Here is a 111,613-nt window from a genome sequence, read left to right as displayed (position 1 = left end):
CCGGCTCCAGCAAGAAGGTCGGACCATTTGCTGTGCCGAAAGCCATGTCTTCGACCGCATCGGCAACACTCGCCACATGGTTCAAGATCAAAGGCGTCAATTATTCCATCTCTTCGGCCTGCGCCACTTCCAATCATTGCGTCGGCAATGCCTATGAGATGATCCAGTACGGCAAACAGGACATGATGTTTGCCGGGGGCTGCGAGGATCTCGACTGGACGCTCTCCGTGCTGTTTGACGGCATGGGCGCAATGTCCTCAAAGTTCAACGACCGGCCTTCCGTGGCCTCCCGTGCTTACGACAAGAATCGTGATGGTTTCGTTATCTCCGGGGGAGCCGGTGTTCTCGTACTTGAAGAGCTGGAACATGCCAAAGCTCGCGGTGCCAAGATTTACGGCGAACTGGTGGGCTATGGCGTGACATCAGACGGTGCCGATATGGTTGCACCAAGTGGTGAAGGTGCGGCCCGCTGTATGCGCATGGCCATTGCCAACGTCAAAGGCAAGGTCGACTACATCAATCCGCATGCGACTTCCACGCCTGTTGGCGATCTGAAAGAAATCGAGGCCATTCGCGAAGTTTTCGGCTCCGGCAATGAGTGCCCGCCAATTTCCGCCACCAAGTCACTCACCGGCCACTCGCAGGGTGCGACGGGTGTGCATGAGTCGATCTATTCACTGCTGATGCTTAACAATGATTTCATTGCCGAAAGCGCCAATATCGAAGAACTGGACCCGGCATTCGAAGATATGCCAATCGTCCGCAGGCGGATCGACAATGTGAAACTAAACACCGTCCTGACCAATTCCTTCGGATTTGGCGGAACGAATGCGTCGCTGGTATTCCAGCGCTACGAGGGATAAAAATGGGTGATCTGATGAAGGGCAAGCGCGGTCTCATCATGGGAGTCGCGAACAGCCATTCCATTGCCTGGGGCATTGCCAAGGAGCTTTCCGACAATGGTGCCGAGCTTGCCTTCACCTATCAGGGGGATGCTTTTGGCAAGCGCGTTGCGCCTTTGGCTGAACAGCTGGGTTCCAAGCTTCTGCTCCCGTGCGATGTCGAAGATATCGCTACGGTCGATGCGGTTTTCGAAACTCTTGAAAAGGAATGGGGCACGATCGATTTTATCGTTCATGCCATCGGCTTTTCCGACAAGTCGCAGTTAAAGGGCCGCTATGCGGACGTGACGACCCGGGATAATTTCTCGCGAACCATGGTCATCTCCGCCTACTCTTTCACAGAGGTCGCGCAGCGCGCTTCAAAACTGATGAAGGAAGGCGGCTCTATCCTCACGCTCACCTATGGCGGCTCAACGCGCGTCATGCCCAACTACAATGTCATGGGTGTTGCCAAGGCGGCGCTTGAAGCCATGGTACGTTATCTGGCTGCCGATTACGGTCCGGAAGGTATTCGCGTCAATGCGATCTCCGCGGGTCCTGTGCGGACTTTGGCGGGTGCCGGCATCGGCGATGCTCGTGCCATGTTCTCGTATCAGCAGCGTAATGCACCTTTGCGCCGCACTGTCGATATTGGAGATGTCGGCCGGTCGGCGCTCTATCTCCTGTCTGATCTTTCAAGCGGCGTTACCGGCGAAATCCACTATGTGGATTCCGGCTACAACATCGTCTCGATGCCGACATTGGAAGAGCTGAAAAAATCGGACGACGGTAAAGAATAGTCACTCCTGCCAGAGCTGACAGCAATCATGCTAAACGTGGCTTGTCTCCGCGTGGTTTTTGCTGCGGATGGATATTCCTTTTCGTGAAAGTATCGGGATATCTCATGCGCCTCGTCGAAACTCTTATTTACAGGTTGAAACCTGGTACAGGCGCGGAATTTCATCGCCTTGTGCAGGAGCAAAGCTTGCCCCTGCATGAATCTTTCAGGATGGACATAGTTGATCACGGACAGTCCGAACATCATCCCGATGCCTATTTTCTCATTCGCGCCTATGACAATCTTGAACATCTGGATGCCTCGCAAGATGCACTCTATACGAGTGATGAGTGGCGTAAGGGACTTCGTTCCGCCATCATTGAACTGATTGCCGAAAACTTGAAATCAACTACATGGTTAAGTGAGGCGGCTATCGAGGAAACCCGACTGGCGGGTATGAGACGACGCTCAATAGGCGGCTAATTTTCGCTTGATATTTTATTCTTAGACGTCGTCTCATGTCGACATTTGGAAGAAATGAACAAGTCTGACGACGGCAAAGAATAATCTCCCGCATTTTTGGAGCCTTAGACACGTTTTCACTCGATATGAATTCACATTGCAGAGAAACGAGACATTTTCAGAGAAAATCTGGCCAAATTTCCAGCAAATTCGCTATCCCAGGCTGTAAAATGGTTGTGCGTGGTAGAATTTACTTCTTCGCCTCAATAACTTTGTAGCCGGCGTTGTCTTCAATCGGCGTGACCTGCTTGAACAGTGATTTCAATCCTGCCTCATAGGGCATTTGCCGATTGGCAACGAGCAAAAGCCTGCCGCCGGGCTTCATCCGCTTTGCAGCCGCAGCAATGAAACCCTGCCCCATTGTCGGGTCGGCGCTGCGTCCTGCATGGAACGGCGGGTTCATAACGATTGTATCGTAAATCTCTGTAATTGCTTCGCTATTTACATCATGCCAATGGAATTTGACGGGCGTTTGACCGCCATCAATATTGGTTTTTGCAGCTTCCAGCGCTTCGAAATCGGCCTCATAAAGATCAAGCGACTTCAGCTTTTCCGGATGCTTCAATACTTCGCTGGCGAGATAACCCCACCCCGCTCCGAAGTCTGCGACATGGCCGCTGATACGTCCTGCGAAATGCTTGATCAGCATCGCAGAGCCATTGTCGATTGCCGCATGAGAGAACATGCCCGGCGCAGTGTTGAAGCGGCTTTCAACCCGCGTGTCCTTGGGCGTAAGCCTTTGAATATCCTCTTTATTTATTTCGTTTGAGCGAATAAACCAGAATGCCACTGCATGATTTTTTGACAGCCTGTCTTCTATGCTCGTGAGGTTCGAAACAGTTTTACGAAAGCTATCCACACCCAGTTTCTTATTGCCGCAAACGACTATTCTACCGCCAGCCTTTACCTGGTTAAGCGCCTGCGCCAGCCAGCCTTCATTGCGGCCACGATGTTTGCCAAGCAAGATCAGTGCACCGTCAAACTCGGCATTTTCCTGTAACCTTGGGACCGCAGTAAAACCTGCCTTCTGCAAAGCCAGATAATCCGGCTTGAATGGCTGCAGGCAAGTCAGGATAGACTTCCACTCATCTCCAATAGCACGATCCGTTTCAGCGCCGAGAAACAACCACGCCGCGCCTTTATTGGGCACGGGCAGTATCTCATCTTCAAAAGGCAGAAACAGTGTTTGGAGAGCGCCGTTGGCCATTACAAAGTCCGTCTATAGATGGTTATATCAAGAAAAAAGCGCGCCACAGGGACGCGCTTTTATTATTGCATGGTCAGAAGATTACTCAGCGTCTTCCTGAGCCTTCTTTTCCTGAACGATTTCTTTGCCGGTTTCCTGATCGACAACCTTCATCGACAGGCGAACCTTGCCACGCTCATCAAAGCCCATGAGCTTGACCCAGACCTTCTGGCCTTCCTTGACTACATCCGAAGTCTTGGCGACACGATCCGAAGCAAGCTGCGAGATGTGAACCAGACCGTCGCGTGGACCAAAGAAGTTTACGAACGCGCCGAAGTCAGCAGTCTTTACAACTGTGCCTTCATAGATTTCGCCTACTTCAGGTTCCGCAACAATCGAGTGGATCCACTTGCGGGCAGCTTCGATTTCCTTGGCAGAGGACGATGCAATCTTGACTGTACCATCGTCTTCAATGTTGATCTTCGCACCTGTCTTTTCGACGATCTCGCGAATGACCTTGCCGCCTGAACCGATAACGTCACGGATTTTGTCGGTCGGAATGCTCATGACTTCGATGCGTGGTGCAAATTCGCCAAGTTCCGAACGGCCTTCGGTAATGGCTTTCGCCATTTCCCCGAGGATGTGCAGGCGGCCGTCTTTGGCCTGAGCCAAAGCAACCTTCATGATCTCTTCAGTGATGCCGTCGATCTTGATATCCATCTGCAGGGCAGTGATACCATTCTCGGAACCGGCTACCTTGAAGTCCATGTCGCCGAGGTGATCTTCGTCGCCGAGGATATCGGAAAGAACAGCGAACTTTTCGCCTTCGAGGATCAGGCCCATCGCAATACCCGCAACCGGGCGAAGCAGCGGAACACCAGCATCCATAAGGGCTAGAGACGTGCCGCAGACTGTTGCCATTGACGACGAACCGTTGGATTCCGTGATTTCGGAAACCGTGCGGAGCGTGTAAGGGAACTGTTCCTTGGCAGGCAGAACCGGGTGGATAGCGCGCCATGCAAGCTTGCCGTGACCGATTTCACGACGGCCGGGCGAACCCATGCGACCTGTTTCACCGACCGAATAGGGCGGGAAATTGTAGTGAAGCATGAAGGTTTCTTTGTACATGCCGGTCAGCGAGTCGACATATTGCTCGTCTTCGCCTGTACCAAGCGTAGCAACAACGATAGCCTGTGTTTCACCGCGGGTGAACAGAGCCGAACCGTGCGTACGTGGCAGAAGGCCAACTTCCGAAACGATGGGGCGAACCGTCGAAAGGTCACGGCCATCGATACGGCTGCCTGTATCGAGAATGTTCCAGCGAACGATTTTCGCCTGAACGGACTTGAATACAGTTGCGATTTCTTCTGCCGAGAACTCTGGTTCTTCAACGCCTTCCGGGAAGAAATGCGCCTTGACCTTAGCCTTGGCAGCATCAATCGCAATATAGCGTTGTGCTTTGTCAGTGATCTTGTAAGCATCGCGGAGATCAGTTTCGGCAACCTTGAGAACAGCTGCTTCAGCAGCCGAAACATCGTCTGCCTGGAAATCGCGTGGCTCTTTTGCAGCAACTTCAGCAAGCTTGATCATCGCCTCGATTACCGGCTGGAAGCTGCGATGACCGAACATGACAGCGCCGAGCATAACGTCCTCAGCCAATTCCTTGGCTTCCGATTCAACCATCAGAACAGCGTCGCCAGTACCGGCAACAACCAGATCGAGGCTCGATTCAGGCATTTCATCGACAGTCGGGTTCAAACGGTATTCGCCGTTGATGTAACCAACGCGAGCGCCGCCAATCGGGCCCATAAACGGAACGCCGGAAAGCGTCAGAGCGGCGGAAGCGCCGATGAGCGAAATGATGTCCGGGTTGTTTTCGAGATCGTGCTGGATAACAGTCAGAACAACCTGTGTGTCGTTCTTATAGCCATCGGCAAATAATGGGCGGATCGGGCGGTCGATCAGGCGCGAAACCAGCGTTTCGTTCTCGCTCGGCCGGCCTTCGCGCTTGAAGTAACCACCGGGGATCTTGCCGGCTGCATAGGTTTTTTCCTGATAGTTTACAGTCAGAGGGAAAAAATCCTGACCTGGCTTTGGTGACTTTGCGGAAACAACTGTGGCTAGAACTACCGTCTCACCGTAAGTGGCCAGAACTGCGCCATCTGCCTGACGGGCAATCTTGCCGGTTTCCAGAATGAGCGGACGGCCGCCCCATTCGATTTCAACTTTGTGTTGATTAAACATATCTTGTCCTTGAGTGGAGAAAAACGCGCTTCCCTTTGGATAGCAGCATCTTTCTTCCGTTTCGTTTCGACCAATCACGGGCAAGACAATTTGCAACTCGCATTCCGAGTTGCCAGCAATCCTGCCCCATGACCTGTCACATGGGTATTCTTCATCCCTTTAGAGGATGAGCAGAAACCGGCGGGACATTAACGCCGCCGCCGGTTTCAATCCGTTATTAGCGGCGCAGGCCGAGCTTTTCGATCAGCGTCTGGTAGCGGCTCTGATCAATCTTCTTGAGATAATCAAGAAGGCTGCGGCGCGTCGAGACGAGCTTGAGAAGACCACGACGGGAATGGTTATCCTTCTTGTGGTCCTTGAAATGTTCGGTCAAATTGACAATGCGCTCTGTCAGAACGGCAACCTGGACTTCCGGAGAACCGGTATCGCCTGGCTTCGTTGCATATTCAGTGATCACTGCCTGCTTGCGTTCAGCGGTTATCGACATCGTATATCCTTTCTTTTGAAGAGGAAAACAGGATGCCCACGGCCGGGATGTCGTCCAGCGGGGGCCAGTTAAAGCGACAGGCAAAGCCTGAAGCTTGGGGCCGTATAGTCGAAATCGTGACGAATTACCAGCCGCAAATGATTCTTAGCCGCGAAGGCCCATTTTCTCAGTTGCCAATTTGGGACCAATGCTAGAAAAACTTTAAATACCTTCGTCTTACCTAAAGAACCCTCATTATGAACGATAACGCGACAATCAATCTGTTCTCTTACGGGACTCTCCAACTGGAGAGCGTTCAACTATCATCCTTCGGTAGATTGCTTATTGGTGCCAAGGATACCATTCCCGGTTTCAGTCGCTCTATGGTCGAAATCACCGACCCTGATGTAATCAAGGCGAGCGGTAGCAATTTTCATCCCATCGTTGGGCCAAGCAGCAACCCCGCTGATGAGGTGGAAGGAACGGTGTTCCAGATTACCGAACGTGAACTCGCAGCGGCAGACGCATACGAAGTTTCTGATTACAAGCGAATAGAGGTCCGCCTGAAATCAGGCGTCAATGCTTGGGTTTATGTGAAAGCCTAGTTGGTAAACACGCGTTTCGGATTGAATTGGCCGTTCTCGATGAACCCGATGGCAAGGACTTTACCTTTGGCGGTTACACAAGCTTCGGCGGCCTCAACCGGCGCATCACGCCCCCTTAGGACAATCGGGTTACCCATACGAATCCGGTGCGCCTGATCGTCAGATATCGCAACCTGTGGCAAGCTTTCCAACGCAGCACCGGTATCGATAAGGAAAGCGTCCATAACTGAGAAACGCTCGGAAAGACGTTCATAAGAACCTTCATCGCTGGTTTCTTCCGTCGGCACCGGCGGATGAGCTGCCTCCAACTCCTCCAGCGTGACAAAATCAGTTTCATCGAACGGAGCAACTTCAATGCGACGAAGATCCGCTATGTGACCGTAACAACCCAAATCACGCCCCATGTCTCGCGCTAACGAGCGAACATAAGTACCCTTGCCGCACTCAACCTCAAAAATAGCTGTTGAGGCATCCGGGCGTTCAATAAGTTCAAGGCGATCAATCTCGACTTCGCGTGAAGGTATTTCGACCTCTTCACCGCCGCGAGCAAGATCGTACGCGCGCTCACCCGCAATCTTGATGGCGGAGAATTTTGGCGGGGTTTGCTGAATGACGCCAGTATATTTAGACAACAAGCCTTTGATGGCCGCTTCATCCGGACGATTGTCTGAGGTCGCGCTCACTTCGCCTTCCAGATCATCGGTTGTGCGCTCCGCACCCCAAGTCACAGTAAAGCGATAGATCTTTGTGCCGTCCATCACATAGGGAACTGTTTTTGTTGCTTCGCCCAAGGCGATTGGCAACATGCCCGAGGCCAAAGGATCAAGCGTGCCGGCGTGACCGGCTTTCTCGGCCTTGAACAGCCATTTGATCTTCGAGACTGCCTCCGTTGACCCCATGCCTTTAGGCTTGTCGAAGATCAGCCAGCCGGAAACCGGACGGCCCTTTTTCTTGCGCTGCCTTGCCATTTAATTATCGCCATGTCCTGGCACATCGCCCGGATTTGGATCGCCGCCATCATCATCGTCGTTGTCATCGTCGGTGAGGTCGCGAGCAACTTCCGGCTTGCGTAACAAAGCATCAATTTTCGCATAATTATCGAAGCTTGCATCAATACGAAATCGAAATTCCGGCATATGTTTCATAGACTTAAGATGGACACCAGCACGGCCCCGAATAAATCTGGCATGTTTGTTCAGTGCGCTGACAACTGCCTCGCTATCTGTGGCGCCAACAGGCGAAACGAAACAGGTGGCGATCTTAAAGTCAGGAGACATACGCACTTCGGAGATCGCAATAACAGCATTCTCAAGTTGATCATCGCGTATGTCCCCACGCTGCAAAACTTGCGACACCGCATGACGCACCTGTTCGCTGACGCGCAATTGGCGTTGGTTTGGACCTGATTTGGTAGCAGAACGTGCCATTATTACCTATCCAGATATGCAAGAGATCGCCGGATATCAGTCCGGCGATCCTGCTATCATTAATCGAGACGCTTGGGTTTAGAGCGTGCGGGTTACGTGTTCGACGCGGAAAGCTTCGATTGTATCGCCTGCGCGAATATCCTCGTAGTTTTCGAACGCCATACCGCACTCCTGACCCATCGGCACTTCGGCGACTTCATCCTTGAAGCGCTTGAGCGTCTTGAGCTTGCCTTCGTGGATGACAACGTTGTCGCGGATAAGGCGTACCCCTGCCCCACGCTCGACCTTGCCTTCCGTGACACGGCAACCGGCAACCTTGCCAACTTTCGTGATGTTGAAGACTTCCAGAATTTCCGCATTGCCGATGAAGGTTTCGCGGCGTTCCGGCGACAGAAGACCCGACATCGCTGCTTTCACATCGTCTACGAGATCGTAAATGATGTTGTAGTAGCGAATTTCGATGCCTTCGCGTTCGGCCAAATCACGAGCCTGCTTGTTGGCACGAACGTTGAATCCGATGATTGCAGCGTTCGATGCTTCGGCAAGAGCAATATCGCTTTCAGTGATACCGCCAGCACCCGAATGGATGATGCGCGCCCGCACTTCTTCGGTACCGAGCTTGTCCAGCGCACCGGCAATGGCTTCAATCGAGCCCTGTACGTCGCCCTTGATGAGCAGCGGGAACTCTTTCAAACCGGTTACCTGCAGCTGGCTCATCATCTGTTCGAGCGAACCACGGGAACCAGCCTGCTTTGCCACAGCCTTTTCACGGGCCAGACGCGTGCGATATTCAGAAATCTCGCGTGCCTTGGCTTCATTTTCTACGACTGCAAAGCGATCACCAGCCTGTGGCGGGCCACCGAGACCGAGGACCTCAACCGGCATTGCCGGTCCGGCGTCCTTCATGTTTTCACCGCGATCATTGACAAGTGCACGGACACGGCCCCATTCGCTACCTGCAACGATGATATCGCCCGGATGCAAAGTACCCTTCTGAACCAGAACTGTCGCTACCGAACCGCGGCCACGGTCAAGTTTGGCTTCAATGACCACACCTTCCGCAGTACGTGTCGGATCAGCCTTGAGATCCAGAACTTCAGCCTGAAGCAGGATTGTTTCAAGGAGTTTGTCGAGGCCAACACCAGTCTTGGCGGAGACCTCCACGTCGAGCGTTTCACCGCCCATCGATTCCACGAAAACTTCATGCTGAAGCAGTCCGTTACGCACCTTCTGCGGATCAGCAGAAGGCTTGTCGATCTTGTTGATCGCAACGATGATCGGAACGCCTGCCGCCTTGGCATGATTGATCGATTCAATCGTCTGCGGCATGACGCTATCGTCAGCAGCAACCACCAGAATGGCGATATCTGTAGCCTGTGCACCACGTGCACGCATTGCAGTAAACGCAGCGTGGCCAGGCGTATCGATAAAGGTGATCTTCTGGCCGTTCTGCTCAACCTGATAAGCACCGATATGCTGGGTGATGCCACCAGCTTCGCCAGACACAACATTAGCCTTGCGGATAGCATCAAGCAGCGAGGTCTTGCCGTGATCGACGTGACCCATGATGGTAACAACCGGAGGACGCGATACGAATGCACCCTGATCATCCTGAACGTTGAAAATGCCTTCTTCAACGTCGGATTCAGCAACCCGGCGAACCGTATGACCGAACTCTTCGGCGATCAGCTGAGCCATATCCGCATCGATCAGATCGCCCGGCTTCATCATCTGGCCTTCCTTCATCAAATACTTGATGACGTCGACCGAACGCTCAGCCATACGCTGGGCAAGTTCCTGAATGGTGATGGTTTCCGGCAACACGACTTCACGCGCGATTTTCTCGCGTGTTTCCTGCTGCATGCCGCGCTTGAATTTCTCCTGACGACGACGCATGGCTGAAAGCGAGCGGCTGCGACCTTCGTCATTGAGCGCAGAGCCCAATGTCAACTTGCCACGACGGCGCTCATCTTCGCCCTTGACGACCTTCGGAGTGCGAACTTCAGGCTTTGCCGGGGCAGCACTGCTGCCACGGCGGGCACCGGCCGGACTACCGCGGCGCGTCTCTTCCTCTTCCGCAACGTTTGTCTTGCGTACAGGAGCTTTCGATCCGGTGTCTTCGGCGGCTGGTGTCTCTGGCTGACGCTTGCGCGATTCTTCTTCGGCGCGCTGCTTGGCCTGAGCCTCTTTGCGAAGACGCTCTTCTTCCTCTGCCTGGCGACGTGCTGATTCTTCGCGTTCCTTGGCGCGCAAAGCATCCTCTTCTGCACGGCGTGCTGCCTCAACGGCTGCCTTGGCACGGTCTTCAATATCCCGCGCCTTGGAACCCTCGAGGGCCTTGCGGCGCGCTTCGAGTTCTGCTGCCGAAAGCGTATTCAGCACCATGCCGGAGCGGTCGTTTGGCCGCTGTCCTGCCGGGCGATAGGGCTGTTGGCCCGGACGCTGAGGCGAAGATGTCTGGGCCGGACGATTAGCCGGGCGCGCAGGTGTTGCCGAAGCCGATGTGCTGGCTGGTGCAGCAGCCGGTGCGGCCGGACGAGGCGCTGGAGCGGCTGCCACTGGCTGTGGTGCCACAGCAGCAGGCTGCGGTGCAACCGGCGCAGGCGCGGCTGTCACAGGTGCAGCCGGCTTTGGCGCAGCAGTTGTCTGAGCAGGCGCTGGCGTTGGCGCAGCAACAGGAGCAACCTCCGGCTTTTGGTCCGGCAGGCTGAACTTGCGCTTTTTCGTTTCAACGACAACAGACTTCGTCCGCCCGTGGCTGAAATTCTGGCGCACCGTGCTTTGTTCGATACCGGGCCGCTTCAGGGTCAGGGTTTTCTTGTTGACGCCAAGCGTCTTGTCGTCTGTCGATTTTGTATCGCTCATTCCGTTTCCGTTTCCTTCGCAGCGGTTGCCGCTTTAGCGCTGGTCTGCTCGTCCAGACCTTCGCGAAAATGCTGTAGCACCCAGACTCGCTTCATAAGCCCGGCAGCTGCCCTCCCTTTGAGTACGGCAGCATGTATCACATTAACCCCACCCAATGCCAAATCCATTTCATCGCTACTGAACAATGAAAGGGCGGGTATATCAGGTCCGTCGGCATAAACTACCGAACGACGGGCCTGGTCAAGTTTTCGGACGCCGTCTTCCGCTGCTTCAAAAGCATGCAGCACGAGCCCTGCCGTGCCGTTGCGGATGGCGATATCCACTTTTGCGGCCCCTGTTATCACAACACCGGCCTTTCGCGCCAACCCAAAACTTCCCAAAGCTGATTTTGCCAGCATCTGGTCAACGATCTGCCCGAAATCATCCGGAACTGTCACCGCTGTTTTCAGTCCGCGCGGGAAAAGCTTCCGCTTCACCGCTTCATCAATGTAACGTCGCTGGGCCTTCACCCAGCATCCCCGACCGGGAAGATTGTGCTTCAAATCAGCAACAACCGATCCATCCGGGGCAGCTACGAACCGGATCATGTCATCGACAGAACCTGCTTCACGCGTGACGATGCACGTTCTGTCGTTCATTTCCGCTTCCATATTCGGATCGTCTGGGATTAGCCAGCGACCTCTTCGTCAGCTTCTTCGTTAGTCTCGGTTGCAACAAGATCATCTTCCGTGATCCAGCCAGCCTTCAAACGAGCAGCAAGCACCATCTGTTCCGCATCAGCACGGCTAACTTCGAACGCTGAGAGGATTCCCGGGAAATTGACTGTCTCCCCGTCCTTGCGTTCGCGCCATCCGGTCAACTCATCAACAGCATATCCCGCAAAGTCTTCAACGGTTTTCACACCATCTTCGCCGACTGCAACCAGAATCGCATTGGTCATTCCAGGCAGGTCACGAAGCTCGTCAGAAACACCCAGTTCCTTGCGGCGGGCATCACGTTCTTCTTCGATCCGTCCGAGATATTCCTGAGCACGCTGCTGGATTTCTGTCGCCGTATCCTCATCGAAACCATCGATGGAGGAAATATCATCGCTATCAACATAAGCGATTTCTTCCACGCTGGCAAAACCTTCGGACGCAAGAACCTGACCGACCATCTCGTCAACGTCGAGTGCTTCCATGAACAGGTTGGAGCGTTCGACGAATTCCTTCTGGCGGCGTTCGGATTCTTCCTGCTCTGTGAGGATATCGATATCCCAACCCGTGAGCTGCGACGCCAGGCGCACGTTCTGACCGCGACGACCAATCGCTAGTGATAGTTGGTCATCCGGAACCACAACTTCAATACGTTCAGCATCTTCGTCAAGAACAACCTTGGAAACTTCTGCAGGCTGTAATGCATTCACGATGAAAGATGCCGGCTCTGGCGACCAAGGAATAATATCGATCTTTTCACCCTGAAGCTCACCAACAACCGCTTGAACGCGTGAACCACGCATACCAACGCAAGCGCCCACTGGATCGATAGACGAATCACGCGAAATGACAGCGATCTTGGCGCGGGAGCCCGGATCACGAGCTACCGACTTGATTTCGATGATGCCATCATAAATTTCCGGCACTTCCATGGTGAAGAGCTTGGCCATGAATTGCGGATGTGTGCGGCTCAGGAAAATCTGTGGTCCGCGCTGCTCGCGGCGAACGTCGTAGACATAAGCGCGGACACGATCACCGTAGCGGAATGTCTCGCGGGGGATCAGCTCGTCACGACGGACAATTGCTTCACCGCGACCGAGATCAACGATCACATTGCCATATTCAACGCGCTTGACGCTGCCGTTGATGATCTCACCAACACGATCCTTGTATTCGTCATATTGACGATCACGTTCGGCTTCGCGCACTTTCTGCACAATAACCTGCTTGGCCGACTGGGCGGCGATGCGGCCGAAATCCATTGGAGGGAGCTGGTCGGCAAGGAAATCGCCCGGCTGCGCATCAGGATTACGGTCGCGGGCGGCATCCATGCCGATCTGCGTAACCGGATCTTCAACATTGTCGACAACTTCAAGCAGGCGTTGCAGCTTGATTTCGCCAGTCTTGGCGTTGATATCGGCGCGAATATTCGTTTCCTGGCCATAACGCGAGCGCGCGGCTTTCTGAATGGCATCGGCCATCGCCGCAATAACGATCTCGCGGTCAATCGACTTCTCGCGAGCAACCGCATCGGCGATCTGCAGAAGTTCTAGCCTGTTTGCACTGACTGCCATTTTCTTCTCCTTGGGTTCACCACCACGCTTCCTCTGCGGGCGTATGAAATTCAATCCGGTTGTTAGCTCTGCGCCTCGTCCGAAGCATCTGCTTCGTCAGGAGCATCGTTATTTTCTTCAGGTATACGGCCTTCGCGAAGATCCTTGTCGCGGCGCAAAGCATCGCGAATAAGATCATCCGTCAAAATGAGACGGGCATCGGCAATCATTTCGAATGGGACTTCGACATCTGGCTTGTCGCCATACGTTGCCTGATCGCTTTCGATTGTTATTGAATCATCAGTGACATTGGCGATCCGCCCGCGGAATTTCTTCCGCCCTTCCAGAACTGCTGACGTATCAACCTTTACGATATGACCGCTCCAAACAGTAAAATCTGATTTCCGAACGAGCGGACGGTCGATCCCCGGCGACGAAACTTCCAGATGATAGTTCCTATCGATAGGATCTTCCACGTCGAGCACGGGAGACAAAGTCCGGCTTACCAGTTCGCAATCTTCAACGGTCATTGTACCGTCGTTCCGCTCGGTCATGATCTGCAGTGTCAAGCCGTTGAGGCCTGAAAGACGCGCGCGGACGAGCCTGAAACCAATCGATTGGAGAACCGGCTCGATAATCGAAGCAACACGGGCGTCGATGCCGGTTTCAGTAATAATACGCTCTTCCAAGCCTGCTGCCGGAACAGTTTGATGCTCTGTATTGGTGCCGTCTGTCACACAAATTTTCCCTGTTTTGGCCCCAAGAAACAAAAAAGAGCGGGACCTGTGTGGACCCACCCCTGTTCTATCGACCAAGAATATGCGTTCTATATACCGAAATGGACTGAGACTTTCAAGCTCCGTAGCAAATTTCTGCGATCCTGCTTTGCATTAGCCGGTATATCTCAATTTCGCATAGCTGCCCTGCATAACTGGCTCTTACCAAAACCACGCCTCATCCCTATCTTTGCTGCATCGCAATATAAACGCGAAAGGATGAGAAAATGCATAAGACATCAACAACTTCCAGGATCGGCCGCATGCTGAACGTATTCGGCAGCGCTGTGGCAGTAGCATCAGCAACACGCACTGGCCACCAGCCAATTGCGTCTGATCTGCGCGCCCTTGGTATTGCCCCTGTTCAGTTCAGCTCCATCCACCGGAACTAATTGATCCGGTGGACGGTGAATGAAGCACTTAGTCTTCATTCGCAGCAAGCGAGGCCAGAACTTTACCTTGGCCTCGGGCACGCATGATGAGCGGCACAACAACCGCACAGACAGCGAGAACCAGCAAGGTTACCGCTATTGGTGATCCCACCAATACAGAAAAGTCGCCCTGACTAATCTGTATGGCGCGACGCAATTGCGTTTCAGCCATAGGCCCAAGAATCAGGCCCACCACCACAGGCGCAATCGGATAACCGAATTGCCGCATGAAGTAGCCAAACAATCCAAACAGAATCAGCATCGCCAACTCAAATGAGAAAGCGATCCACCCCAATTGGAAAATTGCGGAGTTGGCACCTATCGTACCCAATGTTGCGAACACCAGAATTCCCGCATAAAGCCAAGGCTTGGGAATTGAGAGCAAACGGACCCAGACGCCGATCAATGGCAAGTTCAGAATCAGCAACATAAGATTGGCAACGAGCAGGCTGGCAATCAGGCCCCATACGAGTTGCGGGCTTGTAGCAAACAGCAATGGTCCCGGCTGAAGTCCAAACTGCTGGAAACCCGCCAGCATGATTGCCGCTGTCGCTGTTGTCGGCAAACCCAACGTCAGCAGCGGTACAAGCGTGCCCGCAGCAGAGGCATTATTGGCTGCTTCCGGCCCTGCCACACCTTCAATTGCACCGTGGCCAAATTCTTCCGGCTTTTTTGCCAGTTGTCTTTCTACTGAATAGGAGAGAAACGTCCCGATCTCAGCACCGCCAGCTGGCATTGCACCGATTGGGAAGCCAATCGCCGTTCCACGCAGCCAAGGCTTCCATGAACGGGACCAGTCTTCCTTTGTCATCCAGACCGAGCCTTTGACCGCTTCGATCTTCTCATCCATCGTCGATCGCGACGCCGCAACGGAAAGTGTTTCGCCAATCGCAAACAGAGCAACAGCCAATGTCGTGACTTCGATGCCATCGAGCAAATCTGGAATACCAAAAGCAAGCCGTGCCTGCCCCGTCAATTGATCCTGCCCAACCAAACCAAGCGCCAATCCGATGAACAGGGCCGTCAAGCCTCGAAGCGTCGAATCACCAAAGGCCGCAGAAACCGTCATGAACGCCAGGACCATCAGCGCAAAATATTCCGCAGGCCCGAATGACAGGGCGAACTTCACAATCCACGGGGCAATGAACGCAAGCCCAATTGTTGCGATCAAGCCGGCGACAAATGAACCAATTGCTGCTGTTGCCAGCGCAGGCCCGCCCCGCCCCGCCCGGGCCATCTTGTTACCTTCAAGTGCGGTGACGATTGAGGCGCTTTCACCCGGCGTGTTCAGCAGGATGGATGTCGTCGATCCGCCATACATGCCGCCGTAATAGATACCGGCGAACATGATAAGCGAGCCCGCCGGGTCCAATTTGTATGTCACCGGCAGCAATAGAGCGACCGTCAGGGCCGGACCAATGCCTGGCAACACACCTACAGCAGTGCCAAGCGTAACGCCGATCAGTGCGTAGAGAAGGTTCATCGGCTCCATCGCCACGGCGAAGCCTTGGAACAGCAATCCAAATGTGTCCATTGACCTTAACCCCCGAAAAAGAAGCGTTCTGGCGGTCCTGCCGGAAGAGACAGCTGAAGTCCCTTGGCAAAAAGTATCCAGACGACAAAGGAAAGTACGATCCCAACCGGTATCGTCATCCATAATTTAGTCTTGCCGAAGGCTCTGGCTGTTGCAGCGAAAAGTAAGCCGGTCGCAATCGAGAAGCCAAGGACGTTGAGAAGGAGCATCTGAACTGCGAGTCCACCCACAATCCAGAGGACAGGGCCCGGTGCCTGCGATTCACGTTCCGGGAATTCTCCACGGAATGCCTCGAACACCGTCCAGATAGCCAGAATAAACAGAACTATGCTGATGGCATATGGAAAAGCAGCCGGACCAATGCGTGTGGCGCTACCGCCATGCGTCGTGGCGGTGCTGTATCCGATTATGATAGCCAGAATGGCCAAGAAGGCCGCAATGGCCAGCGCCGCCCGATCAGGGCGACGCGTTTTGAAGTTTGGTGACTGTTGTGTCATTTTACCAAGCCGATGTCTTTCAGGATAGCGGCAGTTGATTCCGTATCCTTGGCCAGTTGAGCCTTGAATTCATCGCCAGCCAGATAAGTGTCCGCCCAACCCTTGGCCTTCAACTGTTCCTGCCAGCCTTTGGATTGAACCAACTTTTCGACATCTGCACCAATGGCAGCTTCCTGTTCCTTAGTGATCCCAGGTGCTGCTGCAATCATGCGCCAGTTCTGGATAGAGACGTCTACGCCGCCTTCCTTGAAGGTTGGCGCATCAATGCCTTCCACTTTGGTATCGCTGGAAATGCCGATGATCCGCAGAGCGCCCGATTTGATCTGTGATTCAAATTCGCCGTAGCCGGAAATACCAACCGTCACCTGACCACCAAGAATAGCTGCCAGCGCTTCGCCGCCGCCGGAGAAAGCGATATAGTTCACTTTGGTCGGGTCGACACCTGCGGCTTTGGCCAGTAGACCTGCAGTAATATGGTCCGTACCACCGGCGGAACCGCCGCCCCATGATACTGCGCCCGGATCAGCCTTCAACTTTTCAACAAGATCGGCCATTGACTTGATAGGCGATGCCGCAGGCACAACCAGAGCTTCGAATTCGCCTGTCAGACGAGCAATCGGCGTGACCTGCTCCAGTGTTACCGGCGAGGCATTTGTAAGGATAGCGCCGACCATGACATAGCCGCCAACGATGAGCTGCGAAGGATCACCCTTTGCCGAATTGGCAAACTGGGCAAGGCCAATTGTACCGCCAGCGCCCGTAACGTTGACAACCTGCACATTGCCCGAAATTTTTTCTTCCTGAAGTACTGTCTGAAGAGTACGGGCTGTTTGATCCCAACCACCACCGGGTGCTGCTGGTGCCATGATCTTATAATCAGCGGCAAAGGCATTTCCCGATATAGCCATTGCTCCGACAGCTACAAAAGCAAGCAACATCTTACGCATTGTGTGAAGTCCTCCCATAACGGCCCTCGGCCATCGATTTTTTCAGTTTTCGAAGATCTGGAAGTCATATTTAACGCGAACCGGAGGCATTGCTGCCACGATTTAGCGCACAAGAATATGGACAGCCTCCCAGCGGTCTCCTCACCTTTAGAATGATACTAGAAAACTGTCAGGAAGCTGTCACGCAAAATAGCTGGCCAGGGGCTCAGCGGCGCAAGAACATCAGATAAGCCCCGACCCTGCCCTCGCGATGCGCTTTCTGTTCATAGCGCGTGCCGGGCCAAGCCTCATAGGGGGTATGCCAGTCCCCAGCGGTGTGAGCCTGCCAATCGAACTCATCATGTTCGTGACAATGCTGCAGCGTCCAATTCACATAGGTATCGATATCGGAGGCAAAACGGAAACGGGCACCGGATTTTAACACGCGGGCAAAACGGTCAAGATTCTTCTGGCTGACGAACCTGCGCTTCCAGTGCTTCTTCTTTGGCCAAGGGTCCGGATAGAACAGATCAATGCCATCGAGCGATGCATCAGGCAGCCAGTCCAACACCTGCGTCGCATCATCATCGTAAAGCCGGATATTATTCAGAGGGTTTTCATGGAGATCGACAATCAACTTTGCCATGCTGTTGACGAAGGGCTCAATACCAATAAAGCCCGACTTCGGATGGCGCGCCGCCTCGTGCAAGAGATGTTCGCCACCACCAAAGCCAATTTCCATACGCACAAGATCGACCTCAGCAGCAAAGAGGCTGCGGAGGTCATCGGGTGCTGGAGCGGTAAGATCGAGTTTCAGTTGTGGAAGAAGTTCATCCCGGATGGAACGTTGCAAAGGACGTAATGTCTTACCATTCCGTCTGCCGAAAAATGCTTCCGTTGAACGCTCGCGTCTGGGCTCGGTCATACCAATATCCACATTGGCCGCTTAAGCGGCCAATGCTGTCTTCAACTGCTTGGCCAAATCGGTCTTCTCCCAAGAGAACGAACCGTCACGGCCGGGTTTGCGTCCAAAATGACCATAGGCGGAGGTCTTGGCGTAGATCGGTTTGTTGAGGTCCAGATGCTTGCGGATGCCGGAAGGCGACAGGTCCATAACCTTGCGCAATGCCTCCTCTACGGCATCTTCCCTGACCTTGCCGGTGCCATGCAGATCGACATAAACCGAAAGTGGCTGTGCAACGCCGATTGCATAGGAAAGCTGGATCGTGCAGCGATCAGCAAAGCCTGCGGCTACTACGTTCTTTGCAAGATAACGTGCAGCATAGGCTGCAGAACGGTCGACCTTGGTTGTATCCTTACCGGAAAAAGCACCACCGCCATGCGGTGCAGCGCCGCCGTAAGTATCAACAATGATCTTGCGACCGGTCAGACCTGCATCACCATCCGGACCGCCAATGACAAACTTGCCGGTAGGATTGATGTACCAGACGCAATCGTCGGCGATCTTGAGGTCACCCATCGCTTCGCGGATATAGGGCTCGACAACACTACGGACCTTCTTGGAGTCCCAGCTCGCATCAAGATGCTGCGTCGACAGAACTATCTGAGTGGCCTCTGCTGCCACGCCGTCAACATAGCGAACTGTTACCTGGCTCTTGGCATCCGGACCGAGCTTGCCGGCCTCACCTTCACCCTTGTGACGGGCCGCTGCCAGCAACTCCAAGATCTTGTGTGAGTAGTAAATGGGGGCTGGCATCAGATCGGGTGTTTCCCGGCAAGCATAGCCGAACATGATACCCTGATCGCCGGCACCTTCTTCGCCTTGACGGTCAGCGGCATTATCAACGCCCTGAGCAATGTCCGCAGATTGCGGATGCAGCAGGACGTCAATTTTTGCTGTCTTCCAATTGAAACCTTCCTGCTCATAGCCAATATCGCGAATGGCGCGACGTGCAGCGGCGCGGAACCTTGAAGGATTGATAACCGGATGCCCCTTGGCGTCTTTAACGACGGCGCCGCTTTTATCTTTCTTGAGTAATGTATCCGGAACCCGGACCTCACCGGCTATGACAACACGGTTCGTAGTCGCCAGAGTTTCGCATGCGATGCGAACAGTCCACGGATCAACTCCCGTTTTCTTCGCCTCTTTATAGATCATGTCAACGATTTCATCGGAAATACGGTCACAGACTTTGTCCGGGTGACCTTCCGAAACGGACTCACTGGTAAAAAGATAAGAACTGCGCGTCACGGGGAACCCCTCTTGAAAGCAAACGAATGCCAGCAAGCATATGCTGACTGGCGCATAGTGTTTGCCAAGCTACAGCGGTTCCGTCAATTGCTTTAACTTTCAAAAGGAACGCTTCAAGAGGATTTTTTTCCCGTTTTGCGCATAATGATATGAGCAGTCACGATTTAGACTGCATCATCCTCTTGCCCAAGTGTACGAACGAGATCGAGCACTTTACGTCTGATTTTTGCATCACCGATTTTTGCAAAAGCACGGGCCAACTGAATCCCCTCCGAGCTATTGAGGAAGCCAACGACATAAGTCGTCTCACTTTCTTCATCGAACCCACGGGGCTTGTCGACCTGACCGGGCATATCATCGAAAAAGAATGTGACCGGCACGTTGAGGATATTGGCTATCGCCTGAAGGCGGCTGGCGCCTACGCGATTCATGCCCTTTTCATATTTTTGAATTTGCTGGAACGTTATCCCAAGGCTCTCGCCAAGCTTTTCTTGACTCAAGCCTATCATGTTGCGCCGCAATCTAATTCTTGCGCCAACATGGATATCCACGGGGTTTGGACTCTTTTTATTATCGGACATGAAAATCTCATTCGTATGAAATGGAATTGAAAATGAATTTTACCATCAATGTATCAACGTACCAAATATCACTTTATTCGACAGGGCAGTACTAGAAATGTCAACCAACACGCCTTCTACTACGCAAAAAATACCACAGCGCTACAATCAAAACTGCCAATAATACAACTGTAAATTGAAATTGATGAATCCCTTCACCCCAAAGTAGTTGCACCCTCCCCGGAAGCTGGACATCGATAACTCCAACTGCATCGAGCGCGAGTGCGTCAATGATTCGTCCGTATGGGTCGACGGCGCCTGAAAGGCCATTATTTGCAGCCCGGACCATTGGCAGTCCTTGTTCTACTGCACGCAATTGAGCCTGCCGGAAATGTTGATATGGGCCGGGAGTGTCACCGTACCAGGCATCGTTCGTGACATTGATAATGGCATTTGCCGGAGCGCCTTGATAAGACATTTCACCCGGGAAGATTGCCTCGTAGCATATCAGCGGCAATATGGTGAAACCGCTCACAACTTCCAGTGACCTTCGCACCGATGCCGCACTGAAACCACCGGGCAATTCTACTACCTCGCTAATGCCGATCTTTCGAAGAATATTTTCCAGCGGAACATACTCACCGAAAGGAACAAGATGAACTTTGTCCGCAGCGCCTGTAATTTGGCCATGGCTATCGATGGCATAGATCGTGTTGTAATATAGCGGTTCCTCCCCCCCTCCCGGCTCTTCCATCCGGATGGCGCCTGTCAAAAGAGTCTGCCCATCAGCCAATGCGTCGGCGATAGCATTTAGCGCATCAGGGGTTTTCGTCAGAATGTAGGGAACCGCGGTTTCCGGCCAAATTATAATCTGCGGCTTGACCTTGCCTTCTCCCGGTTTTTCGGCGGTCATTGCGAGATATTTATCGAGTATATCGCGACGAGCCTCGGCATCCCATTTGAGATCCTGAGAGATAGACGGTTGTACAATCCGAATTTCAGGGCCGTCCAGTTTGAGTTCTGCCGTAGAAAGCCGGAAAAGTCCAAATCCCACATGGGCAGCGATCAGGATTAGAGCAACCGCAAGTCCAGCTATTCTGCTTTGCCTACCGCCATAAAGCGCGGGCATTGCGAACACGATAACCGCCAGAACGTTCATTGCAAGCAATCCCACAATGACCGACGATTGCATTAAGACCGGCACCGGCATTGCTGCATAGCCGATTGCATTCCATGGAAATCCGGTCAAGACAAAGGATCTCAGCCATTCAGCAACACCGAAACCGAAGCCAAGTGCAAATATGCGACCGATGCCGTCACTCCATAGAAGGCGCGCCAAAGCAGCCGCAAAAGCATAGAAAAATGCGAGAAATGCCGGCAGGCCAAAGATTGCCAGGGGAATAGCCCAGGCGAAGTTGGCAGCATCGACCAGCAACGCATTGCCGATCCACCACAAGCCGAAGACAAAATAGCCAAACCCAAACCACCACCCGACATATGCAGCTGGGAGAAGCCGCCTCACCGGGCTTTTTCCGGCATTATCAACCGCCCCATCGAGCAGCCAGACAAGCACTGGAAAGGCGATGAATGATACAGCAAAAAAATCATAGGGCGGCAGCGCAAAGCTCGCCAAAGCACCTACGAGGAATGCCAGGCCACAACGTCGCCAACCTGACAGAAGCACAATCCTGTCAATCAAACGCCGGATCATGCCCTGCCCAAATCACTAGGGGTCATTCGTCATCCGCTGAAGGTTCGACGACGCCTTGACGCTGGTTGCGCGGTTTGCGTTCTGCGTGACGCAGCGGGACTATACGAACCTTGCGGATACGGCGCGGATCAGCCTCCAGTACGTGGAATTCGTAACCCGGAACAGCTTGAACCATCTCACCCCGAACGGGAATGCGCCCCAGGATCGAGAAGATCAGACCTCCGACGGTATCAACATCCTCTCCATGTTCTCCGACAACGAAACCGGCGCCGATTTTCTCCGATACTTCGTCAAGATCAGCTCGCGCATCGGTAGTAAAGATACCTTCCGGGTCCTCGACGATCATCACTTCATCGTCGTCGTGTTCGTCTTCGATATCGCCGACTACCATTTCCACGATGTCTTCGAGTGAAACCAGCCCGTCAGTGCCGCCATACTCATCAATCACAAGAGCTATCTGAATCCGTTGCGCCTGCATGCGCCCCATCAAATCGCTCGCAAGCATTGAAGGTGGCACGAAAAGGATAGTGCGCATCAGGTTCAGATCAGAAATCGTTTTTGTGAGATCGACGTTGGAGAGATCAAATTTCGCCGCCGCTGGTGCTTTGGGGGCACGCGCACTTTTACGCTGAACCTTGATCCTGGATATCTTGGTAATGTGGTTGACCACATCGCGGATGTGCACCATGCCGCGCGGGTCATCCAGTGTCTCGGCAAAGACCGGCATACGTGAATGACCTGATTTCTCGAATATTTCGAGAAGGTCGCCGAGACTTGTGCTGATTTCAACTGCCTCGATATCAGCTCGCGGGATCATTACGTCCTCAACGCGTAATTCGCGCAAACGCAATATGTTGTGAAGCATGGCGCGTTCTTCTGGAGAAAAAGCCGTATCGCCATGGTGGTCTTCTGCAAGAGCCGCATCAAGGTCCTCCCTTAGGGAAGTTCCGGGACGTGTGCGCAGGAACGGAAAGATCGTGGAAAGAAGCGAGCGCTTTTCTGGAGCAGGCGCTCTGGTGATACTTTGCCCTTCGGCATCACTTTCCTGCCCATTTAAGCCTTTGGTCGGCGCGGCAGGATCGTTTTGGTGCGACGTGTCAGACATGGTCCTCAATCGAATTAATCGTCTATGACCGATAGCGCATATGGGTCAGGAATTGCAAGACGCGCAAGAATTTTGCGCTCAAGCTCTTCCATCTCTTCGGCCTCTTCATTTGTCAGATGGTCATAACCCAGAAGATGCAGGAACCCATGGACAATCAGATGCGCGAGGTGATGATTAAAAGGCTTTTCCTCGTCTTCCGCTTCACGCACGACAGTTTCACGCGCGATGACGATATCGCCAAGCATGGGTCCGGGCTTTTGGCCCGGCTTTATTGGAAAGGCAGGAAAGGACAGCACATTGGTGGGTTTGTCCTTCTCACGCCAGTCATTATTGAGTTCCTTGATCGCTGCGTCATCGGTAAAAACCAGACTAAGCTCGCTGTCCGGCTGATTGCCGCCAGCGAGTTCTTCCCAGACCGCAGTAACTGCCGCGTTGGCAAGCGACGATAACTCAGCCTCTTCCGGCCAGCCATCGGTTTCAACCAGTATGTCGATATCGATCAAGACATTCCGTCAAGCTTTGGGCTTGGCGCCTTCCTTGTCGTAGGCACGAACAATTGCCGCAACCAATGGATGGCGAACCACGTCTACATCCGTGAACTTCACGGTGACGATGCCCTGAACGTCGTTCAGAATGTTGAGCGCCTCAACCAATCCCGACTTTTGGCCCGGCGGCAGATCGATCTGGCTCGGGTCACCCGTGATGATCATACGCCCGTTCTCGCCAAGACGGGTCAGGAACATTTTCATCTGCATGGCAGTCGTGTTCTGCGCCTCGTCCAGAATAATCGCTGAATGAGCAAGTGTACGACCACGCATGAAAGCCAGCGGAGCAATTTCTATGACGCCCGCAGCTATGGCGCGCTCAACCTTATCGGCAGGCATCATGTCATAGAGAGCATCATAGAGAGGGCGCAGATAGGGATCGACTTTCTCTTTCATATCGCCGGGAAGAAAGCCAAGCCGCTCGCCAGCTTCGACAGCCGGGCGTGAAAGAATAATACGGTCAACCAGACCGCGCTCCAGCAGCATTGCTGCGTGAGCTACCGCAAGATAGGTTTTGCCTGTGCCTGCCGGTCCCACACCGAAAACCATCTCCGACCGATCAAGAGCACGCATATAGGCGTCCTGTGTCGGCGTGCGCGCAAAGATCGTCTTCTTGCGGGTCGATATCTGGGCTACAGCCATCTTGCTCTTGTTTTCCATTGTGGGAAGCGTCAATTGGTCGTCGGCAGCGATCGCCATCCGCAATGCACCATCAACATCCGATGCGGATATGTCATGACCTTTTTGCAGATGCTCATAAAGCTGATCAAGCGCGCGTCGGGCTTGCTCCGTTGCTCCCGGCTCACCGCGAATAGCAAGCTGATTGCCCTTGGAGCGAACATCAACACCTAATTTCTTCTCGATACGGGCTAGATTCTCATCAAACTGGCCGAACAGCGCACTCGCCAGCCGATTGTTGTCAAATGTCAGTACGATATGCGCCAGATCCGAGGCTCCGGAAGGAGCGGGTTTCAGTTTTTCGGTGGCGTTCAAACGGCTCTCCTAATAATGGTTGCCTGTTCATATAGTCGCTACTTGTTCCTCAAACCATCTCCCGGACACCGATAAGGCTGTTGGTTCCAGTGTCGATGATTCGTACATTGATAATGTCGCCGATTCTGCCGCCGTGTACATCGATAATTACAGGTTGTAACCAGGGAGATCGTCCAACCATCTGTCCGGGCACTCTTCCTGCCTTTTCGATGAGCACATCAAAGCTTTTATCCACAAGGCTGCGTTGGAAAGCATATTGCTGTTCGCTCAGCAAAGCCTGCAGGCGCTGTAATCTTTCATCCTTCACCGCTTCATCGATGTAGTCTGGCAGATCGGCACCGGGTGTTCCGGGGCGCGGGGAATATTTAAACGAATAGGCAGCGGCATAGGTAACGTCACGGACGAGCTGTAGCGTGGCTTCGAAATCTTCATCAGTTTCGCCGGGAAAGCCGACAATGAAGTCCCCGGAAAGCGCAATATCCGAGCGGGCATTTCTAATTCGTTCAATCAGGCGCAGATAATCATCGCCTGTGTGCTTGCGGTTCATGGCTTTCAGGATGCGATCTGAACCTGCCTGAACAGGAAGATGCAGATATGGCATCAGCATATCGAGGTCACGATGTGCATTGATCAAGGCGTCATCCATGTCGCGAGGATGACTGGTGATGTAACGCAGCCTTGCAATACCGGGAATCTCGGCAAGCCTGTAAAGCAACTCACCCAATCCCCACTCACGGCCATCCGGACCTTCGCCATGCCAAGCGTTGACGTTTTGGCCAAGCAGTGTCAGTTCACGCACTCCTGCATCAGCGAGCTTCTCGGCCTCTTTCAGGATTTGCGCAACGGGGCGGGATACTTCCGACCCACGTGTATAGGGAACCACGCAGAACGTACAGAATTTGTCGCAGCCTTCCTGAACAGTCAGAAATGCGGTAACGCCCCGGCTTCTCGTCTGTTCTTTTTTTGGCGAAGGCAGATGTTCGAATTTGTCTTCGATCGCGTACTCTGTCTCAACAACGCGTTCGCCCTTGGCCACACGGGCGAGAGCCTGCGGCAGACGATGATATGTCTGAGGACCGACAACGAGATCGACAACCGGAGCACGCCGGGTAATTTCATCACCTTCAGCCTGTGCTACGCAGCCAGCCACACCGACGGTCAGCTCACGCCCTTCCTTGGCGCGTGCGTCTTTCATTTTGCGCAGCCGTCCGAGTGCTGAATAAAGCTTTTCAGAGGCCTTCTCACGAATGTGACAGGTGTTGATAAGTACCAGATCGGCATCGTCTGCAGTATCTGTAGGGCTATAGCCCTCGGCAGCCAGACTGTCGGTCATCCGCTGACTGTCGTAGACATTCATCTGACAGCCATAGGTCTTCACATACACCTTGCGTGTATTGGCAAGTGCCGGTGAATGGATAAGGGCTCCCGACGTCTCGTCCGGCTGATGCTTGATACTGATATCGTCCATGGCTGAGGCTTCTAAAGCTTTTTAGCCTCTTTGAAAATAGCAGGATCGTGGAGATTAGTCGCAGGTGCAGTCTCAGGATCAATATAATCACGCCCCTGCAGCGAGACCTGCATCATTGTCCGAACCCGCTCTTCCATAGTGCGTGCCAGCGCTTTTCGATCCGACTTGCCGTCTATGACGTCAGGTTCGCCAAAACGTACATCCACATCATAAGCACCCTCTTTCAACATACCTATGAGACTTGGCCCAAGTTCCACATCACCCGGCCATGCAATAATCGGCCGATGGAATCTGCCCATCGGCACCCCGTGCACTTTTGTATAGGCAATGGCGACCGGCTGGATCGTAACCGTTTCAACGCTGGTTTCACGAATGGCTACCTGCGCTGCTCCGAAAAGAGAGGTTTTAAAAGGTAATATACGATTGCCATCCGATGTCGTGCCTTCAGCAAAGAGCACCATGACATCGCCGCTTGCAAGCCGAGTTGCTATCTCACTCGCCTGATCGTGCGTCTTGCCGCGTTTTTCCCGCTCCACAAAGACAGAACGCTGCAATTTGGCAAACAAACCGAATAAAGGCCACGTCGCAACCTGAGACTTGGCTATGAAGGATACCTCCCCTACAGCCGATAGAACAATTATGTCCGCCCAGGAAGAATGATTGGCAGCAAGCATCAGTGGTCGCCCCCTTGCCATTTCCCCATGCACATGAATACGGATTCCAAGCAGGCGGCGAACAATTTTGTGAAAGAGCACAGGCAGTCTTTTCTGCAATGCCCAGCCTGTTTTCACAAAGAGCAGCTGAAGCGGCAATAGAATAATTGTGACGAGCACAAAGCCGGCCCCTGCCAGAACAAGTCTTAGACGTGCCATCATATCAACGGCCTGTACCGCGTCGCCCAAGGTCACGGCGCATCGTCAACGCTGCCGAACGCCCTGAGGTAGTTTCATAATAACCAGGCCGTTTTCCAACCTGTTTGAAGCCAAGCCTGCGATACAATCCGAGTGCTGGCACATTCAGTTCATCAACTTCAAGAAAGAGCATGCTTGCGCGCTCATTATGCAGATGGCGCAAAGTCGCATCCATCAAAGCATGACCAACGCCCTTGCGCTGAAATTGCGGTGCGACTGCAATAGTCAATATCTCTGCTTCATCCAGAACAAGCCGCGCAAGAACGAAGCCGCCAGCGGGCGCACTCCGATTTCCTTCCTCACGCGCAACGAAGCCGAATATGTTGTCTTCACCAAGCAGCGCGTGAAAATCATCCTCGTTCCAAGGCTGTCGGAAGGTCCCAGCGTGAATTGGCACCAAAGTGCTGGCATCTTCGCGTCTAAGCGCTTCAATAATGAAGGTGCGCGGGCGTAGATTGTCGAAAGGCAACCCCATCATTCTGCGACCTGCCTCTTCAACACAAAACCTTGCTGTGGTTTCACGTCCAAACCACGCAGATAAAGCGGGCTCGGCAAGTTCGTATCCTGCGATTGCATACCAAGGAGCGCGAATGCGCCAATAGTTCCTGTCGCCATCGTCGATCCGATATCCAACGGATGCATGAGTTCAGCGTTGACCAGTGCTGAAGCAGAACCTGCCAGAACAATATTTTGCCCGTGATCAGAAAGCTGCTCGATTATTCTGGATAAAGGCACAATCATCGGTTCAGAGGCTGGGGCCCCGTCTTCTACAAAAAATTGTGCGTAAAACTCATCACGTCTCGCATCGATTACAACCAGCACGGGCCGGTTCGGGAATGTTCTTCGGGCATCATAAGCCAGAGCCTGAAGCGTGCTTATCCCGACCGCAGGACAGCGCAATGCCAGAGCAAGGCCACGCGCCGTCGCGACGCCAACCCGTACACCGGTAAATGATCCCGGGCCAATACTGGCAACTACCTTGCCGATTTCATTGATGGAAATTCCCGCATTGGCGATGGCCTGCTCGATAACAGCCATCAAACGCTCGGCATGGCCCTTGCCAATATCTTCGCTGACCTCTGCCAGCATCGTGCCATGCACGGCATCGAGGACAGCAACAGAACAAAGATTGGCGGCAGTATCAAGCGCAAGCAATTTCATGTGCTATCGCCTAAACAAGAATCAGTCGGCAAACAAGAGCACACTCAGCAGCAGTTGCTATGTCAGCCCTGCGCCTGTTGGGCTTTCAGCTCCAACCGCCTGCGATGCAAAACAGGCTCAGTGTAACCGTTGGGCTGTTCGCGGCCCTTGAAAACAAGATCGCACGCGGCTTGGAATGCTATCGATTTTTCAAAGTTACCGGCCATCGGCTGATAAAGAGGGTCGTTGGCATTCTGCTTGTCTACGACAGCAGCCATGCGTTTCATTGTCTCCAGCACCTGAGCTTCATCGGTAACGCCGTGATGCAGCCAGTTGGCAATATGCTGCGCGGAAATGCGCAACGTGGCGCGATCTTCCATCAGCCCGACATTATTGATGTCCGGCACCTTGGAACAGCCAACACCCTGATCGACCCAACGCACCACATAGCCCAGAATGCCCTGCGCATTATTATCAAGTTCGCGCTGGATATCTTCCGGTGTCCAGTTGGGACGTGTGACAACCGGTACGGACAGTATATCGCCAAGCTTGGCACGTGTCCGCGACTTCAGTCCTGCCTGCACTTCGGCGACGTTTACCTTGTGATAGTGTGTAGCGTGCAGCGTGGCGGCAGTCGGCGATGGCACCCAAGCTGTGTTGGCACCGGCTTTCGGATGCCCGATCTTCTGTTCCAGCATCGCCGCCATCAGATCAGGCATTGCCCACATTCCTTTGCCGATCTGCGCATGACCGGAAAGCCCGCATTCCAGCCCGATATCCACATTCCAATTCTCATAGGCACCGATCCAAGATGCCTGCTTCATGTCGCCTTTGCGGATCATCGGTCCGGCTTCCATGGAGGTGTGAATCTCATCACCCGTGCGGTCGAGAAAACCCGTATTGATGAAAACGACCCGCTCTTTTGCAGCACGAATGGCTTCCTTGAGGTTGACCGTCGTCCGGCGTTCCTCATCCATGATACCCATCTTGATCGTATTCGGTTTCATGCCAAGCAGCGTCTCGACACGGCCAAACAACTCGGATGCAAAGGCAACTTCCTCCGGGCCGTGCATCTTCGGCTTCACCACATACATCGATCCGGCGCGCGAATTCATGTGCCGACCTTTCGGGCCGATGTCATGTAGCGCAGCCAAGGCTGTGATAGCAGCATCAATGATGCCCTCCGGCACCTCGTTACCATCCTTGTCAAGGATTGCCGGATTGGTCATTAAATGTCCGACATTTCGCACAAGCATGAGCGAGCGGCCGGGTATCGTCAGCGGCTTATCATCCTTGCCAGTATATTCCCTGTCTGGATTAAGCTTACGCGTGACCGTTTTTCCACCCTTCTCGAAACTGTCTTCGAGGTCTCCATTCATCAGCCCAAGCCAGTTGCGATAGACGGTAACCTTGTCCTCGGCATCAACAGCCGCAACGGAGTCTTCACAGTCCTGAATTGTCGTAAGGGCAGATTCCAGCAAGACATCCGCTATGTGAGCCTTATCCGTCTTTCCAATGGGATGATCGGCATCAATGACAATCTCCACATGCAACCCATTTTTGATCAGGAGGATTGCCGTAGGATTTGCCGGATCGCCGCGATAACCTGCAAACTGACTTTCATCATTGAGAGAAGTCGTTGCAGTGCCGGACTTAAGAACGAGCTTTCCGCCTTCAACGGCCAGTCCGGATACATCTGCCCAGTTCGCACCTTGCAATGGAGCACTGTCATCGAGAAAGTTTTTGGCCCAGGCAATTACCTTTGCGCCACGCACGGGATTAAATGCCTTGCCCTTCTCCGCACCACCTTCGTCAGAGATGGCATCCGTCCCGTAAAGTGCATCGTAAAGCGAACCCCAACGCGCATTGGCAGCATTGAGTGCATAACGGGCATTCATAACAGGAACAACGAGCTGAGGGCCGGCTGTTACAGCGATTTCCGGGTCGACATTGCTGGTCGATACAGCAAACTTATCGCCTTCCGGCAGCAGATAACCAATCTCGCGCAGGAAAGCCTCATATTCTTCCGGAGAATAGCCGCTCTCGCGTCTGCTCTTGTAGAAGTCATCAAGTTTCAGCTGAAACGCATCGCGCTTTTCCAGCAATGCGCGATTCTTCGGCGCCAGATCTTCAACGATCTGTGCAAAACCTGACCAAAACTGCGCCGCATCGATATCTGTTCCCGGAATGGCTTCATTCACGACGAAATCGTAAAGCTCCTGTGCCACCTTCAGACCATTAATTTCGATGCGTTCAACCATGATCACGTCCTTATAAACTTGCAATGAATACCCTTGAACACGCCCAAGGCTTTCCAGTCAATTCTCCAATGAGCTGCGATGAAATCTGTATCGATTGAAATGAGTTAGTGTGCGATACGCGGCCTGCCTGATGCGGTGGCAATCAATACTGCTTCTATAAATTTGCGCTGATCTTCCACGGTCGCCGCGCTGATATCGCGAAAAATGGATATTTGCGGCTCGTCGGTTCCCGCATCGAGCGCCAGTTGCCTCACCTGACGCCTCAACGTTGTCTCAGTGAATGCGATTGCATCCTCCTCAACCTGGAAATCTTGGACAGCCTCACCTGCCATCACGCGGTAGAGGCCTTCGACAGGCTGGCTTATATGTGCTTCCAGCGAAACCCGGACTTGCCCGACGACTGCACCTAACGCGTTTGCAACATCAGTATCAACGGGAACGATGCATTCAAGGCCGAGAACATCGCCAACTGCCGGATAATAAACGGGCGCAGATGCTCCAAGTCCAACCAAAGGCCGGTCAATCTCCAGCTTGATACCGGCGATTCCGTCTTCTCGCGACAATGCTCGCTGAACGAGCGCACTTGCGACCGTTTCCTGCCCTTCAAGTCCGTCTTCTGCAAAGACTGTTTCAAGAACCACTTCTGAAGAGCGCCTTATGAGAGCATCATAGGTGCGGCGTGAAACTTCTTCCGGCGTATCGCAAAATGGCCTTCCGGCTCCATCCTTGCGTCTGGCATAAAGTATGGCGCCATACCGTGCCGCTTCCGCATTCCAGTTATTCTGCAAACCGATAACGTGACAGGCATCCGATGGTGTGAAGCCTGAAAGATGCACCAATCCGCGCGAAACCAGCCGCGTTATTGCTGCCGTCTGCGACACGGAGTTAAGCAGACGGTCAAGTGGTTGCGGCTCATTGGTAATGCGCTCGTAAAGTTCTGCCTCGCCTTTGCTCAAACCGGAAGCCATCTGCGCCGGAACACCCGTCAACAGCGCGAAACGGCCATCAAGACGTCCCGCATTCGCTGCCTTTACCTGACGGGCCAAATGCTGGATCACGATGTCTCCATGGTTCGCGGCCAGAAGAGACAAGGGCACAAGCCGTCTCGGGCCAAGCTTGATGCTCGGTGCCATGGCATTGTCATCCAGCGACACTTCCGAATCGCCCCCGAGGCCGAATGTGCGCATTGCCACGGCTTCCACCATGGTGCGAAAGCCGCCAACCGTCGCCCCGTTCGGATCGAGCCTCGGACGGCCTTCATCCAGCACGGCAACATCAGTCGTCGTACCGCCTATGTCGGACACAATGGCATTATCCAGCCCGGTCATATGCCGCGCTCCGACAAGGCTGGCTGCCGGTCCTGAGAGGATCGTCTCAATAGGCCTATGGCGCGCAAATGCAGCAGAAACGAGAGCACCGTCCCCCCGAACCACCATGAGAGGCGCATGAATCCCCCGTCTGTCCAGAAAGCCTTCTGTCGCAGCAACCAGTCGGTCTATCATTGCGATAAGCCGTGCGTTGAGCACCGTGGTCAATGCACGCTTCGGACCGTTCAACTTCGCGGACAATTCGTGACTGCAAGTAATGGGTAGGCCGGTTTTCTCGTGCACAAGATCGCGCACAGCAATTTCATGTTCGGGATTGCGTACCGCGAAGTAAGCGCAAATGGCAAAGCCCGTCACCTCAGATTTCAGGCGTGGCAACGCTTGTTCAAGTACAGATGGGTCAAAAGGCTGTGCCCGGCCATATACATCATGACCACCGGGTATGAAAACAACAGGATCAGTGCCAAGAGCGCTTCTCAACCCGGCTTTCTCCATATCCGCATCGGAAAAACCAATCATGATCAAAGCGACGCGCCCGCCTTGCCCCTCAACCAAGGCGTTGGTGGCAAGTGTCGTCGACATTGAAACAAGCCTTATATCCGCTGGGTGAACAGATGCTTCTTTAACGATGGCATCGACAGCACCGGAAATGCCCACACTCAAATCATGGCGTGTCGTCAGCGCTTTTGCCTTGGCGATTACACCTCGTTCTTCCGACCAGAGAACGGCGTCCGTATAGGTACCGCCCGTGTCCAAACCCAGAAAAATTGCCTGCCCTGTCGTGGAATCAGTCATGATGCCCTGCACTGTTTGAGGCAGAGTTAGCGTATAAGAGCCAAAACGACTAGCGTCATACCGACCACTTACTGACGCATGCTGTTTGCGCCGTATCCAGCCGGAACCATAAGAAAGATTCGACGTTTCCGAACAACAGGGGGCAGACCAATGGCATCACAATCGGCAACATCGCATGCGGGGTCCAAAAAGGTTATCTACGCAGCGATACTCGGCAATCTGCTGATTGCGGTTACAAAGTTTATTGCAGCTTTCTTTACCGGCAGTTCTGCCATGCTTTCCGAAGGGGTTCACTCTTTGGTCGACACGGGAAATGGTGGCTTGCTTCTTTATGGGCTTCGCCGCGCTGCCCGTCCCGCAGACAGGACGCACCCGCTGGGCCATGGACGCGAGCTTTATTTCTGGAGTTTCATCGTTGCACTGCTGGTTTTTGCTGTGGGTGCCGGTGTCTCGTTTTATGAAGGCGTAATCCACATTATCGATCCGGAGCCGGTGGCAAACCCTATCGTCAATTATGTCGTTCTCGGATTTGCAATGCTGTTTGAGGGCACTTCTTGGTTTATTGCCTTGAAGGAATTCCGGACAGTAAAAGGCAAACTGGGTTACGTCGAAGCCGTGCGGATCAGTAAGGATCCGAGTGTCTTTACCGTATTGTTTGAGGATACCGCTGCCCTGCTCGGACTTATCATCGCTTTTGTCGGAATTTCCGCCGCCCAACTCTTCAACATGCCGGAACTGGACGGCGTTGCTTCCATCGGAATCTCGATCATTCTCGGTGCGACGGCGATTTTTCTAGCCCGCGAGAGCAAAGGCTTGCTGATGGGCGAAGCAGCTTTGCCGGAGGTTGAGCAGCAAATCCTCGATATCGCCAACAAAGACCCAGCAGTACAGCGAGCGAACGGTGTCTTGACTGTTCATATGGGGCCGAAGCAAATCGCAGCGGGTCTAAGTGTCGAATTCGAGGATCATGTGCTTGCCCCTGAGATCGAAGCCTGTGTTCAGCGCATCGAAACAGCTTTGAAAAAGGCAAATCCAGACATCGTTACGCTTTTTGTCAAACCCCAGACTACAGGGACTTGGGAGGTCCGCCGGAAGATTATCGAAGCAGGCTAATCTTCGCCATCGACAACGCGCAATCGCAATTGCCCTGTTGTGGATGTTGCCGTGCGAGTTGCATCTGGTGCTTTTGCCTGTTCGCCGACTGGTGGCTCAGCAAACTCCAAAGCTTCGATTTTCTGGCCACGCTTGGTCACCTTGCCGGACGACACCAGAATGTCGTCGATGTCCTTGTTGGCCTGACCAAAATGAGTTTGCAGACGGCGTACGCGATCATCCAACCGGCTCACATCTTCCATCAGCCGGATCACTTCGCCTTGAATGAGATGCGCCTGTTCGCGCATACGGACATCCTTGAGCACAGCCTGAATGACTTGAATGGAGAGCATCAGCAAGGATGGCGATACGATAACGATGCGTGAGCGATGCGCTTTCTGGATCACGCCTTCAAAATTCTCATGAATTTCAGCAAAAATCGATTCAGATGGTACAAAAAGAAAAGCTGTATCCTGTGTTTCGCCATTGATCAGGTATTTTTCAGCCACATCCCGAATATGAATTTCAACATCACGCCGAAACTGGTTAGCCGCTACCTTCTTGCCTTCTGGCGTTTCAGATTCGCGTATGGCATTCCATGCCTCCAGCGGAAATTTGGCATCGATGACGAGGTTTGCCGCACCGTTTGGCATACGAACCACGCAATCCGGACGGCTGCCATTGGATAATGTCGCCTGAAACTCATAAGCCCCCTGCGGCAGGCCATCGGCGATAATTGCCTCCATCCGCGCCTGCCCAAAGGCCCCGCGCGTCTGCTTGTTGGCGAGGATTGCCTGCAACTGCACAACCTGCCCTGCCAGCGACTGAATATTGTTCTGGGCAGTATCGATTACTGCCAATCGTTCCTGCAGCTTGGCCAGATTCTCATGTGTGGACTTCGTCTGCTCAGTCATTGTCTGGCCGATACGGCTGGTCATTCCATCGAGTCTCTCCCGGATGGACTGGTTAAGCTCAGCCTGACGTGAGCCAAACAATTCTGCCATTGTCTGCATGCGTCCTTGCATTTCAGACTGGCTTTTCAGAATCTCACCCATTCGCGCTTCCGCATCGCGAGCACGATCTTCGGCTTGTATCTCTGCAACAAGCCGCATGCGCGCCGATCGCCAGACAGCGATGATCGCAAAAATCACCACAAGTGTGGTTATCAGAGCAACCGTAACAAGCGCTGCACCGAGCGATATGGAGGTCGCGCCCAGCTGAAACAGGGTTTGATCAAGAGAAATAGAAGTTTCCATTTGACTAGAGTAACCGATTCGAACAGCAATTGTGAGATCAAAACAAGAACATTTTTATGTTTGGGTCGGATGCCGCATTGACGGTTCAAAATCGAGATATTAGGTGAAGGGCATGTCTATCAAACCACTCGTCATCCTTCCTGATCCGCTGCTTCGACAAGTTTCGAAACCTGTTGAAAGCTTTGATGCGGATTTGCGTAAATTTTCCACCGATATGCTGGAGACGATGTACGACGCGCCCGGTATTGGTCTCGCGGCAATTCAGATCGGTGCACCCGTGCGGATGCTGGTGATTGATCTCGCCAAGGAAGACGAGCCAAAGGCTCCGCAGGTTTACATCAATCCGCAAGTGCTTTGGTCCAGCGACGAGCGGAACGTCTACGAAGAAGGCTGTCTTTCGATCCCGGATTATTATGCGGAAGTAGAGCGACCGAAACAGGTTCGGGTTTCCTATGTCGATATTGACGGGAAAGCTCACGAAGTAGACGCGGATGGGCTTTTGGCGACCTGCCTGCAACATGAGATCGACCATCTGAACGGCGTTCTTTTCATCGATTATATTTCGCGTCTGAAGCGCGAGATGGTCGTGAAGAAGTTCAAGAAGCTTGCGAAAGATCGCCCACCAAGCCGATTGGCGGTTTAAGCGATGAGTTTACGCATCGTATTCATGGGCACGCCGGATTTTTCGGTGCCAATTCTCAATGCACTGATCGGTCAGGGCCATGAGATTGTTGCAGTCTACAGCCAACCGCCACGCCCGGCGGGCAGACGCGGCCTTGAACTGACGCCATCGCCAGTCCATCGCAATGCCGAACAATTCGGCATCGAGGTCCGCACGCCCAAGAGCTTGCGCGACCCGGACGAGCAGCAGGCGTTCATTGATCTTAAAGCCGACGTTGCAATAGTCGTTGCCTATGGCTTGATTTTGCCGAAAGAGATTCTCGAAGGCACACGCCTCGGTTGCTACAATGGGCATGCATCGTTGTTGCCGCGCTGGCGGGGAGCCGCGCCAATCCAGCGTGCCATCATGGCTGGTGATCTCGAAACAGGCATCATGATCATGAAGATGGATGAAGGGCTTGATACCGGCCCGGTCGCCATGGTCGAGAAAATCAACATCACGGCCGACATGACCGCAGGGGAACTGCACGATCAACTCAGCATGGCCGGTGCTGATTTGATGGTACGTGCCGTTGCTGCTCTTGAGCGCGACAGCCTCACCCTTACCCCCCAATTGGACGAAGGCGTAACCTACGCTTCCAAGATTACCAAGGTCGAGACACGTATCGACTGGACCCAACCGGCAATCGATGTCCATAATCGCATTCGTGGACTGGCCCCGTTTCCAGGTACTTGGTGCGAGATGGAAATTGGCGACGATCTGGAGCGCATTAAACTCTTGCGTTCAGTGCTCGCTACCGGGGCAGGCGCTCCGGGAACAGTCTTGGACGAAGATTTGCGTATTGCGTGCGGCGAGGGTGCTGTTCGTCTGCGTACATTGCAACGCGCTGGGGGCAAGGCAATGGACGGACAGGAATTCCAGCGCGGCGCAAAGGTCGCGCAGGGCACGCGGCTGCCATGAACGGCATTTCTGTACGGGAAGTAAAACCAGACGACTACAGCCAAATCGCCGCTCTTATCGAACTAGCCTTCGGTGATCGTAGCGAGGCCGAACTGGTCTCCACTTTGAGAGGCGAGAACGATGTCGTGCTGGAGTTGGTCGCCTTGATCGCTGATGTCCCTGTTGGACACATCTTATTTTCCAGGGTGAAAGTCACCGGCGATTGTGCCTGTGATGCCGTGGCTCTTGCGCCTTTGGCAGTACTACCCGATTTTCAAAATCGGGGTGCCGGAAGTCTCCTTATTCAAACGGCACATCAGAAACTTGCGGATCAGGGCGAGACATTATCACTCGTTCTGGGTGAACCGGCTTACTATAGAAAATTTGGCTATAGTCATCAGCGTGCGGCTGGGTTTGAGAGCATCTATCAGGGTGAATATCTGCAAGCATTAGCTTTTGCTGACGCGCCATCGACAGGTATCCTGCTCTATGCTCCAGCGTTTGGATCAATTTAGTGCCCCGCTATAAACTCACTGTCGAGTATGACGGTACCCCATATGCGGGATGGCAGCGTCAGGAAAACGGCCACACCGTTCAGGCTGCAATCGAACAAGCCATATTCAAGTTTTGCGGCGAGGTCATATCTCTTGGCGCAGCCGGGCGCACCGACTCGGGTGTTCACGCAAGTGCACAGGTTGCCCATGTCGACCTGACCAAGGACTGGAGCAGTTCGAAGGTTCGGGAAGCGCTTAACGCTCATCTTGTTTTTGCCGGGGAAACCGTCAGCATTATCAATGTCGAGCTTGTAAACGACCAATTCGATGCCCGGTTTTCGGCAACAGGCCGCCACTATCTTTACCGGATCGTCAATCGTCGGCCACCTGCCCCGCTGGAAGCCTTTCGTGCATGGTGGGTCAAGAAACCGCTTGATGCGGAAGCCATGCACCATGCGGCGCAGAGACTTATTGGCACGCATGACTTTACGACATTTCGCGCTACTCAATGCCAGTCGAAAAGCCCGATTAAAACCCTTGATCATCTGAGTGTCAGCCGAAATGGCGAGATCGTCGAGATCAGGGCTTCGGCGCGATCATTCCTGCACAATCAAATCCGGTCTTTTGCGGGAACCTTGCAGGAGGTTGGTTGCGGGCGGTGGGATGCGGATGACGTGAGTGCTGCACTGGAGGCACGTGACAGACAGGCATGCGGACCGGTAGCACCGCCTCACGGATTATACCTGATCGGCGTGGACTATCCGCTTACCGTCAACTCAGGTATCGATATCCCCAAGACACTCTGAAGCGTGAACATCAGCGTCAGGGTCCCCGTGACAAGCACAACGAAGAATATGGCGGACCAGCCATAGGATTTCTTCAATGCGACATGTGTCAACCGATAGCTCAAAACCAAAACCACGGCAGCAAGAGCAACAGCGATACTGGCAATCAGGACTGGCGAGTTTGGAAATACCATGCGCAATAATGTTGCGGGTACCATCACCCATGCGGTGATCACACTGCCCCAATTGCTGGCAACCACATAGGGACTGAATCGCTTGACTATGCCCAGCGGTTTAACGGCAAGAGCCAAAACGACGACAGGTAATATCCAGGTTGTCAGGTCGACAAAAGCAACACGGCCAATGATCGAGAGGCGACCGCCAGTTTCGGGCCTTGATGCCAGCAGATCATTGGTTAGCATAATCCAGTTCAGCATCAGAGGCGGCAATGAAACCGTGATCGCGTGAAAGGATTGCCAGAATCCGTCTTCCGAAAAATCCAATTCATCAAGACCATCGGCATGACCTGTCATCATGCGCCAGACGCCCCAGAGATACCGTTGTATGTCGTTCCAGTCCGGAAAGTCGCTCATCAACTGCTCACGCAAAAAAATCCGCAATGAAACGTTCGTAGATCTGGGTCAAGGTTTCCAGATCCGCCACTGCGACCCGCTCATCAACCATATGCATTGTCTGTCCGACGAGACCGAATTCAACGACAGGGCAATAATCTTTGATGAAGCGGGCATCGGATGTACCGCCCGATGTCGAGAGTTGCGGACGTTTTCCGGTCACTGCCTCAACAGATGAAGTGAGCGTTCCGATCAGCTTTTCGTTATGCGTAAGGAAGACATGACTTGGACGGTCGCGCCAAATCAATTCGTAGTTCACCAGTGTCTTTTTGCCTGGCCGTAGTTTGCGGCGGCCTGCTGCCTTGTCCAGCCTATTATGAATCTCTGCCATCAGCGTTTCGTCCGTCCAGGTGTCATTGAACCTGACATTGAAGGTCGCTCTGGCTTCGGCGGGAATGACATTGACTGCCGGGTTGCCCACATCAATCGTTGTGACTTCAAGATTGGTTGCCTGAAAATCCTTGGTGCCCTTGTCGAAGGCTGGATAGAGCAGGCTGTCAACGAGCATCGTCAATCCCGGTATCGGATTATCCGCAAGGTGCGGATAGGCGGCATGGCCCTGAACACCCCGCACGATAACTGTCCCCGATATTGAACCGCGACGACCGATCTTGATCATGTCACCAAGCTTATCCGGATTGGTTGGTTCTCCGACAATTGCGGCATCCCAGCTTTCGCCCTTGGCCTTGGCCCATTCCAGCAATTTTCCGGTGCCGTTGATCGAGGGTCCCTCTTCGTCTCCGGTTATCAGAAAAGAGATCGAGCCCTTCAGCTCATTATTCTTCTCCAGATACCGGGCAACAGCCGCTGCAAAGCAGGCGATTCCGCCTTTCATATCCACAGCACCGCGCCCATACATTTCGCCGTTGTGAATGGTGGCGGAGAATGGCGGATAGGTCCATGCGGCTTCATCGCCAACAGGCACCACATCCGTGTGCCCGGCAAACATCAGATGCGGACCATTTCCCGAGCGCCGAGCATAAAGGTTCTCTACGTCCGGCGTTCCATCTTCACTGAAGACTGGCCTTTCGACCGAGAATCCCAAGGGAGCGAGGATGGATTGAACAGTCGTCAATGCCCCGCCTTCCAAAGGCGTTACTGACGGGCAGGCAATAAGCCGAGCGAGGTTTTGTACTGGATCAGCAGAGGATTTCATGTGTAATGCGATAATGGAAAAGCGCGATCCTGTCACGCTTCACGTGACTGATTTTGTGCAGCTTTTGTTGAAGGGTACACCATGGTGTCTGACAAACCGCGCATTGTTATTGCTGGTTCCGGGTCTATTGGTTGTTACGTCGGCGGAAGTCTTGTAGCCGCAGGCCACAACGTAATTTTCTTCACGAGACCGCCCGCCGAGACGAAAATGCGCCAGACTGGTCTCAAGATTATCGATCTGGATGGGACAGAGCATGTCGTTTCAACCGACAGTCTGGAACTAAGCAGCGATCCGGAGATTGCGTTTGCAGAGGCACAAATCATTCTTGTCAGCGTCAAAAGTGGCGCTACGGAAGAAATCGCCCAGCTTGTACGCCAATATGCTCCAAGTGATACAATCATTGTAAGTCTGCAAAATGGTGTCAGCAATGCGGAAACTTTACGCCGGTCTTTGCCTGATACGACGACTGTAGTTACTGGAATGGTACCGTTCAATGTCGTCCAATCTGATGAGACGGGGCAACCACTGACAGTTCGACGCACAACTCAAGGCACAGTCCTGATCGGCGATAACGTGCCGGAATTACCTGCTGTCCTCTCAACCCCCGCACTACCAGTACAAGTGCATCCGGACATGCAAGGTGTTCTTTGGGGAAAACTGCTGATGAACCTCAACAACGCACCGAATGCATTGTCAAATCTGCCGCTGGCGCAACAACTGGCAGATCGGAACTGGCGAAAACTGGTTGCGGACCTGATGAGCGAAGGTTTGGCAGCGATGACTGCACACGGTATCCGGCCCGCAAAAGTCCAAGGCGTAAAGCCAGCCATTCTTCCATGGATATTACGATTGCCAAACTTCCTGTTTCGGATCGTCGCACGCAGAATGCTGGCTATCGATCCGAGAGCCCGATCGTCAATGTGGGAAGATTTCTCGCGAGGCCGAACTACGGAAATCGAATATTTGCAGGGAGTTGTCACCAGATTGGCAGACGAAAAAGGCTTGGCTGCTCCGCTTTCCGCCAAAGTCATTACTTGTGTAAAAAAAGCGGAGGGAAAACCCCTCCGCAGCCATTCCATCGAAGAAATTCGATCCTAGTCGCGGAGCAGTTCGTTTATCGATGTCTTGGAACGGGTCTTCTCATCGACGCGCTTGACGATCACGGCACAATAGAGGCCGGGACCCGGCTCGCCATTCGGGAATGGTTTACCCGGAAGCGTGCCCGCAACAACAACTGAATAGGCAGGTACTTCACCGTAGAAAATTTCGCCGGTGGCACGATCAACGATCTTGGTCGATTTGCCGATGAACACGCCCATGCCAAGCACTGCACCTTCGCGAACGATACAGCCTTCGACGACCTCCGAGCGGGCACCGATAAAGCAATTATCTTCGATGATGGTCGGGCCGGCCTGCATGGGCTCCAGAACACCGCCAATGCCAACGCCGCCCGAAAGATGCACATGCTTGCCAATCTGCGCACAGGAGCCGACCGTGGCCCAGGCATCGACCATCGTGCCCTCATCCACATAGGCACCGAGATTGACGAAAGACGGCATCAGGATAGCGCCCGGTGCGATATAGGCCGAACGGCGTACAATTGCGTTCGGGACAGTACGAATACCCGCCTTGGCAAATTCCGTCGCGCCCCAGCCATCAAATTTGGACGGCACCTTGTCCCACCATGTCGCACCACCGGGACCACCTTCGATAATGCCCATGTGATTAAGCCGGAATGACAGGAGAACGGCCTTCTTCAGCCATTGATTGACCTTCCAGTTTCCATCTGACTGTTTCTCGGCAACGCGTGCTTCACCGCTATCAAGGAGCAGCAGCGATGTCTCGACAGCATCGCGGATTTCGCCACGAGTCTCGGTGCTGATGGCATCGCGTTCTTCGAAGGCCTTGTCGATTGTCTTTTCGAGGCCATTCAGATCGGGCTTGGACATTTTAAGGTCACTCCATTACACGGGCAGTTAATATCAATGGCCTAGTAAGATAAGTCTGTGAGAGGGTCAATCGCAGCACCATATGTTGGGTAAGAATCCCATTGAATGTCTGTAAGCGCCATGGACGCCGCAGAAGGAGAAGTTAAAATTGAATACTGATGAAAAAAACAACTGGACGCCATTCTCCCACTCATCTGAAGCGGTCCGCCGCGTAGAAACAGCGCCATCTACGCCTCAAACCCAATCCGATACTTACCGTCTGGCTTTTGCTGACCCGGATTTCATGACCAAACGCGAATTGCGTGCTGTTCGGCTGCAGCTAGAATTGCTCAAGCCGGAAATGGCCTTGGCCGAGCGCGGCATCCGTTCCACAGTCGTGCTGTTTGGTGGCGCACGTATTCCTGAGCCCGGCGGCGAGGCTTGGGCCGCAAAGAACGAAACACAAAAGAAGAATCTTGAAGCCAACTCGCGCTATTATGCCGAGGCACGCAAATTTGCACAGCTCTGTTCAACCTACTCAGCAAGTACTTACAATCGCGAATTTGTCGTCGTCACCGGCGGCGGGCCGGGTGTCATGGAAGCCGGCAACCGTGGTGCTGCCGATGTAGGGGCGCCAACTATTGGCCTCAACATCGTGCTGCCACACGAGCAGGCACCCAACGCTTATGTGACGCCTGATCTATGTTTCAATTTTCATTATTTCGCTATCCGCAAGATGCATTTTCTGATGCGCGCTAAAGCAATGGCCATTTTTCCGGGCGGCTTTGGCACCATGGATGAAACCTTTGAGGCTCTGACGCTGATCCAGACCGGTCGTATGGAGCGGATTCCCTTTCTGCTTTTCGGAAAGTCGTTTTGGGAAAAAACGATCAACTTTGACTTTCTCGCCGAACAAGGCGTGGTTTCTCCATCAGATCTGGAACTGATCACATTCGTGGATGAAGCAGAAGAGGCTTGGGACGTCATTCGTAAATTTTACGAACTACCCTGATCGCGATGACAGCCGCGCATTAAGAGTGAGCGGCTCTCTATTTTTGCCTCAAGCTGGAACGGGCCGATTAACCTGTCCGGGCAAAACAGCGTTCAAAAACGCCGACAGATTATCTGTAACGTAATCAACATGATCGGTTTGATCAGGATCACGTTCCCATATCTCCGAGAATGTCGGTTCGAAATTGTTCGGTACGATCAGCACTGTTTTCATGCCAAGTGCTTTGGGCTCCACGAGATTGCGCGCGAGGTCTTCAAACATGACACTGCTACCGGGATCGATCTTGTACAAGTCCAGAAACCGGTCATAAGTTGCCCGCTCGGGCTTCGGCATCAACTGTGCCGCGACAATATCGAAAATATCATCGAATTCATCCAAAACACCCAGCTGTCTGGCTGCGCGTTCAGCGTGACCACGATCACCATTTGTGAAGATGAACTTCCGCCCCGGCAACTGGCGTATGGCGATAGTCAAGGAGGGATCAGGCACCAGCCAGGAATAGTCGATGTCATGCACTTTCTGCAGAAAGTCGTCTGAATCGATATCGTATCGATCCATCAATCCCTTAAGAGTTGTACCGTATTCCTTGTAGAACTGTTTCTGAATAGCCCTTGCATCTGTACGGGAAAGCTTCAGCAGATCGGCCACATAATCCGTCATTTTCACATCGATTTGTGAAAACAGATTGGAATGATGCGGGTAAAGGGTATTGTCGAGATCGAATACCCAGTCTGTCACGTGGGCAAAACTCAAGGGATCTGGCTGGTTTGTCATATTCGATCGGGCTTTCGCTCAGTTTTTCGTCATAAGCAAATCTGGAGTATCTGCTCGCCTACCGAAGCAATAGAAGAAAATGGACTTAACTACGACCGTTTTTAAGTTTTTCGCTAACTGCTGTTTCACGAGTTCGTCGTAGTGTCTGTCTGTTGCTTCAGAGGTTAGATGTACAGAATTCTTCTCAAATGTATGGCGATAACAATGATCTCGGTGGCTTGCTCATTGCTGATCACCGGGACCATCATGCATGCAAACGATATGCACAATAGAATGGGCTACATTATTGCAACAATATGCCCTCTTCTGATTGCGCCAATCATGTCCTTTATCGTCGTCCGGCAGTCGGAAAGGCTGAGGCACACCCTTGAAGTATTACGACGCGTAAAAGAAGAGCTGGAAGTAAGCAATGAGAGGCTTTTTGAAAAGTCGTCCCGCGACAGCATGACAGGCCTGCTCAATCGTGAAGCTTTCTTCAGTCGCCTTGATGCCGTGCGCGCATCCCAACCCTGTTCTCTGCTGATTATCGATGTAGATCACTTCAAAAAGATCAATGACGTCCACGGGCATTTTGCGGGCGATGGCGCGCTCATGGCAATTGCGCGCTGCATCACCGAATGCGTTGGTGAGGGCGACAGTATAGGGCGCATAGGCGGCGAAGAATTCGGCGTATATCTCGCGACAGAGGAAAATGACCGTGTAGCCTATATCGCAGAAACTATTCGTGCAGCAGTGAACCGGATGCAATACCGCACGCCGGAACACGAGCTTGTTCCGCTCACCGTAAGCATAGGCGGAATCGTCGGCATATCGAGCGGCGCCGTCGTCGATCACTTTCAGACAGCCGACCGCAAGCTTTACGAGGCCAAGCGCAATGGGCGCAATTGCGTTTTCATCCAGAGCAGCTTGCGAAAGGCGGCTTGAAAATTCAAACCGCAGCTGCGTCAAGCGGTTCTGCATCTTTCCAACGTGCAATCAACGCAGGCATATCCGCTTTGCTGAATGCATTCTTCAGCGTATCGAATGATGGCAGCACAAAATATGCCCGTTGAAACTTGTCGATCTCGTAGTTGGTACGCATTACCGTTTCCAGATCGAATGGAACATGGTGTGCATCTGCACTTGTTACCGCAAACTGCAACTCGCTGAATGACGACATCAAACCTGCACCAAAAGCTTTGAGTGGTGCACCTTCTTCCTGCATCAAGCCGAATTCCGCCGTGTACCAGTAAAGTCGCGAAACCATTTGGTCTCCGCCGATTTTGACCGCCTCACCGCCCTTTTCACCATAAAGCTGCATGAAATCTGCGAAGACTGGTTGGCTCAAAATCGGCACATGGCCGAAGAAGTCATGGAACATGTCCGGCTCAACGATATAATCCAGCTCTTTCTTGCTGCGCAGCCAGTTCGTTACCGGAAAACGTCTATTGGCGAGGTGATCAAAGAACGGCTCTATAGGGATAAGTCCCGGCACCGCGACGATTTCCCACCCGGTCATTTTATGCAAACGTTCGCTGACCTCGTGGAAGTCTGGAATCTGCTCCAGAAGCCCTAATGCTTCAACCCCATCGAGGTAGGAATGATGGGCGAGTTTCGAGGTGAGTTTTGTCTGGCGGTCGCACAGGGTACGCCAAACTTCCTGATCCTCATCCGAGTAATCATAATTCTGTTCTACGGTGAAATCTGCCTGACAGGCAGCGTAATTGCCTCGTAGCCCCTGCTCGGCACACTCACGGGCATATGCTTCAACCGTAACCGTCATAATGGTCGCCTCCTCTGACAATCTCGAAAGAAGATTAGAATGAAGCATCGGGGGAATTTGACCTATTCGCCTCAATGAGCGATTATTTTGAGGCGATCAAAGAATAAATTGGAGAATTTCGAGTGAAAAAACCTCAGTTTGACGAATTTGAGATAAAGATGCTGCGAACATTGCAAGACAATGGACGCATCGCGGTTACAGACCTTGCCCAGTCAGTCGGTCTTTCCGCCACACCCTGTACGAGACGCTTCGAGGAATTGCAGGAAAGTGGAGCTATCAAAAGCTTTGCAGCCGTAATTGACCGCAGGTCCATCGGCCTGATGGTGGAAGTATTTATTCAGGTTCGCCTGAACACCCATAGTGACGATTCGCCGGAGCGATTTATCGCCGAGATTCAGCGGTTGGACGAAGTTTCATCCTGCTGGACCATGACAGGCACACATGATTTTCTGTTGCATGTCATGGTTCCGGACGTCGATGATCTCAACGCCTTCGTCATGCATAAGCTTATGCGGTTGAAGGGTGTCCGGGATGTTCACACCCAACTTGTTCTGCAGAACATTAAAGGTCCCGGGAAAATCCCCCTGGACCATTTAAAAAAGTGATCAGGGAACCAGCAGAGTTCCGGCACCACGCTCTGTGAAAAGCTCAAGCAATACGGAATGCGGGGTCTTGCCGTTGAGAATGACAACGCCCTCAACGCCTCGATTGATCGCATCGATGCAGGTTTCCACCTTGGGGATCATGCCACCGGAAATCGTGCCGTCCTTGATCAGTGCACGCGCCTGCCCAACAGAAAGCTCTTTGATGAGTTCCTTGTTCTTGTCGAGAACGCCCGGCACGTCTGTAAGGAAAAGCAGGCGCGAGGCAGCCAGCGCGCCAGCAATAGCACCGGCAAAGGTATCGGCATTGATGTTGTAGGTGTTTCCGTCACGTCCCGGCGCGACTGGGGCAATGACCGGAATCATTTCAGAACGGGCCAGCAGATCAAGCAGGGTGCGGTCTATTTCAACCGGCTCTCCCACAAAGCCCAGATCGACGATCTTCTCGATATTGGAATCGGGATCAATAATGGTTTTCTTGGCCTTTTCGGCGAAGACCATATTTCCGTCTTTGCCACACAGGCCGATTGCCCATTCGCCTTCGGCATTGATCAGGGCGACGATCTCTTTATTGATCGAACCCGCCAACACCATCTCGACGATTTCCAGCGTTTTCGCATCGGTGACACGCAGACCGCCCTCGAACTTCGATTCTATTCCCATCCGCGCAAGCATGGATGCGATCTGTGGTCCGCCGCCATGAACCACGATAGGATTGATGCCCGACTGTTTCAGCAGGGCGATATCGCGCGCAAAAGCCTTGCCCAGCGCTGCGTCTCCCATGGCATGCCCGCCATATTTCACAACGACGGTCTTGTTTTCATAACGCTGCATATAGGGAAGCGCTGCAGAAAGCAGGCTTGCCTGAATTTCGGCAGTGCGGTCGGCTTCGGTCGGGGATGACATGGATGCGTAAGCTCCAGTTTTGCAAGGACGGTGGGTTCTTAACGCTAAAGTCGAGACGGGGCAAACATGATTTCGATCATTTGCGAATGTTTTTCTGCGCTGGCCATTGACAGCAAGTCTGCCCGACAGATTTAACTTGGTGCAAATAGAAGAAAGTTGGAAACGCTGTCGTATGACGCCTGAAGGCATCTCTCAGCTTATATCGCGTGTCGCGCTTCGAGACCGCAACGCTTTCGATGCGCTCTACTCGTCAACGAGTGCGAAACTTTTTGGCGTTTGCCTGCGTATCTTGAATAATCGAACGGAGGCCGAAGACTCGTTACAGGACATCTATGTCAAGATATGGAACAAGGCAGACCGGTTTGCGGTGGCCGATACCAGCCCGATCTCATGGCTGGTGGCGATTGCCCGAAACCATTGCATTGATGTTTTGCGTTCCCGCAAGCCAGTTTCCAGCGATCTGGATCAGGCGGCCGATATCGCGGAACCTTCAGCCAACCCCGAACAATCCGCCATCGCGACAGGTGAGTCGCGACGTATTTATGATTGCCTTGGCCAATTGGATCAGGCCCGGGCAAGCGCAGTACGTGGAGCTTATCTGAATGGTGACAGCTATGAAGAATTGGCGGCACGGCATAAAGTGCCATTGAACACGATGAGAACCTGGCTGCGGCGCAGCCTGCTGAAATTGAAGGAATGTCTCGAAGCATGAGCGCGACCCCAACACATGGCACACCGCCGGAAGACGATGATTTCGTCGCCGCCGAATATGTGTTGGGCGTGCTTCCCCCTGCCGAGAAGCATGGCATTGAGCGACGGATAGAGACGGATGTTTCCTTTGCGCGACTTGTTGCCCGCTGGCAGCAGCAGTTCGACGGCATGAACACGGAATTCGAACCAGCCGTTCCTCCTGCGGATATGAAGGGGCTCATCGACAAACGCCTGTTCGGCACTGTCAGCCCGCAAGCGGCACCATTGTTGAGCAGTTTGGCCTTTTGGCGAACCTTTGCGTTTGCTGCGCTATTGCTCGCTGCAATTGGGTTTGGACGCGACTTGCTCACCAGTCCTATCGCCCCTGAGAGACAGCTTGTTGCATCCATGGAAGCCGATGGCAGCGCATATCATACCATTGCGGTTTATAATGAGACCGACAATCAGTTGAAGGTAAGCCTTGTAAAGGGCGAGTTGCCGACTGATCGTTCGCTTGAACTCTGGCTGATTGCCGGGAGCGATGCTCCCGTTTCGCTCGGCCTGATGAAATCATCCCAGACCAGTGCGTTCTCACTGGATAGCTTGCTTGCAGGAAAGCTACAGGATGGCGCAACTCTTGCAATTTCGCTGGAACCTCTCGGTGGGTCGCCAAGCAAGGCACCGACCGGCGCCGTCATCGCAGCGGGCACCGTACGCGGAATTTAATTTCTTCGCATTTCTCCTGAAACTTAAATTGAACGTCTCTCGTATCTCCATTTGACCTCAACCGAGGGGAAACAAACAGTGGAGAGAAACATGTTAAAGAAATCACTTGGCCTGATCGCACTTTCGACAATGCTGATCGCTGGTGCCGCCTATGCCAAAAACCCTATGGTTGGTGGCGCTGCCATGTATGAAAACAAGAATATCGTCGAAAACGCCGTTAACTCCAAGGATCACACCACACTCGTCGCCGCTGTCAAAGCTGCTGGACTTGTGGAAACACTTCAGGGCAAAGGCCCGTTTACAGTGTTCGCACCAACGAATGAGGCCTTTGCTGCCTTGCCCAAGGGCACAGTGGAAACGTTGCTCAAGCCTGAAAATAAAGACAAGCTCACCAAGATTCTGACCTGTCACGTTGTTGCGGCAAATGCCTCGTCAAAAGCGATCATGAAAATGGTAGATGACGATAAGGGGGCGCATCCAGTCAAGACTGTCGGTGGATGTGTCTGGACTGCCAAGTACAAGGGCAAGAAGCTCACACTTACCGATGAAAATGGCACGGTCGCAAATGTGACTATCGCAAACGTAAAGCAGTCCAATGGCGTTATCCACGTCATCGACAAGGTACTGCTGCCAAAGATGTAATCTGAGCAACAGTCCTATAATGCGCAGACGGGCATCTGCGCATCCTTGCCCCGCACGATCCAAGGACACCGGATCAGGCGGGGCTTTTTTATCAAGAGAAAACCTCGTCTAACCGCTTAGCGATTTTCCTGCTCTTCAAGCAATTGTGCAATAGCGGCGCGCAACTCATCCAAGCCGGAGCTTTTCTCCGACGATGTCGCCAGAATATGAGGATAGGCTGCGGCGCGCTTTTTGATTGCCAAGGCTGTTTCTTCCATCAAACGTGGAACACCCGCAGGCTTGATCTTGTCGATTTTGGTCAGGACGATTTGATACGATACAGCCGCACGATCAAGCAGGTCGAGCACTTCCGCATCATTCTTTTTGATGCCATGACGTGCATCGATCAGAAGATAGACGCGTCTCAGCGTCGTGCGTCCACGCAGATAATCGAACACCAGCCGGGTCCACGCGTCCACTTGTTCTTTCGGCGCTTCTGCGAAACCATAGCCCGGCATATCCACGACAGCGAGTGGCGGAAGATCGCCAGCCTCTCCCGAATAGCCTTCAGGCACGAAGTAATTCAGTTCCTGCGTACGCCCCGGCGTATTGGACGTACGAGCCAAACCCTTTTGACCGATGATGGCATTGATCAGCGAGGATTTGCCGACATTGGAACGGCCTGCAAAAGCAATTTCAAGCGGTCCTTCAGGCGGAAGGAACTTCATTGCCGGAACGCCGCGGATAAATACCCATCCTTTGGCAAAAAGCATCCGGCCTTTTTCGATCAGCCTGTTTGTATTGTTCTGCGCTTCGTTCACGTCTTTTCCAGTTCATTCGGCAGTCGGTATCAGACTGCATTCAATATTAATCGGGTTGTTGTCAACCGGAGCGCATTCAAAAGAAAAGCCCCCGGTCATGCCGGGGGCTTTTAAACTTTATGCGAAACAGACTATTCGGCGGGCTTCGGCTTCTTGCGGAAGAGCCCCGAGATGTTGTCCCAAAGCTCAACCTTTACGCCTTGACGCTTCATGATGATCGCCTGCTGCGTAATGGAAAGCGTGTTGTTCCATGCCCAGTAGATGACCAGACCGGCCGGAAAGCTTGCCAGCATGAATGTGAAGATGACAGGCATCCAATTGAAGATCATCTGCTGTGTTGGATCTGGGGGCGTCGGGTTCATGCGCATCTGCAGGAACATTGTCACGCCCATGATCAACGGCCATACACCAATCATCAGGAACGCCGGCACTGTCCACGGAACAAGACCGAAGAGATTGAAGATCGATGTTGGGTCCGGCGCAGCCAGATCCTGAATCCAGCCAAAGAATGGCGCATGGCGCATTTCGATGGTGACGTACAGCACCTTGTAGAGCGCAAAGAACACGGGAATCTGGATAAGGATGGGCCAGCAACCGGCAATCGGATTGATCTTCTCGGTCTTGTACAATTCCATCATGGCCTGCTGCTGCTTGACCTTGTCATCCGCATATTTCTCACGGATTTCAGTCATTTTTGGCTGCACCAGTTTCATGCGAGCCATCGAAGCATAGGACTTGTTGGCAAGCGGGAAGAACAGAGCTTTCAGAATAACTGTGACGACAAGAATGGCGACACCAAAATTACCGATAGCATTGTAGAGCCAATCGATGAGGTAGAACATCGGCTTGGTGATGAAGTAGAACCAGCCCCAATCGATCAGAAGGTCGAACTGAGGAATATTGCGGTCCTTCTCATAGGCGCTGATCTTTCCGACTTCCTTGGCGCCGGCGAAAATCAGGTTCTCGATGTTTGTCGACTGACCGGGTTCGATCGTCGTTGCATCGGAAAGATAGTCGCTCTGGTACAGCGGACGTCCATTATCGAAGTAGGACATACGTGCCTGGAATGGCTTGGCTGGCGATGGTACGAGCGCTGCCGCCCAATATTTGTCGGTTATGCCGATCCAGCCCGTATTGGTCTTCTCAGGTGAAACTTCTTTTTCTTTTTCGATTGCCGCGAATTTGTATTCAAGCAGCTTGCCACTGGTTACGGCAATCGGACCTTCCTGAATCACATAGGTGCTTGCATGCAACGGCTTGGAGAAGCGCGTTACACGACCGTAGGAAGCAAGTGAAATCGGTGTTTGCGTGCCGTTCGTCACGGCATCCTTGACCGTGAACAAGTAATTGTCGTCAACGCTGATGGTACGCTTGAAGGTCAGGCCCTTCTCATTGGTAAATGCCAATGTAACAGGGGTTGCCGGCGTCAGCTTATTATTACCTTCAACTGTCCAGACCGTTGCCGGACCGGGAACAGTTCCAGTTGTATCATTGCCGGTAAAACCGATCTCGACAAACTGGCCATCGGCCATTTGCGATGGGCTCAGAAGCTGGATTGTGGGCGAACTGTCATCGACGGTCTCGTGATACTGCTTCAACTGCAGATCGTCCAGACGTGCGCCTGTCAGGCTCAACGAACCGCTGAGGCTCGGCGTGTCTATCAGGATACGGCTTGTCTGGCCCAATGCTGCCGCGCGGGTCAGAGTGCCCGTCTGCGCTGCTTCAGGAGACTGGCCCGGAATATTCGCGCCCGGCGCTGCCGGTGTCGATGATGGAAGATTTGCCGAACCGTCCGGGTTCGTGCCTGCTGGCGTGCTGGCCTGTCCGTCAACGCGTGTCTGTCCCTGCCGCGTGGCTTCAATCTGGGCTTGCTCACGCTGCTGTTCGACTTTGGGGTTCATGTAGAACACTTGCCAAAGCGTCAGGATCACAATGGATAAGGCAATGGTGATAAAGAAATTACGGTTGGTTTCCATTGTCAGTCCTTGGTCTGATCCAGTCGGTTCCGGGTTCAATCATGCCTGTCAGGGCTTGGGCGAACGCCGGGTCATTGATTTCTTGGCAACCCGTTTCGAGAGTTCCCGGGTCAAAACCGCAAACGGCGCTTTCAGGGCGTCGGGGCGGGCAACGATCACATAGTCGGTTCCGGCAGCCATGTCATCAGCAACATTGACGCGCACAGCTTCCCGCAGGCGGCGCTTTATGCGATTGCGGACAACAGCGTTTCCATTTTTCTTGGTGACCGTAAAGCCTACGCGGGTTGGACCGTCCTGATCTTCCCGCGCTTTAACTTCAACGAGGAAATAGGCACCTCTGCGCTTTTCCCCACTACGGACAGCCAAAAACTCCGCTCTCTTGCGAAGGCGGAGTGGCTTTTGCTCATTCATTCTATAGTGCCAACTTTGGCCATCCGCACGAAATCGCGCGGAATGACTTATGCCGACAACCGCTTGCGACCGCGAGCGCGACGCGCTGCAATAACCTTGCGGCCGCCTGCCGTTGCCATGCGGGCACGAAACCCGTGACGACGTGCGCGGACAAGCTTGGATGGCTGATAAGTACGCTTCATTTGTTAAATACCGCGGTGTGCGGCCCTTCTTGTGGTCTGTTCTATGACAGGAGCATATCAGGACCGCCGTTAGCATATTTAAAAATACACCGTTGATAAAACGTCACGCGGGGCGGTCAACCCGGACGTGGGCGGCTTATAGATGCGGGAAGCCTATAAGTCAATTGATGGACGTGATTCAAAAATAGGCAAAATCCTACAAGTGATTTATTGTATGGCACAGGCATATGACCTACACCATGTAGGGGTAATGGAGTGTATATGGTAGCCAGTCAGCAAAAGCCGGAGGACCGCGTGCAACTGCATGCAGGACGGCGTTTGCCCGTACTGAAACGCCTTTCGGGCAAATTGCTGCGCCTCACCTTGCTATTTGGTCTCCTTGCCGAAATTATGATCTTCGTTCCGACCATCGCGGATATGCGTATTCGCTGGTTATCCGACAGGCTTAATACTGTAGCGGCTGCAAGTGTCGTTCTGGCAGCAAGCGATGCCAAGGATGTTCCGCAATCCGTGCAGGATGAAGTTCTGTTGGCGACAGGGACTAAAGCCATAGCATTAAGGGAAAAAGGCGCATCCCGACTTCTCGCCGTCTCGGATATGCCTTCAAAAGTCGATAAGCACATTGATATTACCGTGACTGACCCGTTGACAATGATCCGGGGCGCATTTGACGAACTCATCAATGGCGGAGATCGCGTCATCCGCGTCTATGGTCCGGTCGGCGATACCGGCAAAGTCATCGAACTGCTCACATCCGATGCCCCATTGCGCAATGCCATGTTGCTATATGCCCGCAATGTCGCGTTGATCTCGCTGTTCATTTCCGTGATTACAGCGAGCCTTGTCTTCCTCGCCATCAGCCGCCTGCTTATCCGTCCGATTCAGCGAATGAGTGACAATATGCTTGCCTTTGCGCAGGAGCCTGATGATCCCCAACGCATCATCGTGCCCGGGAAGCGTGAGGACGAACTGGGCATAGCAGAGCGGGAACTTGCAGATATGCAGCATCGGCTGCAGCGAACACTTTCGGAGCAGAAACATCTGGCCGACCTTGGCCTTGCTGTTTCCAAGATCAACCATGACATGCGTAATATTCTTGCCTCTGCCCAGTTGATATCCGACCACCTTGCCAATAGCAGCGATCCCGCCATCCAGCGTTTCGTTCCCAAGCTCGTGCGGACAATTGATCGGGCCATCAATTATTCACAGACTGTTCTGGCTTATGGCGGGACGCAGGAAGCTCCACCGCAACGGCGAAGAGTCAAGCTCCATACAATCATTACCGATGTGGAGGAGATGCTTGATCTTGACGCCAAGGCGGGGATCGAGGCGAAATCAAACATTGAGTTCAAGAACCTGGTTCCAGAGACATTCGAGATCGACGTCGACCCCGACCAGTTCTTCCGAATCATTTCCAATCTTTGCCGGAACTCCGTTCAGGCAATGCTCGGAGATACACGCAATGATCCGGCCCTCGTCCGGCGCTTGACAATCACTGCGGGGCAAATCGGCACGACATCAATCATCGGCGTCGACGATACAGGTCCGGGCCTACCTGCCAAGGCGCGTGAAAATCTCTTCACCGCGTTTAAAGGCTCTGCACGTTCCGGCGGCACCGGCCTTGGCCTTGCAATTGTACACGAACTCGTTCGTGCTCATGGCGGCACTATCGAACTGCGCGACAATGAGGGCGCTGGAACCAGCTTTGAGATCCGGATACCCGATCAACCGGTTTCCCTCGCCGAATGGCGATCCCGCCGCAGTTCAATTTCATGACATGAAGTCCAAGCGCAATGTCTGAGTATCTCCCTACTTACTGGCCGCAAATATTCTTTGTCCTGTCTGTCGTTCTTGGCGTTCCTGCCGCCATACACGCGACAATGACCAAAGAAGAAGTGCGTGCGGCCATTGGTTGGGTTGGTGTGATTATCCTCTCGCCGGTCATTGGGCCCCTTATTTATGCAGTGGTAGGCATCAACCGCATACGACGCTCTTCCATTTCATCGCAGCGCGCATTTTTGCATGAAATCGGGCAGGATCACTTCCTGCGGTTCGATGCCGCCGAGAAGGATATTCTGGCGCATTTTGAGAAGCGCATGGCCGCGATGAAAACCTTGGGAGATCGCGTCAGCCGCTGCCGCCTTACCACCGGCAATAATATCACCATGCTCCAGACCGGCGACGATGCATATCACGCGATGCTCGAAGCCGTAGGCTCGGCACAACGAAGCATACTTGTCGAGACTTACATCTTTGATCGCGACAAGATTGGTTTGCGACTTGCGGATGCCCTCATCGCAGCATCAAAACGCGGAGTGGAAGTCCGGGTCCTGATTGATGCTGTCGGAGCACGCTATTCCATTCCGAGCATCGTCGGCTACCTGTCCAAGCATGGCGTCAAGGTGGATGTATTCAACGGCAATATCATCATAGGACTGCGCCTGCCCTATGCCAATCTGCGGACTCACCGCAAAATATTCGTCGTCGATGGTAGAATCGTATTTACTGGCGGCATGAACATTCGGGCCGGTTTTTCTGCTGAAGTCGCCGGCGAAGACAATGCGCGCGATACGCATTTCTGCCTGACCGGACCGATTGTGACAGACCTTTTCCATATCGCAGCGGAGGATTGGCGATTTGCCACCAACGAAGCCTTAACGGGCGAGGCCTGGCACATCGTTCCTCCGGAAAAGCAATCCGGTGAGCCGGTTTTCATTCGCGCTGTACCTTCGGGTCCGGATCGTAGTCTTGAAGCCAATCACAAGATGCTCATGGGCGCTTTTTCTATTGCGCAAAGCCGCATCCGCATCATGTCGCCCTATTTCCTGCCAGACCGGGAACTGATCAGCGCGCTGGTAACAGCCGCGCGCCGGGGCGTCGAAGTCGATATCGTCATTCCGTCCAACAACAATCTCAAGCTGGTAGATCGCGCGATGACTGCCCAGTTCGACCAGATTCTGAAAAGCCATTGCCGGATATGGCGTGCGAGCGGCAACTTCAATCACTCGAAACTATTGTCGGTCGATGGTGTATGGGCCTATGTGGGATCGTCCAATCTCGATCCAAGATCGCTGCGCCTGAACTTCGAGGTTGATCTCGAAGTCATGGATGCTGAGTTTGCATCAAAGGTGGAAGGACTGGTCCAGAAGGCACTGGATAATGCCACGCCTGTCCTGCTCCAGCATCTGCGTGCCCGCTCTTTTTGGGACCGCCTGCTCGACAGGATTATCTGGCTAGGCTCACCCTATCTTTGACAAAACCGGCTTCTGCAACCGCCGACTTCAAATCAACATAGGCCTTGATGGGCAGATGATCGGAAGCCACGCGCGCCAATGGCGTGTCGTGTACTTCGATGGAACTGACGAGGTTATGCGGGTGTCCCAGCACCCGATCCAATGCCAAAACCGGAAAGCGCGATGGAAAACTTGGAACAGCGTTCTGCACGGGATCAAAGACCGGCGACAGGAAGTGCAATGAAGACCCTTTACCGACACGCCATTCGTTAAGATCGCCCATCAGGAGTGTTGGGCGTGAGGGATCGGCATTCACGGCCCTCAATATCGCTTCCGATTGCTGCTGGCGGGAATGCCTCAATAACCCGAAATGTGCCGCGATTATCCGCAATGGCCCTGCAACCAGATCAATATCCACAACCAATGCGCCGCGTGGCTCCAGCCCCGGCAGCACGAGTTGCTGCACATGACGCACAACGCCTTCCCTGAACAGGAGAAGATTGCCGTGCCAACCATGGCCTTTGGGATAAAGCGACGTTACCGGTACAGGAACAAGACTGTTTTCCCGCTGCAAGCGCGCAAGGTCCAGCAATCCTGTCCGCTCCCCGAAACGCTTGTCTGCCTCCTGAATGGCGATAACGTCCGCGCCAATTTCGCTGATGACATGCGCAATCCTGTCGGGATCGAATTTCTTGTCTATTCCGACGCATTTGTGGACATTGTATGAGGCAATCAGCAAATCATTACGCACGACGCGTGTTACGCCTGTAGGGCGCTTCTTGCGATTTCTGACGGCTGCCAGAATACTTGCTGAGACGCTTGGCTTGATCGGCCGCGCCGGCTTCTTGCTATCCATTCAATAGAGATAAGTCGGTATGTGCTGAATGGCAAGCGGGTGTTTCAGAGCCGGTTGCTGACCAGATGCGCCAACTGCGCGCCAACCTCGTAATAGCCTTCCCGCAAACCTCGCATACCTTCTTCCTTCGGCTTTGTAACCGGAAGCGGCAGGTCTGCTTCGCTGACTTGTCCGGTAATATGTTCAGCCAGTATGCGACCGAAAACCGTGCCAGGAGCTATCCCTCGGCCATTGTAGCCGCTAAAGCTTATGACGTTCGGCGCGAGGGTATGGAATCGGGGAAGATGATCGCTTGTCATGCCGATCTTGCCATACCATCCGGATTCGAAGGTCACGTCCCTGAGTTGCGGAAACAGCTTGCGGATCGAACGCGCCGCCCAAGCCTTGTGAACAGCCATGCCGGTGCCCCGAAGCGCGCCAACACTTCCGAAAATAAGTCGTCCGGCGCGGTCCATCCGGAATGAACTGAGAATTTCCTTTGTATCCCATCCGCCCTGCCGTTCCGGCAGAATGCTGTTACCTAGATTTCCCGGCAATGGCGCAGTGGCAAAATTGAAATAGGGTAGATGCAGAAGCTCGGCTCTGAGAGCGGGCCAAGGAGACGTGGTATAGGCATTGGTCGCGACAACAACCCAGTCAGCAGAAATAGTGCCTGATGGCGTTCGCACAACCCACTTTGATCCGGACCGTTCCGTCGCATTTACAGGCGTGCCGGTATAGATCACGACGCCATTTGCCTGCGCTGCCTTCGCAAGGCCGCGAACATAGCCGAGCGGCTGAATGGTTCCTGCGCGGTTATCCAGCAATGCGCCGGTATATGCACCCGACCCTACCTTGGCCGCCGTTTCCTCCGCACCCAGAAGACGAACATCTGCACCTCGCGCCTGCCACTGCGCTGCACGCTGTTCGAGCTGCTTGAGCCCGCTATCACCAACGGCGCAATGCAGCGTACCTTTGCGCTCTAGTTCACAGTCGATCTCATGTTTGTCTACAAGATTGAAAACCGATTGCGGCGCGTTGCCCAGAAGTTCCAGCAGACGCTCGCCGTGCAGTTGCCCTAGTACAGCGGGCAGATCATTGGGCATGACCCACATGCCCGCATTGACGAGACCGACATTTCGGCCTGAACCGCCGAAACCGATTTCCACCGCATCGACCACAGCGACCTTTGTTCCGGCTTCGGCAAGATGCAATGCTGCGGACAAGCCGGTAAAGCCTGCACCGATCACCGCGACGTCAACGGAAATATCGCCTTGCAACCGCTCTGTTTTTGGAGCTGGAGGCGCGGTTTTTTCCCAAAGGCCGTGGGAGCATTCGTCGTTCAGCATAGCATCACCATATAGCCAGCATTCTTGTATCAATTATCGTTATAAATGGGGTTTCATTCAACGGAAATGAAAAACACAGAACATGTGATGCTATAATTGAATGACTGACATATCAGGCTGCTGCCCGCTGACCTGCGCTGCAATCCAGCCAATGAAACTTTGCACCAGCGGGTTCTCCTTTTTGTGCTCCGGCACAACCAGGTAGTAATTATTCTCGGTCTGTAGCGGCTGATCGAAAAGCACAAGCAACCGGCCCGTCTCCAGTTCTTTTTCAATGAGATAGCGTGGAAGCAATGCAAACCCGAGCCCGGCCAGCGCAGCCTCGATAACCATCGAAAAATGTTCGAACCGATGTCCCTTGTAAGGGCTGACAACTTCTGCCTGCTGGGTTTCGAACCAGGAAGCCCAGGCTTTTGGCCGTGTGGACAAATGCAGCAGTGGCGCTGAATTCGCCAATCCCGCAGGTGTATCAACAGGATTAGCCCGGCAGAGTACGGGGCTGCCGACCGGTACGATCATTTCACTGCACAGATAAGTACACGTCGCGTGCGCCCAGACCGGCTGGCCATAATGGATCGCGAGATCAAAGGGTTCTTCATCAAAATCGAATGGTTGCGAGCGAGAGGCGACACTCAATGCCATCTCGGGATGACGTTCGAGAAAATCAGGCAATCTTGGCATCAGCCATCTGCTGCCAAAGGTTGGCAACGTCGCAATGCTCAAAGATGACGCTGACTGAGATGCGGCCATTGCCCGAAGCATTGTTTCCTCTGTCAGACCAAGCAGGCGCCTCACCTCCGGCAGAAATTTTTGACCCGCATCAGACAGCACAACCCGCTGGCGTATGCGTTCGAACAAAAGCACACCAATCTGATTTTCAAGCTCACTCAGTTGTCGCGATACAGCGCTTTGGGTGAGGCTCAACTCCTTGGCAGCCTGTGTGAAACTGCCATGGCGTGCCGCACATTCAAATGTCTGAAGAATATCGATGTCAGGGATCAGGCGTCTGGTTAACTTCATTCTCTTCTCGCATCAACCCAGTTTGAATCGTCGTAATACGCGGGCGTTATCAGTCTGTATAATCCAAATTGAGCATGACAGGAAAAGAATTGCTGTCCAACTTCAATGCGGAATTGTTCATAATGAAATCATCGACATTTCTTTCGCCGGATGCCATCCGGGCGTCCTTCTCGTCGGCCATGTCTTCCATGTACCGTACAGAGGTTCCTGCTTACGGAACATTGCTGTCGCTTGTTGCCGAAGTGAACGTCAAAACACTGGCTGACAAGCCGGAACTGGCACAAAGACTTGAGCAGACCGACACGCTTGATCGCATCTCCGAAGAGCGTCATGGCGCCATACGGGTTGGAACACCCGCCGAGCTTGCAATGCTTCGGCGTGTCTTTGCGGTCATGGGAATGTACCCGGTCGGTTATTATGATTTGAGCGAAGCCGGTGTGCCCGTGCACTCGACGGCATTCCGCCCCGTGGGCGATGCGGCCTTGAAGATCAACCCGTTCCGGGTGTTCACCTCGCTTTTGCGTCTTGACCTGATCGAAGATGCTGCACTTCGCGAAGAAGCTCGAAAGACGCTCGAAGCTCGCCAGATATTTACAAGCAAGGCTATCGAACTGGTCGAAAAAGCCGAAGTGGATGGCGGCCTTGATGTGACAGACGCTGCTTCTTTCGTCGAAGAGATTCTTCAAACATTCCGCTGGCACGATCAAGCCAGCGTCAGCAATGATCTGTATCGTCGCCTGCATGATGCCCATCGCCTCATTGCTGATGTTGTCTCGTTCAGAGGCCCACACATCAACCATTTGACACCCCGCACCCTAGACATTGATGCGGTCCAGACCTTGATGCCAGCCCACGGCATTTCGCCAAAGGCCGTTATCGAAGGTCCCCCAACACGCGAATGCCCGATTCTTCTGCGCCAGACATCTTTCAAGGCACTGGAAGAAACCGTTTCTTTTATCAACAGCGAAGGCAATTGGGAGAAAGGCTCGCACACTGCGCGCTTCGGCGAAATCGAACAGCGAGGCATTGCGCTGACACCTAAAGGCCGGGCGCTTTACGACCGGCTGTTGACGAAATCCCGTGAAATCGTCCGCCCGGCAGCGGATGGTTCGAACGCGCAAGCATATATTGCCGCCCTGGACGATGCGTTCAAAGACTTCCCTGATGATTGGGAGACGATTCGCTCCGAGAAGCTCGGCTACTTCCGCTATACGCCAGTCGCCACAACGGCTGTTCAAGGCCGCGATCTCGAAGAGCTTATCCGCGAAGGTGCCGTGCAGTTTGACCCCATCGTTTATGAAGATTTCCTGCCGGTCAGTGCGGCAGGTATTTTCCAGTCGAACCTTGGTGATACCAATGTTCAGAAATTCGCCGCCAGCCCGAGCCAGCAGGAATTTGAAACCCATCTCGGTGCGCCGGTTCTCGATGAATTCGAACATTACGCAAATCTGGAAACCACATCCATAGAAGCCTGCCTTCAGCGATTGCGCACGCTCGCGCTGGCCAGTTAGACCGTTTCAAAAATCCGTGCCGGCTGCTAAAAGCCGGTCAACTCATTCGACAGATGAAAAAGGTAAGCAAGATGACCATTGCTCAAGAAGTAAAAACTCTCCTTTCCAAGCTCGGCGTTGCAGCAGCGTCCTATACAGGCGGCGCCATGGCTTCATTCAGCCCCGTTACTGGTGAAAAAGTCGCCGATGTTGCAGTCCATTCGGCCGCTGATACTGCCAAGGCAATCGAAGCTGCGGATGCTGCTTTCCGCGAATGGCGTCTCGTGCCTGCGCCGAGGCGCGGTGAGTTGGTTCGTCTGTTCGGTGAAGAACTGCGCGCGCACAAGAACGATCTTGGTCGTCTTGTTTCCATCGAAGCTGGCAAAATTCCATCTGAGGGTTTGGGCGAAGTTCAGGAAATGATCGATATCTGCGATTTCGCAGTTGGCCTTTCACGTCAGCTCTACGGCTTGACCATCGCCACGGAACGTCCCGGCCATCGCATGATGGAAACATGGCATCCGCTCGGCGTTGTCGGCGTTATCTCGGCGTTCAACTTCCCTGTTGCTGTCTGGTCATGGAATACGGCGCTCGCTCTCGTTTGCGGCAACTCCGTTGTCTGGAAACCATCAGAGAAGACACCACTTACGGGTCTTGCATGCCAGGCAATTTTTGACCGCGCCGCCAAGCGTTTCGGTGATGTTCCTGCCGGTCTTGCACAGACGATGATGGGCGACCGCACTATCGGTGAAGCACTTGTCGATCATCCCAAGGTTGCGCTGGTCTCTGCTACCGGCTCGACCCGCATGGGCCGTGAAGTTGGCCCGCGTCTGGCCAAGCGTTTTGCCCGTTCGATCCTTGAGCTTGGCGGCAATAATGCCGGCATCGTTTGCCCCTCGGCTGATCTTGACATGGCGCTGCGCGCAATTGCCTTTGGCGCGATGGGAACAGCCGGACAGCGTTGCACTACGCTCCGCCGCCTGTTCGTACATGAAAGCGTTTACGACACACTCGTGCCACGCCTCAAAAAGGCCTATGAAAGCGTCTCCGTCGGCAGCCCACTCGACACACCTTCTCTGGTTGGTCCTTTGATCGACAAGGGTGCATTCGACAACATGCAGAAATCGATAAGCGAAGCTGTTGCCCATGGCGGCAAGGTAACCGGCGGCGCACGTGTCGAGACCGACCATGCCGACGCTTATTATGTGCGCCCTGCCTTGGTTGAGATGCCGAAACAGACGGGTCCGGTCGTCGAAGAAACCTTCGCACCAATCCTTTATGTGATGAAGTACAACGACTTCGATCAGGCGATCGTCGAGCACAATGCTGTGGGCGCGGGCTTGTCTTCCTCGATCTTCACGCTTGATCTGCAGGAAGCCGAACGTTTTCTCAGCCCGGACGGTTCGGACTGCGGTATCGCCAACGTCAATATCGGCACGTCAGGTGCAGAAATCGGTGGTGCATTCGGCGGTGAAAAGGAAACCGGTGGTGGACGCGAATCCGGCTCGGATGCGTGGAAGGCTTACATGCGCCGCGCAACCAACACCGTAAACTACTCCAAGGCACTGCCTCTGGCTCAGGGCGTTTCATTCGACATCGATTGATACGAACACTGTCCGGTATTAATGCTCCCGCCTATGAACGGCGGGAGTATTACGTTCTAAAAATACTTACGCAGCCTGAAACTGCTCTCCGACAAACTGCCAGTTGACCAGTTTTTCGAGCACTGCGGCTACATGTTCAGTCCGGCGGTTCTCATAGTCGAGATAGTAGGCATGCTCCCAGACATCGACGCCGAGCAGCGTCTTCTTGCCATCGGCCAGCGGATTACCGGCATCCTGCATTCCCACGATGGTGAGCTTATCACCGTCTTTCACCAGCCATACCCAGCCAGTGCCGAATACCTTGTCTGATTCAGCAACAATCTGTTTCTGTAATTCATCAATTCCACCGAATGAACTCTTGGCGGCATCGAGAAATGCACCTTCCGCAGCAGCAGGGCCACCCTTGAACTGTTGCCAATAAAGATTGTGGTTCCACGCTTGTGCGGCATTGTTGAAAATCGCTGTTTCGCTTTCCTTTTTGGCACGAACCACGACCTCTTCAAGCGACAAGTCAGCAAACGGCGTATTTTCGGTCAGCGTATTGAGCTTCTTGAAATAACCCGCGTGATGCTTGCCATAATGCAGGCCGACCGTTCGCCCAGATATGACCGGACTCAAAGCACCTTCTTCATATGGCAACTCAGCTTGCTTGAAAGGCATTGCAGATTGGGCACGAACCGAGGGAGAAAAAAGTGTTGTGGCGGCAGCGGCACCTGTCAACGCGAGCACATGACGACGGTTCATTTTCATTTCTTATTCTCCTGAGTTCGGTGAATCTCCACTACATTCGCAAACGACCGCGAAGCACCAGAGTTCCACCGGACACAATTACTTGTCTTCTCAGGCTATGATTTCTTCAGTTCAGCAACCACTGCGTCGAAGAATACATTCGGATCAATCGGTTCTTTGCCAACTGGTTTGGGTTGCGCTCCAAACGTCACGATGACGACCTTTTCAACCGGATCGATATAGATGTTTTGACCCTGAATACCTATGGCAGAAAACGCACCATCCTTGATTGACGGCTCCGTCCACGCTGTCCACCACATATAACCGTAATCCAGTTTCTTGCCGTCTTTCAGTGTCTTTGGAGTGGTCGCTTCTTTGACCCACCCTTCCGGCAATATGGATTTGCCATCGACAACACCATTGTTCATGAAGAACAGTCCAAAGCGGCCATAGTCACGCAGCGTCGCGCTTATGCCGCTACCGCCGATCTCGACACCATCCGGAGAATCCAGCCACCAAGTCGCATCCGTTTCCATGCCGAAAGGTGCCCAGATTTTCTCGGACAGGTATTCAGCAAGCGGTTTTTTGATTGCACCGCGCACGATCTCGCCCAAAATTTGCGTTTCGCCGGTGCTGTACGTGTTCAAAGTGCCCGGCTCGGCCGCCCGCGGCAGTTTCGCCATAAGCTCCACGGCGGAGTGCGGTTTCTGTGATATTTGCGCTCGCAACAGGGCGCGACGATCTGAATTCGGATCGGTATAGGTTTCATTCCATTTGACGCCGGAAGACATCATCAGAACGTCTTTGACAGAAACCCCATCATAGGCGCTGCCCTTGAGTTCCGGTACATAGTCTACAACCTGTGAATCCAGCCCTTTGATCAGGCCGTCCTTGATCGCGATACCCGCGAGTGTCGAACTGATCGATTTTGCTACCGACATCGACATCCAGCGCGTCTTCTCGGTATTGCCTCGTTGATAGGTTTCAAAGGCGACCTTGCCATCCTTGATAACGAGCATGGCCGTGATGCTGTCCAGCGCTATGAAATCATAGAGGTCGTAATCCTTGTCCTCATATTTGAACTTTACGTTGCTCAGTTGCTTTTCAGCTTTTGGAAGATCAAGCGGTTTCGTTCCGGCTTTAATAATACGGGTTGGAAAGAGCCGGTCGATATTCCGGTATGTGCTAACCGCGAGGTCCGGCAAGAGCGCCCCATCATAGACCTGTTCGACAGTTCCGATGGCTTCTTTTGCATGGGGGTAAGTGCTTTCTTCGGCCAACGCAGCCGCACCAAAAGCGGAAATCGCTACACTTAGTGACAACACCTTCACATAATTTCGAAACATCAAGCATCTCCTCCTTTTATAGTCAGGCAAGAGTGCGGTGTTCTTCGCTCCGGTTCAATGCTTGAAACACTTTTTTTGGGGGTCATGTCCCCTGGAACAAGGATTCTGCAGCAAGATAAAGCCCGAGAACGAGCAGCCCGGCAAAAAACACACGCCGAAAGGTTTCCACGCTCATGCGCAGGCGAAGTGCCTGTCCAATAATCATTCCAATCAATGCCGGGACAAGTGCCAGCAACGAAATACCAATCAGTGTTGCAGACGAACTACTGGGCTCTGCGCGAAGCCATAGCCCTGCTGCCAGTGCAATTGTCGAAACGGTGAACGACAGACCAAGCGCCTGTATCAAATCCTCTTTTTCCAACTTCAGCGATTGGAGATAGGGTACAGCCGGAATGACGAATACGCCTGTCGCCCCCGTAACCAGACCTGTAACCACGCCGACCAATGGCGATAGCATGGCTTCGTGACGCGCGTTGACGCGAAACCTTATCTGTAACAGACCGAGTATCGCATAGGCTGCCAAGGCAATACCGAGCCCGGATAATGCAATGCCTGCATGGTTACCCGTTAGCCAGCCGCTTCCCGCAATCGTGCCCACCATAACGCCAGCCATCATGCCCCATAGACGGATGCAAAGGCGCTTGAACACCGGACCAGCCAGCAATTGCCAGATATTGGTTACAAACGATGGGACAATCAAAATCGCTGCGGCTTGAGCGGGCGGCATCGTGACTGCAAGAAGCCCCATTGCGACCGTTGGCAATCCCATTCCCACAACACCTTTGACAAAGCCAGCCAGCAGAAAAACTGCCCCTACAAATACCCATGTCAATGGAAATGCAACAAAACTGCTCGCTGCCATGTTCATGAAATCGGTGAGCGTCTTAGTCATGCAAAAGCATCTCCTGCCTCGTGGGCACGATGTCCTCAACCAATGCCTTCGGCGTTGTCGCAGGCAGATCTTGGGCTGGTGTCATGGTAGCTTTCGAAGGCCGGCTCATATGGCCATTCCCAAACGAAAGGACCGCAACAAGCGCTGCCAGACATAAGGCTGAAATCTCGAGCCCCGTTGACGAACGTTCCTGCTGTTCTGCTTCACGCTTGTACATTCGCATCCTCATCAATCGACTCTTGACCTTTTTCCGACGAGCCCACAATCTGGATTTTCGATAGTCAGCCTTCGTCTGGGCCGAAGGCATGGAGAGAACAATTGCGCTTTGACCTGGTGGATTTGAGATTGTTCCTGCACGTCGCAGAGGCTGGAAGCATTACGGCTGGTGCAGAACGCTCTGGCCTTGCGCTGGCATCCGCGAGTGCCAGAATAAAAGGTATGGAGGAAATGCTTGGGGTGGCTCTTGTTGAGCGTAAGCGCCGGGGCATCGCCTTGACGCCTGCCGGACAAACATTGCTTTTCCATGCCCGCACCATTCAGAATCAGATTGCGACAATGGCTGGTGACCTTGGCGAACATGCTCGGGGTTTACGCGCCCATGTTCGTCTGCTGGCCAATACAGCCGCAGCATCACTCCTGCCCGATATCCTTTCGCGATTTCTGGCGAGCAACCCACATATCGACGTGGAACTGGAAGAACGTCCAAGCCATGTCATTGCGGAAAAACTGGCGAACGGTCAGGCAGATCTTGGCATCGCTGCGGACTGGGCCAACCTGGCCGGTCTCGAGCAAAAACCTTTCTGCACGGACCAGCTAGCTGTAATATCTGCAAAGGGCAGCTCAATCGCCGAAGGCGCTTGTTCCATACAGTTTGCTGATATTGTTGCCGAACCTTTTGTCGGGCTCGGATCCGGCAACGCCCTGCAGGAACATATCATTCATCAGGCTTCGCATTTGGGACGCCACCTCAACTTCCGCGTGAAAGTTGCAACATTGGAGGCGGCATGTGAGCTTGTTGCCAACGGTGTCGGGATAGCAATTGTGCCTGAAGTGGCAGCGCGTCGCTCAGCTGCTTCCCGCAGGACGAGAATTTTACCGCTTTCCGATAAGTGGGCAAGGCGTCACTTGCAGCTTTGTGCAAGGAGCTTTGGTACGTTAACCCCACAAGCAAAGCTGCTGGCTGAGGCGATTTACCTTGCGACTCATGCAAAAAGCTTCGTGAGTTGAACTGTTCCCGACACAGCATGACAGTGTTTGCACGCTGCTGCACTCGCCACCAACATACAGACCAGCCCCACAGCTTCTTTGCCTTCTGCGAAATTCGCCATTGAAGCCTTGGCGCGCATCAGCTAGAACCGCTTCGCGCATGCGAGCTATCGCAGCCTCATGCACCCGTAGCTCAGCTGGATAGAGCGCTGCCCTCCGAAGGCAGAGGTCACAGGTTCGAATCCTGTCGGGTGCGCCATACATTACCGGCAAGGGTGGATGGAACCAAACGCCAAGAACATTGTTGCAATTGGTAACGGCACAACAGTACGTTTGCCTGCCAACACCGGTGGTCAATATCCAATAGGTCGTTCATCAGACCTTAATTGGCCTTCGAATATTGCTGGATGGGCAACATGACCAGACAGAGCGGAATATGACAATAGGCGCCGACTTGACCATCACCACTACCGATATCGAGCAGCTCGAGGATAATCTGCAGAAAGCGATGCTGTCTGGCGATATTGACGCTTTGAATGAGTACCTCGACGAAAGTCTTGTCGCCATCGATCCCTTTGGACGCCGGCTGGACAAGCAGCAAAATCTCGACTTTCATCGATCCAACATTTTAAAACTTGATCGGATTGACCGGCTGGATCGGTCGATAAGGATCATGGAAAACGCGGCAACGGTTTCGTGGTTCGGAAAACTTACCGGAACATATTACGGCGAAGGCTTCTCAGAAAAACTCGCCTATAGCCGTGTTTGGTCCCTGCGTGACGGTCGATGGTCATTGATCCTCATTCACGCCACAAGAATTACGATGTAGGCGCGGCAGGGCTTTTATCTGCCTTTGAAACCGCGCAAACCTTCCATCATCATACGCAAGCCGCGCGTCAGTTGTTTATCTCGCCGAACAACCATTCCAAGTTGACGTTTCAAAACCGGGCTCAGAGACGAAACTTTCAAAAAACTGGCTCGATCCCGCCTTAGCGCCAGTTCAGGTAAAATTGACCAGCCCAGACCGGCCGCCACCAATTCTTTGATTGCTTCAATGCTTCCGAATTCCATCGACGGCTTTGGCTGCAGTCCCGCTTGGGCAAACCAATTGTCGATACACCGCCTTGTATTGCCTCCCTCATAGAGCAAAAGACTTTGCGCCCGCAGGAATGCTGCGTCTGGCCCTCCCTTGGACATTTCGCTGTCCTTGGGCGCAACAGCCAATAACTGCTCCTCGTAGAACGGTTCAATTTCAAACGGGCGGCCTTGTGCAGGAAGTGCGACAATGGCCAGATCGAGCATGTTCTCTTCGAGATTGCGCAAAATCTCGTCGACATTCCCGATCAATACCGTGATCTCAAGATCTGGCATGCGCTTTTTGACTTTTGCAATGGCAAGCGGGAGAAGATGAATTGAGGCGGTCGCACCGCTACCGATACGCAATCTTCCAGCGGTCCCTCCCTTGTAAGGCAGCATCGCCTCTTCAGCGGCGGAGGCTTCCTGCACTATGCGCCGCGCATAGCCGAGAAAATTCAAACCTGCAGCCGTGGGTTGCGCCTTGCGACCGACCCGTTCAACGAGCCGCACGCCCAATCGTTGTTCCAGCAACTTTACCTGCAGACTGACTGCCGGTTGCGTCAAGCCGATCTTATCCGCAGCAGCTGTGAAACTGCCGAGATCTGCCAGATATGTGAATGTGATCAAGTGATCAAGATTTAGAGACACCAAAGGAAACCTTATGATTTGCATAACAATCATAAGCTTCTTTGGTAGTGAATTCCAAGGCAATATACTCCAGTTGCCGAAAGGAAATTCAGATGGCTCTATTCAATGCAAGCATAAGGCGCACTCCCGCGCCAGTCGCTCATGTGGCTTTGCTGCCGATTCACAAAATTGGGGGTTATCTTGAAAAGCGTCGTAGTCGAAAGGCTTTAGCTGGGCTTACCGTCGATCAGCTTCGCGATATCGGCCTTTCGCAATCTCAGGCAGACGCCGAGTTCGCAAAATCATGGTTCTGGATATGAGGAACGGCAGCTTGATACGAAATCCAGCGGCGAAGTAACTGGCGCGATGCTGTCAAATTACAGCCGCGCCAGTAACATAGCTGATAATTATTTCGGGGTGCGTTCCCATGGTTTGATGCCACGGCCCTCTTCTTGCTGCTTAACCGGCTGCGGACGTTCCGGCCGATTCGGGCGATTTGGTCTGTCAGGACGGTCGGGACGCTCTACAACTGGTGGCCGTGTTGGCCTTGGGTCACGATTGGGATCGCGTCCAGGTCTGTCACCTCGATCAGGGCGGTTATTATCCCAATCTCTCCTACGATCCTTCCGGTCTCGATCCCTTCTGTTTTCGCGCCAATCGCGGCGTTCATAGCGGTCACGACGATCATAGCGGTCCCTGCCGTAATACCCGTCATCGACATAGACCGAGCTGTATCCACCCGAACCACCATAATAGCCACTGCCGCCATCATCCGCGACACAGCCGGACAGGACAATGCCTGAGAGACCAAAAAATGTAGCAATGGTTAGTGATTTTATGAACATCGTAGTTCCTCCATGCTCATGAACTGATGCCGCGCCGGAATGTTCCGCACCGCACCCCCTGAATTAATCTGTATGGTCTTATTCATTCCAGCTCAAGAACCTCTCCAGCTGTGTAAAGCACTTCCGGAGGGCCATACTCTCCAACGTCCGGCTTGGCATCCCGACTCCATGCGATAACACCGGCATGTTTGGAGGCAAGATCCTTGGCCGTGCGGATCGCCCTTTCCTTGGTCTCGAATTGTTGCGGCTCCCCGACTGGAAACAGCTCACCAGCATCGCCTTGATCAAATGCCATAACGACAATCAATTGAACCGGATCCATTACGTCTACCTTACGTTCGAATTAAAAATGCTTTCAAGCGTTACCCGGAATCAGAAGATGTCCTTCGTCATCAGGGGTATCAGCGAATATGCTGATAATAACAGCCCATACCGATGATTAAACGCTAGGCTGCGATAGCGGTTCCAATTACGGCGGCGCGGTGTGTGGGAGGTCCGCCCACGGTAACGTTTTATTTCAAAGCGCATCTTGCGTGATATGGCGTGCCAGCCATATAATAGCCGATGAAAACCTCTCTCCAAAAAGACAGCCCTGTAACAAGCTCTGATGCTCGTCCCTGGCTCAAGATACTCAGCCAGTACCGCAAGCCACATCGGGGGCGCAGTGCCTTTGAACTGGCTGTGACCGTGGTGCCATTCGCCATTTTCTGGACACTGTGCTGGGCAGCAGTTCACTATGGGTACTGGTGGGGCCTTATTCTCATTATACCAGCAGCAGGCTTTCTGCTGAGATTGTTCATGATCCAGCATGATTGCGGTCATGGATCATTCTTTGCCCACCGTCACACAGATGACTGGACCGGTCGGGTAATTGGCGTACTGACATTGACGCCTTATGATTACTGGCGGCGCAGCCACGCCATTCATCATGCCTCCGCGGGCAATCTGGATGAACGCGGGATCGGCGATATCACAACGCTGACCGTTGCTGAATATCGCGCACTGTCGCGTTGGGGCCGGATCGGTTATCGCCTTTATCGCCACCCTGCAATCATGTTCGGCGTTGGCCCTGTATGGCTTTTCTTTTTCAAGCAACGTCTGCCTTTTGGCATGATGCGATCAGGCGCTGAACCGTGGGTATCCACCATGGCGACCAATCTTGGTATCGCGGTCTGCACGATATTCCTGATGTGGCTCATAGGCGTAGGACCATTTCTGCTGATCCATCTACCAATCGTCACGCTCGCTGGAGCGGCGGGCATCTGGTTGTTCTACGTCCAGCACCAGTTTGAAGAAACACACTGGTCGTCGGCACCGGAGTGGCAGTTCCACGAAGCTGCCCTGCATGGATCATCGCATTATATTCTGCCGGGTTTTCTGCGGTGGATTACCGGCAATATTGGCATTCATCATGTCCACCATCTGTCGAGCAAGGTTCCTTGTTATCGGCTTCCGCAAGTTTTGAAAGATTATCCCGAACTCGGCGATATTGGACGCATCACGATTATGGAAAGCCTGCGTTGTGTGAAACTCGTCCTGTGGGATGAAAACCGCAAAAGACTGATCTCTTTCCGGGAGGCAAGGGCGCAAGTTTAACACCAGCGCCCCTTCTGCTGATCAGGCTATCGATAGATACTCACGCCTCGTGGTGCGTGCAAGCCGTATCACCGCGAGGCCGAGGACTGAGAATATGCTGCCAATAGTGCCAAGATAGCCCAGACCCAGATTCGTGATAACCAGCCCACCAATCATTGATCCAATGGCAACACCTAGATAAAGCGCAGAATAATTCAGCGACAAGGCAAGCGGCGCGCTTTCAGGCGCTAGTGCCAGTATGCGACTGGCTTGTGCCGGCGGAAACATCCAGGCGATCACGCCCCACAGCACCATATGCCCGATCAACAACGAGCCCGCTATTTCATGCGGCAATGTCATGATCCAGCTGACAAGCAGGAGAGCGGCGGTGTTGAGAACTGACGCGGCAATCACAGTTTTGGTCGCGCCGAAACGGTCTGCCAGTTGTCCGCCAAGAAAATTGCCGAATGCCGCTCCAACGCCGAACGCCAATAGAATAACGGGCAGATATTCGCGGCCAAGCCCTGCCCCCTGAACAGCGACGGCAGCGATATAGGTATAAACTGCAAACCCGCCTGCCATATAGAGCAACATTGTCAGAAGCGCGGGCAGCAATCCCGGATGACGAATGACACTGAGGCGCTTGGCCAACGTCATTTTGTCCGCGTAAAGTCCGCGCGGCAGCAACACCCACACTATCAATGTTGCCAGAACACCAATCAGGGCAATAAAAATATAAGTGCCGCGCCAACCCGCGAAACTGCTTATGAATGCGCCAAGCGGCGCACCAAATGCAACTGCCAGCGTTGTTCCGCCCACGACTGCCGAGATCGCTCTTGCGCGATGGTGCGGCTCCGATATCGCAACTGCCGTCGCCTGTGCTGTTGCCGCATAAAGCCCAGCCACCACCGCAATCAGAAGACGAGCAATCAGCAGCATATATGTCGGAGCGATCGATGCGAGCAGTGCGCCCAGAACAAACACCAATGCACTGCCTGCGAGCACCAGACGCCGGTCAAGCCCGCCGGTCAAGGCAGCAATGATTGGGGCACCTATCGCGTATGCGAAGGCATAAGTTACGACAAGATAACCTGCCTGAACCAGGCTGACGCCGGTATCCCCGGCTATTTCGGGCAGAAGGCTGGCCACAACAAAGCCTTCAATGCCGATAGCAAACGTGCCCAAAGCTAATCCAACAAGACGAATGTCCATGGCCATTATCCCAATGTTCAATGATCCTTGAACTATCGAGCGACGGCAAATTAATGTCAAGCGATAAGTTCAAAAATTATTGAACATTGAAATCTCTCCTGCCAATTGCTATGACATGGAGTATGACGAACACACTGCATCATCCCGCTCCAGAAGAAATCACTCTGCCTACAGTTCTTGCGGCACTTGGCGATGAGACGCGTCTCGCAATCATTTCCATGCTGGCACGATTTGGTGAAGACGAGCGCAACATGACCTGCAGCTACTTTCTTAGCCTCGGTTCAAAAACCGCGCTGAGCTATCATATTGGAAAGCTGCGTGAAGCGGGGATTATTCATGTTCGCCCTGAAGGCACGAAACGTTTGCTTTCACTGCGGCGCACTGATCTGGAAACCCGGTTTCCCGGCTTCCTTGCTTCAATTTTGGCATCTGCCGAACAACTCACACCCGGCGCGGCTTCTTTGTCCAGCGAGTTCCCGGGGCAGTCAGGATTGCAATCATGAAAATAACGCCGAACGGCTCAATGCCCACGCGTCGCGCTCCAGCCGACTGGTTCACCGGAACCGTATGGCAAGATCCTATTATCGAGGCTGACGAACCTGCGCGTTTGCGCGCCGTTACCGTCCGCTTCGAACCGGGTGCCCGTACGGCGTGGCACACGCATCCGCTCGGCCAGACACTGCATGTCACTTCCGGTTCCGGGCTTGCGCAGGTTTGGGGTGAGGTTATCCGGGAAATCAGGGCTGGCGATACGATCTGGATTCCGCCGGGTGAGAAGCATTGGCACGGGGCCGGGCCTAGTACATTCATGACCCATATCGCCATGCAGGAAGCGCTTGACGGCAAAGCTGTCGAATGGATGGAAAAGGTTTCAGATACGCAATATTCCGGCCACGATTAGTCTGCTACATTACGACAGTTGCAGAGAAGGAAATGATCATGGCATTCGAAGACATCAAGGCTCAGATCGCGCTTTTGGTTGAAGAGATGGTCAAACGGCCAGCGGATGCCCATGAAATTCACGAGACCCTGCGTGAGCACCTGAACGAACTTCGGGCGATGGGTATGCCCCTGCCCGATGACCTTGTAGCGCTTGAACGCAAGCTCGAAACTGACTTCGATTCTTAAATCGTTCCTATCGAGTACCGTTAAAGTTATCGTTCAACAAACTGTCGACAGAGCGTTTTCGCGTATACCCCTTTGAATTTCTGCCATCCAGAACACCGATGTCACGCAGCATGTGATCGGAGAATTCTTCCGTGTGAACGTGATTGGCAGTCTCGTTTTTCAACTGTTGATTTTTCGATCCCCTGAACCAATCCATGAAGGTTGAAAGCACTGTAACAGCCGGTGCATGTGTCTTGGACATCATCATTTCCCTAACTCCAAAAAGCAGGGCCATTGGCCCTTTTGTTGAAGTGAACATGCGCCTTCCCGTGGTTGTTTTCCAACAAAACGCCGAGTAGTATGCATAAGGACAGCTTATGTGAGATAGACCATGCAACTTCCTCCTTTGTCGGCAATCCGTGTGTTCGAAGCTGCTGCTCGCCATGGCAATTTTACCAAGGCGGCCGAAGAACTAGGCATGACACAAGCGGCCGTGAGTTATCAGATCAAGCTGCTTGAAGAGCGTATCGGATCGCTGCTTTTTCTGCGTAAGTCGCGTCAGGTAACGCTTACGGAAGTAGGTGCCCGCCTTTCCCCCGCCATCAGTGAAGCATTCGAACTGATACGTGGCGCAATCGCAGCAACACGCGAGAACGCTGACGGCGTATTGACCATCAGCACGATACCGACTTTTGCCTCAAACTGGCTTGTTCCGAGATTGGGGTCGTTTCAGCTTGCGCATCCGGCATTGGCCGTACGCCTGCAAGCCACACGCGATATGATAGATTTCTCGCGGCAACCCGCAGATGTCGGCATCAGATCCGGCAGTGGAAAATGGCCCGGACTGACCAGCCACAAGATTTTTCCTGCGGAATTCTCGCCCATGCTGACACCTGCATTGGCTGCAACGATCGGAGGCGTAAAAACACCTGCCGATCTTCTGAAACTGCCGCTCATCGATACCGGTGATTACTGGTGGAAGTTATGGTTTCGAGCTGTGGGTATTCAGGAGCCACATCTGCTCGGCGACCCGAGAAGCCGCTTTGGCGATCAGCATCTCGAAGGACGGGCTGTTTTAGCCGGGATGGGCGTCGGCATCCTTACTCCCGCGTTTTATCAGAACGAAATCAAACAAGGTCAGCTTATTCAACCTTTTGATATTCTTGGCGCTGATGGCGATCACTTTTATTGGCTGGTTTATCCGGAAGTTCGCAGAAATGTCCCCAAAATCCGCGCATTCCGCGACTGGATGCTTGGCCAGCTCAGCAATATCGAGAATTGAAAAGGGCGGGATTAATCCCGCCCGCTCCGATCTTTAAAATACTGCGAGATAGCGCAGCAGGGAGATAATACCGATCACCACGACGATGACCTGAATAATCTGCTTGGCGCGGCCATCCAGTGGCAGCATCTGCACGAGATAGAGCACGAGGAAAATCACCAGAACGGTGATCAAAAGACTGATCAAAATCGACATTACATATTTCCTGTTTTCTGGATCAATACGAGTGTAGCCCTCAGGAACTCTCCTAAGCCGACTTTGGTTCCATCACATGCGCGCAAAAATTGCATTTACGCTTTCGCCGCATTGTCTGCTTCCAACCTTGCTGTTAGCTTCAGCGGCATTCCCGCCATGCTTTCAGGAAATCCCCCATGCGCTCATTGTTTCATTTCGCCTATCATGTAACCGATCTTGATGAAGCACGCCGTTTTTATGGTGGGGTACTCGGCTGCGAAGAAGGCCGCAGTACGGACACCTGGGTTGATTTCGATTTCTTTGGCCATCAGATCTCGCTGCACCTCGGCAAGCCATTCGAAACAACAAATACCGGCAAGGTAGGCGACCACATGGTTCCCATGCCGCATTTCGGCGTTATCCTGGCACTTGAGGATTGGAACGCGCTGTTAGACCGGTTGAAGGCCGCAAACATAGAGTTCGTAATGCCACCCGTGGTTCGCTTCAAAGGTGAACCGGGTGAGCAATGGACCATGTTCTTTCGCGACCCCTCGGGCAATCCCATCGAAGTTAAAGGTTTCGCTGATTTCGCCAGCATTTACGCAAAATAGGGTCGCACTGAAAAATCATGGAAGTGCAGCCATCGAATATCAGGGCCGCGTTCTGGATGACCGGATCGCTTGCTGCCATAATTTTGATGGCGGTTTCAGGCCGGGAAGCTTCCCGGGAACTTGATGTCTTTCAGATCATGGAGATGCGGTCGCTGATCGGCCTTGCCATGCTCTATCCGCTCATCCGCTCATCGGGCGGATTCAAAGCCATGAAAACAAGCCGCATCTGGCAGCATCTCGGACGCAACACAGCGCATTACGCCGGTCAATTTGCATGGCTGATGGCACTGTCCATGATCCCGCTTGCGCAGTTGATTGCAATCGAATTCACCACCCCCGCCTGGACAGCTGTGATGGCCGTGGCATTTCTGGGCGAGCGTCTTAACATCTGGCGCACTCTGACCATACTGCTGGGTATTATTGGCGTCGTGATAATCGTGCGTCCCGGCATCAGCACAATCGAAATAGGCCAACTGATCGTGCTTGGAGCCGCGTTTACCTTCGGCATATCATTCACCATGGTCAAATCGCTGACCCGCACGGAAAGCGTGGTGAAGATCATTTTCTGGATGCTGGTGATCCAATCAGGGATTGGGTTGCTGCCTGCCCTCTATGTTTGGCAATGGCCATCCCTGCAAATTATGCCATGGGTGATCATTATTGCATTCACCGGTACGTTCTCGCACTTCTGCATGGCAAAGGCCTTGCTCTATGCCGATGCAACCGTTGTCATTCCCATGGATTTTCTTCGTGTTCCACTTACAGCTGTTGTTGGCTGGCTGGTCTACTCCGAGCGGATTGATGTCTACACGGCGATAGGCGCGGCATTGATCCTCTCCGGCAATTTGCTCAACCTCAAGAATCGTTCGCGCGCCGAACCTGTAAAGCCGACTATAGCTTAAAGGATATTACCTAGATTATAGGTGCCCTGCTTGTTGGTGGTCTCGGCGATTTCAGCCGCCTGATAGATTTTGACGAGATCGGTCAGTCTGGTCTGATGGTTGGCCAGCTTGTCCAGATCACTGACCTCATCTGCGTAAACCGCCTCTACGATCCCTGAGATTTCCTCGGCGACGAGATTCTTCAATGCTTCGATTTTTTCAACCCGATTTGTCATATTCATCTCCTTCAACATTACAATGTTAAAGGTTGGCGGGCGCAATTGTTCCAATTAAGCTTGGCCAACGAATTCACTCTTCGGGTATTTCACGGCCTGTTTCGCCAATATCACCCTTCGCAAGATCTCGCATCCTTGCCTCGGCCGCTGCAGACAAATGCGACCAGATTTTCGCAAGGCTGCTTGCAGCGCGTTGATAGGTTCCATCAAGACCCGGCTCATTCACCAGTTCCTGAACCTCGTTAAAATCGTCAACGCCTTTTTGGATAACCTTATGAAGTCTTGAAACCTGTTCCAGTGTCAGTCCGGACTTGGCAAGGGCAGCAGGAACCTGTTTCACAAGCTGCTGCACAAGATCGGCATGCCGTTTCAGGCGCGCGACTCCATCATTTTCTATCTTGCTGTCTTCTGTCATGGCTGCATATTCACCCGCATCACGCACGAAAGACAGCACATATTTTGAACTATAGTCGTCAATGCTGGATTTGGGCTGTTACGTCGGGCAGTCCGACAGAATGAGCTATACGATGCAATTTACCAGGTTCAGCATCAGCGCCGGTTTCAATACAGTTCAGTTCTTCGACAGTCAGGCCGCAAGCTACTGCCAAGTCTTCAGCGGTATAGCCGAACTTCTCCTTGATCATTTTTACAAGGGTAACACCTGCAGTGATCGCGGAGGCTGTCGTTTCAATCACATCGGCCATTGTAATCTCCTTGTTTGGAAAATTCGGTCTCCGGTAATGCACGGGCTTGAATTTTGTTCCTGCTACCGGGGCATATTCTCCGCAAGAAAATCGATAAAGGTTCGCACGCGTGTCGCCAGATAGTCATGCCCGACAAATACAGCGTTTATCTGCTCCATATCACCAGCATTGTAGTCTTCCAGAATAACCTCGAGACGACCTGCCTCGATATCGCTGGCCAGATGAAAATATCCAAGCCGCGCAATGCCCAATCCGGCAAGAGACATCTGGCGTACAATGGCGCCACTGCTCGCCAGAAAATTACCGGAAATGCCCAGTCGTTCTATTTCTCCTGTTTCAGGATTTTTGAATGGCCATTCCTCAAGCGCACGGCGGAAATTGAAATTCAGGCAATTGTGCTTTTGCAAATCGGCGGGCTCCATTGGCCTGCCACGCACCTTGATATATTCGGGCGAAGCCACGACGACCTTGCGGCTTTCACAGAGTTTGCGCGCTTTTAAATTCGAGTCCCGCATCGGGCCAACACGAATTGCAATGTCTGCACGTTCCCCGATCAGATCGACCACACGCTCGCTAAGGGTGAAATCAAGTTCGACCTCCGGGTATAGTTCCAGAAATTTCGGCATTAGCGGCAATATCAGGAATTGCCCAACTGCAACGGACGAATTTACCCGCAACAGCCCGCGCGGGGCCGCCGATGCGCCCGAAGCAACGACGCGTTCGGTTTCCTCGATTTCTGAGATAATCCGCAACGCTCTCTGCCGGTAGATTTCACCCTCAGGCGTCAGCTGCAGGGAGCGCGTCGAGCGGTTCAGCAAGCGCGTACCAAGCCGGTCCTCTATGCGTCGGATCATCTTGCTAACGGCCGATGGCGACAGACCGAGCTTTCTGCCTGCAGCGGAAAAACTGTCCAATTCGACCGCCGTCACGAAGACGTCCATTTCTCCGGCTCTATTGTCCATGACATGATCCTGTTGCTATCTATGAATTAATTTCACAACAGCTGGTCGATAACAAGCGATTATCATCGCACGCGTTTCAAACCATATCGAAGGTATAGCCATGCCCACATGGATGAGACGGAGTTTTGGATCACCAAACATTTGAAGCTGCCGCTAACTGACAGAGGAAACCAGAATGTTCAATGTAAACGCCAATGGCGCAAAAATTCCGGCAATCGGCTTCGGCACGTTCCGTATGCCCGGTGCTGATGTATTGCGTATGGTTCCAGCCGCGTTGAAGCTTGGCTATCGCCATGTTGATACTGCGCAGATTTACGGCAACGAAGCCGAAGTCGGTGAAGCAATCAAAAGCTCCAGCGTTTCCCGTGGCGACATATTCCTGACAACCAAGGTCTGGGTCGACAAATACAAGCATGACGCCTTTATCAAATCCGTTGATGCGAGCCTGTCGAAGCTGAAGACAGACTATGTTGACCTTCTCCTCCTTCACTGGCCAAAGAGCGATGTTCCGCTGGCTGAGCGGATCGGCGCGCTCAATGAAGTTCGCGATGCGGGCAAAGTTCGTAATATCGGTGTCAGCAATTTCAGTTCTGCCCTGATGGCGGAAGCAGTCAAGCTGAGCAAAGCTCCAATCGTCACCAATCAGGTGGAGTATCATCCCTATCTGGATCAGAGCATCGTATTGAAAGCAGCGCGTGATAGCGGCATAAGCATTACCGCCTATTACGCAATGGCAGATGGCAAGGTCATAAGCGATCCGGTTATCAAAGCGATTGCCGCATCGCATGGCAAGAGCGAAGCACAGATCGTCTTGCGCTGGCTGATTCAGCAGGAGGGCGTTATCACGCTTTCCAAAACTGTGAGCGAAGAACGAGCCCGCAATAATTTCGAGATTTTCGATTTCGAACTGACAAATGAAGAAATGCAGGCATTGCATGCACTTGCACGGCCTGATGGACGTATCGTAAATCCGGGTAATCTTGCTCCCAAGTGGGATTAATCACGCTTCAGATCCGACAATGACTTAGAGCGGCGTCTCTTCAATTGAAAGAGGTGCCGTTGCCGTATCAGCATCCATCTGTGAACTGAGTTCACAAACATTGAGCACCATCTGGTTATTATCAATGGAATGGCGAGGGCTCATATTGAGCGCAACCAACCAGTCATCAATAGTTTGAAATTCGAGGGCTGGCTTTAACGCAGCATCCATTCAAAGGATAGGATCATGCCTCTCGCACTTCTGGCGCTGACAATCAGCGCCTATGCCATCGGGACGACGGAGTTCGTCATCGTTGGCCTCTTGCCTACCGTTGCTACCGATCTCAACATTACCCTCCCGCTCGCAGGCCTTATCGTCAGTGTCTACGCACTTGGCGTCACCTTCGGCGCGCCCATCCTGACTGCCCTCACCGGACGTATCGAGCGCAAGCCTTTGCTGCTTGGTCTGATGGGTTTGTTCATTGTTGGCAATACTGCCGCAGCGCTCTCCCCGACTTACGAGCTTTTGCTTGTCGCGCGCGTCATCAGCGCTTTTGCGCATGGCGTGTTCTTCTCGGTTGGCGCAACAATCGCTGCCGATCTGGTTGCACCCAATCGCCGCGCTTCCGCCATCGCCATGATGTTCCTTGGCCTAACCGTCGCCATCGTGACAGGTGTTCCGCTTGGTACATTCATTGGCCAGCAACTTGGGTGGCGCGCAACATTCTGGGCCGTTACAGTTCTTGGCGTGATTGCATTCCTTGCCATCGCAATGCTTCTGCCATCGAAGATCGCCAAAGCAGCACCTGCCCGCATAATCGATCAGATTCGCGTTCTCGGCAGCGGCCGCCTGCTGCTTGCCTTTGCCATGACGGCGCTTGGTTACGGCGGAACATTCGTGATGTTTACATTCCTCGCACCTGTTCTTGAACAGATCACCGGCTATGCAAACTCAACAGTGAGCTTGATCCTCGTTCTCTACGGCCTGTCCATTGCCGTAGGAAACATGGTTGGCGGACGTGTGGCTGACGGAAATCCCGTCAAGGCTCTCGCAGTCATGTTCCTTTTGCAGGCCATTGTTCTGGCGGTCTTTACCTTCACCGCCGTTTCACCGGTCTGGTCTCTGGTAACACTTGCTGCTCTTGGTGCATTGTCATTCTCGAACGTACCCGGCCTTCAACTCTACGTGGTACAACTCGCCAAGATTCACACGCCTGAAACAGTTGATGTCGCATCGGCTCTTAATATCGCTGCGTTCAATCTCGGCATTGCCGGTGGCGCATTCCTCGGTGGCATTATCGTTGCCTCGCCGCTTGGGCTTGGTGCAACGCCTTGGGTGGGTTCCCTGCTGGTTGTCGGTGCGCTCGGCCTGACACTTTGGAGCCAGATACTCGACAGGCGTGAGACCGCCCGCGTACTGGTTCCCGCCTGCTAAACTTGGCAGCGCCGCAAAAATTGTTAAGGTCAGCATGAGATTCGCAAGAGGTTTTTCATGCTGGCCGAAGTGGCACTGCCCATCAAGCTGACTTTCAAGCTCTGGTTGCGCTTCTGGCCCCAATTGGTGGCCGTTGTGCTTCTGGGGCTTACTGTTTCCCATGTGCTGATGTATCTGGCCGTAAAGACGGCATATATGAACCATTACGCCGGGCTTGCGGTTTTGACCCTTGTTGCCCTCACGCAATTGATAACAACTGTCTCCATGATTCAGATCGTGCGTCCCGGGTTGCCGTCCGTCAACGCAGCGCAAATGCAATCAGACAGACTATCCGGCAAGCAAACGAGCGGCTTTTCCCGTTTGACCACAATCGTCGCAATCGCCCTTATTCCCTTCTTCGCTTACTATGCCGCTTGGGGATTTCTCGGCGACACGGTGCGCCAGTACTCCCGCCTTGCTTTGGCGATGATGCCTTTCGGAGGTGGCGGCAATGTTTTGGACGTACTCGATTCCAAGTGGATTCTCCTGTCAGTTGCAATCTCCTGGCTGTTACGCTGGCTCGCCAAACGCCTGAAGGAAAAGTCCAACCGCTCATTCTGGGAAATTGTTATCGTCATATGCGAGACCAATTGGGTTTTCATCGGTCTTTACATTATCAGCCGCTGGAAAGATGACTGGATGCAGGCACTGGTCAATGGCAAGCTCTGGAACTGGTTTGAGCAGTTATTCGCCGCAATTATCCAGCCCGTTTCATATGCTTATGCCGCCGCGACGGTTCCCATTGAGCAGGTGCCGGAAAGCTTTGGAACCGTTGCCACCATGTTGTTCTTTCATGCGCTCTTTCCTCTGATCTGGCTCGTCATGGTCGCTCTGGTCTATGGTTACGATGTGCGGGACCAGAAGGAGCTTATGCGTGTGCATCACCGGGTGGAGCGTTTTGGTGAGCGCTATCGGGCGATCCCCAAATTCTTGCGCGACTTTATCAACCATTTCATCAGTGGCTATCGTTCCCGCTATCTGCCTATTGCCAACGGCATCAGGATAACCATGAATTCCGGCCTGCTTCTGATCATCACGCTCATCCTCGGTTATCGATTTATCGAGTGGGTAGCAGCATGGGCATGGCTCGGCGCGGCTCATATCATCGGCCCGCAATCAGCCAGGATATGGGAGTTTGTCGGCAACGCTGTCGTATTCCTGTTTGGTAGCCCGCTACAGGATTCCTCGACCGGCGTACTCGTGGAACCCCTGCGGATATGTTTCCTTGCAGCAGTTCTGGAAACGGCTTTCTCCATGACGAAGAAGCCTGCATCTGCTGACGTTGGAGCGGTGGCCAATCCGGCCTGATCTATTCGGTGCGTGCAAATTTCAGGTAATGAGGCCGTTCGCTATAAACGCCTAACGTCGGGCGTACTTCATCTGCGACATTTACCGGTACGAGGAACCGCTCTTCAATCACCATTCTGGTGCCTTTTTCCGCCCCTGAAAACATCGCCGAAACGCATGTTTGAATGCCATTTTCGGGGGAGCGCATTCCCGGGATTGACGTCGGTGACCATGATCTGCCGGCCTTGTCCGTTAGCCGGATTGCACACATGAGCCACAGTTCCTGCAGGTTGGTCTCACCGATTTCCACCAGAAACCTTGCAATGACAGGCACTGAGCCCGCCGGTAGCGCGCCGGGACGAATGCCTTCCTCGACCTTTCGCAATCCGTAAAACTGCCAATCGCTGCCGCCGTAGTGCTTGACCTCTCCCGCAGCAACCTCTGTGGGATAGAGATCGGTATACCGGCTCATCTCGGTATAATCACCGAAGCTGATGGTGAACAGTGAAAGCGGAACAATGATTATCAGCGCCCAAAGGCTACGCCAGTACCAGCGACGCTCGGAACTTTGTGTTTCCTGATCCAGTACGGTCATTGCATCAGCTCCCCGCAGCCGGTTGCGGACGCGATATGTCGAAACTATCAACAATCAGCGGCTGGCCATCGTTGAACTTCTTGAAATCGTCGACCGATATCCGTGCTTCCGAATCCAGCGAGGGGAGCATCTGCGCCGACATGAGCAATGTCGCACCATTGACCTGATCAGGCATTATCTCGAATGCAAGCTGTGCCTGCTTTGGCAAGCCGGGCTCAAGCATGTAAGGCGGCTGTCCCGGCAGCCAGCCAACGCGGTTGCTTTGCTCAAATCTGAGACCTGTCGGTCCCTGCCAGATTGCTGTCGAGACACCCGTGCTTTTCGTCGTTGCTGCTAGTTCCACCGAGGCAATTACCCACACGCCTGAAGTCGTTAGAGCCTTGGTTTTCCCAAACTGCGTATAGGTCAACTCACGCGCAAAAGTTACCCGATTGAGCTTCACGTCAAATTCACGCGTATGCACCAGATCATGCATTTTTCCATAGGCCGCAATGGGCCCGGTAAGTTCGCCATAGCGCGGCTTTGTTACCCACATGCCGTAAAGCAGCGCCACCGCAACAAGGATGACGACGATATTCCATAACCTGCGCATCAGCCCTGCTCCTGTTGTAGGGGCATGTGCAGGGAGCCTACAATATTCTTGCTCCACCAGCCGGGCGTTCCTGTCAGATTGTTACGGTATTTGAATCCATACGCTTCAATCGCCAGCCTGATTTCACTGCCTGTCGCAAGGTCTTTGGGCATCAGCCAGACATAAACCATTTTCTCCGGCATTCCCGGTTGCAGGCTTGGCGTCATCGATTCATCCCTTGTCAGATAAATCATCGGCTGCTCGATCTTGTCCGCGATATCGGCTGGCCATTGAAACGTCGTGTAATAGCCCCTGTCGGACTCAATCGTGCGATTCATCAGCTCGACCTCGAACACAACTGCCTTCTGGCCTTCCTTCGGGGTAGTGCCATATATTTTCTGGCTGGTTGTCCAGATTTTCAGAGGCTTTATAAGCCACTTACCTGCTTCCATGGATTGACCAGCAGTGATCTCGGGAAGCACCGGTTTTTCAGCCGCCTCGAATGCACCCATGGCAAAAGCGAGGCCCAATGCGGCGAACGAACCAAGCCCTGCTGTCAGCCAGGCTGTCGCCTTGCTGCGAAACGTGACGAAATGGGACCACATCTATCCGTGTTTCTCCACTATCGCTCCGGAACTCTCAAATGAGTCGAACTTGCGGGAACCATGCAACAGCAACGGGGTAAATTTCAACCCTAACGAGTAGTTCGGCTGAGCGGCTTACCTTTGCGCCACTTGCGGGAGATAGGCATTCACAAGGCTGACGACCTGAGCGTCACGCAGTTTGGCGGTCTCGCCACCCATGACGACGGCGACAAGTTGGCGGCCATCATCGTTGATTGAGGTTACGATGTTGAAGCCCGAGGCGCGCACATAGCCTGTCTTGATGCCATCGGCACCATTCAGCTGTGCCAACACGCGGTTATGCCCGTGAATGACCTTGCCGTCGAACATGAAGTCCTGCGTTACGAAGTAATAATACTGCTGCGGATAGTGCTTGCGCAAAGACAGTCCCAGCAGGGCCATATCGCGGGCAGTGGTGATCTGCTGGGGATCAGGCAAGCCGGATGCGTTGTGGAAAACCGTCCCGCGCATACCAAGCGCGCGGCCTTTCGCCGTCATCTGCGCCGCGAATTGCTCTTCTGTTCCGCCAAGATATTCAGCCAATGCCACGGCAATATCATTCGCCGATTTAACCACCAGCGCCTTGATTGCCGTATCGACATCAATTGTCCTGCCGGGTTTGAGGCCAAGCTTGCTTGGCGCCTGCGAAGCAGCATGCGCCGAGATCGGAATTTGAGTGTCTTTGCTGATCCTGCCCGATTGCATTGCTTCGAACGTTAGATACAGCGTCATCATTTTGGTCAGCGATGCGGGAATACGCGGCAGATCGGCGCCTGCCTGATAGAGCACTGCCCCTGTACTGCCATCGACCACAATGGCAGCAGACTTTTCTGTAACCGGCACCGGTGCAATCGCACCGACTGAATCGAGTGATGTCGCTGTCGTGCATCCACTGGCTACGCTGAGGATAAGGCCAAACGCAGCTGCGAACTTCAAAACGGGATGCAAGGACATGGATACTCACGGCACTTAATGATTGGACTGAGAGCGCCTTGTTAGCTGATTTCAGTGGCAAGGCCAAGCTGTGCAGTTACTACGCGGTTAAAACTACCTTGACGCTGCGCGACCTGTCGAGTGCCGTGCGGAAAGCCTCCGGCGCATCCGCGAGCTTGTATTCACCTGTAACAAGTTTCAGCACGTCGACCTTGTTTTCCACAATCAGCTCCACCGCTTCAAAGAACTCGTCTCCAAACCGGAATGTGCCGATAAGATCGAGTTCCTTGGACATGATCGCATTGGCAGGTACAGGGATTGCCCCACCGGCAAGATTGCCCACCTGAACGACCGTTCCGCCCCGCCGGACTGTCCGGATAGCGGAGGCCAGTCCGGCAGGCGTACCGGAAATTTCAAAGGCAATGTCAAACGGCGTCGCCGCCGCAACTTCCGCCAGCCTTTCCTCTCCCGCGGATATATCCACGATCTGGTCGGCTCCCAGTTCTTCAGCAAACTTCAATGGAGCAGCAGCAACGTCAACCATCGTCACGGATTCTGCACCCGCATGTTTCAATGCCAACAAGGTAAGAAGGCCGATTGGTCCCGATCCGAAGATAATTGTCGAAGTACCTTTTACATGACCCGCTCTGCGAACCGCATGCAGGCACACAGCCAGAGGCTCGGCCAATGCCGCCGCCTGGAATGGCAGATCATCCGGCACCTTGACGCATTGCGCAGCGACCGCATCGAAAACGCTGGCGAAACCGCCCTGCATGTGCGGTGTCTTGGAAGCAGACCCCATGAAATAGATATTCTCGCACAGGTTCGGCCGTCCCTCGTGGCAATAGGCACAGGTTCCACACCAGCGCGACGGATTGACGGCAACCCGGTCGCCAACAGCAATACCGGTTACATCGCGGCCAATCTCGATGATTTCGCCCGCAACCTCGTGGCCCAGAATGAGCGGAGAAGTCACAACGAAATCGCCAGTTTTGGCATGACGGAAGTAATGCATGTCAGAGCCGCATATTCCGCCTGCCCCGAACTTGACCCGCGCCATATTCGGCGCGAGTTCACCAAGTTCGATGTCGACAACGCGAAGATCTTCCGCTGCAAAAAGCGTTGCAGCGATACCTTTATTACTCATTTTATAAGACCCAGCTGGGTTGGAAGCCAAAGTGTAATCGCCGGAATGAAGGTGATGGCGATCAGTGCGATAAAGAGCGGTACGAGCCATGGCAGGATTGCCATTGTCGTTCGCTCGACGGAAAGCTTCGCGACGCGGGACAGCACGAATAGCACCATTCCCAACGGCGGATGCAGAAGGCCGATCATCAGGTTAAGCGTCATGATCAACCCGAAATGAACCGGATCAATATCGAACTTCAACACCAGCGGCAAAAGGATCGGCACGAGGATCGTAATAGCCGCGATCGTGTCGAGGAAGCACCCGACAAACAGCATCAGGATGTTGACGAGTATCAGGAACACCCATTTGTTCTCGGTGATCGAAAGGATCGCCGCTGACAGAAGCTGTGCGGCCTGACTGACAGTCAGCAGCCATGCGAATACCGAAGCCGCCGTAACGATGAACAGCACTGAAGCCGTGGTTTCGATTGTATCGAAACTAGCTTTGGCGAGGCTCGCCATTGACATGGTGCGATAACGCACCAGACCTAGAAACAGCGACCAGAGAACTGCTGCGACAGCCGCCTCGGTTGGCGTGAACCAGCCCATTGTCATGCCGCCGATGAGAATGACGGGCGTCATCAGCGCCATCACTGCGGAGAAGTCGAAATACCAGTCAGCAGCGAGCAGCAAGACAAGCGCGATGCCGACTGAGGCATTGATCGAGAGACCCGTCAGCGTCAGCAGATAGATAAACAGAGGAACGCAGGCGACCACAACGATTTCAAGCGAGGCCTCCAGCAACTGCTTGATTTCGAACGGAGCATCCGAGCCCCAGCGCTTCACATAGGCAAAGATTGCAACCGTAATCATCATCAAGACTGTCATGACGATACCCGGCAGGATACCAGCCATGAACAGCGCACCGATGGAGACATTTGCCATCATGCCGTAGATGACGAAAGGCAGCGATGGCGGAAAGATCGGCCCGAGCGTTGCAGACGCCGCAGTTACGCCGACAGCCGCTTCGACAGGATAGCCGTGATCCTTCATCGCCTTGATTTCAATCGTGCCGATACCGGCGGCGTCAGCCAAAGCGGTGCCCGACATGCCCGAAAAGATCACCGAGCCGATAATATTAACCTGCGCCAGACCACCCTTCATCCAGCCGACAAGCGCGACCGCAAAGGAATAGATACGGCCCGTCACACCAGCGGAGTTCATCAAATTGCCCGCAAGAATGAAAAACGGCACGGCGAGCAGCGGGAAGCTTTCAACGCCTGCAATCATGCGCTGGGCGACAATGATGTCCGGCGCAACGCCGAAGAACACGAGATAAAGCACTGACGCTACAGCCATCGAAATGGCGACTGGAACGCCGACAACCATCAACAGTAGAAATGAACCAACAAGCAGCAACATGGGATCAGCCCTCGACGCTCTGGAATTCTTCGGGACGTTCCAGAACGGAATAGCCACGGCGGATATTTGCGATAAAAACCTGAATGGAGCGGAGCAGCATCAGGACGAAGGAAATGAACACGCCGTAAAAAACGATATTGCGTGGGAGATCGACCGTGACCATCATTTCGTCCGCTACGATCTCGACATAGCGCCACATCAGCCAGACGGCATACGTGAAGAAGCCAATGCGAACGATATCGACAAAGGTTGCAAGAACCCGTCCATATGGTGCTGGGATGTAGTGATAAATCACGTCCACCTGAATGTGACGCGAGACACGAACACACATGACGGAACCAAGGAACACGACGCCAATCAGGCAGTTGATCGCGATTTCCTCTGTCCAGGCATAGCTGTCATTCAGAACATAACGCGTGAAGAACTGCAGGAAAACGCAGCCTGTCATGAGCCAGAAAACAATAAGTGTCAGCCAGTCTTCAACCGCATAATCGGATATGTTGGCAACAGGTGCCGCATCTTCGAACGAATGCGCAAGCTCTTCTGCCGTGACCTGTGTGTGAACTTCTTTGGACATCGCTGCCTCCGTTCTTCAAATGCAGGAACGAGACCGGACAGCGTGGCTGCCCGGCCGGACTCATGTGTTACTTGATGGCGCGAATGGCTTCCCAATCGGACTTCTCGTAACCGAAGTCTTCGAACTTCACCTTCTCCAGAACGGTCTTTTCAAAATCGGCCTTGTCCACGTCGGTTACTGACAGGCCTTGTTCCTTGAAGCTCGCAACGAGTTCCTTTTCCTTGGCGGCAATGTTCTTGGTGGTCTTTTCAGCTGCCTCCCGCATCACGTCGCCGAAGATTTTCTTGTCTTCGTCTGTGAGGCTGGTCCAGAGCTGCTTGGAAATAACCGTGTTCAAATGATCGACAATGTGGCCGGTCAGAATGATGTTCTTCTGAACTTCGAAAAACTTCTTGGCTTCAATGGTCGTCAACGGGTTTTCCTGTGCCTCGACAGTGCCGTTCTGCAATGCCAGGTAAACTTCGGCAAAAGCGATAGGTGTTGTATTGGCACCGCACGCACGCGGCATTGCCAGATAGGCCGGAACGTCCGGAACGCGGATTTTCAGCCCGGCCATATCGGAGCATTTGGTGATAGGCTTGTTTGCCGTCGTATGGCGTGTGCCATAATAACTGACCGATGCGATGTGATTGCCGGTTTTTTCCTCATAGCCAGCAGCCAGCCGCTTGAAGTCATCGCTTTTGGTATAGGCGATAAGGTGGTCTGAATCGCGGAAGATATAAGGGAAGTAGGTGACACCGATTGGCTTGAAATCACGGGCAGCAAAGCTTGATCCCGAAATGATGATGTCGACAGTGCCGAGCTTCAGGCCCTGATTGATATCGGCTTCCTTGCCCAGCTGCGAGGCGGGAAACACGTCGATCTTGTAACGCCCATCGGTACGCTTGGCGATTTCCTCTGCCGCCCAGACCGACTCCGTATGGAATGGCTCTGACGTTTCATAAACGTGCGCCCATTTCAACGTAGTCTGTGCCTGTGCAACCACTGCCGAAATCGCCAGCGCCGCTGCAGCGCCTAGAAGTGTAGTCAATTTGAATTTCATCTCTGTCTCCTCCCGGATTGAATTCAATTCCCGTTATTTCTGTTTCGAAGCCTTCCCAGAATGGCCTCTCTCACCCTCCAGATCTTCGTCGAAGCTTCTGGAAAATCTCCGTTGCGATTGCTGCAAATGATACTGCATCGCAGCCTTTGCCCGGGGCGGATCGCCCGCAGCAATCGCATCACGAACTGCCCGATGCTCCTCAAAAGCCTCTCTCCATGAAGCCGCGCTTTCGAAGTAGCTCGCCAGCTTGGTGAAGTACGGCGTCATGCGCTGATCGAACAACTCGCCTACAACCCGGTCCAATGCTGCATTTTCCATGATCCCGGCAATCGTCGTGTGGAATGTACGGTCCAGCGCGATCGACACCTGCGGGCTGTTGAATGTCCGCGCCATTTGCGTCAGTACATCGTCCATCGCCGCTATGTGTTCCGGTGTAATAGCGCGTGCCGCCTCTTCGGCAATCGCGCATTCAATCAAGGCTCGTGCCCGCAATAATTCAAATGGGCCCTCAAGTTCTTCGGAATGCACCAGAATGGGTTTATCACGGGGGGATCGCGCCACATAGACGCCCGATCCCATACGGATATGGATCAGCCCTTCGACCTCGAGTGCAATCAAGGCCTCGCGAATGGTGGGACGGGAAACGCCAAGTTCTTCGGCCAGTTCCCGCTCGCCGGGCAAGCGTTCGCCGATACCCAGCCGACCATGTTCGATCTGGCTGCGTATCTGGTCTGCCACCTGCCGGTAAAGCCGACGGGACTGAATCGCTGCAAACATTTGAACCCTCCGGCACGGCTCCCCTTCCGCGCAACTGGTAAACTGGCCTTACCAATATACAACTGATACATTGATATATATGATGGAGTCAACCAAGGGTTTGGCAGTTGCAATTCTGTAGTGCTGCATCATCGCTTCCAAGCAAGCGATCAGACTTTTATGTAAACCTCTTCAGCATTGTTACATTTTGTATCAGAAAGTGATTGCCGCAACTGCTGGCGAACGCGCTAAGAGAAACCATTCGTTAAAAGATATGCTTCGTCAAACCGGTGATAAATGCTGCCTGATACACGATCGCTTCGGACCTTTGCCTGCCTGGGCTTCGCCCTGATTTTGGGCGCTTGCACCACGACCGATCCCAAGCTTCCCGAAGCTGCGTCACTGCCAATTCCTGAACAATCTCCGCGGATTGCCGCTGCCGAAGCCACTGCCTCACCGGACGCCGTGACAAGTGGTAAGTCAGAAGTCGCCGTCGCGACAACTACAAAAGCCGCGCCGGAATTCAAAGCCACCGGCACTGCGCTTGATGGTCTGATCTCCAAATATTCCGTTGCCTACGAAGTCCCTGAATCTCTGGTTCGCCGCGTTGTGCATCGTGAAAGCCGTGGTAATCCACAGGCTCGCAACGGTCCCTATTGGGGTCTGATGCAGATGTTGCCAGCGACCGCACGCGGCATGGGACATACCGGAACCGCGCAAGACCTGCTGGATGCGGAAACCAACCTGAAATATGGCGTGAAGTATCTTGCCGGCGCTTACAAAGTGGCCGACAGCAACCCCGACCAAGCTGTGCGGCTTTACGCTCGCGGCTATTATTATCAGGCCAAGAAAAAGGGCCTGCTTGAAGAAACAGGCCTCAAGCCTTCAGCCACGCCTGTTGCTGAACCCGCCCCTGCCACGATGACCGCAATGGCGCCGGTTGAGACACCAGCCGCCCTGCCCACGCAGCTTGCCTATTCCGATGAAACTGCTGTCGTGTTCCCCGCTGCAATACCGCTACCTATGCAACGTCCGGAATTGGCAACCGCGATACCGGCTGGGTCCACGGTTAAAGGTACCGATACTTCTTCATCGGTGAGCGCCGCCGCACCGCTCTAATATCGGCTTCAGCCGTATCAAGCATCTGTGCATGCAGCATGTCTGCTAGTTGAAACTTTATATATTTCATGGCCTTGTGCATCCTTTCGGGGGTGTTTTGCATGTCTGTCATTATTTCAATCCTAGCGCTCATACTTGCCGGCCTGTCCAGACAACAGAGCAAAATGCTCCAGCGCCGTATCGAGCAGCTTGAGAAACTATTGTCGGCCAAGGTTTCTGCAGTCGAGCCCGCTGAGGTCAGCGCTGACGTCCCACCCCAAAAAGCGCCTGCCGCCTCTCGACCGGCAATAGCTCCAAAAGTTGTTCCCGATGCCGAGCCAGTCCCTACACTGCAAGCGCGCCACGCCGCTCCGCAAACGCAGCGCAAGATTGACCCGGCAATAGCGGCAAACACAGCGCCGCCAAAAAAGACCTATAGTGATTACGAGCGTTCCATCGGGCGCAACTGGCCTGTATGGATTGGCGGCATAGCATTGTTTCTCGGTGGCATTTTTGTCGTCCAGTATTCCATCGAGAATGCCCTGCTCGGCCCCGGTATCCGGCTCTGTATCGGTGCGGTGTTCGGTCTGGCGCTGCTTGCTGCCGGTGAATATCTGCGGCGCAAGGATGCCCCCTTTGCTCTTTTGCAAAATGCACCCAATTACATTCCCGGCGTTCTAACGGCTGCTGGTTCTTCCGCGCTGTTTGCCGTGGTTTATGCTGCACATGGCATTTACGGTTTCATCGGTACACCCGTCGCCTTCACACTTCTTGGCGCGGTCGGCATAGCGACGCTGCTTATTGCAGTAAGGCATGGTCCATGGATCGCAGGACTTGGCCTCGTCGGCTCCTATTTGACTCCGGCAATCGTCAGTTCCGAAGCTCCAGCCCCTTATAGTTTCGTGCTTTACTTGATCATCGTTGCAGTCGTGGCCACGGCCTTGGCACGGCTCAAAAGCTGGCAATGGATTGGCGGCGCTGCGATCCTGCTTGCCTCGCTTTGGGGCACTGCCTATGCCGCATATACCGATGTACCAAGCGGCGGAGCTTTGAGTTTGCTGGTCATCAGCATGCTCATCCTCGCCATGCTCAGTCACATCAAGCTGAAGCTCTATCAGCTGTTCGATGGCCTCGAAAAACTCTACTTCGACCCGATAACATTGGCCGGAGCATTTGGCGTACTGGCCATTGGCTTGGCCTGCATCTCCCATGGGCTGTTCAGTCTGGCGCTCTCGCGCTTCCTTATAATCACCGCGTTGATCATAGCTGCATCTGCCTTAGCGCCATTGTTTGTGAAACGGACATTGCCGTTCATTGTCACGGCGGCGATCCTGGCAATCCTGCCGCTCTTTCAGGAAGATCTGGTTTTCCTGTGGCAGGATGGCTTCTATTTCGCGCCCTATTCCTTCTACGACGAACACGCCTATCGCTTGTTCGCCATTGTTGGAGCAATCGCTCTTTTCATCATCGGCGCTGCCTCTGCCGCCCTTCTCGCACGGTTACCTGATGGCATCCGCGCGCCTGCCTATGGAGTTTTGGGATCGGCTGTTCCGCTGGCGATGATAACGATAATGCTGGTTACACTTGGCAACGAGCCGCAGTGGACCGAGAAATTGCTGACCGCGGGTTTTGCCATTGCAACGCTGGGTGCTGCCACGTGGCTGGCCAAGCTCTGGAGCAACAAAAGAGCAATTGTTGATCCTTCCTGGCTTTTCGATGCGGCATCGCTCGCTTTTGCGTTTCTCACCTTGATCGTCTGGTTCGAACCATGGGGCGTAGTGCTTGGTGCAAGTCTGCTGGCTGTCGCTTATGCGCTCATTACTCTCACCCGCCTTTCCCCCGTTCTGCGCTTCGCACCCGGGTTCTTTGCAGTGATTATTATCGGCGAGATATTCTATGATCCGACTATCGTGGGGCCGGACGCACTCTCCACGACACCCATCATCAATCAGCTCCTGCTTTATTATGGTGCGTTTGCGGTGGCGATGATTGCCTCACAGATCATTCTGGCAAGATCAGCTCGCGATACCGCGTACAGACTGGCGCAGGCCCTCGGGGTTCTGGCAAGTTTTGCGCTGGTCAACGTTCTTGCGCATCATTGGCTCAATGGCGGATCATGGTATGGTGGCGACACCGATACACTCGGCCAGCAATCGCTTTACAGCATTATTTCGCTTGGGGCTTCGCTGGCATTGATGATGCTTAGCCGTGGCGGGCAAGACTGGCTCTACCGTATCGCATCCATGATCATTGGCTATCTTGGCATTGCCTATATCGCCGCACAGCATTTCGTTTTGCTGAACCCGCTTTTCTCCGGGCATGTAGGCAATGGCCTAATCTTCAACAGCCTTTTGCTGGGTTATCTTCTCCCCGGATTGCTGACCGCCCTTTTGGCGATCAACGCATTTGGCGGACCCCAGATCAGGCTCTTTGGTCTGCCGCTTGTCATGGTGCAAACTAACCGGCCAAAACATTATGCAATGACATTGGCCGTCGCTGCTGGCCTGATGCTGTTCACATGGATCACCCTGAGCATTCGCGTATTCTATTGGGGATCGAGTATTGTCCTCGATTGGGGCATCGATTCCATGGAAATGTTTACCTATTCGGCGGTCTGGCTGCTCTTCGGCTTCGGCCTGTTCGGGCTGGGTGTCTGGCAGCAGAACAGATTGCTGCGTCTGATTTCAGCGCCCGTCGTCTTCCTCGTCATCGCCAAGGTATTCCTGCTCGACATGTCGAATCTCGAAGGCATCCTGCGAGCATTGTCTTTCATCGGCCTTGGGCTGTCTCTGGTCGGCGTTGGCCTGTTCTATCAGCGTATCCTTAACGCAGACGCTGCGCGAGCCGCCACTATACCGCCCACCAGCGATAAAAATGGTGAACCGGACCGCGCCCTCGACCAACTTTGAGCGTTTCGGCGGCAGCCATGGCCTCTGTCAGATAATCTTTAGCGTCTGAAACAGCGATGTGCAGAGCCATGCCTTTTGCCAGACCGGCGGTAATAGCGGAGGCAAGTGTACATCCCGTGCCATGATCGTTCGGGGTCTTGATACGCAACGTTGAAAATTGCTTTATTGACGACCCGTCAAGCAGCAGATCCGTGCTCATCGGACCCTTGCCATGACCGCCCTTTATCAGAACGGCGGCAGGGCCAAGCTTGAGCAACTGCTCTGCCTGCCGCGCCATTTGGGTTTCATCTTCCGCGATAGGAGTATTTGTGAGCAGGGCGGCTTCCGGCAAGTTGGGCGTCAGCAGCAGCGCACGCGGCAAAAGAAGCTGCCGCAAGGCATCTATCGCGGCCGGTTGCAGCAAAGGATCACCTGCAGTCGCAACCATGACCGGATCGAACACAGCTTGCCGCTGCCAGAGGTCGAGCCCCTCGGCAATAGTCTCTATGGTCGCGACTGTTGAGACCATGCCGATTTTGATTGCATTCACGTCAAGATCGGAAAGGACTGCATCCATCTGCGCTCTGATGATTTCTGGCGAAAGGTTCTCAATGGCTGTAACGCCCTTGGTGTTCTGCGCGGTGATAGCCGTCAGAACACTCGCACCATAAACGCCAAGCGCCGAAAACGTCTTCAAATCAGCCTGAATGCCTGCTCCACCGCCGCTGTCCGACCCGGCAATTGTCAGCGCTATCGCCGTCATGCCTGCACTGCCTGCGGCTCTCTAACGTTCAATGCCTGATCGACAGCTTCACGCAGGGCTTGTGCCGCGGCTTGCGGATCGGCCTGCCGGAAGATCGCGGAAATAACAGCCACGCCATCAGCGCCCGCCTCGATGGCAAGCGGCGTACGTTCAAGTCCGATACCGGCAATCGCACCTATGGGAAGTTGCGGTTTCGCCTTGCGGATAACGGCAGCAAGAAGCTTGAAACCTTCAAAGCCGATAGGTTGCAGGTTTTCCTTTGTCGGCGTTTCAAACAATCCGCCAATGCAGGCATAGTCAATATCGCCGTCAATTGCCGCCTGCGCGTCCGCCTCGTTCTTTACGGTAAGTCCTATAATCGCATTTGTTCCAAGCAGACGTCGAACATCGGCAACCGCCATGTCTTCCCGCCCCACATGAATGCCTTCAACGCCAGCAGCAAGTGCAACGTCAACACGGTCATTGACCAGCAGCGGCACGCCCGTCGCCTTGATGGCAGCGTGTATTTCCCGCGCGCGCTGCACCATGTCCCGAGTCGGGGAATTCTTGTCGCGGTACTGGATGATTGTTGCGCCGCCCCGGGCGGCCGCAAGCGCCAATTGGCCCAAATCCCTGTCAGGACCTATAGCATCGAAATCGACAATGGCATTAAGGCGGTAATCTACTTTCGGCACGTCGCGAACTCCATTCAATATTGGAGACCCGGATATGTGCGAAGAAAGACGAACCAGCGCGAAGACTGCTCAATTCCCGTTCCTACGCCGGCATAATCCGGATCAGGTTCAAGGGTCTTGGCTCAGCGCCATCTCAGCATCGTAAGATGCCCCCCTCGGAATGAAGTCATGATGAGACGGCGCTTTGTGGAAGTCAATGCGCCGTCTCATTTTCGTTTATTGCGTCAGAATAACACGCGAATAATCATAGGCACAGCCGGTTTTAAGCTGGTAGACGAAATCAGGATCAGAACCGCCCCCATCTTCCCAGCCGTGATATTTAGTCGTCCCACTACAGTCCAGAAGGTCCTTCATTTCAAACGCCGTTCCTTCTCCCGGTGTTGTCGTGGTTGCGCCGTCCAATGCCAATCGCCAGGCATCATTTGCTCTGTTGCTTTTTACCAAGAAAGCACGGGCATCGCTCTGCCGCTTGTAATAGTCCCCAAACTTTAGGTTCTCGGGTATCTCGGTTAGCTTTTCACTGGCATCATTTGTTTTTACGCATTTTCCACTACTAACTTTATAACCGATACCGCATCCGCCCTTTTTGACGATCATCGTAAAATAGAGATCTTTGACCTGACCGAGTGAAAAGGTTACGCCGACATTTTCTTTCGGAACCGAGACGCCTTCACCATCAATCTGTTTGGGATTTGTGTATTCGATCGAGGCCACTTCCGCTTCAGAGCCGTCTTGTCTAACCGCAATCATGGATATCTTCTTGTAATAGATACCCTTCACCTTCGTGATTACGAACGTCGCGTCAGTAGCTGTAAGCGCACTCGAAGCAACTGCTGTCACACCAATGTTCATGGTGTCACGGTTCAACACTTTCATGAACGTGGTGTTCATGGACTTGGCGAGTGTGAGAACGATCCGCGGCGGTACGCCAGCCTGTTCTGTGACGGTTTTGGTTATACCACGCTTGTCGTAGTCGGTGATATTCGCCCGCAGGCTTTCCAGAATGCGCTTGTCGACCGGTTTCAGGTCTTTACCATCATAAATCTGGGCACCAGAGAGAACAGCTGCGTCCGCTGCGTTTTGCAGTTCAGAGCGATCATTGCTTGCGCGGGTGTAATCAACAGCGAGCCCGGTCACTCCGGCAATAGGTATAAGCATCAGACCAAATGTTACGGCTGTTGCCCCGCTACGGTCTTTCAGGAAGTTTCTTATTTTTTTCATGGTCCACTCCAGTCGCTGGGCAGACCATTGCTTCAGCCTTGTAAATTACGGCTTAGGAAATTCATTCAGATTTTCACTATTCTGCATTCGGACCGCAAAGACCGCCGGAACTTGCCACGATGGTAAAAATCCAATGAACTATGAAGCCTTATGATGGGCTGCCGGGACGTACGAAACCCTCACTGGCGACCAGCAGGTTGCGTGTGTAATCCTGATGAACCGCATGACGCGCCAGTTCCGACGCTGACAAACGCTCGACCTCTGCACCATTCTGCATCACCATCAGCCGGTCACACATATGGGTAACGACCGCCAGATCATGGCTGACCATCAGGAAGGTCAGCTTTCGATCCCGTCTGATCTGTTCGAGAAGGTTGAGCACCTCCGCCTGCACGGAAGCGTCAAGCGCCGAGGTCGGCTCGTCAAGCAGCAGTATGGACGGTTCAAGGATTAGCGCTCTTGCAATGGCGACGCGCTGGCGTTGTCCACCTGAAAGCTGGTGCGAGTAACGGAAGCGGAAGCTTGAACCGAGGCCGACTTCATCAAGAGCACGCAGAATACGTTTTTCAATATCGGCAAAGCCATGCACCACCAGCGGCTCCAGCAGCAGGCGATCCACAGTCTGACGTGGATGCAATGAGCCATACGGGTCCTGAAAGACCATCTGGACTTCGCGATAAAACGCCTTGGTCCTGGATGAGCCAAGCGTCTTGCCATTGACTGCGATCGTGCCGCCGGTAACAGGTGCAAGCCCCGCTACTGCCCGCAGCAAAGTCGATTTTCCGGAACCGGATTCGCCCACCAGACCGAATGACTCGCCCTGCTGAACGTCGAGGCTAACGCCGCGCAATGCCCGAAAGCGATCATACTTCACTTCGAGATTTTCGACAGTCAGGGCCGGGTGCTGCAAATTGTTCATAATGCCCACTCCGGCTTGCGGTCGAGCACCGGCAAGGGATGCCGATCATTACCGATCTGCGGCATGCAATTCATGAGACCGCGCGTATAGGGATGCTTGGCATTCTTCAGATCAGTCGCGGCGATTTCTTCAACGATCCGCCCGGCATACATGACGATAACGCGATCACAGAATGATGAGACCAGACGAAGATCGTGTGAGATGAAGATCAATCCCATGCCTCGATCCCGGACCAGATTGTCAAGAATACGCAGCACGTCGAGCTGGACAGTCACATCAAGCGCTGAAGTCGGCTCATCCGCAATCAGAAGCTCCGGCCCGGTAATCAGCATCATGGCGATCATGGCGCGCTGGCCCATCCCGCCCGAGACCTCATGCGGGTGCAGGTCGAAAACCCGCTCCGGATCGCGTATCTGTACTGCCGACAGCATATTGAGGGCACGTTTACGCGCCTCGGCCTTGCTTACCCTTTCGTGCGTCCGCAAGGTTTCGACAATCTGCCGGCCTATGCTCATCACAGGGTTGAGCGAATATTTCGGGTCCTGCAGGATCATGGCAATGCGGTTGCCGCGCAAATCCCGCCGTTCCTTGGCAGAAATGTCGAGAAGGTCCATACCGTCAAAATTCAGCGTTTCAGCAGTGATCGTCGCATGCCCCGGTGTCAGGCCCATAATCGCGCGCCCGGTCTGGGATTTACCGGAGCCGGACTCGCCGACGATACCAAGCCGTTCACGCCCGAGTGTAAACGAAACACCCCGAACCGCATCGACTACGCCCGTTCGTGTCGGAAATTGCACCCGCAGGTCCTTGACTGTCAGCAAGGCACTCATTGGTTGTTACCCCGCGGATCAAGTGCATCGCGCAGGCCGTCGCCAAGCAGATTGAAGCCCAGGCTGACAATAAGAATAGCAACGCCCGGCGCTGCTGCCACCCACCATTGATCCATGATAAAGCGACGGCCGGATGCAATCATCGCGCCCCATTCAGGCAATGGCGGCTGAGCGCCCAATCCAAGAAAGCCAAGACCCGCTGCGGTCAGAATAATACCAGCCATGTCGAGCGTTACGCGGACAATCAGCGAGGAGAGGCAGAGCGGCATGATATGACGCAGAACAATGCGGATTGGCGATGCACCCATCAATTGCACGGCTGCAATGTAATCCGAGTTGCGGACCGTCAGGGTTTCGGCTCGGGCGATACGCGCATAGGGTGGCCAAGACGTAATCGCGATTGCGATGACTGCGTTCTCAATGCCGGGTCCAAGTGCAGCAACGAAAGCCAGCGCCAGAATAAGCTTGGGAAATGCCAGAAAGATGTCTGTGATGCGCATCAGGATCGCGTCGACCCAGCCGCCCGCATAGCCGGCAATGGTCCCAACGAGGAGACCGATCGGAGCGGCGATAATAGCCACCAGAATAACCACATAAAGCGTCAGTCGCGAGCCATAAATCAGGCGCGAAAGAATATCGCGGCCCTGATCATCCGTACCCAGCCAATAGTCAGCGCCCGGTGCAAGAAGGCGTGCATTGCGCAGATCACCGGAAACCGGCGAGTGCGGCGCAAGCAATGGAGCGAATATGGCAACCAGAACCAGTGCGAAGATGACGCAAAGCCCGGCAACAGCCAATTTGTTGCTGGCGAACCGGCTCCAGATCAAATAGGCCCGCCCGAGCCTGGCTTGCAGGCGTGACTGCGGCCGGTCGCTCATCAGCCATTCGCGGCGCGAAAGAGGTTTTGCGATGTCACTCATCGTGCGCGCGTCCGTGGGTCAAGGATCCGGTATAAAAGATCGGAGAAAAGATTGATGGCGATGAAAACAGCGCCAATGATGATGACACCACCCAGCACCGCATTCATATCGGCATTTTGCAGCGAATTGGTCATATAGCTGCCAAGACCGGGCCAGGAGAACACGGTCTCCGTCAACACCGAGCCTTCCAAAAGGTTGGCGTAGGACAGCGCAATCACTGTTATCAATGGTACTGCCGCATTGCGCAAAGCATGGGCCCAGATGATCCGCGTTTCCGACAGGCCCTTGGCACGCGCCGCAACGATATATTCCTGCTCCAGCTCGTTGAGCATAAAGGAGCGGGTCATCCGGCTGATATAGGCCAGCGAAAAATAGCCCAAGACCGAAGCTGGCAGAATGATGAAACTGAAGATGTTCCAGAACACCTCCCAATTGCCTTGCAATATCGCATCGAGCAAGTAGAAGCCGGTGATTGGCGTGAACGTATATTCATAGACAATATCGATACGGCCCGGTCCCGAAACCCAGCCAAGCTTTGCATAGAAAAGCACAAGCCCTAGCAGGCCGATCCAGAAAATCGGCACTGAATAGCCGACAAGCCCTATCACCCTGACAATCTGATCAATGAGAGTGCCGCGCTTTACCGCCGCCAAGACACCCAGCGGCACGCCTATGAACGCACCAATCAGGGTGCCCAGGGTCGCCAGTTCCAGTGTTGCAGGAAACACCCGCCTAATGTCAGTCATGACCGGGTTTGTGGTCAGTACCGAATTGCCGAACTCTCCGTGCAGCACGCCTTTCAAATAGAGCCAGAACTGCTGGTAATAGGGAAGGTTCAAACCAAGCTCTTCACGCACCCTATCCACCAGATGAGCGGGCGCACGATCACCGACGATGGCCAGCACCGGATCAATGGGGATAACCCGTCCGATGAAAAACGTAACCGCAATAAGCCCAAGAAAGGTTATGGCACCGATCAGCAAAAACCTGCCGATCGCCCAAACAAGATTCGAAGCCCAGGCGCCTGAGCGCCTGGCCTCCAATTGCATATCGGAACTGGTCACCGGTACAGGTTCCGGATCACTTCGTTACATTGAAAACGTAATTCGTATCGGTAGAAGGCCCCAGCTTGAAGTTCTTCACGTTGGAGCGCAGTCCGGCAACCTCTGTTTTCTGGAAAATCAAGATGAACGGGCTGGTCTCAAGTACCTTTTTCTGCAGATTCTGATACATGGCGGCGCGCTTTGCACCGTCACGTTCTAAAAGTGCTGCCTTTGTTTCTTTTGTCAGCTCCGGTACGTCCCAGGAATTGCGCCAGGCAAGCGTCTTGTTGGTTCCCGTGTCCGCATTGTCCGAATTGCTGGTGAAGGTTTCGGCATTGGAGTTCGGGTCCCAATAATCGACGCCCCAATCGCCAATATAGGAATCATGTGTGCGTGCCCGATACTTGGTAAGCGTCTGCTTACCATCACCTGGTATGATCTCCATTTTGATGTTCGCCTGCGCGAGCGTTTGCTGTACCGATTCAGCGATGCCCGTGACCGGCTGGCTGTTACGTGTATCCATGGTGAAAGAGAAGCCGTCCTTCAGGCCAGCCTTTTCCAGAAGTTCCTTGGCTTTGGCAACATCAAGCTTGAAGGGATTCTCGTCCAGTTCACCCAGCATGTTCTTCGGTATGAAAGTCTGGTGAATTTCACCAAGGCCGCTGATCAGCTGTTCGCCGATCGCGTCATAATCTATCAGATATTTCAATGCCTGCCGTACTTCCGGCTTGGCCAGATTTTCATTCTTCTGGTTGAGGCTGATATAATAAATTGTGCCCTTGGGCGCGCTGACTGTGACGATGTCCTTGTTCTTCTTTACCTGGCCAAAATCGTTGGGCTCTAGATTACGAGCAACGTCGATATCGCCCTTTTCAAGCAACAGGCGCTGCGCCGCACTTTCCTTGACATGGCGGTAGATAACGCGTTTTAGCGGCGCCTTGGTACCGTAATAATTATCATTGCGTTCCAGAACGACGATCTCGTTGGCGCGCCAATCGCGAATTTTCATTGGACCCGAACCAGCATAACCGGTCTTGAGCCAGGCATAGCCATAATCATCATTGACGATATGTTCCGAGATCAGCTTCTTGTCGACTACCGAGCCCACGGTCGAAGTCAGGCAGTTCAGCACAAAGCTCGGTGCGTAGGCTTGATCAACGGTGAACACGAAGGTCAATGGATCGGTAGCCTTGGCTTTTTCCGTGACATTATCGGCCGTCAAGCCAAATTGCGTGAGAATGAAAGCCGGGCTCTTGTCTAGCTTGATGGCACGCTCAAAGGAATAGGCGACATCTTCAGCAGTGAGCGGGTTGCCTGAAGCAAATTGCAGGCCCGGCTTCAGCTTGAATGTGTAGGTAAGGCCGTCATCGGAAACAGTCCAGCTCTCGGCGATATCAGCAACGATCTTTGACGGATCATTGACATCGAGCCGTACGAGCTTGTCATAAGAGTTACCGTTGATCTCAGCTGTGGTCAGCTCGAAGGCCTCTGCGGGGTCAAGAGAAATGACGTCATCAATGGCCCATGCCTCAACCAGTGTATCGGCGGGCGTTTCAGCGAAGGCCGGCATGCCCGACATGATTATCGCGGACATGGCAGCGCCGCCGAGCATCATTCGAAATTTTGGATTCATCCTGGTCATCAACATTATTCTGGTTCCCTGTTTAGAGCTATGGCCGAGGATCTCTTGAACTGTCCCGGGCCTTTTGTTTCTTTTTATTATTCGTGCCAGGCAGAGCTAAGCACGCGCAGCCAGTTTTTACGACAGATCTTTGCAAGTTCGTCTTCTGAATAGCCTGCCTCGCGCAATGCCCCGACCAGTTTTTGATTGCCGCTTGCATCGGCTATCTCGCCGGGGATTTTAGCACCATCGAAGTCAGAACCAAGCGCCACACAATCAATACCCATGCGATTGACCATATAGTCGATGTGGCGAACCATATCCGTTAGCGGGGTATCGGCATTTTCCCGTGCATCCGGGCGAAGCATCGCCACCGCATAGTTCAGCCCGACAACGCCTTTGCTCTCGCGGATCGCATCGAACTGCTTGTCGGTAACATTACGTGCGACCGGCGTTAGCGCGTGCACATTGGAATGGCTCGCCACAAGCGGTTGATCGCTGAGACGCGCCACATCCCAGAAACCTTTTTCAGTGATATGGGCCAGATCGATAAGTATCCCAAGGCGATTGCAAGCCTTGACCAGCTCTTCGCCTGCCCCGGTCAATCCCGGGCCTGTATCCGGGCTCATCGGATAGGCAAAAGGCACACCATGAGCAAAGACATTGTTGCGGCTCCAGACTGGTCCAAGTGAACGCAGGCCCGCCGCATAAAACACATCAAGCGCCGCCAGATCAGCACCGATCGCCTCGCAGCCTTCCATATGAAGAACCGCCGCGAACTGATCCTGGTCGATACATTCGGTAATCTCTGCCGTGCTGCGGCACAACTTCCAGCCACCGGCCTGTTGCAGGCGCAGGGCAATCGACGCCATTTCCAATGCGACATCGAGCGATGGAGCGCGTTCGAGCGGCGCAGATAATGGTGTCGAGTAATGTCCGTTGGCGTCCGGAGCCTTGAAGGCGAGGTCACCTGAAGGGACGTAAATGGCACAAAGGCCACCAATCAATCCGCCCTTGAGCGCACGCTTTTTGTCGATGTGGCCGGCGGCTGTCCCTTCAATGAATTCCTGAACCGGGTCCGACCCGTTTTTCGAATGTTTCCACAACCTGTAGAGCACGTCGTTGTGACCATCGAAGACTGGCTGCATTTCAATTCCCGTTCGGATTCATTTAAAAAGCTGGGCGTCGCATAGTCGGCCATGCCGAGTTTCGCGATGCTACTTTTTGTCAAAAGATCATGACCGCAATGAACATTCAAGAGAGTTATTGCACAAAAGTATAAATAGCGGGCGACAGCACGATTTGCACAGACATTGTGCAGCCTGGAGTGGTCAACTTTGTGTTTTATGGTGAGTGCATTGAGCCAAAAAGCCAAAAGGCGACAATCTGTCGATTGCCGCCTTAATTATTACCCTGATTAATTCCGCTGGATTAATCGTGACGTAATCTATCTGATCGCGTCGTCATTCAGTTTTTAAACGTCCAGATTTGCCACGCTCAAAGCATTGTCCTGAATGAACTCGCGGCGCGGCTCGACGTCGTCGCCCATCAACCTTGAGAACAGACTGTCTGCGTCCGTCGCATCGTTGACCCTGACCTGCAGCAGCGAACGAGCATTTGGATCGAGCGTGGTTTCCCAAAGCTGATCGGCATTCATCTCGCCGAGACCCTTGTAGCGCTGCAACGAAAGCCCCTTGCGGCCTGCGGCGAAGACTGCTTCGAGCAATGAAATCGGGCCCGCTACGGCATCCGACTTTTCCTTGCGGCGCAGGATGGGCGGTTTGGAATAAATATCGTGCAGCTTTGCAGAATAACGATCAAGCTGACGAGCATCCGCCGAGCCAATCAGCGCCATGTCCAAGGTGACCGTCTCCTTGACGCCGCGCAGCGAGCGTTCGAAGACGTAGCCATCAACCCCGTCATCCGGCGTAGCCAGACGGCCGTTCCAGCCCTTTTCGGTTTCTTCAGCGATAAGGTCGAGGCGTCCGGCAACTTCCGTCACCAGCGCTTGTGCCCGTGCTGTATCAGAGATGGCTTCCGGGTTGAGCGCACCTGCAATTGTAGCCTGCTCGACAACGGCGCGGTCATAGCGCGTGTTCAGGCCCTGCAACAGATGGCGAACCGCCATCGCATCATTGATGACCCCACGCAAATCTGCGCCGGTGCGAACTTCGCCGCTATCCAGTTCCATCGAAGCTTCTTCGAGCCCGGATTCGATCAGGAACTCCTCATAGGCAACCTCGTTCTTGAGGTATTGCGAGGACTTGCCGCGTGAAACCTTATAAAGCGGTGGCTGTGCGATATAGATATGGCCGCGCTCGATAAGCTCCGGCATCTGGCGGAAGAAGAACGTCAACAGCAATGTGCGAATGTGAGCGCCATCGACGTCAGCGTCGGTCATGATAATGATCTTGTGATAGCGCAGCTTGTCCGGATTGAATTCATCCTTGCCGATGCTGGTGCCGAGCGCGAGGATCAGCGTGCCGATCTGGTCGGACGAAAGCATCCGGTCGAGCTTTACCCGCTCCACATTCAGAATTTTGCCGCGCAGCGGCAGGATGGCCTGATTCTGGCGCGAACGCCCGCCTTTGGCTGAACCACCGGCGCTATCGCCCTCGACGATGAAGATTTCAGACTTGGCCGGATCTTTTTCCTGACAATCGGCAAGCTTGCCCGGCAGCGAACTGATGCTCAGCGAATTCTTGCGCGTAATGTCTCGCGCCTTGCGTGCAGCTTCACGGGCGGAAGCGGCCTGAATAACCTTTTCGACCAGCACCTTGCCTTCGGCAGGATGCTCTTCAAGCCATGTTGAAAGCGCTTCGTTGACGAGACCTTCCACCACGGCGCGAACCTCGGAAGAAACCAGCTTGTCCTTGGTCTGCGACGAGAATTTAGGGTCAGGCACTTTTACCGAAAGCACGGCCGTAAGGCCCTCGCGGCAGTCATCGCCCGTAAGCGTGACCTTGGCTTTCTTCGCCTGCCCGGTGTTCTCCGCATAACCAGTCATCTGACGCGTCAGAGCGCCACGGAAACCGGCAAGATGCGTGCCGCCATCGCGTTGTGGGATATTGTTGGTGAAGCACAGGACATTCTCATGATAGCTGTCATTCCACCACATGGCCACTTCGACGGTCGTATCATCGCGCTCGCCGCGAATGTAAATCGGCTCGTTGACCAATTCTTTTTTCGTACGATCAAGGTATTTCACATAGGCAGTCAAACCACCCTCGTAAAACAGCTCCAGATCGATCGGATCGGCATGACGATGATCAGCGAGCAGAATACGCACGCCGGAATTAAGGAAGGCCAGCTCGCGAAGGCGGTGCTCCAGCGTCTTGAAGTCAAACTCAACCATGGTGAAAGTATCTGTCGAAGGCAGGAACGAGACTTCCGTTCCCGTCAGATCACCGGCATCGCCCGTCACCACCAGCGGTGAATCAGCCACGCCATGGGTGAAGCTCATTTCATGAATCTTGCCCTGACGGCGAATTTTCAGTTTGAGCCAGACCGACAACGCATTGACCACCGAAACACCAACGCCGTGCAGACCGCCCGAGACCTTATAGGAGTTCTGGTCGAACTTGCCGCCCGCATGGAGCTGGGTCATGATGACTTCTGCCGCAGAGACGCCTTCCGAGTGCATATCTGTCGGAATACCGCGGCCATTATCGGTAACTGTGCAGGAACCGTCGGGATTGAGTGTTACGGTAACGCGGGTCGCATGACCGGCAAGTGCCTCGTCAATAGCGTTGTCCACGACTTCGTAAACCATGTGATGAAGGCCGGAGCCATCATCCGTATCACCAATATACATTCCGGGGCGCTTGCGGACAGCATCCAACCCCTTGAGAACCTTGATAGACTCCGCGCCATATTCCGGCGAGGTTTCGGTCGTCATCTCGGGTGTTTCACTCATGTAAATTCTATCTTTTCTATAGGCGGGAACAGTACATCTGTCTTTATAGCACAACCGGGCGAATCATGCCCGGCCGAATGCCTAGATATAGTGATTAATGTCTGTTTTTCCAATTCGCGCGATTCGCTCATCCACGGATGATATGCAACCTAGGTCCGCACTATGGATAATCTGTGTCCTGATGCGCGTAAAACGACGCGAAAATGCAGCGGTGAGTGGCTTTTCACCACTCGTCGCTGCATTTGGCCTTATTCAAGTCCCTGCCCGCGCAGCAAAGCCATTCGATTGTTCGAAGGTGTTCCTACCTACTCGATAATCTGAATTTCCTTCGAGACCGGCCTTTCAATTGGCAATTGTGGTTCAAGAAAATTCTTGACTTCGCTAAACCTCAGACTGCCATCCTGATCTTTATCGATCTCAGGGAAGTTGTCGATAAAGTATCCCACACCTGCCTTGTCGGCTGACGCAACTGTTACCAATCGCGTTGCAGGATCGGCTGCTCTGTCGAAAAGCGCACGGATGCGATCATCGACAGCGCTGAGTACCGTTTCTGGAGTAATCGGAACGGCAGTTCTTTTCGTGGGGATTTTGGTTGGAGAGTAAACCTTTCCCGGGATAGTCGCACCAAATCTCGGTGGCTTTGCCAGTGTAGCGGAGTTATCCGCCACCGATGTGTCTACCTGCAAAGCTATCGAAGTTAGAACTACTATGGTGAAAAGCTTCAAGCTGCTCATGGTTTCCTCGCTTCGAATTGGTCTGCATTGAAAGCTGCAAGCTTCACACCAGTCTGGAGATCGTAAAATGCCTTGAGTTCAGTCAGAACGGTCTCATATTTGTCGGTCCCGAACGGGCTGATCCCATGACCGCCAGAATAGGACTTAACAGGAATTTTCAAAGATAGTTTTGCATTCTGAATATCCACTTCCGATTGGTGGAAGGGCGTGTTGAGATCGTAGTGACCGTGCTGAACAAGGACCTTCAGCTTCGGGTTTAGTGTCATGCCGTAGGCTAAATCGGGAATTGTACTTCCGTACCGGTCGCCGTTTATGGACAGGTTTTGATCAGGCTCATAATCCCAGTTACCGATGATCTTTCCATTGCTGCTGAGATAGCTTGATTGCGCCCTGTAGTTGATGAAAGCAGTTTGATAGAGTTTAAGCTCATCATAAGGCTCATCGGTACGATCAAGCGCTGGATCGATTTCGTCCTTATCCAGGAAAAATCGCCCATCACCCAGCAATAGCGTACCCTTTGCAGGGTCAAAGTTCTTGGCAAATTCAAGGCTGTCCATATTGGGATTGGCAATCCATGGATTGTTGCCCGCGCCATCGCCAGACTGGTAAAGCTTGCCTATCCCGGTCAGCTGGTAAAGCTTATTGAGAAAATCCTCCGCCTCTGGTTTTTTGAGATAAGCATCCCACTTGGAGCGATCCGGCTTTTCTTGGGAAATACCACTAAACACCGTCTGATAAAGTTTGTCGAAGGCTCCCGCAAATGCCTTGGTACTTGCAATGAAGGCTGGCAATTGAAAGTCTACCTGTTCGACAGATTTGTCATGGAATGCCTTGACCATTGAATATGTCGGAAGATTAACGTGACAGGAGACCTCGGGGAAATAGCAACTAGTTTTGTAGTCAAGAATTGGCGAATTGAGGATCAAGCCATTCAGAACGTTTGCGGATTTTGTTGCAGAATCCGCAGCAGATTTACCTGACCCGCCTTCAAGCAACAGCCGGCCGATAATTGGCGCACGAAGCCCGCCATATGACACACCGTAAATGTATTTCGGTGAACTCCGGCGATTATTGACATCGATATAGCGTGTTACAAAGCCACGCAAAACTTTCGCATCGCTATCAACACCCCAAAAATCTTGATTTTCATTGGGACTGATAGCTGCCGAATAACCTGTCCCTACCGGATCGACGAAGACGAGATCGGTTTTGTCGAGCAGAGTGTTGGTATTATCCTTAAAGAGCACTGTTCCCGCTTTTTCGGAAGCTTCTTGGTCAAAACTTTTCGGACCGAGAAAACCGAGATCAAGCGATGCTGATGCACCACCTGGACCGCCGTTGAAAACAAATGTAACCGGCCGATTTCCCTTTGGCAGGTCGTCGCGCGTATAGGCAGTGTAAAAGATCGCAGCATCCGCATCTCTGTATACGAGCCCGCTTCCCACGGGTATTGAGCCGGTCGAAATCAGATGTCCCGCAGTGGCGGTAAACTCTATCGGCGTGCCGTTCACATTGATTTTCTGTGACTTGCTTGTCGGCTCCTCGCTTACTTTCCAGCGTGAAACTCCATCATCAGGCCCATACTTAAATATAGTAGAGCCGGGCGTTGACTTGATGTTGGCTTGAGGAATGACCACATGCGACGGCGAAAATGATGATGTGGTTTCTTCCGGCTCCGAATCTGAACCGCCACCACTACAGGCTGCGAGAAAAACTGCCAGCGTCAGCCAGCATGACCGAAAACGCATGATTTAAAAACCTCACATTATAAATTTTCTAGATTAACTATTTGATATATTTATATAATACTTTGGTCGCATAATGCTGAAAACTAGCTGAAAATGCCTCTTTGCGATAATTGACTAGAGCCCACAGAAGCGTTTGGGTCAAGAAAAATTGCGTCAATTTGGCACATAAATTTGCAATGTTCACCTCAAGCTTGTCCTGCCAAATTTGTGGACATAGCGCATACTCGTCCCCACATCGGGTTTATGGAGACGCAATGGACAATCTGAGAACCGCATTCACACCCCCGGCCCCTGTTCCGCGTACGGGGCCTGTTGGCACGTTACAGTTGATCAGAACAATCTATCGCAATCCGCTGGAGCTGTGGGGCGAGCCCTCCTACAATGAGCCTTGGGTGTCGATCGATTGGTCATTCGCGCATACGATTATTGCCAATGATCCCGGCCTCATCCGCCATGTCCTCGTCGATAACGCCAAGAACTACAAGATGGCGGCTGTTCGCCAGCGTATCCTGCGCCCCATCCTTCGCGATGGCCTGCTGACAGCGGAGGGTGATACGTGGAAACGCTCACGCAAAGCCATGGCGCCGGTGTTTACGCCGCGCCACATCAATGGCTTTGCGACAAGCATGCAGCGTGCAACCGAGAATTTCGCCAACCGCTATGAGGGGCAGACCGGCATTACCGATGTGTCGCGGGACATGACCATGCTGACCTATGATATCCTCGCCGAAACTCTGTTCTCAGGTGAGATCGCCGGCGATCCCGACCAGTTTTCGCATGAGGTCGACCGTCTGTTTGAAACCATGGGCCGCGTTGATCCGCTTGATCTACTCGGCGCGCCGGAGTGGTTGCCCCGCTTTACCCAAATTCGCGGGCGCCGCGCCCTCGCCTTCTTCCGCCAGATTGTTGCTAACACGATAAAGCTGCGCAAAGCCCGGATGGATAAGGAAGGCGACAAGGTTCCCAATGATTTCCTGACGCTTCTCTTGCGTGCTGAGGGTCCGGACGGTCTGTCCCGCGCCGAGATCGAGGATAATATCATTACCTTCATTGGCGCGGGTCATGAAACAACGGCACGAGCGCTTGGCTGGACGCTTTATCTTCTGGCGCGTGCGCCATGGGAGCGTGACCTGATCGAGCAGGAAATCGATGCCTTCATGAATCAGCGCGATTTACCCGCACCTCATGAGTGGCTCGACGCACTGCCCTTCACGCGCGCTGCATTTGAAGAAGCCATGCGGCTCTATCCGCCAGCGCCGTCAATCAACCGCGAACCTGTTGAAGACGATCAGTATAAGGATTTGAAGCTCCCAAAGGGCGCTGCCGTTCTGGTTATGCCCTGGACCGTGCATCGCCACCGTCTCTATTGGGAAGAGCCTGATGCCTTCATGCCTTCGCGTTTTCATCCCGAAAACCGCGGCAGGATCGACCGTTTTCAATACCTGCCTTTCGGTGCCGGTCCCCGTGTGTGCATAGGTGCCAGCTTTGCCTTGCAGGAAGCAATCATCGCACTTGCGATACTTCTGCATCGCTTCCGCTTTGACATGGCAGGAGGCGTGAAACCTTGGCCGGTGCAGAAACTGACGACACAACCGAATGGTGGCCTGCCGATGAGCGTTACTTCAAGGCGTTAATGTCGTGCGTGGTTCGACGGGGCTCACCATGAGGAAGGTGAGGTGGGCTGCAAGCTAATCATGAGCTTTGCAGCCAATATACACCGCAACTAGCGGTCTCCCTGTCAACTACCACCTTCCTCATGGTGAGCTTGTCGAACCACGCAATACTTTGATGCATCCGCTTGATTTCACCAGAAATTTATTGTATTTATATTTCTAATGAAAGGATGTGCCATGCGAACTACCGCTCAATATAAAGAAACACCAAGCAAGACCACGGTGGTATCCAAGGCGCTGCTGCGTTCCGCTGAATTGCTCGGGCTGACCGCCAAGGAGCTTTCCAATATTGTCGGCCTGTCAGAACCCAGCCTGTCGCGCCTGAAGCGCAGTCTTGATGGTTCGCCCCTGACCGGCAAGAGCTATGAACTCGCGCTCCTGTTCATTCGCCTTTACCGTTCGTTGGATGCAATTGTCGGCGGCGATGATGCTGTCGCGCGCCAGTGGATACGAACCGACAACACCATGCTCGGCGGCAAACCGCTCAACCGCATCAAAACCATTGACGGTCTTACTCATGTCCTCGCCTATCTGGACGCCAGACGCGCTCCGATCTGAAGCGCGCGTTCTGCATGGCGCCTGCTGGCGCCTCGTCGAAGCGCAGCACCGCGTTTCCACGATGAAACTTGTCGATACGCTCGATGAGCAGGCATTGCTTGAGGATGAGCTGGAGGCAACCAAGCCACCGCTCCCCATTGATTGCGCACATCTTGATTATCTGCTGGCCACGCCCTTCCGCTATGGCCGTTATCCCGGCAATTCCCGCTTCCGGCGCGAGGGCTATTCGCCCGGCGTGTTCTATGCCAGCGAGGCTGTGGAAACCGCCGTTGCAGAAACGGCGTTCTACCGGCTGCTGTTCTTTGCTGAAAGCCCGGATACACCATGCCCGCATAATGCGCTGGAGTTCACTGCATTCGAAGCGCGCTATGCCACGACCAAAGCGCTCGATCTCATGGCACCGCCCTTTCTGGAACAGGCTTCGCACTGGACACATCTCAGCGACTATTCCGCCTGTCTCAATCTGGCCGACAGGGCCCAGGAAGCAGACATTGAGCTGATCCGCTATCAATCCGTTCGTGATCCGGAAGGACGCGCCAATCTCGCCTTGCTTTCATGCACCTGCTTTGCCCTGCCACGCCCCACGAAAACAGCAACTTGGCGGCTGCATTTCTCCGATTACGGCGTGAAGGCGATCTGCGATCAGGCGGATATACGCCTTGGTTTCAGCCGCGGGACCTTTGCTAATGATCCGCGGATGACAACCTAGCCCAGCCGCTCCGCATGCCAGGCAATGTGATCGGCCATAAAAGTCGAGATGAAAAAGTAGGAATGGTCGTAGCCGTCACGCATGTTCAGGGTCAGCGGGATATCGGCCTTCTGGCACGCTTCTTCCAACAGCCAAGGACGCAAGCCGTCATCCAGAAATCCATCCGCTTTCCCTTGGTCGATTACTAGTTCCGGCAGGCGGTGTCCATCCTCGATCAGCGCCACACTGTCATAGGCGCGCCACGCCGTTTCATCGCTGCCGAGATATTTTTCGAAGGCCGGACGCGACCAGCCAGCGACCATGGGCCGCGCAATGGGAGCAAAAGCAGAAACTGATTTATAACGGCCCGGATTTTTCAGGGCTAGTGTAATTGCGCCATGACCACCCATGGAGTGACCGAAAATACCTTGCCGCTGCATATCGACCGGGAAACTTGCGGCAATCAGTGCTGGCAGTTCTTCAGCGATATAGGTCGCCATGCGGTAGTTGATTACGTAGGGTTCCTGCGTCGCATCGAGGTAAAAACCGGCGCCTGCACCAAACTGCCAATTGTCTTTTTCATCCGGCACGTCTTCGCCGCGCGGGCTGGTATCCGGACAGATGATCGCAACGCCCAGCTCAGCTGCCGCCCTGCGATATTCACCCTTGTCCATGACGTTCTGGTGCGTGCAGGTCAGGCCGGAGAGATACCACAGCACTGGAACCGGACCATCCTTGGCCTGCGGCGGCAGGAAGACGGCAAATGTCATATCGCACAGGCAGGCATCGCTGCGATGGCGATAAACGCCTTGTGTCCCACCAAAGCTTTTTGCGATTGACAGCGTTTCCATGTCTGTTCCCGTGATTATTGGCCGAGCGAAACGGCGACGTTGACAGCAGCGGCAACAAGCACCGTATTGAAAAAGAACGATACGATCGCATGTAGCAGGTTAATCTTGCGCATATCTGTACTGGTGATTCCTGTGTCGGATGTCTGTGCGGTCATGCCGATGACATAGGAAAAATACAGAAACTCAATGCCGCCGGGTTCTTTGTCGCCGGGAAAATCCAGCCCACCGACATGCTTGCGTGTCTTGTCCTTTGCGCCTTCCGCATTCTCGTCCGGCTGCCAGTAAAGATGCGCGTAGTGAATTGCCGTCATCATATGGATGGTCAGCCAGCCGAGAGGCACCGCCGCCAATGCCAATGCAAGGTCCAGCGGATGCGGGTTTTGGCCAGAATTGATCAGCACAAACAACGAGCCTACAGCCACAACCACAGCGCCGAATGTCACCGCGAAAATGATCCATACCGGTTCATCGGATCGGGCTGCATTGCGGCGCAGATACTCCGCCGTCAATTTAGGAATCCGGAATGCCATCAAAGCCAGATAGACAATGAAAAAGGCATTGGCCGCGACAACATAGGCAATACGCGGCGCGAACGCCAAAGCTAATCCCAAGGCAACAAGACCGATGATAGCGGCAAGATAGAAAGGTGTATGCCGCTTTTGCATGGGTTTTACTCGGAGGTTACAGCCGCAGGCCGCTGCATATCGACGTGAGGAATATCGTCTTCCAGATATTCCTCCGATACCACCACGAAACCGAACGATGCATAGAATCTCGACAAATGGCTTTGCGCCGAAAGCTTGATCGGACTTTCCGGATAAAGCCGCTCGCACTGCGAAATCGCCTCCACCATGATCCTGTCGCCAAGCCGCTTGCCGCGATGCCCGGGCGACACGACAACCCGCCCGATTCTTGCCGCCGGGTCGCGATTGGCAGGTTTACGAATGCGCGCACTCGCTACCAGATCTTTGCCGCTCAGTATCCGCAGATGCAATGCATCCACATCCTTGCCGTCAAGCTCAGGATAGGCACATTTCTGCTCGACGACAAATACATCCACGCGCAATTTCAGCATGGCATAAAGGTCTCGCGGCGAAAGCTCATCCAGGCCGGAAAGAACGACTTTATAGGCGCTTGCTTCCATCAGAACGTCACGACGCTACGAATGGACTTGCCCTCATGCATCAGGTCGAAAGCAGTGTTGATCTCCGGCAGCGGCATGGTGTGCGTGATCAGGCTGTCGATATCGATCTTGCCTTCCATGTACCAGTCTACGATTTTCGGCA

118 protein-coding genes, 1 tRNA gene, 1 pseudogene and 1 riboswitch (2 of these 121 cut by a window edge) are annotated in these 111,613 nt (G+C 53.5%); of the genes and pseudogenes, 41 read left to right on the top strand and 79 right to left on the bottom strand.

Annotated elements, in window-relative coordinates; genetic code table 11:
* The 3 genes from fabB to ABKW30_RS05875 form a co-directional block, all read left to right on the top strand.
* Positions 1 to 863, top strand: partial view of a beta-ketoacyl-ACP synthase I gene (gene fabB / locus ABKW30_RS05885; RefSeq protein ID WP_348597367.1) — the 3' portion only. Its footprint begins 364 nt before the window's first position; only the last 863 of its 1,227 coding nucleotides appear in the window; its start codon lies beyond the left edge, outside the window; the stop codon is at positions 861 to 863.
* Positions 864 to 865: 2 nt separating this feature from the next.
* Positions 866 to 1,681 carry an enoyl-ACP reductase FabI gene (gene fabI, locus ABKW30_RS05880; RefSeq protein ID WP_348597365.1) on the top strand — a complete coding sequence of 272 codons (816 nt, stop codon included), beginning with the start codon at positions 866 to 868 and terminating at the stop codon, positions 1,679 to 1,681.
* Positions 1,682 to 1,785: 104 nt separating this feature from the next.
* On the top strand, positions 1,786 to 2,142 hold the full coding sequence (locus tag ABKW30_RS05875; RefSeq protein ID WP_348597363.1) for a hypothetical protein: 357 nt from the start codon (positions 1,786 to 1,788) through the stop codon (positions 2,140 to 2,142).
* Between the two features lie 229 nt (positions 2,143 to 2,371).
* On the opposite strand, the gene ABKW30_RS05870 is transcribed toward ABKW30_RS05875, so the two are convergent.
* From ABKW30_RS05870 to rpsO, 3 genes are all read right to left on the bottom strand, one after another.
* Positions 2,372 to 3,388 carry a class I SAM-dependent methyltransferase gene (locus ABKW30_RS05870; RefSeq protein WP_348597361.1) on the bottom strand — a complete coding sequence of 339 codons (1,017 nt, stop codon included), beginning with the start codon at positions 3,386 to 3,388 and terminating at the stop codon, positions 2,372 to 2,374.
* Between the two features lie 81 nt (positions 3,389 to 3,469).
* A complete protein-coding gene (pnp, locus tag ABKW30_RS05865) occupies positions 3,470 to 5,611 on the bottom strand; it encodes a polyribonucleotide nucleotidyltransferase (protein ID WP_348597359.1) in 2,142 nt (713 codons plus the stop codon).
* Positions 5,612 to 5,828: 217 nt separating this feature from the next.
* Entirely contained in the window at positions 5,829 to 6,182 is a 354-nt protein-coding gene (gene rpsO, locus ABKW30_RS05860) for a 30S ribosomal protein S15 (RefSeq protein ID WP_348225792.1), read from the bottom strand.
* A gap of 152 nt (positions 6,183 to 6,334) precedes the next feature.
* Between rpsO and ABKW30_RS05855 the strand changes: the two genes are divergently transcribed.
* Complete coding sequence (locus ABKW30_RS05855) at positions 6,335 to 6,682, top strand: gamma-glutamylcyclotransferase family protein (RefSeq protein WP_348597357.1); 348 nt, start codon at positions 6,335 to 6,337, stop codon at positions 6,680 to 6,682.
* Here the strand turns inward: ABKW30_RS05855 and truB are convergent.
* The 6 genes from truB to rimP all read right to left on the bottom strand — a co-directional run bounded on the left by truB (position 6,679) and on the right by rimP (position 13,959).
* On the bottom strand, positions 6,679 to 7,650 hold the full coding sequence (gene truB / locus ABKW30_RS05850) for a tRNA pseudouridine(55) synthase TruB (protein WP_348597356.1): 972 nt from the start codon (positions 7,648 to 7,650) through the stop codon (positions 6,679 to 6,681). The two genes, ABKW30_RS05855 and truB, sit on opposite strands and share 4 nt — an antisense overlap.
* A complete protein-coding gene (gene rbfA, locus ABKW30_RS05845; RefSeq protein WP_348597354.1) occupies positions 7,651 to 8,109 on the bottom strand; it encodes a 30S ribosome-binding factor RbfA in 459 nt (152 codons plus the stop codon).
* Between the two features lie 78 nt (positions 8,110 to 8,187).
* A complete protein-coding gene (gene infB, locus ABKW30_RS05840) occupies positions 8,188 to 10,974 on the bottom strand; it encodes a translation initiation factor IF-2 (RefSeq protein WP_348597353.1) in 2,787 nt (928 codons plus the stop codon).
* Positions 10,971 to 11,624 (bottom strand): RNA-binding protein, encoded by a 654-nt coding sequence (locus ABKW30_RS05835; protein WP_348597351.1) that lies wholly within the window; start codon positions 11,622 to 11,624, stop codon positions 10,971 to 10,973. The genes infB and ABKW30_RS05835 overlap by 4 nt, the downstream gene beginning before the upstream one ends.
* Before the next feature lie 17 nt (positions 11,625 to 11,641).
* On the bottom strand, positions 11,642 to 13,243 hold the full coding sequence (gene nusA / locus ABKW30_RS05830) for a transcription termination factor NusA (protein ID WP_348597350.1): 1,602 nt from the start codon (positions 13,241 to 13,243) through the stop codon (positions 11,642 to 11,644).
* Between the two features lie 62 nt (positions 13,244 to 13,305).
* A complete protein-coding gene (rimP, locus tag ABKW30_RS05825) occupies positions 13,306 to 13,959 on the bottom strand; it encodes a ribosome maturation factor RimP (RefSeq protein WP_348597348.1) in 654 nt (217 codons plus the stop codon).
* 266 nt (positions 13,960 to 14,225) lie between these two features.
* Here rimP and ABKW30_RS05820 point away from each other — a divergent pair, with 266 nt between their 5' ends.
* Positions 14,226 to 14,390, top strand: a complete 165-nt coding sequence (locus ABKW30_RS05820) for a hypothetical protein (RefSeq protein ID WP_348597347.1) — start codon at positions 14,226 to 14,228, stop codon at positions 14,388 to 14,390.
* A gap of 28 nt (positions 14,391 to 14,418) precedes the next feature.
* Here the strand turns inward: ABKW30_RS05820 and ABKW30_RS05815 are convergent, their stop codons facing one another.
* From ABKW30_RS05815 to ABKW30_RS05740, 16 genes are all read right to left on the bottom strand, one after another.
* Complete coding sequence (locus tag ABKW30_RS05815; protein ID WP_348597345.1) at positions 14,419 to 15,963, bottom strand: tripartite tricarboxylate transporter permease; 1,545 nt, start codon at positions 15,961 to 15,963, stop codon at positions 14,419 to 14,421.
* 5 nt (positions 15,964 to 15,968) lie between these two features.
* Positions 15,969 to 16,460: a tripartite tricarboxylate transporter TctB family protein gene (locus tag ABKW30_RS05810; protein WP_348597342.1), complete on the bottom strand. Its 492-nt coding sequence runs from the start codon at positions 16,458 to 16,460 to the stop codon at positions 15,969 to 15,971.
* Positions 16,457 to 17,407 (bottom strand): tripartite tricarboxylate transporter substrate binding protein, encoded by a 951-nt coding sequence (locus ABKW30_RS05805; RefSeq protein WP_348597341.1) that lies wholly within the window; start codon positions 17,405 to 17,407, stop codon positions 16,457 to 16,459. Before ABKW30_RS05805 ends, ABKW30_RS05810 begins: the two co-directional genes overlap by 4 nt.
* A gap of 205 nt (positions 17,408 to 17,612) precedes the next feature.
* Positions 17,613 to 18,311, bottom strand: coding sequence for a tRNA (guanine(46)-N(7))-methyltransferase TrmB (locus tag ABKW30_RS05800; protein ID WP_348597339.1), 699 nt, complete (start codon positions 18,309 to 18,311; stop codon positions 17,613 to 17,615).
* 21 nt (positions 18,312 to 18,332) lie between these two features.
* Positions 18,333 to 19,598, bottom strand: a complete 1,266-nt coding sequence (gene metK, locus ABKW30_RS05795; protein ID WP_348597337.1) for a methionine adenosyltransferase — start codon at positions 19,596 to 19,598, stop codon at positions 18,333 to 18,335.
* A gap of 164 nt (positions 19,599 to 19,762) precedes the next feature.
* On the bottom strand, positions 19,763 to 20,179 hold the full coding sequence (locus tag ABKW30_RS05790; protein WP_348597335.1) for a helix-turn-helix domain-containing protein: 417 nt from the start codon (positions 20,177 to 20,179) through the stop codon (positions 19,763 to 19,765).
* Positions 20,180 to 20,279: 100 nt separating this feature from the next.
* Complete coding sequence (gene lnt, locus ABKW30_RS05785; protein ID WP_348597333.1) at positions 20,280 to 21,869, bottom strand: apolipoprotein N-acyltransferase; 1,590 nt, start codon at positions 21,867 to 21,869, stop codon at positions 20,280 to 20,282.
* A 22-nt stretch (positions 21,870 to 21,891) separates the two neighbouring features.
* Complete coding sequence (locus ABKW30_RS05780) at positions 21,892 to 22,974, bottom strand: hemolysin family protein (protein WP_348597331.1); 1,083 nt, start codon at positions 22,972 to 22,974, stop codon at positions 21,892 to 21,894.
* A gap of 14 nt (positions 22,975 to 22,988) precedes the next feature.
* Positions 22,989 to 23,477 carry an rRNA maturation RNase YbeY gene (gene ybeY, locus ABKW30_RS05775; RefSeq protein ID WP_348597329.1) on the bottom strand — a complete coding sequence of 163 codons (489 nt, stop codon included), beginning with the start codon at positions 23,475 to 23,477 and terminating at the stop codon, positions 22,989 to 22,991.
* 9 nt (positions 23,478 to 23,486) lie between these two features.
* On the bottom strand, positions 23,487 to 24,512 hold the full coding sequence (locus ABKW30_RS05770) for a PhoH family protein (RefSeq protein WP_307282363.1): 1,026 nt from the start codon (positions 24,510 to 24,512) through the stop codon (positions 23,487 to 23,489).
* A gap of 49 nt (positions 24,513 to 24,561) precedes the next feature.
* On the bottom strand, positions 24,562 to 25,980 hold the full coding sequence (gene miaB / locus ABKW30_RS05765) for a tRNA (N6-isopentenyl adenosine(37)-C2)-methylthiotransferase MiaB (RefSeq protein WP_348597327.1): 1,419 nt from the start codon (positions 25,978 to 25,980) through the stop codon (positions 24,562 to 24,564).
* An 11-nt stretch (positions 25,981 to 25,991) separates the two neighbouring features.
* Positions 25,992 to 26,855, bottom strand: a complete 864-nt coding sequence (locus ABKW30_RS05760) for a 1-acyl-sn-glycerol-3-phosphate acyltransferase (RefSeq protein ID WP_348597632.1) — start codon at positions 26,853 to 26,855, stop codon at positions 25,992 to 25,994.
* Position 26,856: 1 nt separating this feature from the next.
* Complete coding sequence (rimI, locus tag ABKW30_RS05755; protein ID WP_348597325.1) at positions 26,857 to 27,369, bottom strand: ribosomal protein S18-alanine N-acetyltransferase; 513 nt, start codon at positions 27,367 to 27,369, stop codon at positions 26,857 to 26,859.
* Positions 27,366 to 28,052 (bottom strand): tRNA (adenosine(37)-N6)-threonylcarbamoyltransferase complex dimerization subunit type 1 TsaB, encoded by a 687-nt coding sequence (tsaB, locus tag ABKW30_RS05750; protein ID WP_348597323.1) that lies wholly within the window; start codon positions 28,050 to 28,052, stop codon positions 27,366 to 27,368. Before tsaB ends, rimI begins: the two co-directional genes overlap by 4 nt.
* Positions 28,053 to 28,114: 62 nt before the next feature.
* On the bottom strand, positions 28,115 to 30,292 hold the full coding sequence (locus ABKW30_RS05745; protein WP_348597321.1) for a malate synthase G: 2,178 nt from the start codon (positions 30,290 to 30,292) through the stop codon (positions 28,115 to 28,117).
* A 104-nt stretch (positions 30,293 to 30,396) separates the two neighbouring features.
* Positions 30,397 to 32,412, bottom strand: a complete 2,016-nt coding sequence (locus ABKW30_RS05740; protein WP_348597319.1) for a hydantoinase/oxoprolinase family protein — start codon at positions 32,410 to 32,412, stop codon at positions 30,397 to 30,399.
* 150 nt (positions 32,413 to 32,562) lie between these two features.
* On the opposite strand from ABKW30_RS05740, the gene ABKW30_RS05735 reads away from it, so the two are divergent.
* Entirely contained in the window at positions 32,563 to 33,525 is a 963-nt protein-coding gene (locus tag ABKW30_RS05735) for a cation diffusion facilitator family transporter (RefSeq protein ID WP_348597318.1), read from the top strand.
* Here the strand turns inward: ABKW30_RS05735 and ABKW30_RS05730 are convergent.
* A complete protein-coding gene (locus tag ABKW30_RS05730) occupies positions 33,522 to 34,760 on the bottom strand; it encodes a DNA recombination protein RmuC (RefSeq protein ID WP_348597316.1) in 1,239 nt (412 codons plus the stop codon). The genes ABKW30_RS05735 and ABKW30_RS05730 overlap by 4 nt on opposite strands.
* Before the next feature lie 112 nt (positions 34,761 to 34,872).
* Here ABKW30_RS05730 and def point away from each other — a divergent pair, with 112 nt between their 5' ends.
* The 4 genes from def to truA are packed head-to-tail and all read left to right on the top strand — an operon-like array spanning position 34,873 to position 37,621.
* Positions 34,873 to 35,403 carry a peptide deformylase gene (gene def / locus ABKW30_RS05725; RefSeq protein WP_348597314.1) on the top strand — a complete coding sequence of 177 codons (531 nt, stop codon included), beginning with the start codon at positions 34,873 to 34,875 and terminating at the stop codon, positions 35,401 to 35,403.
* A 3-nt stretch (positions 35,404 to 35,406) separates the two neighbouring features.
* A complete protein-coding gene (fmt, locus tag ABKW30_RS05720; RefSeq protein WP_348597312.1) occupies positions 35,407 to 36,342 on the top strand; it encodes a methionyl-tRNA formyltransferase in 936 nt (311 codons plus the stop codon).
* Complete coding sequence (locus tag ABKW30_RS05715) at positions 36,339 to 36,836, top strand: N-acetyltransferase (protein ID WP_348597310.1); 498 nt, start codon at positions 36,339 to 36,341, stop codon at positions 36,834 to 36,836. Before fmt ends, ABKW30_RS05715 begins: the two co-directional genes overlap by 4 nt.
* Complete coding sequence (gene truA, locus ABKW30_RS05710; protein ID WP_348597308.1) at positions 36,836 to 37,621, top strand: tRNA pseudouridine(38-40) synthase TruA; 786 nt, start codon at positions 36,836 to 36,838, stop codon at positions 37,619 to 37,621. Before ABKW30_RS05715 ends, truA begins: the two co-directional genes overlap by 1 nt.
* On the opposite strand, the gene ABKW30_RS05705 is transcribed toward truA, so the two are convergent.
* A complete protein-coding gene (locus ABKW30_RS05705; protein ID WP_348597306.1) occupies positions 37,573 to 38,193 on the bottom strand; it encodes a hypothetical protein in 621 nt (206 codons plus the stop codon). The two genes, truA and ABKW30_RS05705, sit on opposite strands and share 49 nt — an antisense overlap.
* Positions 38,194 to 38,200: 7 nt before the next feature.
* Positions 38,201 to 39,388 carry a succinyl-diaminopimelate desuccinylase gene (gene dapE, locus ABKW30_RS05700; RefSeq protein WP_348597305.1) on the bottom strand — a complete coding sequence of 396 codons (1,188 nt, stop codon included), beginning with the start codon at positions 39,386 to 39,388 and terminating at the stop codon, positions 38,201 to 38,203.
* Between dapE and ABKW30_RS05695 the strand changes: the two genes are divergently transcribed.
* Together ABKW30_RS05695 and ABKW30_RS05690 are read left to right on the top strand one after the other, a co-directional pair.
* Positions 39,387 to 39,545, top strand: a complete 159-nt coding sequence (locus tag ABKW30_RS05695) for a hypothetical protein (protein ID WP_348597644.1) — start codon at positions 39,387 to 39,389, stop codon at positions 39,543 to 39,545. The two genes, dapE and ABKW30_RS05695, sit on opposite strands and share 2 nt — an antisense overlap.
* Entirely contained in the window at positions 39,470 to 40,486 is a 1,017-nt protein-coding gene (locus tag ABKW30_RS05690) for a 2-dehydropantoate 2-reductase (protein WP_348597303.1), read from the top strand. The genes ABKW30_RS05695 and ABKW30_RS05690 overlap by 76 nt, the downstream gene beginning before the upstream one ends.
* Here ABKW30_RS05690 and dapD read toward each other — a convergent pair.
* Entirely contained in the window at positions 40,483 to 41,337 is an 855-nt protein-coding gene (gene dapD, locus ABKW30_RS05685) for a 2,3,4,5-tetrahydropyridine-2,6-dicarboxylate N-succinyltransferase (RefSeq protein ID WP_348597301.1), read from the bottom strand. The two genes, ABKW30_RS05690 and dapD, sit on opposite strands and share 4 nt — an antisense overlap.
* Before the next feature lie 148 nt (positions 41,338 to 41,485).
* Between dapD and ABKW30_RS05680 the strand changes: the two genes are divergently transcribed.
* Positions 41,486 to 42,328, top strand: coding sequence for an LOG family protein (locus ABKW30_RS05680; RefSeq protein WP_348597300.1), 843 nt, complete (start codon positions 41,486 to 41,488; stop codon positions 42,326 to 42,328).
* 48 nt (positions 42,329 to 42,376) lie between these two features.
* Here the strand turns inward: ABKW30_RS05680 and ABKW30_RS05675 are convergent, their stop codons facing one another.
* Positions 42,377 to 43,102 carry a pyrimidine 5'-nucleotidase gene (locus tag ABKW30_RS05675; protein WP_348597299.1) on the bottom strand — a complete coding sequence of 242 codons (726 nt, stop codon included), beginning with the start codon at positions 43,100 to 43,102 and terminating at the stop codon, positions 42,377 to 42,379.
* Positions 43,103 to 43,306: 204 nt separating this feature from the next.
* Between ABKW30_RS05675 and ABKW30_RS05670 the strand changes: the two genes are divergently transcribed.
* On the top strand, positions 43,307 to 44,026 hold the full coding sequence (locus ABKW30_RS05670; RefSeq protein WP_348597297.1) for a GGDEF domain-containing protein: 720 nt from the start codon (positions 43,307 to 43,309) through the stop codon (positions 44,024 to 44,026).
* A 4-nt stretch (positions 44,027 to 44,030) separates the two neighbouring features.
* Here the strand turns inward: ABKW30_RS05670 and phhA are convergent, their stop codons facing one another.
* The gene (gene phhA, locus ABKW30_RS05665) at positions 44,031 to 44,864 is read right to left on the bottom strand and encodes a phenylalanine 4-monooxygenase (RefSeq protein ID WP_348597295.1); all 834 of its coding nucleotides are present in this window, start codon (positions 44,862 to 44,864) and stop codon (positions 44,031 to 44,033) included.
* A gap of 122 nt (positions 44,865 to 44,986) precedes the next feature.
* Here phhA and ABKW30_RS05660 point away from each other — a divergent pair, with 122 nt between their 5' ends.
* Positions 44,987 to 45,469 carry an Lrp/AsnC family transcriptional regulator gene (locus ABKW30_RS05660; RefSeq protein WP_348597293.1) on the top strand — a complete coding sequence of 161 codons (483 nt, stop codon included), beginning with the start codon at positions 44,987 to 44,989 and terminating at the stop codon, positions 45,467 to 45,469.
* On the opposite strand, the gene argB is transcribed toward ABKW30_RS05660, so the two are convergent.
* Entirely contained in the window at positions 45,470 to 46,372 is a 903-nt protein-coding gene (gene argB / locus ABKW30_RS05655; RefSeq protein ID WP_008122361.1) for an acetylglutamate kinase, read from the bottom strand.
* 172 nt (positions 46,373 to 46,544) lie between these two features.
* Here argB and ABKW30_RS05650 point away from each other — a divergent pair, with 172 nt between their 5' ends.
* The 3 genes from ABKW30_RS05650 to ABKW30_RS05640 all read left to right on the top strand — a co-directional run bounded on the left by ABKW30_RS05650 (position 46,545) and on the right by ABKW30_RS05640 (position 48,430).
* Entirely contained in the window at positions 46,545 to 47,084 is a 540-nt protein-coding gene (locus ABKW30_RS05650) for a sigma-70 family RNA polymerase sigma factor (protein WP_348597291.1), read from the top strand.
* Positions 47,081 to 47,788 carry an anti-sigma factor gene (locus ABKW30_RS05645; RefSeq protein WP_348597289.1) on the top strand — a complete coding sequence of 236 codons (708 nt, stop codon included), beginning with the start codon at positions 47,081 to 47,083 and terminating at the stop codon, positions 47,786 to 47,788. The genes ABKW30_RS05650 and ABKW30_RS05645 overlap by 4 nt, the downstream gene beginning before the upstream one ends.
* A gap of 90 nt (positions 47,789 to 47,878) precedes the next feature.
* Positions 47,879 to 48,430, top strand: coding sequence for a fasciclin domain-containing protein (locus tag ABKW30_RS05640; protein ID WP_008122355.1), 552 nt, complete (start codon positions 47,879 to 47,881; stop codon positions 48,428 to 48,430).
* A gap of 116 nt (positions 48,431 to 48,546) precedes the next feature.
* Here the strand turns inward: ABKW30_RS05640 and yihA are convergent, their stop codons facing one another.
* From yihA to rpmH, 4 genes are all read right to left on the bottom strand, one after another.
* A complete protein-coding gene (gene yihA / locus ABKW30_RS05635) occupies positions 48,547 to 49,182 on the bottom strand; it encodes a ribosome biogenesis GTP-binding protein YihA/YsxC (protein ID WP_040853868.1) in 636 nt (211 codons plus the stop codon).
* 179 nt (positions 49,183 to 49,361) lie between these two features.
* Positions 49,362 to 51,206, bottom strand: coding sequence for a membrane protein insertase YidC (gene yidC / locus ABKW30_RS05630; protein ID WP_348597287.1), 1,845 nt, complete (start codon positions 51,204 to 51,206; stop codon positions 49,362 to 49,364).
* A 48-nt stretch (positions 51,207 to 51,254) separates the two neighbouring features.
* Positions 51,255 to 51,617 carry a ribonuclease P protein component gene (gene rnpA / locus ABKW30_RS05625; RefSeq protein ID WP_348597285.1) on the bottom strand — a complete coding sequence of 121 codons (363 nt, stop codon included), beginning with the start codon at positions 51,615 to 51,617 and terminating at the stop codon, positions 51,255 to 51,257.
* 47 nt (positions 51,618 to 51,664) lie between these two features.
* Entirely contained in the window at positions 51,665 to 51,799 is a 135-nt protein-coding gene (rpmH, locus tag ABKW30_RS05620) for a 50S ribosomal protein L34 (protein ID WP_040853797.1), read from the bottom strand.
* A gap of 261 nt (positions 51,800 to 52,060) precedes the next feature.
* Between rpmH and ABKW30_RS05615 the strand changes: the two genes are divergently transcribed.
* On the top strand, positions 52,061 to 53,575 hold the full coding sequence (locus tag ABKW30_RS05615; protein WP_348597283.1) for a HAMP domain-containing sensor histidine kinase: 1,515 nt from the start codon (positions 52,061 to 52,063) through the stop codon (positions 53,573 to 53,575).
* Between the two features lie 17 nt (positions 53,576 to 53,592).
* On the top strand, positions 53,593 to 55,053 hold the full coding sequence (locus ABKW30_RS05610; RefSeq protein WP_348597281.1) for a phospholipase D-like domain-containing protein: 1,461 nt from the start codon (positions 53,593 to 53,595) through the stop codon (positions 55,051 to 55,053).
* Here ABKW30_RS05610 and ABKW30_RS05605 read toward each other — a convergent pair.
* The 3 genes from ABKW30_RS05605 to ABKW30_RS05595 all read right to left on the bottom strand — a co-directional run bounded on the left by ABKW30_RS05605 (position 55,025) and on the right by ABKW30_RS05595 (position 58,236).
* A complete protein-coding gene (locus tag ABKW30_RS05605; protein ID WP_348597279.1) occupies positions 55,025 to 55,888 on the bottom strand; it encodes an endonuclease/exonuclease/phosphatase family protein in 864 nt (287 codons plus the stop codon). The genes ABKW30_RS05610 and ABKW30_RS05605 overlap by 29 nt on opposite strands.
* Before the next feature lie 44 nt (positions 55,889 to 55,932).
* Positions 55,933 to 57,216, bottom strand: a complete 1,284-nt coding sequence (locus tag ABKW30_RS05600) for an FAD-binding oxidoreductase (protein ID WP_348597278.1) — start codon at positions 57,214 to 57,216, stop codon at positions 55,933 to 55,935.
* A 90-nt stretch (positions 57,217 to 57,306) separates the two neighbouring features.
* Entirely contained in the window at positions 57,307 to 58,236 is a 930-nt protein-coding gene (locus ABKW30_RS05595) for a LysR family transcriptional regulator (RefSeq protein ID WP_348597276.1), read from the bottom strand.
* Positions 58,237 to 58,358: 122 nt separating this feature from the next.
* On the opposite strand from ABKW30_RS05595, the gene ABKW30_RS05590 reads away from it, so the two are divergent.
* Together ABKW30_RS05590 and ABKW30_RS05585 are read left to right on the top strand one after the other, a co-directional pair.
* Positions 58,359 to 59,747: a VOC family protein gene (locus tag ABKW30_RS05590; RefSeq protein WP_348597275.1), complete on the top strand. Its 1,389-nt coding sequence runs from the start codon at positions 58,359 to 58,361 to the stop codon at positions 59,745 to 59,747.
* A gap of 53 nt (positions 59,748 to 59,800) precedes the next feature.
* Positions 59,801 to 61,330, top strand: a complete 1,530-nt coding sequence (locus tag ABKW30_RS05585; RefSeq protein ID WP_348597273.1) for an aldehyde dehydrogenase family protein — start codon at positions 59,801 to 59,803, stop codon at positions 61,328 to 61,330.
* Between the two features lie 66 nt (positions 61,331 to 61,396).
* Here the strand turns inward: ABKW30_RS05585 and ABKW30_RS05580 are convergent, their stop codons facing one another.
* From ABKW30_RS05580 to ABKW30_RS05565, 4 genes are all read right to left on the bottom strand, one after another.
* A complete protein-coding gene (locus tag ABKW30_RS05580; protein ID WP_348597272.1) occupies positions 61,397 to 62,080 on the bottom strand; it encodes a superoxide dismutase in 684 nt (227 codons plus the stop codon).
* 95 nt (positions 62,081 to 62,175) lie between these two features.
* Complete coding sequence (locus ABKW30_RS05575) at positions 62,176 to 63,405, bottom strand: serine hydrolase (protein WP_348597270.1); 1,230 nt, start codon at positions 63,403 to 63,405, stop codon at positions 62,176 to 62,178.
* Between the two features lie 82 nt (positions 63,406 to 63,487).
* On the bottom strand, positions 63,488 to 64,267 hold the full coding sequence (locus tag ABKW30_RS05570) for a sulfite exporter TauE/SafE family protein (RefSeq protein ID WP_348597630.1): 780 nt from the start codon (positions 64,265 to 64,267) through the stop codon (positions 63,488 to 63,490).
* A 22-nt stretch (positions 64,268 to 64,289) separates the two neighbouring features.
* Complete coding sequence (locus tag ABKW30_RS05565; RefSeq protein ID WP_348597268.1) at positions 64,290 to 64,514, bottom strand: hypothetical protein; 225 nt, start codon at positions 64,512 to 64,514, stop codon at positions 64,290 to 64,292.
* A gap of 101 nt (positions 64,515 to 64,615) precedes the next feature.
* Here ABKW30_RS05565 and ABKW30_RS05560 point away from each other — a divergent pair, with 101 nt between their 5' ends.
* The 3 genes from ABKW30_RS05560 to ABKW30_RS05550 all read left to right on the top strand — a co-directional run bounded on the left by ABKW30_RS05560 (position 64,616) and on the right by ABKW30_RS05550 (position 66,332).
* On the top strand, positions 64,616 to 65,524 hold the full coding sequence (locus ABKW30_RS05560; protein ID WP_348597266.1) for a LysR substrate-binding domain-containing protein: 909 nt from the start codon (positions 64,616 to 64,618) through the stop codon (positions 65,522 to 65,524).
* A 161-nt stretch (positions 65,525 to 65,685) separates the two neighbouring features.
* Positions 65,686 to 65,762 (top strand) — tRNA-Arg (locus ABKW30_RS05555).
* 177 nt (positions 65,763 to 65,939) lie between these two features.
* Positions 65,940 to 66,332: a nuclear transport factor 2 family protein gene (locus tag ABKW30_RS05550; protein ID WP_348597264.1), complete on the top strand. Its 393-nt coding sequence runs from the start codon at positions 65,940 to 65,942 to the stop codon at positions 66,330 to 66,332.
* A 14-nt stretch (positions 66,333 to 66,346) separates the two neighbouring features.
* Here ABKW30_RS05550 and ABKW30_RS05545 read toward each other — a convergent pair whose 3' ends face one another.
* On the bottom strand, positions 66,347 to 67,228 hold the full coding sequence (locus tag ABKW30_RS05545) for a LysR family transcriptional regulator (protein WP_348597262.1): 882 nt from the start codon (positions 67,226 to 67,228) through the stop codon (positions 66,347 to 66,349).
* A 92-nt stretch (positions 67,229 to 67,320) separates the two neighbouring features.
* Here ABKW30_RS05545 and ABKW30_RS05540 point away from each other — a divergent pair, with 92 nt between their 5' ends.
* Positions 67,321 to 67,527 carry a DUF1127 domain-containing protein gene (locus ABKW30_RS05540; RefSeq protein ID WP_348597260.1) on the top strand — a complete coding sequence of 69 codons (207 nt, stop codon included), beginning with the start codon at positions 67,321 to 67,323 and terminating at the stop codon, positions 67,525 to 67,527.
* A gap of 87 nt (positions 67,528 to 67,614) precedes the next feature.
* Here the strand turns inward: ABKW30_RS05540 and ABKW30_RS05535 are convergent, their stop codons facing one another.
* Both ABKW30_RS05535 and ABKW30_RS05530 read right to left on the bottom strand, forming a co-directional pair.
* On the bottom strand, positions 67,615 to 68,052 hold the full coding sequence (locus ABKW30_RS05535) for a hypothetical protein (RefSeq protein ID WP_348597258.1): 438 nt from the start codon (positions 68,050 to 68,052) through the stop codon (positions 67,615 to 67,617).
* Positions 68,053 to 68,134: 82 nt separating this feature from the next.
* Positions 68,135 to 68,374, bottom strand: coding sequence for a hypothetical protein (locus tag ABKW30_RS05530; protein ID WP_348597256.1), 240 nt, complete (start codon positions 68,372 to 68,374; stop codon positions 68,135 to 68,137).
* Positions 68,375 to 68,616: 242 nt separating this feature from the next.
* On the opposite strand from ABKW30_RS05530, the gene ABKW30_RS05525 reads away from it, so the two are divergent.
* Positions 68,617 to 69,648 carry a fatty acid desaturase gene (locus tag ABKW30_RS05525; protein WP_348597254.1) on the top strand — a complete coding sequence of 344 codons (1,032 nt, stop codon included), beginning with the start codon at positions 68,617 to 68,619 and terminating at the stop codon, positions 69,646 to 69,648.
* Positions 69,649 to 69,669: 21 nt separating this feature from the next.
* Here ABKW30_RS05525 and ABKW30_RS05520 read toward each other — a convergent pair whose 3' ends face one another.
* A complete protein-coding gene (locus ABKW30_RS05520) occupies positions 69,670 to 70,839 on the bottom strand; it encodes an MFS transporter (protein ID WP_348597253.1) in 1,170 nt (389 codons plus the stop codon).
* A 122-nt stretch (positions 70,840 to 70,961) separates the two neighbouring features.
* Between ABKW30_RS05520 and ABKW30_RS05515 the strand changes: the two genes are divergently transcribed.
* From ABKW30_RS05515 to ABKW30_RS05505, 3 genes are read left to right on the top strand one after another with little or no spacing between them, the layout of a single operon-like run.
* On the top strand, positions 70,962 to 71,342 hold the full coding sequence (locus ABKW30_RS05515; RefSeq protein ID WP_348597251.1) for a helix-turn-helix transcriptional regulator: 381 nt from the start codon (positions 70,962 to 70,964) through the stop codon (positions 71,340 to 71,342).
* On the top strand, positions 71,339 to 71,740 hold the full coding sequence (locus tag ABKW30_RS05510; protein WP_348597249.1) for a cupin domain-containing protein: 402 nt from the start codon (positions 71,339 to 71,341) through the stop codon (positions 71,738 to 71,740). Before ABKW30_RS05515 ends, ABKW30_RS05510 begins: the two co-directional genes overlap by 4 nt.
* Before the next feature lie 38 nt (positions 71,741 to 71,778).
* Complete coding sequence (locus ABKW30_RS05505) at positions 71,779 to 71,967, top strand: hypothetical protein (protein WP_008122300.1); 189 nt, start codon at positions 71,779 to 71,781, stop codon at positions 71,965 to 71,967.
* 7 nt (positions 71,968 to 71,974) lie between these two features.
* On the opposite strand, the gene ABKW30_RS05500 is transcribed toward ABKW30_RS05505, so the two are convergent.
* Positions 71,975 to 72,265, bottom strand: a complete 291-nt coding sequence (locus ABKW30_RS05500; protein WP_348597247.1) for a hypothetical protein — start codon at positions 72,263 to 72,265, stop codon at positions 71,975 to 71,977.
* A gap of 72 nt (positions 72,266 to 72,337) precedes the next feature.
* Here ABKW30_RS05500 and ABKW30_RS05495 point away from each other — a divergent pair, with 72 nt between their 5' ends.
* Positions 72,338 to 73,228 carry a LysR substrate-binding domain-containing protein gene (locus ABKW30_RS05495; RefSeq protein ID WP_348597246.1) on the top strand — a complete coding sequence of 297 codons (891 nt, stop codon included), beginning with the start codon at positions 72,338 to 72,340 and terminating at the stop codon, positions 73,226 to 73,228.
* 33 nt (positions 73,229 to 73,261) lie between these two features.
* On the opposite strand, the gene ABKW30_RS05490 is transcribed toward ABKW30_RS05495, so the two are convergent.
* Positions 73,262 to 73,423, bottom strand: a complete 162-nt coding sequence (locus ABKW30_RS05490) for a Thivi_2564 family membrane protein (protein WP_008122293.1) — start codon at positions 73,421 to 73,423, stop codon at positions 73,262 to 73,264.
* Positions 73,424 to 73,599: 176 nt separating this feature from the next.
* On the opposite strand from ABKW30_RS05490, the gene ABKW30_RS05485 reads away from it, so the two are divergent.
* Together ABKW30_RS05485 and ABKW30_RS05480 are read left to right on the top strand one after the other, a co-directional pair.
* The gene (locus ABKW30_RS05485; protein ID WP_348597244.1) at positions 73,600 to 74,013 is read left to right on the top strand and encodes a VOC family protein; all 414 of its coding nucleotides are present in this window, start codon (positions 73,600 to 73,602) and stop codon (positions 74,011 to 74,013) included.
* Positions 74,014 to 74,030: 17 nt separating this feature from the next.
* The gene (locus ABKW30_RS05480) at positions 74,031 to 74,915 is read left to right on the top strand and encodes a DMT family transporter (RefSeq protein WP_348597242.1); all 885 of its coding nucleotides are present in this window, start codon (positions 74,031 to 74,033) and stop codon (positions 74,913 to 74,915) included.
* Here the strand turns inward: ABKW30_RS05480 and ABKW30_RS05475 are convergent.
* From ABKW30_RS05475 to ABKW30_RS05460, 4 genes are all read right to left on the bottom strand, one after another.
* Entirely contained in the window at positions 74,912 to 75,130 is a 219-nt protein-coding gene (locus ABKW30_RS05475) for a hypothetical protein (protein WP_348597240.1), read from the bottom strand. The genes ABKW30_RS05480 and ABKW30_RS05475 overlap by 4 nt on opposite strands.
* A 73-nt stretch (positions 75,131 to 75,203) precedes the next feature.
* Positions 75,204 to 75,545 carry a hypothetical protein gene (locus ABKW30_RS05470; RefSeq protein ID WP_348597238.1) on the bottom strand — a complete coding sequence of 114 codons (342 nt, stop codon included), beginning with the start codon at positions 75,543 to 75,545 and terminating at the stop codon, positions 75,204 to 75,206.
* A gap of 58 nt (positions 75,546 to 75,603) precedes the next feature.
* Positions 75,604 to 75,834 (bottom strand): helix-turn-helix domain-containing protein, encoded by a 231-nt coding sequence (locus ABKW30_RS05465; protein WP_348597236.1) that lies wholly within the window; start codon positions 75,832 to 75,834, stop codon positions 75,604 to 75,606.
* A 62-nt stretch (positions 75,835 to 75,896) separates the two neighbouring features.
* Complete coding sequence (locus tag ABKW30_RS05460; protein WP_348597234.1) at positions 75,897 to 76,796, bottom strand: LysR family transcriptional regulator; 900 nt, start codon at positions 76,794 to 76,796, stop codon at positions 75,897 to 75,899.
* A gap of 175 nt (positions 76,797 to 76,971) precedes the next feature.
* Between ABKW30_RS05460 and ABKW30_RS05455 the strand changes: the two genes are divergently transcribed.
* Positions 76,972 to 77,796: an aldo/keto reductase gene (locus tag ABKW30_RS05455; RefSeq protein ID WP_348597233.1), complete on the top strand. Its 825-nt coding sequence runs from the start codon at positions 76,972 to 76,974 to the stop codon at positions 77,794 to 77,796.
* Positions 77,797 to 77,820: 24 nt separating this feature from the next.
* Here the strand turns inward: ABKW30_RS05455 and ABKW30_RS05450 are convergent, their stop codons facing one another.
* Positions 77,821 to 78,006, bottom strand: coding sequence for a hypothetical protein (locus tag ABKW30_RS05450; RefSeq protein ID WP_348597232.1), 186 nt, complete (start codon positions 78,004 to 78,006; stop codon positions 77,821 to 77,823).
* 15 nt (positions 78,007 to 78,021) lie between these two features.
* On the opposite strand from ABKW30_RS05450, the gene ABKW30_RS05445 reads away from it, so the two are divergent.
* Entirely contained in the window at positions 78,022 to 79,209 is a 1,188-nt protein-coding gene (locus ABKW30_RS05445) for an MFS transporter (RefSeq protein ID WP_348597230.1), read from the top strand.
* A 57-nt stretch (positions 79,210 to 79,266) separates the two neighbouring features.
* Positions 79,267 to 80,556, top strand: coding sequence for a hypothetical protein (locus tag ABKW30_RS05440; protein ID WP_348597228.1), 1,290 nt, complete (start codon positions 79,267 to 79,269; stop codon positions 80,554 to 80,556).
* Position 80,557: 1 nt separating this feature from the next.
* On the opposite strand, the gene ABKW30_RS05435 is transcribed toward ABKW30_RS05440, so the two are convergent.
* The 9 genes from ABKW30_RS05435 to ABKW30_RS05395 form a co-directional block, all read right to left on the bottom strand.
* Positions 80,558 to 81,130 (bottom strand): hypothetical protein, encoded by a 573-nt coding sequence (locus ABKW30_RS05435; RefSeq protein ID WP_348597226.1) that lies wholly within the window; start codon positions 81,128 to 81,130, stop codon positions 80,558 to 80,560.
* A 4-nt stretch (positions 81,131 to 81,134) separates the two neighbouring features.
* Positions 81,135 to 81,722 (bottom strand): hypothetical protein, encoded by a 588-nt coding sequence (locus ABKW30_RS05430; RefSeq protein WP_348597224.1) that lies wholly within the window; start codon positions 81,720 to 81,722, stop codon positions 81,135 to 81,137.
* Complete coding sequence (locus ABKW30_RS05425) at positions 81,722 to 82,306, bottom strand: hypothetical protein (RefSeq protein ID WP_348597222.1); 585 nt, start codon at positions 82,304 to 82,306, stop codon at positions 81,722 to 81,724. Before ABKW30_RS05425 ends, ABKW30_RS05430 begins: the two co-directional genes overlap by 1 nt.
* A 114-nt stretch (positions 82,307 to 82,420) precedes the next feature.
* Positions 82,421 to 83,278, bottom strand: a complete 858-nt coding sequence (locus ABKW30_RS05420) for a D-alanyl-D-alanine carboxypeptidase family protein (RefSeq protein ID WP_348597220.1) — start codon at positions 83,276 to 83,278, stop codon at positions 82,421 to 82,423.
* Between the two features lie 79 nt (positions 83,279 to 83,357).
* A complete protein-coding gene (locus ABKW30_RS05415) occupies positions 83,358 to 84,404 on the bottom strand; it encodes an L-idonate 5-dehydrogenase (RefSeq protein WP_348597218.1) in 1,047 nt (348 codons plus the stop codon).
* Positions 84,401 to 85,807, bottom strand: a complete 1,407-nt coding sequence (locus ABKW30_RS05410) for a TRAP transporter large permease (protein WP_348597216.1) — start codon at positions 85,805 to 85,807, stop codon at positions 84,401 to 84,403. Before ABKW30_RS05410 ends, ABKW30_RS05415 begins: the two co-directional genes overlap by 4 nt.
* Before the next feature lie 4 nt (positions 85,808 to 85,811).
* The gene (locus tag ABKW30_RS05405) at positions 85,812 to 86,384 is read right to left on the bottom strand and encodes a TRAP transporter small permease (RefSeq protein WP_348597214.1); all 573 of its coding nucleotides are present in this window, start codon (positions 86,382 to 86,384) and stop codon (positions 85,812 to 85,814) included.
* 67 nt (positions 86,385 to 86,451) lie between these two features.
* Positions 86,452 to 87,426, bottom strand: a complete 975-nt coding sequence (locus ABKW30_RS05400) for a sialic acid TRAP transporter substrate-binding protein SiaP (RefSeq protein ID WP_348597212.1) — start codon at positions 87,424 to 87,426, stop codon at positions 86,452 to 86,454.
* A 33-nt stretch (positions 87,427 to 87,459) separates the two neighbouring features.
* Positions 87,460 to 88,203, bottom strand: coding sequence for a FadR/GntR family transcriptional regulator (locus ABKW30_RS05395; protein WP_348597210.1), 744 nt, complete (start codon positions 88,201 to 88,203; stop codon positions 87,460 to 87,462).
* Between the two features lie 411 nt (positions 88,204 to 88,614).
* Here ABKW30_RS05395 and ABKW30_RS05390 point away from each other — a divergent pair.
* Together ABKW30_RS05390 and ABKW30_RS05385 are read left to right on the top strand one after the other, a co-directional pair.
* Positions 88,615 to 89,061: pseudogene (locus ABKW30_RS05390) on the top strand (lytic transglycosylase domain-containing protein); the annotation flags it as partial.
* A gap of 341 nt (positions 89,062 to 89,402) precedes the next feature.
* Positions 89,403 to 92,189: a DUF2339 domain-containing protein gene (locus tag ABKW30_RS05385; RefSeq protein ID WP_348597208.1), complete on the top strand. Its 2,787-nt coding sequence runs from the start codon at positions 89,403 to 89,405 to the stop codon at positions 92,187 to 92,189.
* On the opposite strand, the gene thiD is transcribed toward ABKW30_RS05385, so the two are convergent.
* From thiD to ABKW30_RS05325, 12 genes are all read right to left on the bottom strand, one after another.
* Positions 92,131 to 92,931 (bottom strand): bifunctional hydroxymethylpyrimidine kinase/phosphomethylpyrimidine kinase, encoded by an 801-nt coding sequence (gene thiD, locus ABKW30_RS05380; RefSeq protein ID WP_348597206.1) that lies wholly within the window; start codon positions 92,929 to 92,931, stop codon positions 92,131 to 92,133. The genes ABKW30_RS05385 and thiD overlap by 59 nt on opposite strands.
* Positions 92,928 to 93,605 carry a thiamine phosphate synthase gene (thiE, locus tag ABKW30_RS05375; protein ID WP_348597204.1) on the bottom strand — a complete coding sequence of 226 codons (678 nt, stop codon included), beginning with the start codon at positions 93,603 to 93,605 and terminating at the stop codon, positions 92,928 to 92,930. Before thiE ends, thiD begins: the two co-directional genes overlap by 4 nt.
* Positions 93,606 to 93,667: 62 nt before the next feature.
* Positions 93,668 to 93,771: riboswitch (TPP riboswitch) on the bottom strand.
* Between the two features lie 50 nt (positions 93,772 to 93,821).
* Entirely contained in the window at positions 93,822 to 94,826 is a 1,005-nt protein-coding gene (locus ABKW30_RS05370) for a TadE/TadG family type IV pilus assembly protein (RefSeq protein ID WP_348597203.1), read from the bottom strand.
* A gap of 148 nt (positions 94,827 to 94,974) precedes the next feature.
* Complete coding sequence (locus ABKW30_RS05365) at positions 94,975 to 95,745, bottom strand: ABC transporter ATP-binding protein (protein ID WP_348597201.1); 771 nt, start codon at positions 95,743 to 95,745, stop codon at positions 94,975 to 94,977.
* Positions 95,742 to 96,575, bottom strand: a complete 834-nt coding sequence (locus ABKW30_RS05360) for an ABC transporter ATP-binding protein (protein ID WP_348597199.1) — start codon at positions 96,573 to 96,575, stop codon at positions 95,742 to 95,744. Before ABKW30_RS05360 ends, ABKW30_RS05365 begins: the two co-directional genes overlap by 4 nt.
* Positions 96,572 to 97,495, bottom strand: coding sequence for a nickel transporter permease (gene nikC, locus ABKW30_RS05355; RefSeq protein ID WP_348597197.1), 924 nt, complete (start codon positions 97,493 to 97,495; stop codon positions 96,572 to 96,574). The genes ABKW30_RS05360 and nikC overlap by 4 nt, the downstream gene beginning before the upstream one ends.
* Entirely contained in the window at positions 97,492 to 98,559 is a 1,068-nt protein-coding gene (locus ABKW30_RS05350) for an ABC transporter permease (protein ID WP_348597195.1), read from the bottom strand. Before ABKW30_RS05350 ends, nikC begins: the two co-directional genes overlap by 4 nt.
* 16 nt (positions 98,560 to 98,575) lie before the next feature.
* A complete protein-coding gene (locus tag ABKW30_RS05345; RefSeq protein ID WP_348597193.1) occupies positions 98,576 to 100,186 on the bottom strand; it encodes an ABC transporter substrate-binding protein in 1,611 nt (536 codons plus the stop codon).
* Between the two features lie 71 nt (positions 100,187 to 100,257).
* Positions 100,258 to 101,307 carry a dipeptidase gene (locus ABKW30_RS05340; protein WP_348597191.1) on the bottom strand — a complete coding sequence of 350 codons (1,050 nt, stop codon included), beginning with the start codon at positions 101,305 to 101,307 and terminating at the stop codon, positions 100,258 to 100,260.
* Between the two features lie 326 nt (positions 101,308 to 101,633).
* Positions 101,634 to 104,075, bottom strand: coding sequence for a DNA topoisomerase (ATP-hydrolyzing) subunit B (gyrB, locus tag ABKW30_RS05335; RefSeq protein WP_348597190.1), 2,442 nt, complete (start codon positions 104,073 to 104,075; stop codon positions 101,634 to 101,636).
* A 305-nt stretch (positions 104,076 to 104,380) separates the two neighbouring features.
* Positions 104,381 to 104,809 (bottom strand): hypothetical protein, encoded by a 429-nt coding sequence (locus tag ABKW30_RS05330; RefSeq protein WP_348597189.1) that lies wholly within the window; start codon positions 104,807 to 104,809, stop codon positions 104,381 to 104,383.
* Positions 104,806 to 106,557, bottom strand: coding sequence for a hypothetical protein (locus tag ABKW30_RS05325; protein ID WP_348597187.1), 1,752 nt, complete (start codon positions 106,555 to 106,557; stop codon positions 104,806 to 104,808). The genes ABKW30_RS05330 and ABKW30_RS05325 overlap by 4 nt, the downstream gene beginning before the upstream one ends.
* Before the next feature lie 254 nt (positions 106,558 to 106,811).
* Between ABKW30_RS05325 and ABKW30_RS05320 the strand changes: the two genes are divergently transcribed.
* The 3 genes from ABKW30_RS05320 to ABKW30_RS05310 all read left to right on the top strand — a co-directional run bounded on the left by ABKW30_RS05320 (position 106,812) and on the right by ABKW30_RS05310 (position 109,497).
* A complete protein-coding gene (locus ABKW30_RS05320) occupies positions 106,812 to 108,191 on the top strand; it encodes a cytochrome P450 (protein ID WP_348597185.1) in 1,380 nt (459 codons plus the stop codon).
* Between the two features lie 216 nt (positions 108,192 to 108,407).
* Entirely contained in the window at positions 108,408 to 108,788 is a 381-nt protein-coding gene (locus ABKW30_RS05315) for an MbcA/ParS/Xre antitoxin family protein (RefSeq protein WP_008122238.1), read from the top strand.
* Positions 108,748 to 109,497, top strand: a complete 750-nt coding sequence (locus ABKW30_RS05310) for an RES family NAD+ phosphorylase (protein WP_348597183.1) — start codon at positions 108,748 to 108,750, stop codon at positions 109,495 to 109,497. The genes ABKW30_RS05315 and ABKW30_RS05310 overlap by 41 nt, the downstream gene beginning before the upstream one ends.
* Here the strand turns inward: ABKW30_RS05310 and fghA are convergent.
* The 4 genes in view from fghA to ABKW30_RS05290 are tightly spaced (at most 14 nt apart) and all read right to left on the bottom strand, a layout consistent with a single transcriptional unit that may run on beyond the window.
* On the bottom strand, positions 109,494 to 110,327 hold the full coding sequence (gene fghA, locus ABKW30_RS05305) for an S-formylglutathione hydrolase (RefSeq protein WP_348597181.1): 834 nt from the start codon (positions 110,325 to 110,327) through the stop codon (positions 109,494 to 109,496). The genes ABKW30_RS05310 and fghA overlap by 4 nt on opposite strands.
* Before the next feature lie 14 nt (positions 110,328 to 110,341).
* Positions 110,342 to 110,992 (bottom strand): DUF1345 domain-containing protein, encoded by a 651-nt coding sequence (locus tag ABKW30_RS05300; protein ID WP_348597180.1) that lies wholly within the window; start codon positions 110,990 to 110,992, stop codon positions 110,342 to 110,344.
* Between the two features lie 5 nt (positions 110,993 to 110,997).
* Positions 110,998 to 111,471, bottom strand: a complete 474-nt coding sequence (locus ABKW30_RS05295; protein WP_348597178.1) for a GNAT family N-acetyltransferase — start codon at positions 111,469 to 111,471, stop codon at positions 110,998 to 111,000.
* Positions 111,471 to 111,613, bottom strand: the 3' end of a protein-coding gene (locus ABKW30_RS05290) for an S-(hydroxymethyl)glutathione dehydrogenase/class III alcohol dehydrogenase (protein ID WP_348597176.1). Its footprint extends 970 nt past the window's final position; 143 of the gene's 1,113 nt are visible here — the last part of the coding sequence; its start codon lies off the right edge, out of view — the gene reads right to left on this strand; it ends in the stop codon at positions 111,471 to 111,473. The genes ABKW30_RS05295 and ABKW30_RS05290 overlap by 1 nt, the downstream gene beginning before the upstream one ends.

Origin of the sequence: Phyllobacterium sp. SB3 (assembly GCF_040009165.1) — a bacterium.
GTDB lineage: Bacteria > Pseudomonadota > Alphaproteobacteria > Rhizobiales > Rhizobiaceae > Phyllobacterium.
The sequence above is the reverse complement of the archived record's forward strand: the minus strand, read 5'-3'. Positions and strand labels throughout refer to the sequence as shown.

Bases quoted from the DNA above. Each gene is read 5' to 3' on its own strand.
- ABKW30_RS05510 (WP_348597249.1), top strand. From the start codon at position 71,339: ATGAAAATAACGCCGAACGGCTCAATGCCCACGCGTCGCGCTCCAGCC.
- ABKW30_RS05475 (WP_348597240.1), bottom strand. From the start codon at position 75,130: ATGACAAATCGGGTTGAAAAAATCGAAGCATTGAAGAATCTCGTCGCC.
- ABKW30_RS05835 (WP_348597351.1), bottom strand. From the start codon at position 11,624: ATGGAAGCGGAAATGAACGACAGAACGTGCATCGTCACGCGTGAAGCA.
- def (WP_348597314.1), top strand. From the start codon at position 34,873: ATGTCTATCAAACCACTCGTCATCCTTCCTGATCCGCTGCTTCGACAA.
- lnt (WP_348597333.1), bottom strand. From the start codon at position 21,869: ATGATCCGGCGTTTGATTGACAGGATTGTGCTTCTGTCAGGTTGGCGA.
- ABKW30_RS05705 (WP_348597306.1), bottom strand. From the start codon at position 38,193: ATGAGCGACTTTCCGGACTGGAACGACATACAACGGTATCTCTGGGGC.
- ABKW30_RS05605 (WP_348597279.1), bottom strand. From the start codon at position 55,888: ATGGATAGCAAGAAGCCGGCGCGGCCGATCAAGCCAAGCGTCTCAGCA.
- ABKW30_RS05740 (WP_348597319.1), bottom strand. From the start codon at position 32,412: ATGACTGATTCCACGACAGGGCAGGCAATTTTTCTGGGTTTGGACACG.
- ABKW30_RS05870 (WP_348597361.1), bottom strand. From the start codon at position 3,388: ATGGCCAACGGCGCTCTCCAAACACTGTTTCTGCCTTTTGAAGATGAG.
- ABKW30_RS05470 (WP_348597238.1), bottom strand. From the start codon at position 75,545: ATGACAGAAGACAGCAAGATAGAAAATGATGGAGTCGCGCGCCTGAAA.
- ABKW30_RS05530 (WP_348597256.1), bottom strand. From the start codon at position 68,374: ATGGATCCGGTTCAATTGATTGTCGTTATGGCATTTGATCAAGGCGAT.
- tsaB (WP_348597323.1), bottom strand. From the start codon at position 28,052: ATGAAATTGCTTGCGCTTGATACTGCCGCCAATCTTTGTTCTGTTGCT.
- ABKW30_RS05365 (WP_348597201.1), bottom strand. From the start codon at position 95,745: ATGAACAATTTGCAGCACCCGGCCCTGACTGTCGAAAATCTCGAAGTG.
- ABKW30_RS05360 (WP_348597199.1), bottom strand. From the start codon at position 96,575: ATGAGTGCCTTGCTGACAGTCAAGGACCTGCGGGTGCAATTTCCGACA.
- ABKW30_RS05565 (WP_348597268.1), bottom strand. From the start codon at position 64,514: ATGTACAAGCGTGAAGCAGAACAGCAGGAACGTTCGTCAACGGGGCTC.
- ABKW30_RS05525 (WP_348597254.1), top strand. From the start codon at position 68,617: ATGAAAACCTCTCTCCAAAAAGACAGCCCTGTAACAAGCTCTGATGCT.
- ABKW30_RS05540 (WP_348597260.1), top strand. From the start codon at position 67,321: ATGGCTCTATTCAATGCAAGCATAAGGCGCACTCCCGCGCCAGTCGCT.
- ABKW30_RS05495 (WP_348597246.1), top strand. From the start codon at position 72,338: ATGCAACTTCCTCCTTTGTCGGCAATCCGTGTGTTCGAAGCTGCTGCT.
- phhA (WP_348597295.1), bottom strand. From the start codon at position 44,864: ATGACGGTTACGGTTGAAGCATATGCCCGTGAGTGTGCCGAGCAGGGG.
- ABKW30_RS05370 (WP_348597203.1), bottom strand. From the start codon at position 94,826: ATGAAAAAAATAAGAAACTTCCTGAAAGACCGTAGCGGGGCAACAGCC.
- ABKW30_RS05570 (WP_348597630.1), bottom strand. From the start codon at position 64,267: ATGGCAGCGAGCAGTTTTGTTGCATTTCCATTGACATGGGTATTTGTA.
- ABKW30_RS05535 (WP_348597258.1), bottom strand. From the start codon at position 68,052: ATGTTCATAAAATCACTAACCATTGCTACATTTTTTGGTCTCTCAGGC.
- ABKW30_RS05790 (WP_348597335.1), bottom strand. From the start codon at position 20,179: ATGTCCGATAATAAAAAGAGTCCAAACCCCGTGGATATCCATGTTGGC.
- argB (WP_008122361.1), bottom strand. From the start codon at position 46,372: ATGTCATCCCCGACCGAAGCCGACCGCACTGCCGAAATTCAGGCAAGC.
- ABKW30_RS05610 (WP_348597281.1), top strand. From the start codon at position 53,593: ATGTCTGAGTATCTCCCTACTTACTGGCCGCAAATATTCTTTGTCCTG.
- ABKW30_RS05600 (WP_348597278.1), bottom strand. From the start codon at position 57,216: ATGCTGAACGACGAATGCTCCCACGGCCTTTGGGAAAAAACCGCGCCT.
- nikC (WP_348597197.1), bottom strand. From the start codon at position 97,495: ATGAGTGACATCGCAAAACCTCTTTCGCGCCGCGAATGGCTGATGAGC.
- ABKW30_RS05515 (WP_348597251.1), top strand. From the start codon at position 70,962: ATGACGAACACACTGCATCATCCCGCTCCAGAAGAAATCACTCTGCCT.
- truB (WP_348597356.1), bottom strand. From the start codon at position 7,650: ATGGCAAGGCAGCGCAAGAAAAAGGGCCGTCCGGTTTCCGGCTGGCTG.
- ABKW30_RS05745 (WP_348597321.1), bottom strand. From the start codon at position 30,292: ATGGTTGAACGCATCGAAATTAATGGTCTGAAGGTGGCACAGGAGCTT.
- ABKW30_RS05645 (WP_348597289.1), top strand. From the start codon at position 47,081: ATGAGCGCGACCCCAACACATGGCACACCGCCGGAAGACGATGATTTC.
- ABKW30_RS05820 (WP_348597347.1), top strand. From the start codon at position 14,226: ATGCATAAGACATCAACAACTTCCAGGATCGGCCGCATGCTGAACGTA.
- ABKW30_RS05650 (WP_348597291.1), top strand. From the start codon at position 46,545: ATGACGCCTGAAGGCATCTCTCAGCTTATATCGCGTGTCGCGCTTCGA.
- ABKW30_RS05810 (WP_348597342.1), bottom strand. From the start codon at position 16,460: ATGACACAACAGTCACCAAACTTCAAAACGCGTCGCCCTGATCGGGCG.
- ABKW30_RS05480 (WP_348597242.1), top strand. From the start codon at position 74,031: ATGGAAGTGCAGCCATCGAATATCAGGGCCGCGTTCTGGATGACCGGA.
- gyrB (WP_348597190.1), bottom strand. From the start codon at position 104,075: ATGAGTGAAACACCCGAGATGACGACCGAAACCTCGCCGGAATATGGC.
- ABKW30_RS05505 (WP_008122300.1), top strand. From the start codon at position 71,779: ATGGCATTCGAAGACATCAAGGCTCAGATCGCGCTTTTGGTTGAAGAG.
- ABKW30_RS05460 (WP_348597234.1), bottom strand. From the start codon at position 76,796: ATGGACAATAGAGCCGGAGAAATGGACGTCTTCGTGACGGCGGTCGAA.
- ABKW30_RS05670 (WP_348597297.1), top strand. From the start codon at position 43,307: ATGATCTCGGTGGCTTGCTCATTGCTGATCACCGGGACCATCATGCAT.
- pnp (WP_348597359.1), bottom strand. From the start codon at position 5,611: ATGTTTAATCAACACAAAGTTGAAATCGAATGGGGCGGCCGTCCGCTC.
- ABKW30_RS05420 (WP_348597220.1), bottom strand. From the start codon at position 83,278: ATGTCCTTGCATCCCGTTTTGAAGTTCGCAGCTGCGTTTGGCCTTATC.
- dapD (WP_348597301.1), bottom strand. From the start codon at position 41,337: ATGTCCAAGCCCGATCTGAATGGCCTCGAAAAGACAATCGACAAGGCC.
- ABKW30_RS05780 (WP_348597331.1), bottom strand. From the start codon at position 22,974: ATGTCTGACACGTCGCACCAAAACGATCCTGCCGCGCCGACCAAAGGC.
- ABKW30_RS05715 (WP_348597310.1), top strand. From the start codon at position 36,339: ATGAACGGCATTTCTGTACGGGAAGTAAAACCAGACGACTACAGCCAA.
- ABKW30_RS05675 (WP_348597299.1), bottom strand. From the start codon at position 43,102: ATGACAAACCAGCCAGATCCCTTGAGTTTTGCCCACGTGACAGACTGG.
- ABKW30_RS05330 (WP_348597189.1), bottom strand. From the start codon at position 104,809: ATGAGCAGCTTGAAGCTTTTCACCATAGTAGTTCTAACTTCGATAGCT.
- ABKW30_RS05450 (WP_348597232.1), bottom strand. From the start codon at position 78,006: ATGGATGCTGCGTTAAAGCCAGCCCTCGAATTTCAAACTATTGATGAC.
- ABKW30_RS05805 (WP_348597341.1), bottom strand. From the start codon at position 17,407: ATGCGTAAGATGTTGCTTGCTTTTGTAGCTGTCGGAGCAATGGCTATA.
- ABKW30_RS05575 (WP_348597270.1), bottom strand. From the start codon at position 63,405: ATGTTTCGAAATTATGTGAAGGTGTTGTCACTAAGTGTAGCGATTTCC.
- ABKW30_RS05415 (WP_348597218.1), bottom strand. From the start codon at position 84,404: ATGAGTAATAAAGGTATCGCTGCAACGCTTTTTGCAGCGGAAGATCTT.
- fabI (WP_348597365.1), top strand. From the start codon at position 866: ATGGGTGATCTGATGAAGGGCAAGCGCGGTCTCATCATGGGAGTCGCG.
- ABKW30_RS05815 (WP_348597345.1), bottom strand. From the start codon at position 15,963: ATGGACACATTTGGATTGCTGTTCCAAGGCTTCGCCGTGGCGATGGAG.
- ABKW30_RS05455 (WP_348597233.1), top strand. From the start codon at position 76,972: ATGTTCAATGTAAACGCCAATGGCGCAAAAATTCCGGCAATCGGCTTC.
- ABKW30_RS05500 (WP_348597247.1), bottom strand. From the start codon at position 72,265: ATGTTCACTTCAACAAAAGGGCCAATGGCCCTGCTTTTTGGAGTTAGG.
- fghA (WP_348597181.1), bottom strand. From the start codon at position 110,327: ATGGAAACGCTGTCAATCGCAAAAAGCTTTGGTGGGACACAAGGCGTT.
- ABKW30_RS05640 (WP_008122355.1), top strand. From the start codon at position 47,879: ATGTTAAAGAAATCACTTGGCCTGATCGCACTTTCGACAATGCTGATC.
- rnpA (WP_348597285.1), bottom strand. From the start codon at position 51,617: ATGAATGAGCAAAAGCCACTCCGCCTTCGCAAGAGAGCGGAGTTTTTG.
- ABKW30_RS05430 (WP_348597224.1), bottom strand. From the start codon at position 81,722: ATGCGCAGGTTATGGAATATCGTCGTCATCCTTGTTGCGGTGGCGCTG.
- ABKW30_RS05315 (WP_008122238.1), top strand. From the start codon at position 108,408: ATGCGAACTACCGCTCAATATAAAGAAACACCAAGCAAGACCACGGTG.
- ABKW30_RS05340 (WP_348597191.1), bottom strand. From the start codon at position 101,307: ATGCAGCCAGTCTTCGATGGTCACAACGACGTGCTCTACAGGTTGTGG.
- ABKW30_RS05695 (WP_348597644.1), top strand. From the start codon at position 39,387: ATGTGTAATGCGATAATGGAAAAGCGCGATCCTGTCACGCTTCACGTG.
- ABKW30_RS05320 (WP_348597185.1), top strand. From the start codon at position 106,812: ATGGACAATCTGAGAACCGCATTCACACCCCCGGCCCCTGTTCCGCGT.
- fmt (WP_348597312.1), top strand. From the start codon at position 35,407: ATGAGTTTACGCATCGTATTCATGGGCACGCCGGATTTTTCGGTGCCA.
- ABKW30_RS05800 (WP_348597339.1), bottom strand. From the start codon at position 18,311: ATGACCGAGCCCAGACGCGAGCGTTCAACGGAAGCATTTTTCGGCAGA.
- ABKW30_RS05345 (WP_348597193.1), bottom strand. From the start codon at position 100,186: ATGTTGATGACCAGGATGAATCCAAAATTTCGAATGATGCTCGGCGGC.
- ABKW30_RS05425 (WP_348597222.1), bottom strand. From the start codon at position 82,306: ATGTGGTCCCATTTCGTCACGTTTCGCAGCAAGGCGACAGCCTGGCTG.
- ABKW30_RS05595 (WP_348597276.1), bottom strand. From the start codon at position 58,236: ATGAAGTTAACCAGACGCCTGATCCCTGACATCGATATTCTTCAGACA.
- dapE (WP_348597305.1), bottom strand. From the start codon at position 39,388: ATGAAATCCTCTGCTGATCCAGTACAAAACCTCGCTCGGCTTATTGCC.
- ABKW30_RS05410 (WP_348597216.1), bottom strand. From the start codon at position 85,807: ATGTTGCTGCTTGTTGGTTCATTTCTACTGTTGATGGTTGTCGGCGTT.
- ABKW30_RS05485 (WP_348597244.1), top strand. From the start codon at position 73,600: ATGCGCTCATTGTTTCATTTCGCCTATCATGTAACCGATCTTGATGAA.
- ABKW30_RS05615 (WP_348597283.1), top strand. From the start codon at position 52,061: ATGGTAGCCAGTCAGCAAAAGCCGGAGGACCGCGTGCAACTGCATGCA.
- ABKW30_RS05520 (WP_348597253.1), bottom strand. From the start codon at position 70,839: ATGGACATTCGTCTTGTTGGATTAGCTTTGGGCACGTTTGCTATCGGC.
- ABKW30_RS05435 (WP_348597226.1), bottom strand. From the start codon at position 81,130: ATGACCGTACTGGATCAGGAAACACAAAGTTCCGAGCGTCGCTGGTAC.
- ABKW30_RS05855 (WP_348597357.1), top strand. From the start codon at position 6,335: ATGAACGATAACGCGACAATCAATCTGTTCTCTTACGGGACTCTCCAA.
- ABKW30_RS05405 (WP_348597214.1), bottom strand. From the start codon at position 86,384: ATGTCCAAAGAAGTTCACACACAGGTCACGGCAGAAGAGCTTGCGCAT.
- ABKW30_RS05875 (WP_348597363.1), top strand. From the start codon at position 1,786: ATGCGCCTCGTCGAAACTCTTATTTACAGGTTGAAACCTGGTACAGGC.
- ABKW30_RS05490 (WP_008122293.1), bottom strand. From the start codon at position 73,423: ATGTCGATTTTGATCAGTCTTTTGATCACCGTTCTGGTGATTTTCCTC.
- nusA (WP_348597350.1), bottom strand. From the start codon at position 13,243: ATGGCAGTCAGTGCAAACAGGCTAGAACTTCTGCAGATCGCCGATGCG.
- ABKW30_RS05550 (WP_348597264.1), top strand. From the start codon at position 65,940: ATGACAATAGGCGCCGACTTGACCATCACCACTACCGATATCGAGCAG.
- thiD (WP_348597206.1), bottom strand. From the start codon at position 92,931: ATGACGGCGATAGCGCTGACAATTGCCGGGTCGGACAGCGGCGGTGGA.
- ABKW30_RS05310 (WP_348597183.1), top strand. From the start codon at position 108,748: ATGTCCTCGCCTATCTGGACGCCAGACGCGCTCCGATCTGAAGCGCGC.
- yihA (WP_040853868.1), bottom strand. From the start codon at position 49,182: ATGCTTTTTGCCAAAGGATGGGTATTTATCCGCGGCGTTCCGGCAATG.
- infB (WP_348597353.1), bottom strand. From the start codon at position 10,974: ATGAGCGATACAAAATCGACAGACGACAAGACGCTTGGCGTCAACAAG.
- ABKW30_RS05730 (WP_348597316.1), bottom strand. From the start codon at position 34,760: ATGGAAACTTCTATTTCTCTTGATCAAACCCTGTTTCAGCTGGGCGCG.
- ABKW30_RS05395 (WP_348597210.1), bottom strand. From the start codon at position 88,203: ATGTTTGCAGCGATTCAGTCCCGTCGGCTTTACCGGCAGGTGGCAGAC.
- miaB (WP_348597327.1), bottom strand. From the start codon at position 25,980: ATGGACGATATCAGTATCAAGCATCAGCCGGACGAGACGTCGGGAGCC.
- rbfA (WP_348597354.1), bottom strand. From the start codon at position 8,109: ATGGCACGTTCTGCTACCAAATCAGGTCCAAACCAACGCCAATTGCGC.
- ABKW30_RS05300 (WP_348597180.1), bottom strand. From the start codon at position 110,992: ATGCAAAAGCGGCATACACCTTTCTATCTTGCCGCTATCATCGGTCTT.
- ABKW30_RS05445 (WP_348597230.1), top strand. From the start codon at position 78,022: ATGCCTCTCGCACTTCTGGCGCTGACAATCAGCGCCTATGCCATCGGG.
- ABKW30_RS05440 (WP_348597228.1), top strand. From the start codon at position 79,267: ATGCTGGCCGAAGTGGCACTGCCCATCAAGCTGACTTTCAAGCTCTGG.
- ABKW30_RS05385 (WP_348597208.1), top strand. From the start codon at position 89,403: ATGTCTGTCATTATTTCAATCCTAGCGCTCATACTTGCCGGCCTGTCC.
- ABKW30_RS05400 (WP_348597212.1), bottom strand. From the start codon at position 87,426: ATGAAATTCAAATTGACTACACTTCTAGGCGCTGCAGCGGCGCTGGCG.
- ABKW30_RS05295 (WP_348597178.1), bottom strand. From the start codon at position 111,471: ATGGAAGCAAGCGCCTATAAAGTCGTTCTTTCCGGCCTGGATGAGCTT.
- ABKW30_RS05580 (WP_348597272.1), bottom strand. From the start codon at position 62,080: ATGAAAATGAACCGTCGTCATGTGCTCGCGTTGACAGGTGCCGCTGCC.
- rpmH (WP_040853797.1), bottom strand. From the start codon at position 51,799: ATGAAGCGTACTTATCAGCCATCCAAGCTTGTCCGCGCACGTCGTCAC.
- ABKW30_RS05465 (WP_348597236.1), bottom strand. From the start codon at position 75,834: ATGGCCGATGTGATTGAAACGACAGCCTCCGCGATCACTGCAGGTGTT.
- ABKW30_RS05585 (WP_348597273.1), top strand. From the start codon at position 59,801: ATGAAAAAGGTAAGCAAGATGACCATTGCTCAAGAAGTAAAAACTCTC.
- yidC (WP_348597287.1), bottom strand. From the start codon at position 51,206: ATGGAAACCAACCGTAATTTCTTTATCACCATTGCCTTATCCATTGTG.
- ABKW30_RS05325 (WP_348597187.1), bottom strand. From the start codon at position 106,557: ATGCGTTTTCGGTCATGCTGGCTGACGCTGGCAGTTTTTCTCGCAGCC.
- ABKW30_RS05590 (WP_348597275.1), top strand. From the start codon at position 58,359: ATGAAATCATCGACATTTCTTTCGCCGGATGCCATCCGGGCGTCCTTC.
- ABKW30_RS05760 (WP_348597632.1), bottom strand. From the start codon at position 26,855: ATGATGGCACGTCTAAGACTTGTTCTGGCAGGGGCCGGCTTTGTGCTC.
- ABKW30_RS05735 (WP_348597318.1), top strand. From the start codon at position 32,563: ATGGCATCACAATCGGCAACATCGCATGCGGGGTCCAAAAAGGTTATC.
- rimI (WP_348597325.1), bottom strand. From the start codon at position 27,369: ATGATGGGGTTGCCTTTCGACAATCTACGCCCGCGCACCTTCATTATT.
- ABKW30_RS05690 (WP_348597303.1), top strand. From the start codon at position 39,470: ATGGTGTCTGACAAACCGCGCATTGTTATTGCTGGTTCCGGGTCTATT.